The organism is Arthrobacter sp. Soil782 (assembly GCF_001428435.1).
GTDB classification, from domain to species: domain Bacteria; phylum Actinomycetota; class Actinomycetes; order Actinomycetales; family Micrococcaceae; genus Arthrobacter_D; species Arthrobacter_D parietis.
Map to the genome: position 1 here is coordinate 1 of NZ_LMSO01000011.1, position 115,343 is coordinate 115,343.

Below are 115,343 nucleotides of genomic sequence, written 5' to 3' on the forward strand. Positions count from 1 at the left end.
ATCAGTCCACGGAATCCCCTGGTTCACACCACCGACATACCTCGACCCGCAACGAACACCCAGACGCAACCGCTACTGGCAAGTAGAACAAGCCATCCACAACCAACTCGCGCGCTCTGACACCGGCGCGAACTCCAACGCTGAGCCACCTTGACCAACGGCACCGCCCCGGCGCCGGCGGTGCGGGCTGGCGCGAGTACTGGTTGTGGGGGACACGCCGGCTGCGGAGACTACAGCTAGGCGGGAAGTTGTGCCCGGATCTTCGCCGCCGCTTCCTGCGGATCATCCGCCTCGGTAATGGCCCGGACCACTACCACTCGCGCCGCGCCAGCCGCCACCACCTCTTCCACGTTCAGCAGATCGATTCCGCCAATGGCAAACCAGGGCTTCAACGCCAAACCCTCACGGGCCTGGTCCGCCTCCAGCCGCGCAGCTTCGCGCACCAGTTCGAGGCCCACGGCGGTCCGCCCGGGCTTGGTCGGCGTGGCCCAGACCGGGCCAGTACAGAAGTATCCGACGTCGTCGTTCGCTGCAGCACCGGCCACCTCCGCAGGTGAGTGCGTCGAGAGCCCTATGGTGCCGCCGTCGTGCAGGAATTGCTGCGCTAGCGCAGGAGGGAGGTCCCGCTGCCCAACATGCAGTACTGGGGCGCCGCTGACCGCGGCGATGTCTGCGCGGTCATTGACGGACCAAAGCTTCCCGTGTGCAACGGCGGACGCACGCAGCACCGAAAGCAGCTCGAGCTCCTGTGCGGCTTCCAGGGACTTGTCCCTTAACTGGATGATGTCCACGCCGCCCTCGAAGGCAGCGTCAACGAAAGCGTCGAAGTCTTTTTGCTGCGGTCTCGAATCCGTGCACAGGTAAAGGTGGGCAGCGCTCAGTTTCATACCCCTACAATAAGGGGGTACTGCGGGAGCCGTGCCGCGTCCGGGAATCACCGGTCTGCCACACGGCTGAGAGGGCGTCCGACGCCGACCGCGTTGTGAGAACAACGAACCTGATCCGGATCATGCCGGCGTAGGGAAGGACTCCTGGTGGAGAAACACGTGGACGTCGCTGTGATCGGTGGGGGCATCATTGGGCTTGGGATCGCCTGGGAAGCGATCCGCAGGGGGCATTCGGTCGCACTGGTGGACCCGGATCCCGCAACCGGCGCCACTCAGGCCGCTGCAGGCATGATCGCCCCGGCCAGCGAACTGCATTACCGCGAAGAGCACCTTCTCGAGCTCACGGTGGACTCCGCATGTCGCTACCCGGAGTTCCTTTCCTCCCTCGCCTGGACGGGAATTGATCCAGGCTACCGAAAAACCGGCACCCTGGTCCTGGCGATCGACGGCGCCGACCGCACCGCACTCGCTGACCTCCGAGACGTACAGACCCACCATTCCCTGTCCGTTGAACAGGTGTCCCTCCGCGAGGCACGCCGGTCGGAGCCAATGATCGGACCAGCTGCCACCGCGGCGTTCTCCGCGCCTGACGACCACCAGGTCGATCCGCGGAAGCTGGCCGCAGCGCTGCTGGCTGCCCTCGGCGAACGCGGACGCCTGGTCCGGGCACGAGCCTCCGGCCTTGAGTATGACGGCCGTCGTGTGACAGGCGCGATCCTTGAAGACGGCAGCTTCCTTCCGGCCCGCCACACTGTCGTTGCGAACGGTCTTGCGGCCGCACAACTTGCAGGGCTGCCGTGCCGGCTTCCGCTGCGGCCAATCTACGGTGACATCCTCCGCCTACGGGTACCCGCTGCACTGCAGCCGCTGCTCAGCCACACCGTTCGCGGTCTGGTGCGTGGTACGGCCGTCTATCTGGTTCCCCGCGCGGACGGAACCGTTGTACTCGGCGCAACAATGCGCGAGGACGGCAACAGCGGCGTGTCAGCAGGGGGCGTCTATCAACTGCTGCGCGACGCCCGCCAGCTCGTTCCGGCCGTTGCTGAGCTTGAACTAGAGGAAGCGCTGTGCCGCGCACGTCCCGGTACGCCGGACAACGCGCCGCTGCTCGGTGTTGTCCCCGGAGCCGACGGACTGATCATTGCAACCGGCTTCTTCCGCCACGGAGTACTGCTGACGCCGGTGGCGGCCGCGCTATGCGTGGACCTGCTGGAGGGCAAACCGTGCCCGCCGGGCCTTGAGCGGTACAGGCCGGATCGTTTCGAGGAAGGACAAGCATGAACGCATTGGCCAAAACCGTCACCGTGAACGGGGTGCAATCAGCTACCCTCGCCCCGGACCTGCTGCACTTCGTGGCCGAGCTCACCAGCAGAAATTTGACATCTACCGGGCAACCGGCTGACGGGTCACGGCTTGGTGTGGCCGTGGCGGTCAACTCGGCGGTCATTCCGCGTAGCGAATGGTCCGGCTGGGAACTGACTGAGGGCGACGACATCGAACTCGTTACTGCCGTACAGGGAGGATGACATGGACCTGAGCACAACGTTGAGCGCCGACGCCCTCGTAATCGACGGAATCCCGTTGAACTCCCGGCTCATCATGGGAACCGGGGGAGCGCCCAGCATGGAGGGACTCAGTGAGGCGCTCGCTGCATCCGGGACGGAACTGACAACCGTCGCAATGCGCCGCTACACACCGGAAACAGGAGCATCGCTGTTCCAGCTCCTGCACTCGCAAGGGATACGCATCCTTCCGAACACCGCTGGATGCTTCACTGCGCGTGAAGCCGTTCTGACCGCTGAGCTTGGCCGGGAGGCACTGGAAACCAATTGGGTCAAGCTCGAAGTCATCGCCGACGAGCACACCCTGCTGCCGGACTCCCTGGAATTGGTGGAAGCAGCCGAAACGCTGGTGTCCCGCGGGTTCACCGTCTTTGCCTATACGAACGACGATCCCGTCCTGGCCCTGCGACTTGAGCAGCTGGGTGCAGCCGTGGTCATGCCGCTGGGCGCACCGATCGGCACAGGACTGGGCATTTTGAATCCGCACAACATTGAGCTCATCGTGTCCCGCGCAGGAGTCCCCATTGTGCTCGACGCCGGAATCGGCACGGCGTCGGATGCGGCCTTCGCGATGGAGCTGGGCTGTGACGCGGTTCTCCTGGCCACAGCTGTAACCCGCGCCCAGGACCCCGTGGCAATGGCGGCCGCGTTTCGGCACGCTGTTCTGGCTGGTCGTCTGGCGTCACGGGCGGGAAGGATACCCAAACGTGAGCATGCGCTCGCTTCGTCACCACACGATGGCCGCGCTGATCTCTAGCTGCACCGATTAGCTGTGCCTCTTGGCTGAACCGCCTAGCGGAAGTCAGCTGATCAGCGCCGCTTGAGAATTGCAGTCATGGCCTCTGCGTCTGCCTGCTCGCGGTGACGGCCGAACCACCAGGCGGCGCACGCGGTCACGATGGTTGCTGCAACCAGCGGCAGGAGCCAGACCATCCAAGACAGATCAGGATGGTATCCCAACCCCGCGAACTGCAGAATGATCCACAGGATCAGCGCCGAGCTGAGGGAGATCCCGGGAAGCAGCAGCATTCCATATCGATAATGGCGCCGGTCAGCAAACCAGGCGAAGAAACCGATGGAGATGGCGACGCCGGTGACCACAATCAGCGAAACCATGGAGGATCACTCCGCTTAGAGAGCGCCGAACCCGATGCGGCGCGACTCGCTCTCGCCAATCTCGACGTAGCCAAGAACACCGGCGGGAACGATTACCTGGCGCCCCTTGGAATCGGTCAGGCGAAGTTCTGCGCCCCCGTTCATTGCTTTGCTGACCACATCGGCAACTTCGTCTGCCGTCTGGTTCGAATCGAGCACAATTTCGCGGTTGACGTTCTGAACGCCGATCTTGATCTCCACAGTTAAAGCCTTTCGTTGACGAGCAAATGACTCTCGGAGGTGCACACCCGGCGCCTCTGAACTAAGGGAAATGTAACTTACATTTCTTTGGGGAACCGACTAATTCCGCGCCAAGCTAAACGGTAGACGAGCTCACTGGCTGCATCGATGTCGAGGCTACCGTCCGTCTCCAGCCAGTATCGGGCGCTGACCTGTGCCATGCCTGCCATAGCCCGCCCAAGCAGGGTTGCCTCCAGATGGGAAAGCCTCGTGTCTCCTGAGATGACGCCGGCGATCTCGTCAGCGAAGCGTGCGTTGAACGCTTCAAGGCGGCGGCTGACGTCAGGGTCGTTATTGAGGTCCGATTCGAAGACGATCCGGTGGGCCTGGCTGTCCTGCGCGATGAACTGGAAGTATGCGCGCATAGTGGCGTGCACGCGCATCTTGTTGTCCGTGGTGGACCGCAACGCCTCGACCAGCAGTTCGGTCAGCGATGCTAGATGGCTTTCCAGCAATGCAAGGTACAAGTCCCTTTTCCCGGGAAAGTGTTGGTACAGCACCGGTTTGCTGACATGCGCAACTTCGGCAATCTCATCCATTGCCGCGCCGTGGTATCCATTCGCGACGAACACCTCATGGGCGGCGCTCAGCAATTGCCGCCGCCGCTCGTCCCGCGGCAGCCGGGTGGCTTTTCCGTTTGCCGGTGCCTCTGAACTCACGTGTCTGGGCTTTCGGTTGTGTGTCTCATACGGACTTGAATCCCCGGCCGTGCAGCGGGGTTCTCCAGTCTACTGCGCAACGGGCGGCAACGGGCTCTGACGGCATCTGAGTGGGTCGTGCAGTGGACGCCGCAACAGTGTTACGCAACAGGCAGCCCGTGGGCATACATTGAAGCATGCGTCCTTTGACTCTTTCCCCCGGCCCGTTGGTGGAACCCCTTGCCGAGCTTAGCAAGGAAGAGATGGAGCGGTATTCACGTCACCTCATCCTTCCGGAGTTCGGACTTGAAGCCCAAAAGCGCCTCAAGAACGCGCGGGTCCTGGTGATTGGTGCCGGCGGCCTGGGCTCACCTGCGCTCCTCTATCTTGCCGCGGCCGGAGTCGGAACGCTCGGAATTGTGGATGACGACGTCGTCGACGTCTCCAATCTGCAGCGGCAGGTAATTCACGGGGTGGGCAATGTCGGCCAGACTAAAGCGAGCTCGGCCGAGCAAAGCATCGTGGATCTCAATCCGCACGTAGCGGTGATCCGGCACGAGGTACGTCTGGACAACAGCAACGTCCTCGAAATTTTTTCCGGATATGACCTGATCCTTGACGGTACGGATAATTTCGCTACCCGGTACCTCGTCAGCGACGCCGCAGAGATCCTCGGTAAACCTTATGTCTGGGGCTCCATCCTCCGTTTCGACGGTCAGGTGAGCGTCTTCTGGGCCGAGCCGTCGGTGGGAGGCCCCAGTTACCGTGATCTCTACCCGGAAGCGCCTCCGCCGGGTGCTGTTCCATCCTGCGCTGAAGGAGGCGTGCTCGGTGTGTTGTGCGCGCAAATCGGCTCAGTGATGGTCAACGAGGCGATCAAGCTGATCACCGGGATCGGTTCAACGCTTTTGGGACGGGTACTGATTTTCAATGCACTCGACATGACGTGGCGCGAACTGCGGGTGCGCAGAGATCCTTCCGCTGCGCCGATCACTGAACTCTCTGACTATGAAGCGTTCTGCGGCCTTATGCTGAACACTGAGCAGGAACCGGAAGAATTGCCCTCGATTACCGCCGCACAACTGGAGGAACTGCTGAAGGAACGTGCTGCGGGTAGGCGTGACTTCGACCTGATAGACGTGCGCGAACCGGGCGAATATGACATTGTCCGCATCGACGGAGCCACTCTTATGCCCCAGAACCGGATCCTTTCAGGCGAGACGGAGCTCGACACTGCCCGGGAAATGTATGTCCACTGCAAAGCCGGCAGCCGTTCCGCCAATGTTGTCCGGCATCTTCGCGAACAGGGTGCGGGCAAGGTCTATAACGTGGAGGGCGGAATCCTGCAGTGGGTCCATGACGTCGAACCGGAGAAACCGGTGTACTGAGCAGTATCCAGCAGTACTAAAGACTGCTAGCAGGCGCCGGAAAACGCGGGCGCCGCCCGAAACTTCAGACAGTTCCGGTGCGGGCTTCCAACTCGTGAACAGGACAGCTCTGTTCCGGCGGCGGTGCAGCGGCGTCCTCAGGTTCGATCCCGTACAGGGCCTCCAGTGCAGCGGTGTAGTCTTCCTGCCGTCCCTCCGCGGCGAGCTGCCGCGCACGAACCGTGGGAACGTGAAGGAGCTGGCGGACCATCCGGCGCAACGCAAACTCCACCTCTTCTGCTGCAGCGGTGCATCCGTGCTGCGCACGGACACGGGCCATCTCGGCATCGAGCACCTGTTGAGTGTGCTTGCGAAGGGCCACGATTGCAGCATCAACGGACCGCGAAGCGGCCTGTTCCTGGAAGGCCTCGGCCGCACCGGACACCAACTCACCGGCCTGGCGAAGTGATTCCGCCTGTTCTTCAGGTGCGGCCAGGCGCACCGACTCCAGGGTGATGAGTTCCACATTCTGCACAGAAGCCACCTCGGGATCGAAGTCGTGGTTCAGTGCGAGGTCTACGATCACGAGGGTGCGGTCAACGCCTTCCCTCAGTTGCTGCATGTCGGCAGCGCTGACACGGCGTTCACTGCCGCTGCAACCTATGACGACATCCGCGCGAGTGAGCGCACCGGGCAGTGCTTCGTCTGAGAGGGCGGTTCCGCCGCGCGTGGCGACAAAACCCTCAGCCCGGCCCGAGGGGGAGTAGACGGAAACATCTGTGCAGCCGCGTTCGCGGAGGAGTGCCATGGTGGCTCCCGCATAGGCGCCGGTACCAAAGACAACCACTGACTTCTCCGAGAGGTCGCGGGTACTTGAGAGGTCCGCAGCGAGGTCGAGGGCAACCGACACAATGGAGCGTCCGCGCGCTCCGAGGGCGGTTTGTGCCCCGACATCACGGGCAGTACGGGAGGCTGCCTGGAAGAGCCGCACTAGACCGCCGCTGGCGGTTCCCGTGCTTTGGGACTCGACGAGCGCACGACGCACCTGGCCAGCTATTTCCCGTTCGCCGACGACGGCGGAATCCAGCCCTGCGCTCACGCTGAAGAGGTGGCGCGGTACATCCTGCCCGGTGAGGGTGGTGAATGATCCGGAGACCTTGCTCTTCGGCAACCCGGAGGTGTCACTGATTGCTGCGATGAGCGATGAGCGGGCTGCCTCGATATCCGCGTCAGAGGTGGCCTCGCCGTAAATTTCGAAGCGGTTACAGGTGGCAAGCGATACCGCGCCGGCCAGCGCCGGGCTGTCCTGAAGCGCGGATGAAGCAACCTGGGCGGCCCCGACGCTCAGCCGGGCGACCGTCTCCAGGTCGATATCCGAGTGGGTGGCGACCAAGGAAAAGTAATTCACAGCCATTCCAGCATAGCCAAGACGGGCATCGGGACCCTAATAGGGTTGCCTAACTCACCAAGGTCCTTACAGCGTCGGAATCCGCGCCCTTGAGCGGAAGTGAAGGCGGATGGCCGCGTCGGTTCGTCCCTGCAGGAAGGTGATTTCGACCACCAGCGAGGAACGCGGTTATCCAAGCGGGTCGAACTTCGGCAGAATCGACCCATGACCCTCAGCGCAACGCACCCCCTGACGGACGGAACGACGTCGGAGTCTCCGCTTATCCAGTCCTATCTCGGCCGGACACCGTCCCGCAGACCCGTCTGGTTCATGCGGCAGGCGGGACGCTCGTTGCCGGAGTACCGCGCGCTGCGGGAGGGCACAGCCATGCTTGATGCCTGCCTTGATCCCGCCATGGCCGCCGAGATCACCCTGCAGCCTGTGCGGCGCCATGACGTCGACGCCGCCATCTTCTTCTCCGACATCGTGATCCCGCTCAAGCTCGCGGGCGTGGACGTGGACATTGTGCCCGGTGTTGGCCCCGTTCTGGGAAGCCCCATCCGCAGCGCGACGGACATCGCAGCGTTACCTGAACTGACGGACCGGGCACTGGATCCGATCCGGGAGGCGGTGGCCCGTACCGTCGCTGAACTGGGAAGCACGCCGCTAATCGGCTTTGCAGGCGCTCCATTCACGCTCGCTGCCTACATGGTCGAGGGCAGGCCGTCCCGCGATCACCTGGGTCCCCGCACCATGATGCACGCGGATCCCGATGCCTGGCGGGCACTCACCGAGTGGGCGGCAGACGCCTCCGGCCTGTTCCTGCGGGCGCAGCTGGAAGCCGGCGCCAGTGCCGGTCAGCTGTTCGATTCGTGGGCCGGATCGCTGGGGCTAGACGACTACGTGGAGCACGTTGCGCCGGCGTCATCCCGTGCGCTCGACCATATCCGTGACCTCGGAGCACCGCTCGTGCATTTCGGAACGGGCACCTCGGAGCTCCTGGTCGCCATGCGGGATGTCGGCGTCGATGTGGTGGGAGTGGACTACCGCCTTCCGCTCGATGAAGCCAACAGGAGACTCGGCGGAACGGTCGCGCTGCAGGGCAATATCGATCCAGCTCTCCTCTCGGCACCGTGGGAGGTACTCGAAGCGCACGTACGGGCTGTGCTGGAAGCGGGATCGTCTGCTCCCGGTCACGTGGTCAACCTCGGGCACGGCGTTCCGCCCGATGCTGACCCCGACGTGTTGACCAGGGTTGTCTCACTCATTCATTCGGTGCCGCCGAGCCGATGAGCCGAGGGAAGCAGGTCGAGGCTGGCCCCGCCGTCGTCATCATCGGAGGCGGGATCGCCGGATTGTGCGCTGCGCGGGAACTGGTGGCGGCGGGTCTGCACGTGACCGTGCTTGAATCCTCTGCGGTGTTCGGAGGGTCCGTAGCCAGCCATGAACTGGCCGGACTAACGCTCGACGCCGGTGCGGAGTCGTTCTCGACCCGCTCCGACACTGTGCCGGCTCTGGCGCGTGAGCTCGGGCTGGGCAATTTGATCCGCACCCCGAATGGGGCCGGTGCGTGGCTGTACCTGCGGTCAGCGGAGAGCGGGTCCACCGCGGTCCCGCTGCCACAATCCGGAATCCTTGGGATACCCGCGGATGTGCGCGATCCTGCGCTGCCCGGGCTGATCGGGCGTGCAGCGAGCCTCAGGGCGGGCCTGGACCGTGCGTTGCCCCTGGGTAATCTGCTGAACCAGGATCAGCTCAGTCTCGGTGCGGTGGTACGCGCCCGAATGGGGCCGGAGGTGCTGAAGCGGTTGGTGGCTCCCGTTGTCGGTGGTGTGCTCTCAGCTGATCCTGAGGACCTCGACGTCGACGCGGCCGCCCCCGGACTACGGGCGATGATGCGTAAGCACGGATCGCTCGGCGCGGCAGTGGGCGCCATGCGGAAAGCTGCGCCGGCGGGCACCGCCGTCGCTGGCCTTGAGGGTGGGATGCACCAGTTGGCGTCTGCGCTGTCCCAGCGCCTGGAGCGTGACGGCGCAGTCCTTCGGGCATCGGAGCGCGTGCAGCGCCTCGCGCGCACTGCCAACGGCTGGACCGTGACCACCCGGACCGGCGCTATGCAGACCGATGCCGTGGTGGTTGCAACTGACGGTCCCACCGCCGTCGACCTGCTGACGCCGACGGTACCGGGACTGGCCGACGACCGTCCGGCTGTGGTGCCGGCGGTGGCTCTGGTCAGCCTGGTGGTTGATGTGCCGGAGCTCGATGCGGCGCCGCGCGGGACGGGCGTGCTGGTAGCCAGGGACGCGCCCGGTGTGCGGGCAAAGGCGTTGACTCACGCCACCGCCAAGTGGCTGTGGTTGGCCGAGCGGGCAGGCCCGGGAAGCCACGTGCTGCGCCTGTCCTTCGGTCGCGGCGCAGTTGACGACGAAGCGGCACAACAACCCGACGCTGACCTCTATCTGGCCGCCTTACAGGATGCATCGGTGCTTCTTGGCGTCGAGATCACGCAGGCGGACGTCGTCGACTGGGATGTGGTGCGTTGGACCAACGCACTGCCGCACGCCACGCTGGGGCACCGGGACCGGGTTGCCCGCATTCGCGCTGCGGCAGCCGCTGAGCCGGAGCTCGAACTCACCGGTGCATGGCTTGCGGGCACGGGGCTGGTAGCGGTGATCGACAATGCCCGCGACCGCGGGGCTGCGCTCGCCAGGCGTCTGCTTGCGGATCATTGACACCCGGCGCTGTGAGATTGGTAACCTTCTACTGGCTGTAGAACTCTCCAATTTTTATTTGCCTGTTGACAGGAGCAGACTGGGTCCATGAGCGAAAATGCGGGCTATAACCACGTGCAGAGTACCTCCGCCAGCCACACGTCGCAGAGCGGTGAGGACACTGGAACGGATCAGTTCTACACGCTCTGGACAGTCTTCAAGCGGTCGGCCGGCGCTCCGGACAGCGGCGCAGCGCTCGAAACTGCCGCTTCCGAACTCGAGGCAGCAGGCGTCAGCGTCCGCGGCTTCTATGACGTCTCCGCCATGCGTGCAGACGCAGACATCATGATCTGGCTCCACGGTTCCCAGGCGGAGGATCTCCAGAGCGCCGTCCGTACCCTCCGTCGGACGGCAACCCTCGCCGGTGCAGACATCGCGTGGTCCGCCATGGGCGTACACCGCGATGCCGAATTTTCGAAGAGTCATTCGCCCGCGTTCGCCCGCGGAGAGGCACCGGCGGAATGGGTGTGTGTATACCCGTTTGTGCGGTCGTATGACTGGTACATCCTCCCCAGCGAGGAACGCCGCGAAATGCTCTACGACCACGGCATGAAGGGACGCAAATTCCCTCAGGTGCTCTCTAACACGGTGTCCTCGTTTGCCCTGGGCGACTGGGAATGGATCCTGGCCCTGGAAGCTCCCGAGCTCGTGGATCTGGTGGATCTCATGCGCCACCTGCGGGAAACCGAAGCCCGGCGGCATGTCCGCGAAGAAGTTCCGTTCTACACGGGCCGGCGGATCAACGCCCGGGAAGTAGCAGAGGTACTCCGATGAGCACGTCCACATTCAACCCGCTCGACGGCGTCGATGAAAACGGACGGATGGCACCGAAGAATTACGACGCGATCGTGCTTGCGTCCTTCGGCGGCCCCGAAGGCCAGGATGATGTCATTCCCTTCCTCCGCAACGTCACCCGCGGCCGCGGCATCCCCGACGAGCGTCTGGAAGAGGTCTCGCACCACTACCGGGCCAACGGCGGCATCAGTCCGATCAACCAGCAGAACCGCGAACTGAAGGCCGCGATGGAGGCAGAGCTTGCCCGCCGCGGCATTGACCTGCCGGTGCTGTGGGGCAACCGGAACTGGGCCCCCTTCATTGCGGACACCTTGAAGGAGGCGTACGACGCCGGCCACCGCCGGATCCTGGCCGTCACCACCAGCGCATACTCCTGCTACTCCAGCTGCCGGCAGTACCGGGAGGACCTCGGCATGGCGCTGGTTGAAACTGGACTGGCCGGCAGGCTTGAAGTGGACAAGGTCCGCCAGTACTTCGATCACCCCGGGTTTGTGGAGCCGTTCGTCGAGGGAGTCACCCGCGGGTTGAAGTCCGTTCAGGAACGCCTCGCCGCAGACGGCGAGTCCGGGGCTCCGGTGCATATCATGTTCGCCACCCACTCCATCCCCACCGCTGACGCCGAAGCCGCCGGCCCCCGGAACGACGCCGGCGGGCCGGTCCTCGATGAGGGCGCCTACGTTGCCCAGCACCTTGCCACTGCGCAGGCTGTACTAGACCGCGTGCCGGCGGCGGCAGATTCCGAATGGTCGCTCGTGTACCAGTCGCGATCGGGGGCACCGCACGTGCCATGGCTGGAGCCGGACATCAACGACGCCCTGGGTGACCTCGCGGCCACTGGTGTCAAGGGTGTTGTCATCGTGCCGCTGGGATTCGTGAGTGACCACATGGAGGTTGTCTGGGACCTCGATACCGAGGCGATGGAAACCTGCGCGGAACTGGGTTTGGTAGCCGAGCGCGTTCCGACGCCCGGCACGCATGCGAAATTCGTCAGCGGCCTCATTGACCTGGTCAGCGAGCGCACCGCGGACAACACCATCATCGAGCGGCCTTCCACTACTGACCTTGGTCCCTGGTATGACGTCTGCAGGCCCAACTGCTGCGCAAACCGCAGGGGAGAGAAGCCCACTGTTGCCGGTGCCGATTCCACGGTCGGGCTCCCGGGAGCAGAACAGGAATGACCCCGGCTGTGCGGGTGGGAACCCGTGCCAGTGCGCTCGCGCTGACACAGACCACAACGGTGGCGGAATCGCTCGCAGCCCTGGGCGAATTCGGTTATGAGCTCGTGCGCGTCAGCACCACCGGCGACGTCAACCGCGCCTCCCTGTCCCAGATCGGCGGCACCGGGGTCTTTGTTGCAGCCCTTCGCGAGGCGCTTCTGGATGACTCCTGCGACGTCGCGGTTCATTCCCTCAAGGATCTACCGACAGGGGAAGCCGAAGGCCTTACCGTGGCGGCTGTCCCCGAACGCGCCGATATCCGGGATGCACTGTGCGCCCGCGACGGACTGACACTGGCCGGGCTGCCCGAAGGCTCCAGTGTGGGGACCGGTTCTCCCCGACGCGCGGCACAGCTCAGGGCTGCCCGTCCTGACCTCTCCATCATCGATATCCGCGGCAATGTGGATACCCGGCTGGCTCGGGTCGCCGGCTTGGTTGATGGCGGACCGGGAGACCTCGACGCCGTGGTGCTGGCCGCTGCGGGCCTGACGCGCCTCGGCCGCCAGGGGCTCATCACCGAGTATCTGGCGCCCGAGCTGATGCTGCCCGCGCCGGGGCAGGGCGCTCTGGCTGTCGAATGCCGCTCCGACGACGCCGGTGCCTCCGTCTTCGCTCAGGCTCTCCGACAGTATGATCACTTACCCACCCGACTCGCCGTTACGGCTGAACGGGCGGTTCTGCGCAGGCTCGAAGCCGGCTGCACGGCTCCTATCGGCGCCCATGCCGCAGTGACTGACGACCTGCTGACCCTGGAAGCTGTGGTGTGCAGCGCTGACGGCGGCCGCTTGCTGCGCCGCACAGAAACCACCGCGGACCTTTCAGTGGGTGGAGCAACCGGCGTCGGCGTCATGCTGGCCGAAGAACTGCTCGCGAACGGTGCGGCGGAAATTGCCGGGCTCAGCGCGGATCTATGACCGGCGGTCGCACTACCGGTGATCTGTCAGGGCTGACCGTCGCGCTGCTCCGGAGTGCGGATCGAGGTGCCGCTATGGCAGCGGAACTGACCCGGCGTGGCGCAAAGACGCTGTTGGTTCCGCTGATCGACTGGGAACTTCCCGCAGACACCGCTGAGTTGGACCAGTTCCTGGATGCTGCAGATTCCTACGATTGGCTGGTGCTCACGAGCGTTACCACCGTGCGCGCTCTGGCGCAGCGGGCACGCGTTCGGCGGGTTTCCCTGTCATCGCTCATCGGTTCCGTAAAGGTAGCCGCCGTTGGAGCCGCTACCGGTGCTGCGCTCGCGGAACTCGGAGTGAACGTTCAGCTGACCCCAGAGGAGGACCAGTCTGCTGAAGGGCTTCTGGCAGCACTGCCTGCGCAGCCGGCTCGCGCCCTGCTGCCCCAATCGGATCTTGCCGCCGACACACTGCGGGCAGGCCTGGCCGGCCGCGGCTGGATGATCGACGCGGTCACAGCCTACGTCACTGTCGGTTATCCCGCTGCTGCCGAACGGCGGGTCAGTGCCGTCAACGACGGTGCTGACACCGGCGACTCGGTCGACGGCGATACCGTCAGCGCCAACCCCGGCGAGCCGGCAGGAACGGTCACGCAAAAGAAATTGTTGGGCGACCTTCGGCAGGGAAGAATCGACGTTGTCGTTCTCACGTCACCCAGCATCGCGGCCCGGCTGCATGCCATGATGGAATCGCTGCCCGGCACGGTGGCAACGGTCGCCATCGGGCGCCGCACGGAGCGGGACGCGTCAGCACTGGGAATGCGGATCGACGCAACAGCATCCGCCCCCAGCCCGGCAGGAATTGCAGATGCGGTGAGCACCGCCGTCGTCAATCATCGGAAGAGGAACTAACGCATGAGCTTCCCTCAACACCGGCCCCGCCGGCTGCGCTTCACCCCGGCAATCCGCCGGCTGACGGCGGAGAACCGGCTCAGTCCGGCAGAGCTGGTTCTGCCGGCATTCATCCGTGAAGGACTAACCGAGCCCGTCCCGATCAGTTCGATGCCGGGAGTGGTTCAACACAGCTCGGGCACCCTGAAGCGTGCTGCAGCGGAAGCCGCCGGGCTTGGCATCGGAGGCATCATGCTCTTTGGCATTCCTGCGCACCGTGACGCGACAGGGAGCGCGGGAATCGATCCCGACGGCGTCCTCAACCGCGCCATCGCTGATGTCCGCTCTGAAGTGGGGGATGCCCTCGTCATCATGAGCGATGTGTGCCTGGATGAGTTCACCGACCACGGCCACTGCGGTGTGCTGGCGGACGACGGTGCCGTGGACAATGACGCAACGTTGGAACTCTATGCGCAGATGGCGGTTGCCCAGGCCAACGCGGGCGCGCACGTGCTCGGCCCGTCCGGGATGATGGACGGCCAGGTGGGTGTCATCCGCCGCGCCCTTGATGATGCCGGTCTTCAGAAGATCTCTGTGCTGGCTTATGCGGCCAAGTACGCTTCCGCGTTCTACGGTCCTTTCCGGGAGGCGGTGGACTCGCAGCTGACCGGTGACCGCCGGACGTACCAGATGGATGCGGCCAACCGCCGTGAAGCGCTTCACGAGGTGCAGCTGGATCTCGAGGAAGGCGCTGACATGGTGATGGTCAAGCCGGCAATGAGCTACCTCGATATCGTCGCGGACGTGGCTGCTATGTCGCCGGTTCCGGTTGCCGCGTACCAGATCTCGGGTGAATACGCCATGATCGAGGCTGCTGCCGCGAACGGCTGGATTGACCGTCGTCGTTCCATTGAGGAGTCAGTGCTCGGTATCAAGCGTGCGGGAGCGCAGATCATCCTCACGTACTGGGCCACCGAGCTCGCCACCTGGCTGAAGGAGAGCAAGTAAATGACACACTCCGAAGATCTCTTCGCGCGGGCACAGACGCTCATGCCCGGCGGAGTGAATTCGCCGGTGCGGGCCTTCGGCTCCGTGGGCGGCACCCCCCGCTTCCTCGTGTCGGCACAGGGTCCATACGTGACCGACGCCGACGACCGCCGGTACGTTGACCTGGTGTGCTCCTGGGGGCCGGCGCTGCTCGGGCATGCCCATCCTGCGGTGTTGGACGCAGTCCATCAGGCGGCTGATCGCGGGCTGTCCTTCGGCGCGTCCACGCCGGCTGAAGCCGAACTGGCGCAGCTGGTGCGGAACCGGGTGTCCGCCGTCGAACGCATCCGTATGGTTTCCACCGGCACTGAAGCGACCATGACCGCGGTCCGCCTGGCGCGCGGGTTCACGGGCCGCAACCTCATTGTGAAGTTTGCCGGCTGTTATCACGGTCACCTGGACGGGTTGCTCGCGGCCGCCGGGTCGGGGGTTGCGACACTGGCGCTGCCGGGATCCGCGGGCGTGACGGACGCGACTGCAGCCGAGACGCTTGTGCTGCCGTACAACGATGTTGAAGCGGTGGAAGCCGCTTTTGCCGAGCACGGAGCTTCCATCGCGGCGGTCATCACCGAAGCTGCCCCGGCCAACATGGGTGTAGTCGAACCCGCACCCGGCTTCAATGCGGCGCTGTCCAGGATCACCGTAGAGTACGGTGCGCTCTTCATCATGGACGAGGTCCTTACCGGCTTCCGGGTTGGTCCAGGCGGCTACTGGGGTCTTGCCGGCGAGGGCGAGGGGTGGTCCCCGGACCTGCTGACCTTCGGCAAAGTGATCGGCGGCGGGCTTCCTGCCGCCGCGCTCGGTGGCCGGGCGGAGGTCATGGAATACCTGGCGCCGCTGGGACCGGTCTATCAGGCGGGCACACTCTCCGGGAACCCGCTGGCCATGGCGGCTGGCGTTGCCCAGTTGACCCACGCCACCGACGAGGTCTACCGGCACATCGACGCCCGCTCCCTGGAACTGTCCGCCGCAGTATCGGAGGAATTGTCCCGGGCCGGTGTCGACCATTCCGTCCAGCGTGCCGGGAACCTGTTCAGCATTGCCTTTGGGACGTCCGAGCGCGGCGTGGTGAACTACGCCGACGCCCAGGCGCAGGAAACGTTCCGGTATGCGCCGTTCTTCCACTCCATGCTTGAATCCGGCGTCTACCTCCCGCCGTCGGTGTTCGAAGCGTGGTTCCTTTCCTCGGCCCACGACGACGCCGCGATGGAACACATTGTGTCGGCGCTGCCGGCCGCCGCGCGCGCGGCAGCTGCCGCAGGAGCGACGCCCCCAGGCGTCTAGCTTTCACGCGGTCTTCATCCAGGGCACAGGAATGGCCGGTCGCCCCCAGTGGGGCGCCGGCCATTTCTGTTCTGTATCTGTGGAAGCGGGGAAGTCCTAGAAGGCGGGAGCTACGTCACCGCTCGGCCAGGTTTCTTCGATGTACTGCTTGACCTCGGGGGAGTGCAGCAGCTCCTCAAGCTTGGCGATGCGTGCATCACCCTCGGACGAGGTGTTCCAGGCGAGGAAGTTCGCATACGGGTTGCTTTCGACGGACTCCACAATAAGGGCGTTCTCCGTGCTGAGACCGGCGTCCAGAATGTAGTTTCCGTTGATGATGGCAAGATCAACGGTCGGATCCTGCAGATCATTGAGCAGCAACTCCGGCTGATTCTCGATGAACTCGAGACCCTTGGGATTCTGTTCCTCGGTCAGCGACAGGACGGAGGCCTCTGCTTCGATGTTCTCCAGCAGGCCGGCTTCCTGCAGGAGCGTGAGGGCGCGCGCCTGGTTGGAGGGGTCATTGGTGATGGCTACGCGACCGCCGTCGGGGATAGCCGAGACGTCGTTGTGCTTTTCGGAGAAGGCAGCGTAGGGCTCGATGTGCACGCCCTCGCCATGGGCGAACTCGTAGCCCTGGCTCTCGACCTGGCTCTCGAAGTAGGGCAGGTGCTGGAAGTAGTTGGCGTCCAGGTCGCCTTCGCTCAGCGCGATGTTGGGAGTGGTGTAGTCGTCGAACTCCTGGATCTCGAGCTCAATGCCGCTGCCTTCGGCCAGGTTGTCACGTACGAACTCCAGAATCTGGGCGTGGGGTACCGGGCTCGCGCCTACGGTAACCGTAGCCGGGCTGGCGGGATCGAGGGTTTCGACGGCGGCGGCCGGAGCGCTGTCGCCCGCTCCGCACGCTGAGAGGGCAAAAAGAGCGGCCAGTCCGGCGGCTGCCAGCGAAAACTGCTTACGCATGTTCAGTGCGTTCCTTTCGTAGTACCGGCGGCCGGGGTTATCCGGGCGCCGGGTTCAAGACGGCTGGCGGCTACCGGCCGTCGTCGGCCGCGCCTGAAAAGCGCGGCAAGTTGTGGGTCAGTGTCAGACTCCGACGACGTTTGCGGCTTCTGCGCGACGGGCCTGTCTGCTGCGGTGGGCACCGGCCGTGGCCGCTGTTCGGTGGTCCACCCGCTGGGCAAGCCGGTCCCCGATGAACTGAATGATCTGCACAATCGCGACAATGATCACGATAATGACCACCATCACTGTGGTGTCGAACCGCTGCAGGCCATAGTTATAGGCCAGTCTGCCCAGACCTCCGCCACCGATGATTCCTGCCATGGCGGAGTACCCCACGAGAGTGACGAGGGTTGTCGTGAAGGCAGCAATCAAGGACGGAAGGGCCTCGGCGATCATGACCTTGGTGATCACCTGGAGACGGGTGGAGCCCATGACAAGGGCGGCGTCAATCTTGCCTGGCGTGACGTCACGCAGGCTCGTCTCCACAAGACGGGCAAAGAACGGGATGGCTCCGATACTCAGCGAAACCGACGCAGCAACGGGACCGATCGAGGATCCGGTCAGGAAGCGGGCCAGCGGAATCAGGGACACCATGAGGATCGCGAAGGGAATTGACCGCGTGATGTTCACAACCACATCGCTCACAACCCGGTTTGTCACCGGCATGGGACGCAGGCCTCCCGGGCTGCTGGTATGCAGAAAAACACCGAGCGGAAGTCCGATCATCAGCGTGAAGAATCCCGAGATACCGATCATCTGGAGGGTCGCAAGGAACTCCTCCGGCAGCGCTTCTGTAATTCCAGGGTTCTCGAAGAGATTGTCGAGGAAATTCATGCCGCAACCTCCACATGCACGCCGGCGTCTTCGAGATACGCGGTGATTTCGCTGAGAGGCCTCGGGGAATCCACTTCAATGCGGAGCCTGCCGAAACGGGAGCCTGCGAGTGTCTCCACCGTTCCTGCGATGACGTTCACACTGGCATCAAAGCGTCGGGTCAGTTCGGAGAGGACCGGCGCTGAAGCGCTCCTGCCGACCAGCAACAGGTCCAGCTCGGGCAGAGCCTGATTCACGGCGGTGGAGGGCAGCGGCATCAGGGATTTGCCCAGGGAGCCGGTGCGGTCACCGACAACGTCCTGAAGGGGACCGTGCTCGATGATGCGGCCGCGCTCAAGCAGGGAGACAGAATCGCAGATCCGCTTCACCACGTGCATTTCATGCGTGATGACCAGAACCGTCAGGTTCAGCGTGCGGGTGAGGTTGCGAATGAGCGTGAGGATGTCCTCAGTGGTGGCGGGGTCGAGCGCCGAGGTGGGCTCGTCGCACAGCAGCACGTCTGGATCCGAAGCCAGCGCCCGGGCGATTCCTACGCGCTGCTTCTGGCCGCCGGAGAGCTGGGAGGGGTAGGCGTCTGCGAACTCTGCGAGGCCGACCAGGGAGAGCAATTCGCCGACCTTGCGGGCAATCTCCCCCTTTGGCGTCTTCACCAGCTCCAGGGGATGTGCAACATTTTGGGCGGCCGTCCTCGAGTCCATGAGGTTGGCATGCTGGAATACCATGCCGATACGACGCCTGGCAGTCCGGACTGCGGAATCCCTGACGCGTGTGAGGTCCCGGCCGTCAATAACGACTGAGCCGGACGAAGGGCGGTCAAGAAGGGTCAGGCACCGGACGAGAGTTGATTTGCCTGCGCCCGAGTGTCCCACAATGCCGTGGATTGAACCTTTGGGCACTGAAAGGGTGACATCGTCCAGGGCCGTGATGGTTCGCTCGCCCTGGCGATAGGTTTTGCGCAGGTTGGTGACTGTAATCATTGGTCCTCATGCTGTGTGGGGTTCCGCAGGATCGGCTGCGGATCCACTGCTCCGGCGAGCAGGGAAGAAGTATTGTCAGTGCGCCGTTCGGGAGGAAGCGGCAGCCGGGGGCCGCCGGGGAACCGGCCGTGGCAGGCGCGCATCAATGCTCTGCAATTCTGGCACGTGTGAAAGATCCGACTGAAATTTAGTGCTGAGGATCACTGATAAGGCAGTGTCGTCGTAATTCATGCCCGTTTTGTCGAAGATTGTGCGGCTTCTAGGTGGTGGCTGAGTCAGCCTGGGCGCCGGTAATCCGTTTGCACTCACGAGGCGATTGCCGGCCACCGGCCCTCCACCACTGCCTCCGGATTGCTGCGGCGGAGATATTCCTGGAAACTTTCGGCCTGCCGGAGCGCCCAGGTCATCTGGAACTCATGCAGCTCCGAGGCAGGTTTGCGCAGGTGCGGGAACCGCTCCGCCAGGACCGCGGCCACGCCGAGAGTCGCCAGGACATCGGCGGCCGAAGTATGCGCGTTCTCCAACGGGACGCCGTAATGCGCGCACATGGCGGTGAGAGTTCTTTTTCCCGGCCGGAAGCGGTCTGCGTGCTTGTCCATCACGTACGGGTCCAGCACCGGAAACGGGTTGGGTGTTCCAACACCATGGCGCACGCCCTCACGTGCGAGGACCGTGAAGTCATAGCGCGCGTTGAAAGCAAGCACCGGAATTCGGTCCCGGAAGAACCCGAGGAGGACGCCTGCAATCTGGCTCACTACGCGGGAGGCAGGGGACCCGTACGCTTGCGCCGTCTGGCTGGCAATGCCATGGACGGCAGTGGCCTCGGGTGGAATGTCCACCCCTGGATCGGCCAGCCACTCATGATGCTCCAGAAGCTCGCCGTGGCCATCGACGAGGATGATCGAGGCCGTAACGATACGTGCGGTGAGGGGATCGCGGCCGGTTGTTTCAAGATCGAAGGCCGCCCGTGGAAACTTGTGCCAGCTGTTCATGGCTCAGACGCTAGCCGGGGGCTCTGACATTTCCGTTTCTGCCGTTCGTCGGCACCCGGGAGCCGTCCAGGCTGCTGTTCGCTTGTCGATAGTCTGGGTTGGTGCACGAGAAAGGTCTGGACTATGACGAGGCGGTCCTCGACGTCGTCAGCCTGATTCCCTCAGGGAAGGTGCTGACGTATGGCGATATCGCCGTGATCCTTGAAAAGGGCGGCCCGCGTCAGGTTGGAGCGGTCATGTCGCGCGGAGGCGCCGATGTTCCGTGGTGGCGCGTTCTCCGCGCTGACGGCAAGCCGCCGCTGGGATTGGAAGCTACCGCCGTCGGCCACTATCTGGACGAATCAACGGCGTTGCGGCCCGTGGCCGAACGGAGTCGGCAGGCGGGCGGTTCCGTCGGGTGCCGGGTCGATGTGCAGAAGTCCCGCTGGAATCCCGGGCCGGCAGAGCAGGCCGCGCTTCAGCGCATCCGTGCCGACTTTCACGCTGCGGTTCCAACCTGGGACGAGGGTCCACCCGAATTGTCGGAGCCGGATGATGGGGTGTAAGCATGAGTAGCTCTCCGCGCGTCGCTGCCGTTCCCATAGTCGCTGCCGATCTCCTACCCGCCGCAGGCCTGCGGTTGCCGGCCAATGCCGGGCAGACACTGCCCACCCCGGTCCTCAGCGCCGAACAACAGGAGGTGCTGGCCCTGGGCCCGGGAGCGGGCCCGGTGCTTGTCCTTGGCGGTCCGGGAACCGGCAAGACGCAGCTGTTGGTGGAGACCGCGGTCAGCCGGGTTCTGGACTCAAAGGTGGAACCTCACCGGATCCTCATTATGGCGCCCACCAGGATGGCCGCAGCACGCCTTCGTGATGAGGTCACTTCCCGTCTGGACCGCAGCGTAAGCGCGCCGCCGGCACGTACCTGGTCGTCCTACGCCTTCGACCTCATCCGTCGAGCCCGCGTGGCAGGGCTGCTGCCCGAGCTGACCCGTTCTCCCCGGCTGCTTTCCGGCGCTGAACAGGACCTGATCATCAAGGAACTCCTGGAGGGCCATCGCCTATCGGGTCAGCTCGAGGCGCGATGGCCTCCGGGATTACGGCTCGCTCTTGGAACAAGAGGTTTCAGGCAGGAGATAAGGGAGCTCTTTGACCGTGTGAGCGAGTACAGTGTGCATGCTGAAGAGCTTGCTGACTTCGGGCGCAGGTTTGATCGACCCGAATGGGTCGCCGCAGCAGCCCTCTACAGTGAGTACCGGGACATTCTGGACCTCCGGATGCCGGAGGCTTTTGATCCCGCCGGAATCCTGACCGCCGCGCGGGGCATCCTTGAAACCAATCCCGGATTCTGCGTTGAGGAACGCAGTAAGTATTCCCTGATCCTGAGCGATGATTATCAGGAGTCCAACCCGGCCATGCACGCGCTGTGCGGCGTTCTTGCCGAGGGAAAAGATGCTTTGATCACCTCCTGCCCCGACACCGCAGTACAGGGCTTCCGTGGTGCCCGTCCAGAGCTTGCCGCGCGGTTGCACGAGGTGCTTGGTGGGGTCCGCACCGTGCAGCTGACCACCTCCCACCGCCTGTCCGGGATGCTTGCATCGGGTTGGGCATCGATTGCGGCGAGGACGCCTGTGAGCGGAACGCCTGTGGGCTACCGAAGGCTGACAGAGCCAGGTGAAGCCGCTGCAGTCAAGGCACAGGCCGATGCTGACACTCCAACAGCCGGAACTCTCTCCGTTCACGTGGTTGACTCTGGTTTCCATGAGCAGCGCTACGTTGCGCAACGGATTCTGGAGGCACATGTTGATGACGGGCGGAGCTTTGACCAGATCGCCGTTATCACCAGGACGGGCACGCAGGTTACTGAGCTTCAGCGGTACCTCGCGGGCCAGGACATCCCCGTCAGCGTCCCGCCGGCCGAGCGTGCTATCCGCGATGAACCGGCAGTCCGGCCATTGCTTGACATCCTCGCCGCCGTGACTGGAGTGAGAGAGCTTGATGCAGAATTGGCCGTTTCACTCATGACATCCCGGATCGGCGGGGCCGGGCCGCTTGAGATTCGCCGCCTGCGTCAACTGCTGAGGCAGGAGGAACGGCTGGAAGGGGGAGCAAGGAACTCTGACCAGCTGATTGTCGATCTTCTGGTTGAGGCTTCGTTTGATGACCCCAGGGCGCAACTCCGCCCGGTCCGGCGGCTGCATGCGATGCTGAGCGCTGGTCGTGACGCGTTGCAGGATGAGGCGAGTACGCCTGAAACAGTGCTGTGGGCGGTGTGGTCCGCATCCAGGCTCTCCTCCCGATGGGAAGAGGCCGCAGTCCAACAGGGAGCGTCAGCGGCTCGCGCGGACCGGGATCTCGATGCCGTTGTTGCACTGTTTCAGACGGCCGAGCGTTACGTGGACCAGATGCCGGGGGCACCCACAACAGGTTTCCTGGAGTACCTGCTGAGCCAGGAGCTTCCAATGGACACGCTCGCAGCACGCGCCCAGAAAGGAGCCGCCGTCGCGGTCATGACGCCGGCCGCTGCGGCCGGCCGCCAATGGCCGGTAGTGATCGTGGCTGGAGTACAGGAGGGGGTATGGCCCAATCTCAGGGTCAGGGGAGAGCTGCTGGGCTCAGGTGATTTGGTTGCGCTCCTGGAGCATGGCCGGGACTTCCGGTATCACCGTGATCCGCTTTCCCTGATGCAGTTGACTCGGGCCGACGAACTGCGAAGTTTTTCGACCGCGATCAGCCGTGCGTCAGAAGAGTTGGTCTGCGTGGCGGTTTCGTCGGAAGATCAGCAGCCTTCTTCGTTCCTGGAAATCCTCGACCCGCTTCCGCTCGGTACTTACGAGCGCCCCCGAACGGAGGTGAAGCGTCCACTGACCCTGCGTGCGCTCGTTGCAGAGCTGCGGAAGTACGCCCAGCAACCTGAACGAAATGCCGCCACCGCTGCCGAAGCCGTCCGGCACCTCGGAAGGATGATGCTCCACGAGCCGCGGGTTCCGGGTGCAGATCCCGCACAGTGGTGGGGCCTGGCGGGGCTCTCTACGTTGGATCCGGTCATTCCCCCTGATGCCGTCATACCGGTCTCACCCTCGAAGGTGGAGGCGGTACTGGCCTCACCTCTGAACTGGTTTGTCTCGGCGGCTGGGGGAGAACGGCCCACTGACTTCGCCAGGTCGCTGGGGACGCTCGTCCACTCCATCGCACAGGACATGCCGGACGCCACGGGAAGCCAGTACGTCGCGGAACTGGCCCGCCGCTGGCCCGCCCTCGGTATGAAGGACACCTGGGAGACCAAGGCGGACCTCCGGCGTGCCGAGGAAATGGTGAGGAAGCTCGGCGCTTACCTCGTGGAGATGAGAAAGTCCGGCCGCACATTGGCCGGCACTGAGGTGAGCTTCAGCGTTGACCTGCCGGTGATTGTTGACGGCGGAGAGCGGCAGGCGCGCCTCCGCGGCCAGATCGACCGCCTCGAAACTACCCATGATGGCGGACTATTCATTGTGGATCTCAAGACCGGGAGGAAAGCCCCAAAGGATTCCGATATGCCGGCCCACCCGCAGCTTGCCGCATATCAGGTCGCTGCCGGTGCGGGCGGGCTCGCCGACAATCCCGGAATGGTTGCAGAACCCGCGGAAATACAGACGCTAGGGGGAGCTGCGCTCGTGCACCTTGGCACAAGTGCCAAGTCCCCCAAGGTTCAGGATCAGCCCGCCCTCAGACCAGAGGACTCCTGGCCGCAGGAGATGATTCAGCAGGCTGCTGGACTGATGTCTGCGGCTGAATTTGAAACCGTCCACGACCCCAGCCGGTCAGCGTACGGCGGCGCCGGGTGCCGGCTGCCGGAGATTTGCCCGCTGTGCGTTGAGGGAAGGCAGGTAACCGAATGAGCCCGGAAGCGGCACACCTCCGGGCGACTGATACTGTGTCGGCGGATACTGCGTCGATGTACTCCGCGGAAGCATTGGCTCAGCTCCTTGCCGGCGGGACCAGCGCGGACATCCTGTACCCGACCGGGGAGCAGACCCGCATCATCGAAGCTCCGCTTCAGCCTCTGCTGGTGATCGCCGGGGCAGGGTCCGGAAAGACCAAAACCATGGCCGACCGCGTGGTGTGGCTCGTTGCAAACGGTCTGGTTCGGCCTGATCAAATCCTGGGCGTCACCTTCACCCGTAAGGCGGCCGGTGAGCTCGCTGCCCGCATCCGGCAACAACTTCAGGCGTTGTACCGTGCCCAGGGAGAGAGCACTCTTGAGTCAGGAGAGGACCGCCTGGAACCCACCATCTCCACCTATCACTCCTACGCCAATGGAATCGTGCAGGACTACGGTTTACGCCTCGGCGTGGAGCGCGATGCCGTCATGCTTGGCACGGCGCAGTCCTGGCAGCTGGCAGGCAGAATCGTTGAATCCTACCGGGGCCCATGGGAACACCTGTCGGCGGCGAGGACAACGCTGACCGGAGCTGTTCTCACCATGGCTTCGGAATGTGCCGAGCACCTTGTAGACCCTGCGGCAGTGAGGATTTCACTGCTCGAGCAGATCGACTCAGTAGCGGCCCGCCCCTACCTGCTCGGAAAGCCGAAACCGTCCACGCAGGGCGCACGCGATCTGCTGAATAGACTGCGGACCCGTGTCACTGTCACTGAGCTGGTGGAACAGTACGCAGCAGCGAAAAGTCAGGGCGGGCAGCTTGATTACGGTGACCTTGTGTCGCTGGCCGCACGTATCGTCAGCGAAGTGCCGCAGGCGGTCGATGCTGAGCGGCAGAAATACGCAGTTATCCTACTCGACGAGTTTCAGGACACCTCGCATGCACAGATGGTCCTCTTCGCCAGGCTGTTCGGTGACGGCCGGTCGGTGACGGCGGTGGGAGATCCGCACCAGTCCATCTACGGGTTCCGTGGGGCATCCGCCGGTCAGCTGGGGACATTCAGGTCACGATTCCCGGTGCACACCGGTGCCCGGCTGGAGCCGGCGCCCATGGTTAATCTTTCTGTGGCGTGGCGGAACTCCACGAGCATCCTTGCGGCGGCCAATGCAGTGGCTGAACCGCTCAACGTACCGCCTCCATGGCTCGGCCCGCAGCACCAGCTGAAGGTTCCCGCTCTGTTAGCGAGGCCAAAGGCACCGCTGGGAGAGGTGTATCTTGCGCGCTACCGCAGCGAAAGCGCCGCTGCGCCGCAGGACCCATCCGCACCGGACAATCCGCAGGCCAATGAGGCGGCTGCGTTGAGCCGCATCATTCAGGAGCAGCGGCGCCGGTACTTCGATCTGGATGACGACGGTCGGCCGCTGCGCCCCACCATCGCCGTTCTTTGCCGCGGGCGCCGGCAGTTCGAGCCGTTACGGCAGGAACTGCAGTCGCTGGGGATACCGGTCCAGGTCATTGGATTGGGAGGACTCCTCCGCACGCCGGAGATCATCGAGATCCTCTCCGTGCTTCGGGTCCTCGGGGATCCGGAACGGTCAGATGCGATGCTGCGGCTCCTCGCCGGAGCACGCTGGCGCCTCGGCAGCGCGGACCTGATGGCGCTCGGTGATTGGGCACGGCAACTGGCCTACGATCGGGAGCTCCGGATAAGTCAGCTCCGGGTGGGCACCGGAAAGCCTGATGCGCAGGAAGGCACTGCCCACCAGGGCAATACCCGGGATTCAGCCGTGTCTGAGCCTGAGCAGCTGCCAACGCCAACGGAAGACGCAGAGCCGGCCAGCCTTGTTGACGCCGTTGATCACCTTCCACCAGTGGGCTGGGTATCAGGCAGCGGGCGCACTTTTTCGGAAACAGGAAGGGAGCGCCTCGTACGTCTGCGGGACGAACTGCGCGGGCTGCGCCAGTCAGTGGGAGATGACCTGCATAGCCTCATCGGTGAAATCGAGCAGACACTCCTGCTGGATATTGAGCTTGCTGCCAAGCCGGGAGTGAGCGTGCACGAGGCCAGGCGCAATCTCGACGCGTTCGCAGACGCCGTCAGCGGGTTCGTCTCGACGTCGGACCGCATTGACGTTCAAGCCTTCCTTGCCTGGCTGGAGGCCGCTGACTCTGAGGAGGACGGATTACCTGTCACAGCGCTGGAGACAAGCAGGGAAGCCGTTCAACTACTGACAGTGCACGCTGCCAAAGGTCTCGAATGGGACGTGGTGTTGGTGCCGGGGATGAATGAGGGTTCTTTTCCGAGCGGAACCGGATCGCGCTGGAGCTCGGGAGATGCTTCGGTACCGTGGCCGCTTCGCGGCGATGCCGCAGAGCTGCCGCAGTGGGATTGGGACCAACCTGACCAGAAGTCCTGGCTTGATAGCGAAAAATTGTTCGCTGAGGACGCCCTGACCCATACTGAACGTGAGGAACGGCGCCTCGCCTACGTGGCACTTACACGGGCACGCCATGTCCTCGTCTGTTCGTCGTCGGCATGGGGAGGAGGGCGCTCCAAACCGACGACGCCGTCCCGCTATCTGGAACGGCTGCGGGAACTCGCGGCGGCCGGTGAACCGGGATACCGGGAACTGGCCTGGATCGAAGACGGCGCTGTGGGCGCTGACAATCCCGCTCGTGCACACAGCGACAGGGCGATCTGGCCAATCGATCCCCTACGCCGGCGCCGCGGCGGAATGGAGCAGGCGGCGGCGGCTGTTCGGGCAGCGGCGGATGACCTGCGCCATGGTTCTGGCCCTGAACCGGGCACCGAAGATATTGACTTGCCGGGACGCTGGAGTGATGAGGTCCGTAAGTCACTGGCGCGGCAGCAGAGCAGACTTACCTCCGTACCGGTTGAACTTCCCACCCATATCTCCGCCTCCCTGATGGTCGAGCTCACAGAGGATAGCGACGGCGTCGCACGGCGGTTGCGACGGCCTGTGCCACGCCGTCCGGGAACCGCCGCCCGGCGCGGAACGGCATTCCACGCGTGGATCGAAGAGTTCTACGGAACAACGGGGATGCTCGATCTAGGCGAGTTTCCAGGCGCGGCCGACTCCTTCGTGGACGACGGCCTGCAGCTTGAGCAGCTTGCCGAAACGTTCCGGAAGTCGGCGTGGGCGCAGCGGGTACCGTATGGGATTGAGGTTCCCGTGGAAACACGCGTTGGGTCCGTTGTTGTCCGCGGCCGGATTGATGCGGTCTTTCAGGACGACGACGGCACCTGGGACCTCCTCGACTGGAAGACCGGGCGGCCTCCGGCGCCCGCGGACCGTGAAGCGAAAGCAATCCAGCTGGCGATCTACCGGCTGGCATGGTCTCGTCTGAAAAACGTGCCGCTCGCTGGTGTTCGGGCAGCGTTTTACTACGCAGCGGAGGATCAGCTGGTTCGGCCACACGATCTCGCGAGCAGTGAAACATTGGAAGCAATTGTGCGGAAGGCGACGAGCGCCGGGTCCGGCGGTTAGGGGCGCGGAATTATGGGGAGAGCGGAAGTTTCGAGATTTTCCGGGTCTTGTGGAGCCGCTGCGACCTCAGCGTCGTCATCCCTGCTCACGAAGTCTTCATCCCCAGCGTTGGCGGCCAGTGCGGCTTCCTCGGCGGCGAGATCGGCGGAGAGTGAGCGCATCATCTCTTCGGCTTCGCTGACCATGCCGTCGTCGCCGAGGGCCAGGCCGCGAACCATCCACTGTGCCAGCGCAAACTCCGCTGCCAGCGCGGCGCGCCGCAAGAGATGCTCGTCCGCGGCATCGGGGCGGGCGCTGACATAGGCCTCGTGCACCTCGTCGGCGAACTCGGTGTCCTGCGTTGCGGCGAGCCAGGCGAAATCATCCGCGGGGTCGCCGATGGAAAGGTCCGTCCATCCTGCCACCGCACAGACGCGGCCCGCCGCAAGGAGCAGGTTGTCTTCGTGGATGTCGCCATGGACCACGGTGGGATTGAATCGCCAGAGTGAGACATCCTCCAGCGCGTGCTCCCAGCGACGCAGCAGATCCGAGGGGATTCTGCCGGTGGTAGCGGCCTGATCCAGCTCGTTGAGCCGGCGCTGCCGTACTTCGTTCGCTTCATACGCAGGCAGGTCGGCTTCGTTGACGAGGGTCCTGGGTAGTTCGTGGACCGCAGCTATTGCGCGGCCGATTTCCCTGGCCAGTTCACGACCGCCCTTTGCGAGCTCATCAAGAGACCGCGGTGATCCTTCGATGTGGGAGTACACGAATGTGCGAAGGTCACCGAGCCTCACGGTGCCCGCAACGTGAGGAATGAGGAACGGGAGCTCGGCACGAACAGCGGGAGTGAACGCACGCAGTACCTGTAGCTCCGTCTCCAGCCGCATGCTGGCCTCGGCGTGCCGTGGTGCGCGAACGCGCCACTGCTTGCCGGAGTCATCGATCAGCAGGGCTGACTCGAAGTCGGCGGGATCATCGGGGGCGCTGGAGACGCCGGTCGGGGCAAGGCCCGGCACGGCCGCGCTGGCAAGGGCCGCAAGTTCCATCGGTGAGCGTTTCACATCATCCACCGTAAGCGCGCGAGGTCACCGGCTCGAATGTCCAGCAACGGCGAGTCGCCGCTCACCCCCACTATTCCTCCAGAAAAGCCCTTTCGAATGTCTTTTTGTGGGTGCGGGACCGTACCGTAGAAATATGACCCAAGCCGTCGGCATGCAGGCAGCCGCAATCGCAAGCCTCCCACCACTCGGATCTCTGCCCCTGGCACGCGGCACGGCAGACCGCGGCTCAACCTTCCGCATCACCCCTGACCTCTTCGATCAATTGTGGGACCAACCGGAAACCCGCATCCTGCATCTTGCCCGCAAGCGTTCTCCCTTTCGCAACGGCAGGCTCGTGCTGAGCCCTGTTGCGGAAGTGGAGCGTCCGGAGAACCCTGTTTATCTGGGAAGTACGGTGGAAACAACGGCGGACATGCCGGCCGGAACACACATCGTGCTGGTGGAGCATGAAGAAGTTCAACGCGCGCTCGCGGCTGACGAGGACTGGATCGGATTGCGTGACGCCGCATCGGATTTGCCGGCACAGGAATCCGGGTTGTTCGTGGAGGCGGTGGCCATCTCCAACTGGCACGCCACCCATACTCACTGCCCCCGCTGCGGACAGCCCACCGAACCAATCGACGGAGGTTGGGTGAGGCGTTGCCCTGCCGATGAAAGCCTGCACTATCCCCGAACTGATCCGGCCATCATCGTCACAGTGACGGACGAGGAAGACCGCCTGCTGCTGGGCTCCTCCGCTGCGTGGCCCCAGAACCGGTTCTCTACGCTCGCAGGTTTCGTTGAGCCAGGGGAATCGCTGGAGGCAGCCGTCGTGCGGGAGGTCGAGGAAGAATCAGGAATAGTTGTTCACTCGCCCACCTACCTCGGCTCCCAGCCCTGGCCGTTCCCTGCGTCCTTGATGCTCGGATTCACGGCGAAGGCAGCACATGCACGTCCGGTGCCTGACGGCGTCGAAATCAGGGACGTGCGCTGGTTCAGCAGGGAAGAACTGTTCGCCGGTCTGAAGGAGGAGCGGTTGTCCGTTGCATCCGGTGCCTCCATTGCGCGAGCATTGATTGAACACTGGTACGGCGGTCCTTTGGAGGAAGAGCCATCCGCCGGGAGACCATAGTGGACGGTTCGGTCGAAGAGAAGATCCTCGCCGGCCTGGACAATGAACAGCGGGCGGTGGCCTCCCAACTGAGTGGCCCGCTCTGTGTTCTCGCAGGAGCCGGAACAGGCAAAACACGCGCAATCACGCACCGCATCGCCTACGGCGTACACACAGGCGTGTACAAGCCTCAACAGGTCCTTGCGGTGACTTTCACTGCGAGGGCCGCAGCCGAGATGCGCACCCGGCTCCGCGACCTCGGAGCACAGGGAGTTCAGGCACGCACTTTTCACGCGGCAGCACTCAGGCAGCTGCAATACTTTTGGCCTCAGGCGGTCGGTGGAACCCTGCCCGCCCTTGTCGACCACAAGGCCCAGCTCATCGCCGAAGCCTCGCGGCGGCTGAGGCTCAGCACCGACCGCGCCACAATCCGCGACCTTGCTGCTGAAATTGAGTGGGCCAAGGTATCCATGCTGACACCGGATACCTATGTCGAGTCCGCGAACGGCCGGGCGGAACCGGCAGGCATGGATGCCACAACTGTGGCCCGGCTGTTCAGTGCCTATGAAGACCTCAAAGTGGACCGCAACGTCATCGATTTCGAGGACGTGCTGCTCATCACCGTCGGCATCCTGCAGGAAGACCCGAAAGTGGCAGCAACAGTGCGCGCGCAGTACCGGCACTTTGTGGTGGACGAATATCAGGACGTTTCGCCGCTTCAGCAGCGGCTCCTGGATCTGTGGCTGGGCGAACGGGAAGAGCTTTGCGTAGTGGGTGACGCCAGCCAGACCATCTACTCGTTTACTGGTGCCACCAGCTCGCACCTCCTGAATTTCACCGGCAGGTACCGGCAGGCAGAAGTCATCAAGCTCGTCCGGGACTACCGATCGACACCACAGGTCGTCAATCTCGCCAACGCACTGCTCGCGGCGCGCACTGCGGAAGCGGAGCGCCGCGGCGGGACGGGCACGTGGGCCACGCCACTTCAACTCATTGCACAGCGCCAGCCCGGCCCGGCTCCTACCTTCACGGAGTGCAGCGATGACGAGGCTGAGGCAGCAGAGGTCGCCCGCCGGATTTCCGGCCTGCTCAGTGACGGCGTGCCGGCGAGCGAAATTGCGATCCTCTACCGGACCAATGGCCAGTCCAGCGCCTATGAGCAGGCGCTCGCCGCCGCGGGAATCGGCTATCAGTTGCGGGGGGCCGAGCGGTTCTTCGCCCGACGTGAAGTGCGCGACAGCCTGCTGCAGCTGCGTGCTGCAGCACGGGTGGCAACAGATGACGACGTCCCTCAGCTGGTCCGCGATGTCCTCGCGTCCCTGGGTTACACCCAAGTTGCACCGCAGAGCTCCGGCGCTGTGCGGGAGAAGTGGGAATCGCTCGCTGCGCTGGTGTCGCTTGCCGACGAACTTCACCAGGCCCGCGCAGAGCAGGGTTTCACGCTGCAGGATTTCGTCGCCGAGCTTGAAGAACGGGCAGCAGCACAACACGCCCCCACGGTTCAGGGCGTAACGCTTGCATCGCTTCACTCGGCGAAAGGCCTTGAGTGGGACGCGGTGTTCCTGGTGGGATTGAGCGAGGGATTGATGCCGATTTCCTTCGCCGACACTCCTGACGCAGTCGACGAGGAACGTCGCCTCCTCTACGTCGGCATCACTCGTGCACGCAAGCACCTCGGCCTGTCCTGGTCCACATCCCGCACCCCGGGCGGCCGCGCGTCACGCAAACCATCCAGGTTCCTGGATGGTCTTCGCCCGGATTCCGGAGGCACGCGTCCATTCCGGCAGCCCATACCCCGCCGGGAGCGGAAGGTATCGGCGCCAGCGCACTGCCGCACGTGCGGGAAGGTGCTGGGTTCTGGTGCAGAACGAAAGATCGGGCGCTGCAGCGACTGCCCGGCGAACTACAGCGAGGAGACGTTTGAAGCACTGCGCCAGTGGCGTCTGAACGCCGCGCGTGAAACTGACGTCCCCGCATTCGTTGTTTTCACGGACGCCACGCTGGTAGCCATTGCAGAAGCCCGCCCTGATTCACTGGAGAAGCTTGCGCAACTCGCGGGGGTGGGGCCGGCCAAATTGGACCGCTACGGAGAGTCGGTGCTGAGTGTCCTCGCAGCAAGAGCCTAGCGGCCTTCAAGATCGATGGGCAGCTGAGGAAGCGAAGCTCCCCATCAGCTCGGATACTGCACCCTATCCGGTGGAAGTGCGCCGCTCGGGCCGTCGCCGCAGAACCGTCAGTGTGGATCTGCGGGACGGAGTTGCGGTCGTTTCGATTCCAGCTACTTTCACCGCCGGACAGGAAAAGCAGTGGGTCGAACGAATGGTTGCCAAACTTCACGCAAAGTCCGTCCAGCCCACGCACTCGGATACCGGGCTGGTCGAGCGCGCTGCAGAATTGTCGGCTCGGTTCCTGGGAGGACGCGCGAGGCCCAACAGCATCCGGTGGGTTACCAACCAGAATTCGCGCTGGGGATCTGCCACTCCGGCTGCCCGGGCCATCAGGCTGTCGCACAAGCTTCAGGGAATGCCGGATTGGGTCGTCGACTATGTGATCCTGCATGAGATGGCGCACCTGATCGAGCCTTCACACAACGGGACCTTCTGGGCGCTCCTGGACAATTACCCTCACACTGAAACAGCCAAGGCGTTCCTGCTTGGCGCCGCTTACGCGGCGGACCACGGACTCAGCGGACGCTAGCTCCCACTACCTGGTACCGGCAGGACCGCTTGAGGGGCTGACCGGCAAAACCTACCCACTCAACGCGCGTCGTCGTCCTTGTTTGTTGGACCGCCGTCGCCCTCTTCCGAGTCAGTTTCGTCTGTCGTCGCCGGATCCTCGTCAGCAGGGGACTCGAACCCGCCCGCCAGCAGCTTCTCCAGTGCTGCATCCACGTCGGCGTCGGCGGATTCGGCCAGTTGGCGCCTCTTGCTGAAGCCCGCCGGATCATCGAGATCCTCCGGCGTAGGCAGGAGATCAGGGTGCTGCCAAATTGCATCCCGCCCGTCAATCCCGCGCTCCTGACGCAATTGGTTCCAGAGGGCTGCCGCATCGCGGAGACGTCGGGGACGCAACTCGAGGCCGACAAGTGACGCAAAGGCGTTTTCTGCCGGTCCTCCCGTTGCCCGGCGGCGCCGAACCACTTCGCGCAACGCGACTGATGAGTCGAGATTGGCGGTAGCGGCCGCGGTGAGCTCATCCACCCAGCCTTCAACAAGCGCGAGCGTGGTTTCCAGCCGGGCGAGTGCGGCGTCCTGCGAGGGTGTGCGCTCGGGCATGAAAACACCCTCGGAAAGGGCGCTCTGCAGTGACTCCGGATTCGACGGGTCTATGTCGCGGGCAACTTCCTCGATCTTCGACATGTCGATATGGATTCCGCGCGCGTAGCTCTCGATTGCGCCGAGCAGGTGTCCGGTCAGCCAGGGCACCTGCGTGAAGAGCCGCACATGGGCAGCTTCCCGGACGGCAAGAAACAGTCGAACATCATATTCGGAGATGTCCAGGCCCTGCCCGAATGCGGCGACGTTGGCAGGCAGCAGCGCCATGCTGTTCTCCGCCAAAGGTATGCCGATGTCCGTGGAACTCACCACGTCACGGGACAGTGCGCCGACAGCCTGGCCCAACTGCATTCCGAACATCGCGCCACCCATGTTCTGCAGCATGGACGTGGCTCCGCCCATCATGGTTTTCATCTCTTCCGGCATCTGCTCGGTGATCGCGTTGGAAAGGGCGAGGGCGATGCTGGTCGCCACCGGTTCAGTCAGCCGCTTCCAGGTCTCCATTGTTGCCTCGACCCATTCCGCGCGGGACCATGCTTTCCCAAGGAGAGCGGTGGACGGGAAGTCGGTGACTGGATCCAGCCACATTTCTGCCAGCCGCAGTACCTCGTCAACTTCACGCTGGTCCTTGCTGCCCACCGACGGGTCGCCGCCCGTCGCAGCAGCACGGCGCGCCTGATCCCTGGCCATCGTCCAATTCACTGGGCCTTCAGACTGTGCAGAGAACATGGCCTGGACCTGCTGCATCATCATCGCCATGGCCTGCGGATCGTTGGGAAGACCGGCCGCCTTCGCGATCTCCTGGGGGTTCATGCCCTGCATGTTGCCGCCCATCAAGCGTTCGAGCATCTCGGAAAGCGGATCCTTGGGAGTGTCGTCGTCGTTGTTGTTCGACGGATTGGAGCTCATCGATACCACCGGTCCTTGATCGAAACTTGGTCGGATTGTGCTCGTATGGTGCTGAATGGAAGCAAACCCCGGCACTTACAGTTGCCGTAGCGAGCTGCAGCACTGGTCAGTCAGGATCTCAAACGTTACCGGCACGTCCCAGACTTGTCCCGCACGTCCTGCGCGAGTTCGCTCTAGGCAAAGCAACGTTTGTTCCGATGCAAAGCGCGCAGAGCGGGCTTGTAGGCTTGGCATGTGAAGCCCTGACATCCCGTCCGCCGGGGTGACCTGCGGCGCCCCCAATCCAAAGGTGACATCCGTTGACCCAGCCGCTTTCCCAGGACACCAACAGGCCAAAGCATGATGCCGTGAAAAGGGATCCCCGCTTCACCGTCATGGCGGTATCGGGGCTGCTCGCGCTGGGCCTCGGGGCAACGGCTGTTCTGTTGCCGTCTCCCTACGTGGTCGAGTCACCCGGTCCCACTTTCAACACCATCGGGGAGGTTAACGGTGAACCGTTGATCACCGTCGAAGGCAGGGAAACCTTCCCGACGGACGGTGCGCTGGATTTGACCACCGTCTTCGTCGCCGGAGGACCGGGGCAGACAATCAGCGTTTTCGATGCTTTCCGTGCCTGGGCGGATCCCGCACAGGCAGTCACACCGCGCGAACTGGTCTACCCGCCGGACGTCTCGGAATCGGACATTGAGGAGCAGAACGCGGAGGCTATGACATCCTCGCAGGAATCCGCAGTGGCCGCTGCGCTCGCTCACCTGGAAATTCCGTACGGGGAGACGCTATCAGTCGTAGGCTTCGCCCCGGATTCGGCCGCTGAAGGCATCCTTCAGGAAGGCGACCAGCTAACCCTCATCGACGGCGAGCCTATCGAGTCGCTGGAGCCGTTGAAGGAAGCCTTGAATGCAGCGGGTGGAAAAAGCGTTGACATCACTGTGACCCGAAACGGTGAAACGGTGGTGGAGTCCGTGAAGCCGCTGCTGGGGGAGTCCGGCGACTATCAGCTCGGCGTCTTTCTGATGTCCGAGTTCGAGTTCCCCTTCGAGGTGGACATTGCCCTGAACAATGTCGGCGGCCCGTCTGCCGGCATGATGTTCGCCCTCGGGATCGTTGACACCCTGACCGAGGGGCAGCTCACGGGCGGGAGGCACTTCGCCGGAACCGGAACTATCGACTCATCCGGCGCCGTCGGGCCCATTGGAGGCATCCGCCAAAAGCTGGTTGGTGCCAGTGAGTCGGGTGCCGAGGTATTTCTTGCGCCGGCCGCAAACTGCACTGAAGTTGTTGGCCATATTCCCGACGGTCTTCGCGTCGTCCGCGTGGAAACCCTTGACGACGCCGTCACCGCCGTCCGGACGCTGGGAGAAGATAACGACGACGGCGCGCAGCTCCCCTCATGTGAGGATCCCGCCTGACAGGCACAGTCGGGTTGGACACGATTGAGAAACGATTCCGGGGCGCCGCGGTTCAGGCGGAACTGAATTGTGTGGGCCAGACGTGCACAGGGCAGAATAAACAACAGTGGACCGTGCGCCGCTGCGCATCCAGCACTCCCGTACCCCCAAGGATGAGGTAATAGTGACATCCGGACCTGACCGCCCGTTCGGCAGCAGACCAAGCCAACCATATTCCTCCCCACCCCGGCGGCGTGGGCCGCTGGTACCGACCCTGATCGTTCTCGGTCTGCTCGTCGTCGGCTTCGTGTATTTCTCACAGGTTTATGCCGATGTCCTCTGGTACAACCAGCTGGGCTTCCTCGAAGTATTTGTCACCGAGAACCTCTCGCGCATCGGCCTGTTCGTGGCGGCCTTCCTCATTATGGGCGCAAGCGTTTACTTCAGCTTGCGTATCGCCTACCGTTCACGGCCCATTTACGCTCCCGACAGCAGCGTCCAGGACAACCTGAACCGCTACCAGGCCCAGCTTGAACCGATCCGCAGACTGCTCATGATCGGCATCCCCGTTGTGCTCGGCGCGTTTGCGGGAACCGCAGCGTCTTCACAGTGGGAACGGATGCTCCTGTTCTTCAATTCGGAGCCCTTCGGAGAGACGGACCCGGAATTCGGGCTGGACATCGGGTTCTACGTCTTCACTTTGCCGTTCCTGAGCTTCCTGCTCGGGTTCCTGGTGAGCGTCATCGTCATCAGCGGGATCGCCGGAGTGCTGACGCATTACCTGTACGGTGGCATCCGCCTTGAGGAGAAAGGTCTCTTCACTAGCAAGGCAGCCCGCACACACATCGCGGTACTGGCTGCACTCTTCCTGATCCTGCAGGGCGTCAACTACTGGCTGGACCGCTACTCCACCGTCATCAGCAGCGACGGTAAATGGGCTGGCGCTCTCTACACCGACGTGAACGCAGTCATCCCCACCAAGGCGATTCTTGCCGCGGCCGCCATCATTGTTGCGGTCCTGTTTATCATTTCCGCAGTGATTGGCCGGTGGCGCCTGCCCGTGATCGGTACGGCCATGCTGGTCATCACTGCTATCCTCGCCGGCGGCGTATACCCGTGGGTCATCCAGCGGTTCCAGGTTGTTCCGTCGGAGTTCAGCCGGGAAGAGCCGTTCATTGAGCGCAACATCGAGATGACTCGAGCTGCCTACGGCCTGGACCAGGTGCAGGTCAATGACTATGGGGTTGAGGAAGTTCCCCAGGAGGGAGCGTTGAACGAGGACGGCGAGACAACGGCCAACATTCGCCTCCTGGACCCCAACCTTGTGAGCGACGCATTCAGCCAGCTCCAGCAGTTCCGCCAGTACTACCAGTTCCCGGAGATCCTGAACGTTGACCGCTACGAGATCGACGGCGAGATCGAGGACACCGTCATTGCAGTCCGCGAACTGAACACTGCGGGTGTTCCGGATGGCTGGATCAACGAGCACGTCTACTACACGCACGGCTACGGCGTGGTTGCAGCAGCCGGTTCAACCGTGGAACCGGACGGGCGCCCCGAGTTCATTCAGTCAGGTATCCCGACCACGGGCCTGCTGGGGGATGAGAGCACGTTTGAGCCGCGCATCTACTTCGGTGAGGAATCACCGGAGTATTCGATCGTCGGTGCTCCGGAGGGAGCCACGCCACTTGAGATCGACCGGCCCCAGACGGAGGAATCCGACCAGGAGGCCCGCAGCACCTTCCGGGGCGACGGCGGCCCGCAGGTGGGAAACTTCTTCAACCGGCTGGTGTATGCACTCAAGTTCCAGTCCACGGATCTACTCCTGTCAGACCAGGTAACGAGCGAATCCCAGATCCTCTATGATCGTGATCCCGTTGAGCGCGTGGAAAAGGTTGCCCCTTACCTCACGCTGGATAGCAATACCTACCCGGCCATCGTTGATGGGCGCGTCAAATGGATCATCGAGGGTTACACCACAACGTCCGACTACCCGTACTCCACTCAGCAGGAACTTCAGTCCGCCACAGTGGATTCCCTGACCGCCGAAGGTGTCGCCACCGCCTTGCCTGCTGAGCAGGTGAACTACATCCGTAACGCGGTGAAAGCCACGGTTGACGCCTACGATGGCTCGGTTGATCTTTACGCCTGGGATGATCAGGACCCCATTCTGAAGGCCTGGCAGAAGGTGTACCCGACGTCGCTGCAACCGTACAGCGAGATGTCGGCTGACCTGATGGCGCACGTACGGTACCCGGAGGACCTCTTCAAGGTCCAACGCGAGCTGCTCGCGCGCTACCACGTGACAGAGACCCAGCCTTTCTACAGCAACAACCAGGCGTGGGCTGTACCGGTTGATCCGACGCTGGAAGAAGGCGAGCAGGACGTCAAGCAGCCTCCGTTCTACCTCTCGCTCCAGATGCCCGATCAGGAGTCGGCCAGCTTCTCGCTGACCACTCCGTTCATTCCGTTTGTTCCGGAGGGCCAGGAACCGCGCAACATCCTTTACGGCTTCCTTGCAGCGGACGGTGACGCCGGTACCGGTGAACCCGGTGTCAAGGCAGAAACCTATGGAACCCTGCGATTGCTTGATTCGTCCGGTCAGGACTCCGCGGTCGGGCCGGGCCAGGCGGCAAACCTCTTCAACTCGGACACTGAGGTCTCGCAGGAGCTGAACCTGCTGCGCCAGGGCGCCTCCGAAGTGATCAGCGGTAATCTCCTGACGCTGCCCATCGGTGGCGGAATCGCTTACGTGCAGCCGGTGTACGTCCAGTCCTCGGGGGACTCGTCCTTCCCCGTCCTGCGGCGTGTGCTGGTGAGCTTCGGTGATCAGGTCGGCTTTGCGCCCACTCTGGATGAAGCACTGGACCAGGTGTTCCAGGGAGACTCCGGGGCTGTGACCGGAGACAGCGAGAATGTGGGGGAGACCCCTGATCTGCCTGCGCCGTTGGTTGGCTCGGATTCCGGGAACGAATCCCCGGAGGAGCCGACGGAGGAGCCCACCACACCCGCAGAGCCGGGCACGGGCGATCCGGCAGCGGATCTCCGGGCGGCGCTGGAGGAAGCGAACGCGGCAATCCAGGAGGGCCAGACCGCGCTCGCCGAGGGCGACTTCGCCGCCTACGGTGAGGCACAGGAGCGGCTCGACCAGGCACTGCAGCGGGCACTGGATGCCGAAACGCGTTTGTCTGAAGCGTCCGGAGGAGCCACCGAATAAGGCATCTGGATCCCGATTTGGGATCCGCCCCCGCGGCGGGTAGAGTAGTAATCACGCCGCGGGGTGGAGCAGTTCGGTAGCTCGCTGGGCTCATAACCCAGAGGTCGCAAGTTCAAATCTTGCCCCCGCAACAAGAAAACGAAGGTCCCGGAAGCTTGGCTTCCGGGACCTTCGTCATTCCCGCATTATTTCGCCCTTTTGCGTGCCCGGCTCACCTACACTGTGTCCATGATCGAGCAGGGCGCTGTGGGAGAGGACAAGGAACGCGGGGAGACGGCGCTCCAGCGGGTTGACCGGAACTGGCTTGAGATACTCCAGGAACTTCGTGTACTCCAGACCGGTATCCAGATTCTCACCGGCTTCCTGCTCACACTGCCGTTTCAGTCGCGTTTCACCGAGCTGGACTCATTTCAGATCGCGGTCTATCTCGTGCTCGTCGTGTTGTCCGCCCTGATCACCGCCCTGCTGCTCGGTACTGTAATCCTGCACCGGACCTTCTTCCGGCTGCGCATCAAGGAGGCTTTGGTACGCCATGCCCATCGCATCCTGAGGACCACAATGGTCCTCGTGGCCCTCGTCCTCGTTGGAACAACCGGTCTGGTCTTCGACATCGTGTTGGGCCGGACGGCGGGAACGGTGAGCGCCATCGGTCTGTCCATGACGATTCTGGCGCTGTGGGTGGCCGTACCGCAGGTGCTCAAACGTCGGTCGATGAAGGAAGTCAGTCCTGGCGAAGGTCCTGATACGCATTGAGCGCCCGTTCGCGCGAGACTTTCAGGTCCAGCAGCGGCGCAGGGTAGCCGGCCGGTAGATCCGTCCAGGGTTCATGAACTTCATGCGCGGAGCGCAGCTCCGGAACCCATCGACGAAGGTAACCGCCGTCCGGGTCAAACTTCTTGCTCTGCGTGACGGGGTTGAAAATCCGGTAGTAGGGTGCGGCGTCTGCGCCGGAGCCTGCCACCCATTGCCAGTTCGCCGCGTTGTTGGCTGGATCCGCATCCACCAGGGTGTCCCAGAACCACTGCTCGCCCACACGCCAGTCAACCATCATGTTCTTCACAAGGAACGAACCGACCGCCATACGAACCCGATTATGCATCCATCCGGTATGCCAAAGCTGACGCATGCCTGCATCGATCAACGGGAAACCAGTACGCCCGTACTGCCAGGCATCAAGTTCGTCGGAGTCCGGTTGCTGCCACGGGAAGGCGTCGAATTGCGGTCGGTAGTTCTCTGTCGCCAGACGTGGCTGGTGGTAGAGCAACTGCCAGCAGAACTCACGCCAGCCGAGTTCCTGGGTGAAGATCGCGAGGTCACTGGCGGTCGCGGGGGTGGATGCGGCCCGGGCAGAGTGCCAGACCTGGAATGGGCTGATCTCGCCGAACCTCAGGTGCGGGGAGAGGCGGCTGGTTCCCTCAACGTCAGGCAGCTGGCGGGCATCGGCGTATCCGTCAACTGTGCCGGTCACGAAGCGATCGAGGAGCGCTTGCGCTGTCTGTTCTCCGGGCGTCCACGTCTGTCTGAGGCCACCTGCCCAGTCGAACGTGTCGGGGAGGAGGCGCCACTCGTCGAGATCCTCCGAGTCGACGTTCGGACCGCGCAGCACTGTCGGTCCATCAAGGGGTTCCCGTGGCGCCGGATGGTTATGGCACGCCCGCCAGAAGGGGGTGAAGACCTTGTACGGGGAGCCGCTGCCCGTCGTGACTTCCCAGGGTTCGAACAGCAGGTTCGCCTGAAAGCTGTGCACCTGGTACCCCTCGTCGCTGAGGGAACCCTTGAGTGCAGCGTCGACGTCCCTCTCAGCGAGCACATACCGGCGGTTCCAGAAGACAGCATCCGCCCCGGACTCTTCGATCAGACTGGGGATCACGTCTGCTGCGGGACCTGATCGGAGTACCAGTGGAATCCCCTGATCCCGGAATGCACTGCGAAGCGAAGACAGCGAGTTATGGAGCCACCAGCGGCTGGCGCCGCCCAGGGGCCGAATTCCCTCACTCACTTCATCGAGCACATAACAGACGACGACGTCGCCACGCTCTGCAGCAGCGTGCAGGGCAGGATTGTCGGCGATGCGCAGGTCGTCGCGGAGCCACACCAAGGTCAGAGTCATAAAGCCAATCTACCGGCGGCTTGGCGAACCTTTAACGGGATCAGCGGCGGTTCGAGGCTCGAACCGCCGCTGTATCGCGAGTGGTGAATCAGTACTTCGGACTGTCCGCGCCCTGCTCGATGGCAGAGGGCGTCTCAGCACCGGAACCGCCTGATTTCAGGGCGGCGAGGCGTGCTTCGATCTCACTTTGCTCGCCGAGGTCCTCAAGGCTCTCGAACTGGGCGTCAAGGCTTGAATTGGCAAGTTCTGCCTGACCGAGAACGCGAGCCTCTTCACGACGGATCTTCTCCTCGAAACGCCCTACCTCGCTGGTCGGGTCCATGAAGTCGATGCTCTTCATGGCATCATGCACCTGCGCCTGTGCTGCGGCCGTGCGTGAACGCGCAATGAGCTCATCGCGTTTGCTGGTCAGTTCGTTGAGCTTGCCCTTCATCTGGTTCAGCCCGGTCTTGAGCTTTTCCACAATTTCCGTCTGAGACGCGATCGTTGGCTCTGCGCCCTTGGCCTCATTTTCAGCGGTGATCTGACGCTGAATAGCAACCTTGGCCAAATTGTCGAACTTCTCCGCGTCAGGCACATCGCCGGACGAACGGTACTCGTCGGCCTTCTTGGAGGCCGCGAGCGCCTTGTTGCCCCAGTTGCGGGCGTTCTCTCGGTCCTCGTTGTAGTCCTCCTGGAGCATGCGCAGATTACCGATGGTCTGGGCCACCGCGCTTTCGGCTTCGGCGATGCTGTTCGAGTAGTCGCGGACCATCTGGTCCAGCATCTTCTGCGGGTCTTCAGCCTGATCCAGCATTGCGTTGATGTTGGCCTTCGCCAGTGTTGCGATACGTCCGAAAATTGATTGCTTTACCATGGGTTACCTTTCGATCTTCCTGAGTAGTTCACTGCCTGTTGAGGTCGCTCACCTAAAAATCGCCGAAGCCGCCCCCGAAGTCACCGAATCCGCCGCCACCGGCATCGAAACCACCGAATCCGCCGCCGCCGAACATGCCGGCGTCACCGCCTCCGCTGAACCCGCCGCCGCCGCCGAAGAATCCTCCGCCGTGCCCGCCTCCGTTGAGGATGGAACCAATGAGGATGCCGCCGAGGAGTGCGCCGCCCATGCCGTCCCCGCGGCCGCCGAACATACCTCCGCCTCCAAAGCCGCCCATACGTCCACCGAAGCCGTCCACATCGCTCTGCGCGATCTGACCGGCCTGTTCGGCCAAAGCGACAGCCTGCTGGGCATGGGAGAGCGCCGTCACCGGGTCATCCGACTGGATGCGCATCGCATAGTCAAGGTTGCGCTCCGCCTCCGCCAACCTAGTCCGGGCTTCACTGCCCACGCCGCCGCGCCGGGCACGAATGTAGTCCGCCGTACCCGAGATCCGTGATTGGGCGGCCATGATGGTGTGCTGCAGGCTTTCGCGTGCCCTGCGGGTCTGTTCTGCCTGATCACGGACTCCGCCGATGGCGGCGTCGAGCTGCGTATGCGCAGTCTCGACTCGCTGGAGGAGCGCCACGGGGTCTATCCTGCCCGACGCGATCTCCCGCTTAACCGATTCCAACGCTGCCGTTGTGCCTGCTACCGGACCGGCGAGTTCAGGGTTGGAGCCGGCAGCAACCATGGCCTGCGCCTGCGCAACGTCCTGGGCCGCATCCGAGACGGCCCTTTCCATTTCGCGTTCGGCAGTGTCCAGTTCCGTGGCACGGCGATCGATGGCGTCCAGCAGGACCTTCGTCTGGTGGACACCTTCTTCGGCGGCTCGGACGGCGACGACGGCGGCACCGGTGTTGCCCTCGGACAGATGCCTTTGTGCTGTGGAAGCGGCATTGTCAACGAACTGCAGCCTTTCGCGCGCCTGGACCACGTTGTCCTCGATTTGCGCGGTCGCCGAGGTAGCGTACCGTCCCTGGAGCTCTCGCAACGTACGTTCAGCCGCGTTCAGCCGCGTTCCGACATCGTTCGCGGAAGCCTGTGCATCCGACAGGGCCTGCGGAGCATTGCGTTCCAACTTCCGCAGGGCGTCGAAATCTGCCTTGTGCTCCTGCAGGCTGGCATTAACCGACTCACACCGGCGGATGATGTCACCAAGCCACTTCCGCTGGTCTTCCTCTGTGTCCGGAATGTGGTCATCAAGCTGCTGCTGAAGCTTGAATGACTCGCTCATATGGGCCTTCGCTGCGGTGATATCCGCCGCGAACGGCTTGACTGCTTCATCGCCGTACTGGGCCTGCGCGAACCCGACTTCCTGCTCGCTTGATTTGATGGCGTCGTCCGCTGCTATCAGCAGACTTCCCGCGCGAAGCCGCAGGTCCTCCACGCTCAGTGAAGCCAACGGATCCAGAACCTGGCCGTCGGCCCCGCGGCCGGGTCCGAACTCGATTTCTGAAGGGTGCCGGTTCTGCTCCTGTGCGTCCGGCTTACGGCGCTTTGACCGGAGATAGAAGTATCCACCCACACCAGCCAGGACGAGCAGGCCACCGATGAAGAGGAACGAACCTCCTCCTCCGTCACCGGACGTTCCGGCAGGGCTGACGGTGCCGCCGTCGAGAACCTGGTCAACCCCGGTGACTGCAGCGACAGCAGCGCCCGTCCAGTCGTCGTTCTCCAATTCCGGTACGGCGAAACTCTGGTAGATCCGGTTCGACTGGTCATCCACAACGCTCGAACTGTCCGCAAGGAGGCCGCCTGTCCGATCGTCGACGCCGATCACAAAGATTGCATCGTCAGCCTGCAAGCTACTGGTCTCGGCAGTGGCTATCGCCCATTGTTTGGCGTCCGACGGGTTGGTGAAGGAGTCAACGTAGGCGACATGCAGGGTGTAGCCGTGCTCAGCCTGCAGCTGCTCGATCGACTGTTCAACCTCTTGCTGTTCCGAATCAGAGAGGACGTCCGCCTGGTCAACCACCGTTTGGGAATTGAAATCAACAGGATCTACGGCATAGGCGGGAGCGGCAACCAAAGGGCTCAGCAGGGCGGCTGTTCCTACACCCACCGCGGAGCAGATGCGTGCAATGCTCGACTTCATTCACAACCCTTCAGCAGTGTCCGCCGGGCGCTCCGGGAACTGGCGAACAGCCGTTGGCAAGGCACAGATCCCCCGGGTTCGCCTGACTGCGATTCTATGGTGCGCTCTGGGGGCAGTCCACCGGGTGGGCTATGCCGCGAGCGAAACCGCTCCGGGACCTGCACCGTAACCGGCTTTTTCGCATTTGCGGGAGAATGAAGAAGGAGGTCGTCCGGTGGGCTCACAGCCGCCGTACAGGCAACGTCAGTCGCGGGTACAGATTGCTTTGCCATAGTTCTAGAAGCATCAGTGAAAGGACAACCGATGACCGAGAACACAACCGGTTCCTACAACGGACCGCTTCCTCCACGGCCAACTAATCCGCCCAGCCACAACCCCAACCTCCCCGCGGCGCAACAGCAGCACCAGCCGATCACCGCACCGACGGCGGATCCATATCATTCGGTCGGGAACGGGCCCGAAACTCACGCAGCCGGCGGGCACCAGCAGGGTGCTTCCTTCGGGTACGGTCCGTATGCGCGGCCAGCGGGCCAAGGGAAGAAGCAGCGTGGGCCCGGAAAGCGCGTTGGATCCGGTACGTTCCTGACCGGGATGCTCGTGGCCGGTCTTCTCGGCGGAGGAGTGGCCGTCGGAGCAGACGCCCTGCTGGAGACGGGCAACCAGGGACCCAACAACGGCACGTCCCAGGCCCAGTCTGTTGTGGTTAATGACACCGAAAGCGTCAACGAGATTACCGGCGCCGCAGCCAAAGCTTCACCGAGCGTCGTCACCATCTCCGTGAACGGCGGCGGGTCAGGCGGGTCAGGTTCAGGGATCATTCTTGACGCTGAGGGCCACATCCTCACCAACACGCACGTCGTCACCCTGGGGGGCCAGGTTGCGGACCCTGCCGTTGAAGTTCGCACGAACGACGGACGGGTATTCCAGGCTCAGATAGTGGGCACTGATCCGCTCTCGGACCTGGCTGTCATCAAGATCGATGCGCCGGACCTTCAGCCGGCCACCCTCGCTGATTCGTCGGAACTGAACGTCGGTGATGTTGCAATAGCAATCGGCGCTCCCCTCGGGCTGAGCGGCACCGTCACGGACGGCATCGTCTCGACGCTCAACCGCACAATCAGCGTGCAGTCGTCGGCCGTTCCTGAAGAACAGTCGGATGCTCCGGAACAGGCTCCGGGAGACGGATTCAACTTCCTCCCGCCTGATGGTTCCCAGGCGCCGCAGCAGGGATCCCAGGGCTCCATCTATCTGAACGTGATCCAGACAGACGCCGCGATCAACCAGGGTAATTCGGGGGGTGCGCTGGTGGATTCGCAGGGTCGGATCATCGGCGTCAATGTCGCGATCGCGTCGGCAGGTTCGGGGGAGAGCGCCGGCAATATCGGCGTCGGTTTCTCCATCCCGATCAACTACGCCCAGCGAGTAGCGGAGGAAATTATCGCCAACGGTGCAGCAACGCACGGCTTCCTCGGCGTGAGCGTCGGTGCAGCGGCATCCGACAGCGCGGCGGGCGCCAGCTCCTTCTCGGTCGGTGCGCAGGTGCAGTCGGTCGAGCCCGGCAGCCCAGCCGAGACCGCAGGCTTCCAGGAAGGGGACGTCATTACCCGGGTGGGGGAATTGCCGATCGAGGATCCGCAGGCCCTCACCGCAGCCGTCCGGATGCTCGCTGAAGGGCAGTCCACGCAGATCGAACTCGTCCGTGGCGAAGAGACCCTGACGCTCGATGTAACGGTTGGTCAGTCGCCGGCCTGACCCGGTGGATTCACGCAGCGGCAGCTCCCTCTCCGAGGGGCTGCCGCTGCGTCATATTCCTGCTGTAATCAGGACGCCTGTGTGGTTAGCTTGTCTGCGGGCAGCAATGGGCCGAAGGAAAGGCAGCAATGGACGAGGCAATCCCCGCGCTCAATATCGCGGTGTTGGTCAAGCACGTGCCGGACACCCAGTTCGATCGTCATCTCAACGGAGCGCACCGCACTACCGATCGCTCTGAGAGTATTCTGTCTGAACTCGACGAGTACGCCCTCGAAGCGGCACTGCAGCTTGTTGAAGCACAGGGCGGAAACGGTCACCGCGTCACGGCGGTCACCATGGGCCCGCCAGCCGCCGTGAACGCCGTGAAAAAGGCACTGCAAATCGGCGCAGACGAGGGCATCCACCTGTGTGATGATGCCCTCGCCGGCTCGGATGCTTCCGGCACCTCACGCGCGCTCGCCGCCGTCGTACGCCATCTGGGCACTGCGGATCTGGTACTGACAGGCATGGCCTCCACGGACGGTGAGACCTCCCTGGTTCCAGCGCAGCTCGCGGAGCTGCTGCAGTTGCCCCAGGTCACGTTCGCGTCCAGCCTTGAGCTCACGCACGACGGCGGCGGCCGCCAATTGATCGCCCGCCGGGAAAGCGACAATGTGGCTGAGACGGTCAGGAGTACGCTGCCCGCCGTGGTGTCGGTAACGGACCAGATCAATGAGCCGCGGTACCCGAACTTCAAGGGCATCATGGCAGCCAAGAAAAAACCGATCACCACCCTCACCCTTGCTGACATCGGACTCGAGGCTTCCGAGGTTGGATTCAGCGGAGCGTGGACGCGGGTCGAGCAGGCGCAGCAGCGTCCTCCACGCTCGCAGGGCGTCATCATCACCGACGAGGGCGATGCCGGTCGGCGACTGGTTGATTTCCTCGCTGAGCAAAAGCTGCTCTGAGCGCAGCAATCCCAGCCAACCACTTCTCAAGGAGCCTTTGGAATGGCAAATGTCCTCGTTTACATTGACACGCCCGGTGAGCACCTGCACAAGACCGATCGTGAGCTGTTGACCCTTGCTGGAATGCTGGGCGAGCCGGTGGTTGCACTCTGTGGAGTGCTGACGGACGGTGTTTCGGCAGAACTCGGCGCTCACGGAGCCGGCGTGCTGTATCTGCCTGCACAGGACGGGCTCGGTGACGTACTCGTGGCGGGCAAGGCGGCTTTTCTGGCAGCCGCAGCGGTGGAGGCGAAAGCTGATGCAGTGCTCCTTGGCAACACGTTCGAAGCCAAGGAGATCGCTGCGCGGGTCGGAATCCGCTTGTCTTCAGGTGTCATCACGGATGCCATCGCAGTGGGCGAGGACTTCAGTGTCACGAAGTCGGTGTTCGCTGGCTCCTACACGGTGAACGCTTCCGTCACCACCGGGTGCCCGATCATCACGGTCAAGGCCAACAGCGTGGAGACCGCAACAGTGCAGGGCGGTTCCAGCCCCGAGGTTCGTCGGGTGCACGTCGCAGCGCCCAGCCACGCAGCGCGGATTACGGAGCGTTCCGAACGGGCGGTGAGTGGCCGACCGTCGCTGGACGAAGCACGCATCGTGGTGGCAGGAGGCAGGGGAGTGGACGGCAACTTTGGACCGGTCGAGGAACTTGCCGACGCGCTCGGCGGTGCTGTGGGTGCGTCGAGGGCCGCTACGGATGCCGGCTGGATTGATCATTCAGCCCAGATCGGCCAGACGGGCAAGACGGTCTCCCCGCAGCTTTACATCTCCGCGGGCATCTCCGGCGCCATCCAGCAGAAGGCCGGCATGCAGACGGCGAAGGTCATCGTGGCAGTGAACAAGGACCCTGACGCCCCGGTTTTCGACATCGCGGATTTCGGCATCGTGGGTGACCTGTCAACTGTCCTGCCGCAGGCGACGGCAGAGATCAACAACCGCAGGAGCTGAACATGCCAGACGTTCCTGAACGGCCGGAGGATGGGGTAAGCCGGGTTCTCTGTTTCGTAGCGCATCCCGATGACATTGATTTTGGCGCAGCGGGCACCGTGGCTCAGTGGACTGCGGCCGGCGTCGTCGTTGAATACTGCATCATGACCGATGGCGACGCAGGCGGCTTCTCCGATGAGCATCGTCCGGACATCGTTGATCGGCGGCGAAAGGAGCAGCGAGCAGCCGCCCGGTTGGTCGGCGTCGAAACCGTGCATTTTCTCGGGTACCGGGACGGCTACCTGGAACCGAGCCTGGAACTGGTGGCCGGCGTTGTGGAGCTCATCCGGAGTGTCAGGCCGCACATCGTGTTGTCCATGCACCCTGAGCGGAACTGGGAGCGCCTCCAGAAGAGCCACCCGGACCACCTGGCATGCGGCGAGGCCGTTACCCGCGCGATTTATCCCGCTGTGGAGAACCCCTATGCTTTCCCTGATCTTGCTGCGCGCGGATTGGACGCGTATCGCGTGCCCTGGCTCTGGTTCTTCGGCGGTCCCACGCAGCTCGAAAACCACTTCGTCGATGTGACTGACCATGTGGAAGACAAGATGCGGGCGTTACGTTTCCACGCCAGCCAGCACCCCGACCTTGAGCGGATGGACAAGACTGTTCGCGCGTTCCTGACCGCCAATGCACAGCGCGGCGGTCTTGCCGCAGACCGAAGCGCCGAGGTCTTTCACGTGGTTCCGGTCAACACCGAAGCTACGATCGCCGGGTTCTGACGGGCGGGGGACGGGCAGTCCGGCTGGAGCGCCGAGCCCATCCCAGCGTTCCCTCTCAGGCGTCGAAGGGAATCTGCGCGACGATCGGGAGGGTAGGCGTTTCAGAGCCGCCCTCCGGTTCGACGGTGATTGCGAGGCCGCTGTACCTTCGGATGCCTTCAATTTCGAGCTCGGTGTGCGCAACGTCCTCGCCGGTCATGGTTCCCAGCGATTCCGGCGATGCGCCGTCGGCAGGAAGACGCCACATCTGGTACACCTTGCCCTCCGGTGGGGCCGGTACATCATCGAGGGTCACGACGGCGGCATCCCTCGACTCCGAGAACGCAAGTTCAGCAGTGCCTGTGTCACCGATCGCGATTTGTTCACGTTGGACATCCCCGGCCTGCAGGACCTGCTCCTGGATAGAGGAAGGCTGCAAATTCTGCGCCACGGTCACACCGCCCACCGCCACGACAACCGCAGCCGCTGCTGCAAGCAACCAGCGACCAGCAGGAGACTGGGTTCGGCGGGCGCTGCGGCGTGCCGCCAGCTCATCCCCAGTGCCGGTCACGGGGGAAGCCGGTGAAGACACTTCCTCGGCCGGCAAGTTCGCGACGATGCGCGCAAAAAGGTCAGCGGGCGGTTCGTCCTCCTGCGTTGCATAGGCCTGCGCCAATGTCTCGCGTGTGGACCGAACCCGCGCATTGAACGCCTCACGGGTTTCAGGAGAGGCAGCTGAGATGTAGTCCTCGAGTGTGGTGCGCTCCTCTTCGCTCACAGCATCCAGGGCGTACATCTCAGCCCACTCGGCGGCCAGGCCGCCGGCCAGGTCCTGCCGAAGATCATCTGCAAACTGCTTGTTCATATCCTTGTCCTGCATCTCAGTTCACCCCCAAACATGTTTTCAACCGGATTAATCCGTCTCTGATTCTTGACTTGATGGTGGGTACCGCCACGCCAAGCTTCTCTGCCACTTCCCGGTACGTCAGCCCGCCGTAATAGGCGAGGCGCACCGACTCCTGCTGCGTGCCGGTCAGGGTCTCCAGACACCGGACCACCGCTTCTGCTTCCAGCCGCTGCGTGACGGTGTCAACGACGTCGTCATGGTCCTTGACCTGCATGGCTGCGCCGTACCGGGCTTCGCGGTCAGTGGAACTCTGTTCGGACCGCACCCTGTCCACCGCGCGGCGATGGGCCAGCGTCATAAGCCAGGCCATGGGGCTGCCCGCGTCCGCGTTGAACCGGTCCGCCATGTTCCACACCTGCAGGTAAACCTCCTGCGTTGTGTCTTCGCTCAGCTCCGGGTCAATCAGAACGCGCCGGGCCAGTCCATACACCCGACGGGACGTCTGGGCGTAGAACTCCGCGAAGGCGCTCTGGTCCTGCTGGGCGATCCGAGCCAGCAGACCAGCCAAGTCAGGCGCGGCGCCAGAGGACGCGTCGGCCTGATCAGGGTCTGATCGAGCTGGGTTAATCCGGCTCACACGTGGCGTATCCATAGGTTTCAAGCATAAAGCGCCGGAATGGCTATCCCGAACATGATGTCCCCGTGCGCGGGTCAGGACATTTCGCCCAACTGTTCCTCCGCCCATGCCCGACCGCCGTTTCTGCAGGTTTCCGTGCCCGTTCCGCTACAACTGATAACACCTCTAGTTCGAAGCGGCTGACGCGGTGGATGGGTCCAGCGGATCAGGCGTTATTCACGGATTGCGACCGCGATCAGGGAGTCGGCATTGAGGGTCGGCTCGTCGCCCAGTTTTTCCATGAAGCGGCTGCGCACTCGCTCCCTGCCCGCTGTATCAGGAGGCAGCAGAAACCGGTAGCCCGTCCCCAGCACCAGGGTCCAGGCAAGGTCAGCATCCAGCGGGATCTGCAGAGGAGCAGTGTGCACTTCGATTGACCCGAAGCCGACTGTCTCCAGGAAAGAGTGCAGCTTCTCGACTGAGGATATTTCGGCCATCTGCCGAAGTGGTGGAGGAACGGGGGCACCGCGCAGGCCAGGCTGTTCTTCGAAGCAGGCCTCGCGCAGCAATGACACAAACGGTTCGTGGGCGCCGTCCTGCCAGGTGCTGATGGCAAGCTTGCCGCCACTGCGCAGTTGGGACGCAAGGTGCCGGGCGCCGGCGGCCATGTCCGGGAGGAAGAAGAGCCCGTAGCAGCAGAGCACTGCATCATAGGTCTGTTCAGCGGCCCACACGGAGACATCAGCCTTCGTGAAGTTGACGGCGTCCAGCCCTAGAGCAGAAGCCTTCGCGGCCGCCAGCGCCAGGAGCCCTGCGGACAGGTCCACCGCGTCAACTCGCGCGTCAGGACCCACAACCTGGGCCGCGGGGATGGTGCTCGCTCCGCTTCCGCAGCAGGCGTCCAACACGCTCTGGCCGATTTGCAGATCTGCGGCGGCAACCACTGCGTTGCCCATGGTGTTCCAAAGGGCCGGAGCGAAGCGCTCGAAGTGCTCGGCGCCGTCGTCGAACAGGTTGTCTACCGTGGTCACGAACGGCCCTCCATCATGGGTTGTGAAAGTTGGGCGCCCTTGAATTCCTGCTGGCGCCAGGCCTCGTACACCACGATGGATGCCGAGCTGGCCAGATTGAGCGAACGTCGGGAGGGGAGCATGGGGAGCCGTACCCTCGCGGTGACCGCTTCATGGTTCTTCACTTCGGGAGGCAGGCCCACAGACTCCGGACCGAACAGGAGTACGTCGCCTGGACGGTACTGGATGTCCGAGTACGTGATGGTGCCCTCAGAGGTGTAGGCAAACAGCCGATCAGGCTCCAGAGCAGAGAGCGCGGCGTCCAGGTCAGGGTGCACGGTCAGGACGGCGAGGTCGTGGTAGTCCAGACCCGCCCGCCGCAACTTGGCGTCTTCCAGGTCGAAGCCCAGGGGTTCGATGAGGTGAAGTTCAGCGCCGGTGACCGCGGCCAGACGAATGGCATTCCCGGTATTGCCGGGAATTTCTGGAGTGTGGAAGAGGATGCGGAACACTGTGCAATCCTAGCGCCCGGCAGCAGCGAGCAAGCGTGCGAGCACCGGCACCTGGACTGTATTGGGTTGGGGGCCCTCGGACAGGAAGCGCCGAACCTCCCGAAGCAGTGTTCCGGCGTTGGCAACGTGGACGGAGACGAGAGCCGAACGATCCAGCGAGGGCGGGTAGTCCACAATCGGTTCGAACGGGTTGTCCTGCTTGCCGTGCAGAGCCAGCCATCCCCGGACATTGCACTCCGGGAACAGATCCTGAACCTTGCGCACCGTGTCGGTGAGCCGCACATCACCAGCATGGCGGCCGCGATGCCGCAGGCGGTGTCCGTCCCACGAGTAATTCCCCGGCGGCGCCAACAGGGAATCAACTATGGCGATGCGGTAGCCCGCCAGCAGCGCATGTCCGACGTCGGCACCCCCTCCGAACGAAAGCCCGTTGACAAGCCGGACGCCGGGAAAACCGGGAAGGAGGCCGGCCTCCAGGAGGCGGGCGGTCGCCCGCTCACCGTCATAGCGGGCGGTGGTGCCCGGCCGAAGCCGGCCAAGGGCACCGGGCTGGCGGGCCGTACCGTGAACCTGTTGTTGCGCCAAGGCGAGCGGTAACGGCGGACTGTGCGTTCCGGCGTCGTAAGCGGGCTCGTAGCGCGCGGCTTGTGCATGTGCTTCGGAGGGTGCCTGTGCGGGCTGCCGCTTCGGCCTGGCCGCCGGCCGCGCTCCGGGCAACGGATCTTCGACGCCGAGGGTGCGGTCGTAGCGGCGGCGTCGTTCCGGATCGGAAAGCAGCTCGTAGGCGACGGCCACTTCGTGGAACAGTTCAGCGTTTCCCCCCTGGTCAGGATGAGCCGTTCGGGCCGCTTTGCGGTAGGCGTCCTTGATCTGTTTCGCAGTGGCACTTCTGCTCACCCCGAGCACGGCGTAGTACGTGCGGTCGGGGGCTGCCATAGTGGCCTTTCGTGGCGAAGAAGGATCAGGAACGGTGTTCGCAGGTTCCGCGCTTGACTGTAAACGGTGTCGTTCCCTCCGGCAAATGGCCGGATAGCATCAGGTGCATGGCGGGCAATAACGAGGTACACAGCGGGTTGGACTGGTACGCAACCAGAAGCAAGCGCGAAGATCACCGCGGTCAGCGCTTCACGGACTGCGATTTCACCGAAATGCGCAGCGAGGGCTCCGTCTTCAGCGGTTGCGTTTTCCGCAATGTGAAGTTCAACGTGTCGACCCATGTCAACAGCGCATTCGACAATTGCCGGTTCGAACACTGCAACTTTTTCGATGCCACCTTCGAAAGCTGCAAGGTCACGGGCAGCGTCTTCACTGGGTCTTCCCTCAAGCCGATTCGGGTGGTTGGAGGCAACTGGTCGTTCGTCTCGTTAGCGGCGGCCGACCTGCAGCGCAGCGTCTTCTCCGACGTGAACTTCACGGAGGCCGACTTCACCCGAACGGACCTCCGGGACGCTGAGTTCCGGGATTGCCGCCTCACCAGCATCTCTTGGGGCGGCGCCCGTCTGAAAGGCGCTGACCTCCGCGGGAGCACCCTTGAGGGGATTGATGCGGAGAACTTCAATGTCCGCGGCGCCGTCGTCGACGTCTCCCAGGCGCTCGCCGTTGCAGAGGCACACGGCGCGGTCATCCGTTGAATCTCATTGCGCTCAGTCCATTGGCCTTCCGGGAGCCGGCGTGAGATGTGCTCGCTAAAGTAGGTGCCGGTGTTGTCAAGGGTTTCCTGAATATCCAGAAGGATCAGGGGTCGTGCGGGAAGGGGGGAGCTTCGATGGAATGGAGGGATCGGACGCTTCTGAGGTATGCCGTTCTGTTCTTCCTTGCGCCGCTGCTCGCCGGATGCCGGATCGAGGTGCCCGTGAGGCCGGCCGAAAGCGGGTCAACCAGCCCGACGACGACGGCGCCTGCGCCCTCGGACGCCGTCTCCGGGAGTTCCCCGGAGTTGCCGCCGCTGACGCGCGCCGACATCGTCGGTAATGACATGACGTTTGACCGTGGCGGCTACATTGAGGAAGCTGACACGGTTGCCTTCTCGGACGGGTTGTCGAGAGTTCCGGGGTGGGCGCAGGAGAAATCATTGGTCAACGGCGAGTCTGTGTACATCAGCGACGCAGGGTGCGCCGCGTCATTGCGATCCACACCGCCACAGGGCCCTCTGGTGGTCAGTGGTGATGACCAAGCCTCCACCGAAGCGCTGTTCCGGTTCCTGGACCCGAGCATCCTGCCGGAGTACCTCGTGACCACGAACTGGTTATGGGGAGCGTCGCCCGCGGAATCGACGGCATCGATCGAGTTCCTGACCTATGAGCAGGGCGCAGCCGGCGACGATCCCGCGAGTATCGTATCGCTGCGCCTCTTCGGGGCAACGGGGACGGGGTTGGCCTTTACCGTTTCGTGTCCGTCCGACCAGCAACTGGCTGCAGCCGTCGAAGAAGTACGCAGCGGCATATCGGTGATTCCACCGCGTTAGCGATTGTCGGCGCGCATCCAGCGCCCGTACAGGGCAGAGTCGGACTCCAGCAATGACGCCAATGCCAACTGACGGAGCTCGGGGCTGCCAACGCCGGCGGCGATATGCGTGCCCTGGCCACCGGCCAGCAGCGGGCTGAGTGAGAGGCACAGTTCGTCAACCGCATCCTCAGCAAGGAAACCGCCGAAGATACTGGGCCCGCCTTCGCAGAGAATGCGACCCAACCCTCTGTCGTTCAGCAGTGAAACGCACGCGCGCGCACTAACGCTCTCAGCACCCGCACTCACGACGTCGGCAACCTCCGACAGGGAACGCACGCGCTCCTTCTCCGCGGCCGCGGTCGTGATCAGGATGGGGCGGACCGGAGAGAGCCTGAACAGATCGCTGTCCGGCTCGATCCCCAGCGTTCCTGAAATGATCGCCAGAGCAGGATGGGCAGGCAGTCCCTGCTCAGTACGCCACCGGCTGTCCTCCTCGCTGACCAAAGGCCCTGCGTAACCCTCGGCGCGCACGGTCCCCGCCCCCACCAGGATCACATCGCTGACCCGCCGGAGGAGACCGAACAGGCGTCGGTCGCCGTCATTGCCCAGTGGTGCGGAAACGCCCTGATGCGTCGCTGAACCGTCGAGGCTGGTGATGAAGTTGAACCGCACCCAGGGGCGCTCAGCAGGGTAACCGTACAGCTCGAGCAGGTCGTCGTCGGATCGGTCGGCTGCGCTGTGCGGCAGAAGTTGATTGATCAAGGCTGGTTGACATCTCCCATGTTGTGCCGGAGATAGGCCGGCTGGCGCCAGCCCATCGCTGCTTCCACCACATTGATGGCGGAACGGGCCGCAGCTACGTTGTGCATCCTAAGGATTCGGGCTCCGCCAAGGGCGCACATGACGGCGGCGGCAATGGATCCTTCGACTCGTTCCGGCTTGGGCAGGTTCAGCGTCTCCCCGATGAAATCCTTGTTCGACACTGCAGCAAGGGTGGGGTATCCGAGCCCAGCGATTTCGGCGAACCGGCGCGTGATATCGAGTGAGTGCAGGGTGTTCTTGTTCAGGTCGTGGCCGGGGTCCACCAGAATGCGGTCTTCGCTGATGCCAAGCATGACAGCGAGCTCTACCTGCCGAACCAGGAAATCCGCCACCTCCGTCACCACATCCGTGTAGGCAGGCCGCCCAAGTACGGTGCGCGGCTCGGCGAGGCTGTGGGTGATGATCACGTGCGCGCCAGTCTCGGCAACCACCGCGGCGAGGTCCCGGTTACGAAGGCCGGTGGTGTCGTTGACGACGTTCGCCCCCGCCTTGATGGCCTGCTCCGCCACTTCCGGGAGGAAGGTATCGGCAGAGATGACGACGTCGGACGCGTTTCGAACTGCCTGGATCACCGGAAGAATCCTGTCGGCTTCCTCGGCAGCCGGGATAGCCGGACCGGGGGCAAAGGGTGCGCCGCCGATATCCACCCAGTCGGCGCCGTCGGACACTGCCTGCAGGGAAGCATCGACTGCCGCCTGCAGCGCGAAGGTACGTCCGCCGTCGTAAAAGGAATCAGGAGTGCGGTTGATGATCGCCATGAGCGCGATCTGGCGGTCGAAGTCCAGGACGCGCTGCCCGAACGTGTGCCTGGCATGCAGCAGGTGGGGAACGAACTGCGGTGAGCCGGGATGTACGGGGGTCTGTTCCACAGCTCATTTCTATCAGTCGTTCCTGACAGTCCAGTGCTTAGCCGTTGATTCGGCAGGACACACACCCCCTATGCGCGGTTATTCGGGGCATGTCCTGCGAACCGAACGGGGCTCGTTCGGCTTCGGTGGCGCCCGACGGTAGAATTGACGGGTGCCCGTGTACCTCGATCACGCGGCGACCACGCCCCTCTCGGCGCCCGCGCTCGCCGCACTCACCAGAGAACTCAGCCGTAGCGGCAATCCTTCATCGCTGCACGGCTCGGGTCGGCGCGCCCGCAGGGTTGTCGAGGACGCCCGCGAGACGCTGGCCCGGGCAGCCGGAGCGCACCCGTCCGAGGTCATTTTCACTTCCGGCGGTACAGAGGCCGACAACCTTGCTGTCAAGGGACTTTTCTGGGCCCGTCGTGACGCGGAACCGCAGCGGACCCGGATCCTTTGCAGCGCCGTCGAGCACCCTGCTGTCCAGGACACCGTCGAATGGCTCGAACGGCACGAGGGCGCCCAGATCACCTGGCTTCCGGTGACAGCGGAGGGCGTTGTCCGGCTGGACGCACTCCAGCAGGAGCTCGACGCCGCCGCGGAAGAGATTGCGCTGGTCACCGTCATGTGGGCGAACAACGAGGTGGGTGCGCTGCAGCCGATCGCCCAGATTACAGCAGCCGCGGCAGCTCACGGCATTCCGGTCCACTCGGACGCGGTTCAGGCGTTCGGATCGGTGCCGGTTTCCTTCGCCGAATCGGGGCTGGCCACCATGGCCGTCAGCGGGCACAAAATCGGCGGCCCGGTAGGCGTGGGAGCGTTGTTCGTCGGCCGGTCGGTGAAGCTCACTCCTGTCCAGCACGGCGGCGGACAGGAGCGGGACATCCGCTCCGGCACCCTGGACACGGCCGGGATCGCGGCGTTCGCAGCAGCATCCGACGACGCCGTCACGCACCTTCCCGGGGAATCCGTACGGCTGGCGGAACTGCGTGACCGGCTGATTGCCGGCGTCGAACGGGTTGTGCCTGAGGCCATCCTCCGGGGGCCGGCACGTGAACGGCTGCCGGGCAGCGCCCATTTCACCTTTCCAGGGTGCGAGGGTGACTCGCTGCTCTTCCTGCTGGACGTGGCCGGAGTGGAATCCTCCACCGGATCGGCGTGCACCGCCGGAGTCCCGCGGCCCTCGCACGTGCTGCTGGCCATGGGATTGAGCGAAACCGAGGCCCGCGGTGCACAGCGTTTCAGCCTCGGGCATACATCGACGCCGGAAGACGTTGACGCCTTGGTGGCCGCGCTGCCGGAAGCGTACCAACGCGCACGCAAGGCAGGTATGTCAGGGCACGCATCATCAATTCAGACCGCAGGAACAGGCTTCAGTTAGGGAGAGCGCACAACAATGAAGGTACTCGCAGCGATGAGCGGCGGCGTCGATTCGGCCGTTGCGGCCGCCCGCGCGGTGGAGGCGGGACACGATGTGGTGGGCGTCCACCTTGCTCTCTCACGCATGCCCGGGACCCTGCGCACCGGCAGCCGCGGATGCTGCACCATCGAGGACAGCCGCGATGCCTGGCGTGCCTGCGACATCCTGGGCATCCCGTACTACGTGTGGGACTTCTCCGAGCGGTTCAAGGAAGACGTCGTGGACGACTTCATCGCCGAGTACGCCGCCGGGCGTACACCGAATCCCTGCATGCGGTGCAACGAGCGGATCAAGTTCGCGGCTCTGCTTGAGAAGGCGCTGGCCCTCGGCTTCGATGCGGTGTGCACCGGCCACTACGCGAAGGTCATCGAGAACGCCGACGGCAGCCGCGAACTGCACCGGGCCGCCGACTGGGCCAAGGACCAGTCGTATGTGCTGGGCGTGCTCACGCACGAACAGCTGAAGCATTCCATGTTCCCGCTCGCTGAGACGCCGTCAAAGGCTGAAGTCCGGGCAGAGGCTGAGCGTCGCGGTCTGTCCGTGGCCAACAAGCCGGACAGTCACGACATCTGCTTCATTCCCGACGGCGACACCCGCGGCTGGCTGGAGGAGCGGATTGAGCTCAGCGAAGGCAACATCGTGGACGTGGAGGGCGAAACCATCGGAACCCACCCCGGCGCCAACGCATTTACGGTCGGCCAGCGGAAGGGGCTCAAGCTCGGACGGCCGGCTCCCGACGGCAAGCCCCGGTTTGTTTTGGAGATCCGTCCGAAGGAAAACACAGTGGTGGTCGGGCCCGAGCGCATGCTCGCCGTTGACCAGCTGCGCGGCATCAAAGTGTCATGGGCAGGACTGCCGATCCCCGCCGTCGAAAGCGGTGAGGAATTCGACTGCATGGCCCAGGTACGTGCACACGGTGATCCCGTCGACGCGCGTGCGCAGGTGGAGTACGACGACGACGGCCGCCAGAGTCTCGTGGTTCGGCTCACCGAACCGATGCGCGGTGTCGCGCCCGGGCAGACGGTCGTCATCTATCAGGGAACCCGCGTGCTGGGGCAGGCGACGCTGGATTCGGCCCGTTCGCTCGAGCGCCCTGACCTTGCTGCGGCGCGCTGAGAACGGGCACTGCGCAGACATAATGCGCTGTGCGTCTGCGCGGTCTGCTTAACTGGAACCATGACTGAGAAGACCCGGCGCTTCGACCCTTCCGCGAGCTCACTCGCCGGCGAGGTGAATCCCGCCGTTATGGAGGAACTGCTCTCAGTTCGGGGCAGCATCGACAACATCGACGCCACACTTGTGTATTTGCTGGCTGAACGGTTCAAGGCAACGCAGCGTGTGGGTCACCTGAAGGCCGAGCACAAGCTCCCGCCGGCGGATCCAGCTCGCGAGGCAGCCCAGATCTCCCGGCTGCGCGCACTGGCGGAGGAAGCCCATCTCGATCCGGCGTTTGCGGAGAAGTTCCTGAACTTCATCATCTCCGAGGTTATCCGCCACCACCAGGATATTTCCCAGAACCACTCGCTCCGCGATGAATAATCCCGCAGGGGCGCCTGAAGCAGGCGCACGTGAAGCAGCGGCGCCCGAAACCAGCGCCGTGACATTCACGGCGCTCGGATCCTGGCCCGGCCAGGACCCGGTCGAAGCACAACGGATAATCCGGGGCGAGCTCGGCAGCCCCAATCTGCCGTTCCTTCCCTCCCTACCGGACCGCGGGGTCGGTAGTGACGAGATCGGCCGGACCGCAGCGCTGCTCGCCGACCTCCCCGTGGACCTCCAGCCGCATGGCTGGAGGCTGGTCGACCGCCCGGGAAAGGACCTGCGGAGGGCGGTATCCGCGCTGTCCACGGATCTTGACGTTCTTGCCGATCTGGTGGGGGCCGAGGAGCGTCCCGCGAGCTCGCTCAAAGTTCACTGTCACGGGCCTTTGTCACTTGCTGCAAACCTTCACCTCCATCATGGCGAACGCGCCCTGCTCGACCACGGAGCCCGGCGCGACATCCGGGATGCGCTCATTGACGGGGTCGCATCGCTTCTGCGGCGCGCTGCCATTGCGAGCCCGGGCGTCCAGCTCACACTGCAACTGGATGAACCGCAGATCGGCAGCGTCCTCGACGGCACCATACCGACCGCCAGCGGCTACCGTACGCTGCGCGCCGTTCCGGAGCACGAAGCAGTCGAAGCCTGGAACCTCCTGGCGGAAGGAGCACGCAAAGCCGGCGCTGCCGCCGTCGTGCTCTCCTTCAGGACGGCAGGGCAGGTTTCACTGCTTGAGCGCGTGTCCGGCGTAGGTATCGCCGTTCCCCTCGACGGACTGTCGCACAGCGAATGGGAGGCGCTGGCGGAACTGGTCGAAGCAGGCCGAACGCTGTGGGCCGGAGTCCGGGTTCCCCGCGGCAAACCTGCACGGGTGCAGGACACTGCAGATGCCCTTTTGCGTCCCTGGCGCGGACTCGGGCTGGCCTTGGGATCACTGGCCTCGACCCGCCTGACGCCCGCGGGTGCATTGGCAGAAGAGGGACCGGCTCATGCCCGCAAGGTACTGGCGCACCTGAATCAGAGTGCTGACGTGCTGAACCAGGCGATCGCGGACGCCTGAGACGCTTTTTCCGCTGTGCTTCCGCCGTGCGCAGCGCGTTTACGTCCGCCGTTCCCAGCGAGCCGGCGCCACGTCAGGCGGCAGGCCGCCGTCGTACTCGGTGAGCTCATAGGTGAACCATCCCGCGTACACGAGAACCGGCCCTAGCTGCCGGTGCAGCACGTTGGTCTTGATGCGGAACCGGTGCTCGTCGTTATCCCACCACTGCTCCATGTACGCCTGGGCGCCGACGGCGTCGGGCAGCGGGAGCCTGAGCCCGGCGAACAGGCGGGTGGCTGAGGAAACCATCCGCATGCGGCCGCTGCCCGTGACCTCGCAGGTGAGGGCGGTGGCCATACGCCGATGGGCTCCGAGGTAATCGACCAGCCGGCCATCGGCCCACGAGGTGGTGTCCTCGAATACCCGCGACACGTTACTGAAGGAAAGATCTCGGCGGGCGGTCAGTGAAGGCCTACCGAACGGATCCAGGTGGGCCCAGTTCCGCACAGTGAAGTCCACGTTGTTCTCGTACTCCGGGAAGAACGAGTTCTCTTTTGCTGCCAGTGCGAAAAACGGTCGGACGAGTGGGGCAGGGCTTCCTGCCACGTCGAACGTACCGTGTCCGGTTCCGTACACTCTCGAGTCTTCATGGAGGCTGAAGTACTCCTGAAGCTCGGGTTGCAGTCTGCTGAACCGGGCGCCGAGGGCTTGCTGATAGATCGAGGACGTCATAGCCATCTCCTTTGTATGGGCCAGTCCGGCGTAATACGGGCCGTGGATCGAGCACGTGCGGGCAGGCCCGCGCGGGCGTTCCTTACCTGGCGGCGAACGGCGTCGGAGCAGTCGAAGACTCCTCCCTCCGGATCGATGGTCACAGGCGTCCGGCCGCCTTCAGCCGGATATAGAGGTCCGCGAGTTTTGACGGGAGTTCGTGCGGCGCTTCGTCCACAACTTCCGCCCCGAGCTGGCGGAGCCGTTCCTTGATGGCAGCGCGGTCCAGCAGCGCGCGTTCAGCGGCTGCGGCGCGGTATGTTTCCGCTGCAGTGCCGCGCTGGGAACGCAACTCGTCGAGATGCGGGTCCCGGACTGAGGCAATCACCACCACATGCTGGGAGGTCAGTGCGGGCAACATCGGAAGGAGGCCTTCCTCGACGGCGCCGGAATCGAGCGCTGTGAGGAGCACCACCAGGCTGCGGTGCGCCGAAATCGAACGAACCTGCGCAGGAATCTGCGAAAAATCGGCCTCGATCAGCTCAGACTCGAGCGGAGCCATCGCCGTGACCAAGGACTCGAGCAGATTCCCTTTCGCTCCGGACTGCACGCGGGCACGCGGGCGCCGGTCGAAGGCGATGAAATCGACGCGGTCGCCGCCGCGCTGTGCCAGCACTGCGAGGAGGAGGGATGCCTCGATCCCGGTGTCCAGGCGGGGCTCATCCTCGATCCGGGCCGCTGAGGTGCGTGAAGTGTCCAGTACAAGAACTACTCTTCGGTCCCGTTCCGGTCTCCAGGTCCGCACTACGGTGTCGCGCCGTCGTGCGGACGCTCGCCAATCGATTGATCGGACGTCATCTCCGCGGACATAGTCCCGGAGAGAATCGAACTCGGTCCCTGCCCCACGTATTTGAACTGCGGCGCGGCCATCAAGTTCACGCAGGCGCCTCAGCTTCGACGGCAGGAGGCGCTTGGAATGGAAGGGGGGCAGCACCCGCAGGGTGCCCGGCGCCTGGATGGTGACCTGCCGAGCGGCGAGTCCAAGCGGACCTACACTGCGAATGGTCACGTGGTGTACCGACAGGTCACCCCGGCGACGCGGAGCCAGCTGGACTGAAAGATTGCGACCTTCGCCCGCAGGAACACTCAGACGGTGGACCGGATTCCTGGCTCCAGCGGACGGTTGCCAGCCCTCCCGTATCCATCCACGGAAAGTCCGCTTGGCATGGTTACGCACAGTGAGGGTACTGACTGTCTCCTCGCTCAGGCGGACGGTTCCCGGCAGCATTCGCTGAACGCCGATAGCCCGCGGGGAAGCAGCGAAAGCGAGGTCCACAGCGCAGCCGAGGACTAGAAGTGCAACCCACAGCGCGATCGATACGGCGCCTGGATAGAGAAGCACTGGGATAACTCCGAGGAGCGCCAGGACAACGAGGCGAGCAGTGATGCTCATGCTGACCCCACATCTACCTCGGCACGGGCACGGTGCTCAGGATATTGCCCAGAACGCTGTCCACGCTGACCCCGTCCATCTGCGCTTCGGGGCGCAGCGCGACCCTGTGCCGCAGGGCGGGGAGCGCCAGCGCCTTGACGTCATCCGGTGTGACGAAGTCGCGGCCGGAAAGCCAGGCCCAGGCACGGGAAGTGTTCAACAGCGCAGTGGCGCCGCGTGGAGAGACACCTAGCTGGAACGACGGCGCGGAGCGCGTTGCGCGCACCACGTCGACGATGTAGCTGAGCACCTCAGGAGCAACACCAACCCGCTGTACAGCGTGCCTGGCGGCGGCGAGGTCCGCTTCTCCTGCAACTGCCCTCACGCCGGCGGCTGCCAGATCCCGTGGGTCAAACCCTGCACTGTGCCGCCGGATCACCTCAATTTCATCGTCCCGCTCGGGCAGTGGGAGGGTCAGCTTGAGAAGGAAGCGATCGAGTTGCGCTTCGGGCAGCGGATAGGTTCCCTCATACTCAACAGGGTTCTGCGTGGCGGCGACGATGAACGGTTCCGGCAGGGGGCGGGTTACGCCATCCACAGACACCTGCCGCTCCTCCATGGCCTCCAGCAGGGAAGCCTGTGTTTTGGGCGGCGTGCGGTTGATTTCATCGGCAAGGAGGATGTTGGTGAAGACAGGACCCTCGCGAAAAGTGAACTCGGCCGTTCTGGATTCGAAGATGAGTGAGCCCGTCACGTCGCCGGGCATGAGGTCGGGCGTGAACTGGACCCTCTTCGTGTCAAGGCTGAGCGCGGCTGAGACGCTGCGTACCAACAGCGTCTTGGCGACTCCGGGCACCCCTTCAAGGAGGACATGCCCCTTCGCGAGCAGTGCGATCAGCATCCCGGTTACCGCAGCATCCTGACCGACCACCGCCTTCGCAACCTCCTCACGCACAGCGACAAGCGCGTGGCGCGAAGGATCCGCCGTGGCCGTACCCTGCCCGCCAGTGGCAGTGCGGCGGGACGCTGAATCCTGCTCCTGGTGATCGACGGGCAGTGCCGGTTGGTGCGGGTATTGCTGATTCATGAACGGCGAATCTCCTGTTCGAGTTTGTCCAGTTCCTGGCTCCACTGCATCAGTTGTGCATCGGAGTGCGGCAGCTGAGAGTTAAGCAGGGAGTCAAGTTCCGCGGGATCCCTGCCAGTTTTAGAGGCGGCGGCCGCCACAACGGTTGCCCGCGGGTAAGCGGGCGGTATGCGCAGTGCCGCCGCAAGTCGTGTCAACGTTGCGGCGCGCAACGTTTCGGCGGCGTGTTGCACCGCTCCTGCATCCTGATAGAGGCGTGCCCTGCCTGCGGCGGTTTCAGCCGACCGAACGACGACGGGAAGCGGCTCGGTGACCAGGGGGCCCAGACGGCGACCCCTCCAGAAAATAGCGAGCAGGGCGGTGATCAGCAGCCAGAGCATCAGCGGGTTGACGAAGTCGGGCAGCAGGGCCAGCGGATCAGCCGGTCCGGCGGTGACCGCCAGGTCATCCTGCGTGGGTTGGTACCAGACGAGCGTCTCCGTGCTGCCGAGTACCCTCAGCGTGAGTGCGGCGTTGCCGTGTTCGTCAATGCGGCCGTTGCTGATGATCCCGCCGTTACCCAAGACGCCGATTTCTCCGTCAGAAGTGGTCACAAAAGTTCCAGCGGTGTTGCCGCCTTCCTCTCCAGGAAGCGGGAAACAGGTGACCGCGCCGCGGTAGGAAAATCCTCCGGGGCTCACTGAACCGGCTGCCCTCGCAGCCGCGTTGGCGCAGTTCGCCGGCAGCGGGTCTGTGATGTCAGCCGGAATAACTCCAGCGGACCTTACGCCGTCGGCCAGCTCGGTCAGAATGGTGAGGTCTGGCTCGATCAGCACGGTCCGGTCAGCGAGAGTGCCGCCGAGCGACTCCAATTGCTCCGACGTGAGCCAGGATTGGGGATCGTGCAACAGCAGAGTGTCATCGGATCCCCGCAGTGCGTCAATGGCGTCTTCAAGCGACTCCGCGCGGATGACCTCGACTCCGCCGCGCTCCAGTACTTCCGCGGCGGCCCGGGCACCACCCGGTGCGGCGTTATCGGGAGACAGCGGATTCTGCTCCCCGGACCCGGCAGCGATGGCTCCAATGAGAACAGTGACCAGGAGGAGGGCGCCTAGAATCAGCCAACCGCGAGCCTGTTTGAGCGTGCCGAAGAAGGTTGAACCCACGCTCTGCCCGTCGCCCACTATTTGGGCACTGGTGCTCTCTTTGTTGGCCCCGCCCGGTGGATGTCTCGTCTCCGTTGTGGCGCTCATACCGGTGCCGTCCACTGCTTGGCGTTGGCCTCGCGGCGGGGCTGGGTCCGCTGCAGTTCCTGATCGAGGTCCACTGCCCTCTCGTAGTCCGCCTGGGCAGCGGGCCGGGCACCGTAGTGAACTTCGTTGAAGCGCAGAGCGAGCCAATCGAGGTCCTCTGCCTGCATGGCGAAAAGATCCTGCAGCAGTCGGGCAACCTCAACGGCAGTGCGCCCCGCCTGCTCATCGAGGATCACGCGTTCCTCCGCGGCCCGGGTGATGGCCCGGAAACGCTCAGTGAGAGCCTCATCCCAGTTCCCTGCCCGGGCGGCAGAATCTGCATGGTCCCGATGCGCCTGGGCAGCAAGCCGGGATTGTTCCTGGAAGACTGTTGCGTCAACGCGCTTCCGTGCGTTGAGGCGCGGTTTCACCAGCAGTATGGCCGCGATGATGACGACGACGGCGCCCACTGCCAGCAGGATGGTCCCCAGTCCCGCATCGACGCTCCTGATCTGGCTCAGGACTTCGCCGAGCCAGGTGAGGAAAGCCGTCCAGGCGCGTTCGAGGATCGATGGTTCGGCATCCTGGTAGATGCCCTTCGCCAGTTCCTCCCGCAGCAGTTGTCGGGCCTCTTCGGCGTCCAGCTGTTCGGGCACGACGAAAGGGACCAGCGCTCCCGCTTGTTCGGCCGGCATGCAGTCTAGACCTCTGGCCGGTCTTGCGGGCTCTGCGGCCCGGGGTGTCCGAACCCTTCTCGGGGTGACTGACCGGGAATGGGGGAGTACGTACCGTGCGCGCGCGCCTCGTTTTCCCTCAGGAGGACGATATCGAATCCCTCGCGCCGGATCCGAAGGTCGACATAGAGCAGAGCGGTGACGCCGGCCTGGAATGCGAAGCCAATGGCCGTGAAAACCGCTGTCACGACCTGAACGATCAGGAGCACGGGCAGTGATTCGAGCAACGCTGCTTCGGTTGAGGCGGGCGCCGACGTGAATGATCCAAAGCCGAAAGCCAGGAATGAGACGGGCGCCGCAACGACCTGCGTGATGATCGAGACGATGATCGATGTCAGTACCAGGATGCCGAAGGTCCGCCACCAGTTCCCGGTGGTGAGGGTCCATGACCGGCGAAGCGCCGCGATGGGCCCGACGCCCTCGAGCATAAGCGCCGCGGGGGCCATGATCCACTTGATATTGAGCCAGACGGCAACGGCAACGGCGGCCAGTACACCGACCACGACAATTGCTATTGCCGCGTCCTCAAGGGCCAGTGACAGGCCGACAAGAATCACCACGAGTACGCCAACGGAGACGGTCCAGAGAAGGAAGAGAATCGCCCCGAGCCCGATGAGCGGGAGGATTCTGCGCCCGGCGAGCTTCCAAAGCTCGGCGAATCCAGTGCGCTCATCGAGGACGGCGCGGGCGATCGGAATGATCAGCACGCCCTGGAGAATCAGAACGCCCACCGAAGTCAGCAGAATGAGGACGGAACCGACGGAGAGAGCTGACGCTACAAGCCCGGTGACCTCCGCCGACGAGGCGGAGATGGGGTCGAAGGTGGCGAGGGACCCGGTGAGTCCGATCGTGAGCAGAACAGTAAGGACAGCGACGATTACCTGAAACAGGATGGCCGTTCCGAAGGTGGAGAGCGGGTTGCGGCGACAAGCCTGGAAAGCGCCGTCCAGGATCTCGCCCAAACCGAGCGGACGAAGCGGAATGATTCCAGGTTTCGGCGGAACCTGATACCCGTGGAACTGGCCGGGCGGGGGAACGGGCCATCCGGGGTTCCCGTGTGGCGCTGCCTGCTCCGAGGGCCAAGCCTGGTTCTGCCCCCAGGTCGGTTGCTGGTTCTGACCCCACGGTGCTGGTCCGGAAGGGGACTGCCATGGGCGGTCCTCAGGTTGGCCTTCCGGAACGTTTCCGCTCATCCCTATCCCCTTACACCGGTCTGTTGGTCACTGCGCCCCGCACAGGAGCCGTTTCTACGCGACCTCTTATGCGCAGCCTCTGATTGCCCCTACACCGAGAACTATAGTTACCGGAACTGACGTTTCCGGCGTCGAACCGATGCTGTGCAGGCGGCCGGGTTCCATTGTTCTGCATCGGACCGCCTTTCCCTCGTACTTTTCGCGAATTTGCCCGCAAATCGTCCTCTAGGATGACAAAGGCGGGCAAGCCGCGGGTGCGGGATGCGCGCCAATGCGACATTGGTGGGGGCAATGGGACAATATGGGATTATGAAGGCACGCATTTTGGTCATAGACGACGACGAAGCACTGGCTGAGATGATCGGCATTGTTCTGCGGAACGATGGCTTCGATCCGGTGTTTTGCGCCGATGGTGCGCAGGCGGTTGATGTCTTCAGGAGTACCAAACCTGATCTCGTCCTTCTGGACCTCATGCTTCCGGGCATCGACGGGATCGAAGTGTGTAGGCAGATCCGGAACGAATCAGACCTTCCCATTGTCATGCTCACCGCCAAATCGGACACGTCCGACGTCGTTCGCGGACTGGAGTCCGGCGCGGACGATTACGTACCGAAGCCCTTCAAACCGGCCGAGCTGGTTGCACGAGTCCGCGCCCGCCTGCGGCCCGGAGATCAGAAAGCACCCGAAACACTGCGCATCGGCGAGGTCAGTATCGATGTCGCAGGACACTCGGTCACCAGGGCGGGGGAGCCGATCTCCCTGACGCCGCTTGAATTCGATCTACTTGTTGCACTGGCGCGCAAACCCTGGCAGGTCTTCACGCGGGAGCTCCTGCTGGAGCAAGTGTGGGGATACCGGCACGCAGCGGACACCCGGCTCGTTAATGTCCACGTACAGCGGCTTCGATCCAAGATCGAAAGGGATCCTGAGGCCCCGGAAATCGTACTGACCGTTCGCGGCGTCGGATATAAGGCGGGACAAGCGTAATTTGGAATGGCGTGTAGCCCAATCCCTGAGCTCGGCGTCAAGTGGTGCCGCGCGGGGATGGGGATGGATTCAGTCCATCCTGGCGCAAACCGCAAGGCGCTGGCGGCAGTCACTGCTGTTCAGGACCGTGACCTCCACCCTGGTGCTCACCGCCGTCGCGCTTGTGGCCGTTGGAGCATTCCTCTCCAGCCAGATTGCGAACGGCCTCTACCAGGAGAGGTTGGAGCAGTTCAAGGCTGAGGCAAGCGCCGGCCTGAGCGAGGTCAAGCAGATTTTCGCACAAACCTCGGTCACTGACCGTGAGTCGACCGCGCAGCTCGTCCGCGACACGCTCCCCAGCCTGGAGGGCGGTGGCGCTGACGCTCCCCGGCAGTATTCGCTCAAGAGCGTTCCCAATCAGGAAGGCCCTATCTTCGTTTCGCCGTTCGCAAGTTCGAATCTCGTGGAGTCCTCCGCTATCCCTGAAGAGCTCGCGGAAGCGGTCCAAAACGGTGACGCCCAATACTGGTCGCCGATCACGCTTGCGACGTCCGCCTCGGGCACCGAGTTCGACGTGCCGGGTATCGCTTTCGGAACCAAGGTCACTCTTCCTCCGGATCAGACGGAATACTCGCTGTATTTGATTTACGACCTCTCCTCCATGCAGGCCACCCTTGATTACATCCACGGGGTCACGTGGATCGGTGGAACCCTCTTGCTGGTAACCATCGGCGCGATCGTCTGGCTCGTCACCAGAAGCGTGGTCGGGCCGGTCAGCCACGCTGCGCTGGTATCCGAGAAGCTGGCAGCGGGTCAGCTGCAGGAGCGCATGGAGACCCAAGGTGAGGATGAAGTAGCCCGGCTTGGAGCCTCCTTCAATCACATGGCAGCCAGCCTGCAGGACCAGATCACCCAGCTGGCCCAGCTCTCCCAGATGCAGCAGCGGTTTGTGTCGGATGTATCGCATGAGCTACGGACTCCCTTGACCACCGTTCGCATGGCCGCCGAGGTCCTCCACGAGGCGCGGGAGGACTTTGATCCGGTCAACCGGCGCTCGGCCGAAATCCTGTACAACCAGGTGGAACGCTTCCAATCGCTGCTCGCCGACCTCCTTGAAGTTTCACGCTTCGACGCGGGGGTGGCTGTGCTGGACGCGGAGGCCACCGATATCTTCCAGCTCGTCCACCACGTCATTGACGGAGCACGCCCGCTCGCCGAAAGCCATAAGTCCGAGATCACTGTGATCTCGAATGAAACGAAGTGCGTCGTAGACGCGGACCCTCGACGCATCGACCGCATCTTGCGCAACCTCGTTGTCAACGCCCTCGAACATGGCGAAGGGAAGCCCATCAATATCTACATAGCATCGAACCCGGATGCCGTGGCAGTGGCAGTAAGGGACCACGGAATCGGCATGACTCCGCTCGACGCTGCGCGGGTGTTCGACCGCTTCTGGCGTGCGGACCCCGCACGGGCCCGCACTACGGGCGGAAGCGGTCTGGGGCTGTCGATCGCAACTGAGGATGCGCGGCTGCACGGTGCCTGGCTTCAGGCCTGGGGATCTCCGGGGGAGGGCTCCTGCTTCCGTCTTACCCTGCCCAAGCGGCGGGACTCGGTGCTGAAGGTTTCGCCATTGCCACTACCCCCGCGGCAGGCTGCGCTCCCACGAGGTCCGGCGGCATCTCCGACGACACCGGACGCCGTTCCTACCCTTCATGGCGCGGGCGGGAGCGAGCAATGAACGCGTGGCCCCGCTTGCAGCGAGTCAGCATACTGATCCTGCTCATCTCGCTGCTCAGTGCGTGTTCGTCCATCCCCAAAGCAGGGCCGATCGGCACAATCGAGGCTACGGCGGAGGATGAGTTGGGTCCTCGCTTCGTCAACGATCCGCCACCGCCCCGAGAGGGCGCAAGCGCTGCTGAAATACTCGACGGTTTTCTTTTTGCCGGTATCGGCGTCTCCGACAACTACAGTGTGGCGCGGTCTTTTCTCACTCCGGCTCTGGCAGAGACATGGGAGCCCGAAGAGGAAATTACCATTTACCGGTCGGACTTCAAGATCAGTTCTACGCCGACCGAAGGTGAACTGCAGCTTCAGCTCGAGGTAGCCGCCTATATCGATGAATCGGGTATCCGTCGCAACGTGGCAGCGGGAACCACGGAATCGATCACCGTCCAATTGGAACAGGTTCAGGGTCAGTGGCGAGTCGCGGAGATACCGAGCGGGATCATGATTTCCGCCGCGGACGCCGAGGCCTTCCTGCAACCGCATGAGCTGTACTTCTACAGCAGTAGTTACCAGTATTGGGTTCCCGATGTCCGGTGGTTCGTGAACCGCCAGGGTATTGCCACCAATATTGTGCAGTCGCTCATCGACGGACCGGCGCCGTATCTGCAAGGCGCAGTGACCAGCGCATTCCCCGAAAACGCAGCACTGGCTGTGGAATCGGTGCCGATTGAATCCGGCACCGCAACCATCGACTTCACCCAGGACATCCTGACGGCTGCCGACAATCTGCGGCGTCAACAGATGGAACAGCAGTTGAGGGTCACCCTCACCGGCCTTAATACAGTCAATTCGGTGGAACTCAGGGCAGGGCAACCCATCGACATCGATATTGATCCAGATCTGGTTCTTCCCAAGCAGGACCCGGCTGTGCCGAGCCAACAGATAGTGATCAGCGATAACGAGCTTGCCTTCTTCCAGGGCGGTCAGCTCACGACGGAGGACGGCGTCCCCTCCGTCTCGGAGTTCGACCCGGTTGATCCCGCCATGTCCTATGACACGAGGAATTTCGCCTTTCTCAACGGTGACCGGACGGAACTCATGGCGACCGGCCTCGGGCAGAATGTCCGGACGGTCGTTACCGGGTCAAACCTCACCCACCCCAGCTATGATCCTGCCAACTGGATCTGGACGGCCGGCACCGCGGGAGGGCGGTCCTATGTCCGCGCCGTTCCGCCGGGTGGAAGTGCCGGCAACGCCATCGAGGTTCTCACCGCTTGGCTGGGTAACCGCACGATCAGCGAGATCCGCATCTCGCGCGACGGCGCGAGGGCGCTCATTGTGGCGCAGCAATCGGGTAAGAGCCAATTGCTGTTGTCCGGTGTGAGCAGGAGTGAGGACGGAGTGCCCCAGGCGTTGAGCGATCCCATCTCCCTCAACCCCACCGGAGCCATAGACACAGCGAAATGGGTAACGGAAACTTCCGTCGTCGTCGCTGATACCGCCAGCGAGGGGGCGGTGACCGCCACCTTGATTCCTTTTGCAGCCAACATCGATGAGTACTCTCCGCTCGAAGGGCTCGAACACCTGAGCGCGGGCACAGGAAGCACCAACGTGTTCGCTCAAAGCGGCACCAGTATCTTCGGCGTCGTCGGTAATGCCTGGACAGACCAGGGCGTCGTAGCGCGGGACCCGTCGTTCGCAGGCTGATCGCCCTTTTCATTGCGTTATCCACAGGCCCGTCTCATAAAGCAACCTGACCGCTTGGTCCATGGCACGGTGTAGCAATGTGGCGAGAAGATATTGCGCGCAGCCTTGACCGAATGAGGCTGCATCCCGGTTGGAACAGTGTTGTGGGTGCGTTGCGGGAGTTCTGGTCCCTGATCTTTCCGACGGAGTGCGTGGTCTGCGAGCGCCCTGACAGCTCTCTCTGTCCCGATTGCGCAGCGTTTCTGCGACGCGCAACCGTGCGGCCTTTTCGGGCTGACCAGGGCGCGGAGGGCCTGCCCGAATCCGAAGGCGCGCAGACGGCGGTTGCAGCGGGCGGAGCGGAGGACTTCTCACCGCTTCCGGTCATTGCGGCCGGGCCGTACGCCGAAGCTGTGTCCGCAGTCCTGCTCGCTTTCAAGAATCACGGTCACACCGACATTGCCCGGTGGCTGCAGGCGGCCCTCGCCGGAGCGCTGCACGAGGCCAGATGGACGCTTTGCCCTGATTCGCCGGAAGTGCTGCTGGTCCCGGTTCCAGCGCGCGCAGCGTCGATCCGGCGTCGCGGTTATGATCCGCTGACCCTGCTGCTTGATGCACTGTCCAGGCGCCGCGAGTTGCCTGCAGGAACCGCCATCGCTCCCGCGGTACGCATCAGTATTCGACCGGCACTACTGTGGACGCGGATCTCAGGCGGCCTGTCACAGAAGGCCCTCGGCAAACGGGGCCGGCGACAAAACCTCCTCGGCAGTATGGAAGCTGCGCCGGCAACGCGGAACGTCGGAATCGGCCGTCCCTGCATCGTTGTGGACGATGTTCTGACAACGGGAGCCACCATCGCCGAAACAGTGCGCGTCCTGCGCGCCTCCGGCGCGGTGGTGGCAGGCGCCGTCGTCATCGCGGCCACGCCGGCCCCGAGCGGTATGGATGCAACAACGACGGCGGTCCTCCCAGCGGTCCCGAAGGTACCTCCCAGCGAACCCGCCGAAAAAAACCGGCGGGTAGGGGTGAATTCAAACAACGGGTGAACTACCGTGAAGTATGGGTATCACAACGAAGACAGTTACCCATCGACAGCGGCTGGAAGGAGCGGATCCTCGGCCGCTGTTGTGTCACCTGAGCGATTTTGGAGGGCACTATGGAATTCATGATCAACGGACGAAACCTCGCTGTTTCTGACCGGTTCCGGGAATATGCGGAAGAGAAGATCGACAAAATCGAACAACTAGGGGACAAGGTCCAGAGGCTGGACGCGAAGGTAACGAAGGAGCCGAACGCGCGCCAGGCAGACAGCGCACTCACCGTGGAGCTCACCGTGATGCAGAAGGGTCCTGTGATCAGGGCCGAGGCGTCGGCAGCGGACAAGTTCGCAGCCTTCGATCTGGCCTACAGCAAGCTGCTGGAGAGACTGCGCAGGGCCAGGGACCGGCGCAAGGTGCACCATGGAAGGCACACACCCGTCGCAGTCCGGGAAGCGACTGCCACCCTTGAACCCGCCAGCACGGAACAACCGATCTACGCGGCTTCTTCCAACCACACGGGCAGCGATCCAGCGCAAGCAGCTGATCAGACCGGGTACGAGGTTGACAGCGACATCCCCGCTGGCGATTCGCCGGTACTGATTCGCCGCAAGGTCTTCTCGGGAGTTCCGATGAGCCTTGATGATGCCGTCGACAATATGGAACTTGTCGGGCACGCTTTCTATCTTTTCGTTGACTCACAGACAGGGGCGCCTTCGGTCGTCTATCGTCGTCAGGGGTGGACCTACGGAGTGATCACACTCGATTCGAAGTGCGCGGACGGGCCGGAAGACCCGCATGAGGAACTTGTCGCTTACCGTTCACGTGAGTCGGCAACCGCTTAGCGTCTGAGCGGGAATCTATGATCGAACAATGACCTCCTCCCTGACTCTCCTCCAGGCACGTCGGATCGCGCTGGAGGCGCAGGGACTGGCACGGGAACGGCCCACCAATACCCCGGGAACGCGGGAGGTGGGCCGTATCCTTGCCCAGCTGCAACTTCTGCAGATCGACTCCGTGAACGTGCTCTCCCGCAGCCACTACCTGCCGCTGTTCGCACGGCTCGGACCCTACGACCGCACGCTGCTGGATCGGCTTTCATCCCGTGCGCCCCGGCGTCTGGTGGAGTACTGGGCCCACGAGGCGAGCCTCGTCCTCCCTGAACTCTTTCCCTACCTCGTCAGCACCCAGAGCCGAAAATGGGCGAGTGCATCCTCGCTTCCCGCTGGAGTGCGGCAGTTCCTCAGTAACCGCATCCTCGAGCTGTTGAGCGCAAGCCGCCCACTCACCGCGGCCGAGGTACAAGACCGCATCGGCCATTCCGAGCAGAAGAAAACGGGCCAGTGGGGTTGGAACTGGAGCTCAGCAAAAAGGGTGCTTGAGGACCTCTTTCAGCATGGGCTCATCTCGTCCGCAGGACGGACCGCGCAATTCGAGCGGCGCTATGCACTGACAGAGAAGGTGATGCCTGATCCGGCCCTTGCAAAACTCGACATACCCCCTGCCGATGCCTACCTTCACCTGACGGAACGCGCAGCCCGGGCACTGGGAATCGGTACCACCCGATGTCTGGCAGATTATTTTCGTATTCCAGTCAAAGCCGCGACAACCGCCGTCCATGTGCTGGTGCAGCGCGGAACACTGATTCCAGTATCAGTTGCGACGTGGAAGCAACCCGCCTACCGCTATGCCGGATCTGTTCTTCCACGGGCTGCCACCGGAAGGGCATTGCTGAGTCCTTTCGACTCATTAGTGTTTGAACGGCGGAGGCTTGAATCGCTGTTCGACTTCCACTACCGCATTGAGATCTACACGCCTGCTCAGAAGCGGACGTATGGCTACTACGTGCTGCCCTTCCTCCTTCGCGACTGCATGGCTGCTCGGGTGGACCTCAAGGCGGACCGGGCGCAGGGGCAGCTGCTGGTGAGAGCGGCGCATGGTGAGCCATCGATGCCCGCGGACACCGCCGTCGAACTGGCGGCGGAACTCGTTCTCATGGCCGGATGGCTGGGACTCGACGAGGTGATCGTGGAACCGCGAGGCAATCTGTCGGCCCAGCTGGCCACGCAGGTGGCTGGGCAATACGGCGGGAACTAAATCGAGGGACGGTACGTCTCTCACGTAGACTGAATTCGCCAGGAAACGGCGTACCTAGATTGGGAGCAAAAACCAGTGCCATCACTTCTTGAACGAGTCCTTCGTACCGGCGATAAGAAGACACTGAAGCAACTCCGCAACTACGCCGACGCGATCAACGTACTCGAAGATGAGTTCCGCGCCCTCAGCGACGAGGAATTGCGCGGGGAAACCGACAAGCTGAAGAAGCGCTACGAGGACGGGGAAACCCTGGAGGCGCTCCTGCCCGAGGCATTCGCTGCCGTGCGGGAAGCGGCCGGGCGCACACTGGGGCTTCGTCACTTCGACGTTCAGCTGATGGGAGGCGCTGCGCTCCATCTGGGCAACATCGCCGAAATGAAGACCGGTGAAGGAAAGACCCTCGTCGCCACCGCGCCGGCTTACCTGAACGCTCTCACCGGCAAGGGCGTCCACATCGTCACCACAAACGACTACCTGGCCGAGTACCAGTCGGACCTAATGGGCCGGGTTTTCCGTTTCCTTGGACTGAGCTGCGGCTGCATCCTGTCCAAGCAGGATCCCGCTACCCGGCGCGCACAGTACGCATCGGACATCACCTATGGCACAAACAATGAGTTCGGATTCGACTACCTCCGCGACAACATGGCCTGGAGCGCCGGCGAACTGGTCCAGCGTGGACACAACTTCGCTATCGTCGATGAGGTTGACTCGATCCTGATCGATGAGGCCCGAACGCCGCTGATCATTTCCGGGCAGGCATCGGGTGATGTGAACCGGTGGTATACCGAGTTCTCCAAGGTGGTTACCCGCCTCACTCGGGATACGGATTATGAAGTTGACGAGAAGAAGCGCACCGTCGGTGTTCTTGAGAGCGGCATTGAGAAGGTTGAGGACTACCTCGGCATTCACAACCTCTACGAATCAGCTAATACGCCGCTGATCGGCTTCCTGAACAATGCGATCAAGGCGAAGGAACTTTTCAAGCGGGACAAGGACTACGTCGTTTTGAACGGCGAGGTCATGATTGTCGATGAGCATACGGGTCGAATGCTTGCCGGTCGGCGCTACAACGAGGGAATGCACCAGGCGATCGAGGCCAAAGAAGGCGTTGAGATCAAGGCGGAGAACCAGACCCTCGCCACGGTGACCCTGCAGAACTACTTCCGCCTGTACAACAAGCTGTCGGGCATGACCGGTACTGCGGAGACGGAAGCCGCCGAGTTCATGGGAACGTACAAGCTGGGCGTTGTGCCCATCCCCACCAACCGGCCGATGATTCGCGAGGACCGCTCGGACCTGATTTACAAGAATGAGATTGCGAAGTTTGATGCCGTCGTCAAGGACATCCTGGAGCGGCACGAAAAGGGACAGCCGGTGTTGGTGGGTACAACGTCGGTTGAGAAGAGCGAGTACCTCTCCAAGCAACTCGCTAAGGCGGGCATCCGGCACGAGGTATTGAACGCGAAAAACCATGCCCGTGAGGCCTCGATCGTCGCGCAGGCGGGCCGCAAGGCTGCGGTGACGGTGGCAACCAATATGGCCGGTCGCGGTACGGACATCATGCTCGGTGGTAATGCCGAGTTCAACGCGGTGGCCGCTCTCGAGAAAAAGGGCCTGCATCCGGCGGAGAACCCTGAGGAATACGAGGCTGAATGGCCTAACGCTCTCGCCGCGGCCAAAGACGCGGTGGAGGCAGAGCAGGAGGAAGTCCGGGATCTCGGGGGGCTCTATGTGCTCGGAACGGAACGGCACGAATCGCGGCGTATCGACAACCAGCTGAGGGGCCGCTCCGGTCGTCAGGGCGATCCCGGAGCGTCTCGTTTCTATCTCTCCCTCACCGATGATCTGATGCGTTTGTTCAACTCCGGCGCTGCGGAGCGGATCATGAACAGTTCATCGATGCCTGATGACGTTGCCCTGGAATCGAAGTTGGTCTCCAAGGCGATTGAGAACGCCCAGGGCCAGGTGGAGGGACGCAATGCGGAGCAGCGAAAGAACGTCCTGAAATACGACGACGTCCTGAACCGGCAGCGTGAGGCAATTTACAGCGACCGCCGGCGCATCCTGGAGGGCGATGACCTGCACGAGAAGGTGGAGCACTTCCTGGAAGACGTAGTCACGGCGATGGTGGATGAGGCGACCGCACAGGGCCACGGCGACGACTGGGACTACGAACTCCTCTGGACCAACCTCAAAACGCTCTATCCGATCAGTCTCACGATCGACGAGGTAGTCGAGGAAGCCGGCAGTAAGTCGAAAATCACCCGCGATTTCCTACACGCCGAGATTCTCTCCGATGCGAAGGTCGCCTACAAGCAGCGTGAAGAGTCGCTCGGCGAGAAGTCCATGCGGGAGTTGGAGCGCCGCGTTGTCCTGTCCGTCATTGGCAGGAAATGGCAGGAGCATCTCTACGAGATGGATTATCTGAAGGAAGGCATCGGTCTGCGTGCCATGGCACAGCGCGATCCGCTCGTGGAGTACCAACGTGAGGGATTCGTACTGTTCCAGGCGATGATGGAAGCCATTCGCGAGGAGAGCATCGGCTACATCTTCAACCTTGAGGTTGAAGTAGCGCCGGCACAGCGGTCGGGGCTGCCTGGTGTGGCAGATGGCCGCGGGCTGGTGGATACCCCGACAATTAAGGCTGCAGGTCTTGAGGAACCTGAGCGCCCTGCCAGCCTGGCGTTCACATCACCCAACGCCCAGGGTGGGGTGGAGACCCGGGTCGAAAGGCGGCGCAGCGAGGCTGATGATGATTCCGCTAAGGGCGGTCGGGCGGAACAGCGCGCTGCTGCCAAGCGCCGCCGCAAGTAGGCGTTTGGCAGTAGTGCCAAATTGGAGGACGTCATCCGATTTGAAGTTCGGTGACGCGCCACTGGCCACGCCAGCGCTCGATCCGCAGGGCGATTGCCCTGGCGCGTTGTTGCTCTGCCGCGACAACTGAAACTTCGAAAATTGAGGCAGTGATCGGGCAAATGCGCACGCTTCGAATGAGGACATTGCGATGAAGGCGTGAGGCGCTGCTACCGGTTCTTCCGCCAGATGCGGATCCTCGTGTTTGTTCGATGCTGCGAACCAGATTGGAACGCAGCTGAAGACGCTCATAGCTGCGCGCGTCGAGCAGCCTTGCCATCTGCTGCAGTGGTCTCGTCCCACCGAGGACCTCGAGGGCACCCCGGGTGACCTTCCTGGCCAGGGTCTCGAGCTCTTCCGGGATCACCGGTTCCGGGCTCGGCATCGGGGCCGGCGGCAGCGGAAGCGAAAGTACCGTCGCTTCATCTGTCCGGCCAAGGGCCGTTGGGTCATGGAGCAGGAGAGGGCGCGGCGCGCCGCTGGCATTCGCAAGGGGCGCAACATCGGCGGTCGGCAGATGGGAGATGGCGCTCACGTGGTTTCCTCTTCTCATTTCGATGCCGGTGAAGCACCGATTGGCGGATGGAGTATCTGTCCGGGCAGGAGCAGCTCCGGGTTGTCTCCGATGACGTCCCTGTTTGCCGCGTACCATTGCGGCCAGACCTCGGCGACTTTCGCATCCGATGCCGCCGGACCCAGATGCCGGGCAGTCAGGCTCCACAGCGAGTCGCCTGGCTGCACCACCATCTCTTCCGGTCCCGTACCTGGGTCAGACCCACTGTCGCGCGGGTCTTTGACCAGCAGGCCCCCAGCGGTGGGTTGCGCGCTTGGTTGCCAGGAAGGTTTAAGCACTTGTGGTGCTTCAACCGGTACCCATTGAGGGTTGAGGTTGGAGATCTCCTCCCCACCGTTAGCCTGCCCAGCGTTAGCCTGCACAGCGGCGGATGACAGTGGGGGTACCGCAGTTCCAGCATGTGCGCACGGGACGGTGATCAGATTGACACCCAGAGCCAGGCAAGCCGCCCGCCGCATGAAGGTCGGAGCAAGAAATCCGATCCGATGCGCTACTCGTGGACGGCCTTGCCGGCGAAGCAACTCCGCCAGAATGGCGAAGCAGAAGCTGAGAGTCCACCACGCCAGGACCAACGCGCCAAGGATGGCGACTCCCGTGCCCACCACCGTTGTCAAACCGCTCCCGGTAGCGGATAGCTCCTGCCCGTCCGCCAGCAACTTCCCGCCGAACGCCAAAGCGCCGCCGAGCAACAGAATGGCAAGGGCTGATCCTGTTTCCGTCCACGTCGATTCCATTAGGACTCCATTTGATGCAGTTTGAGGCTGTTTGATGTGTTTTATAGGACTTGTCTATCGTGAATCGCGTTAGATGTCTACTGGTTGCCGGATGATTTCATCGACCGTAGGCTGGTCCGATGCGCTGGGCAGCACTTTTTGACGATATTGAGGCACAGCTGGAAGCTGCTGAGCGGATGGCCGGCGATGCTGAAGTCGCGGACCGTGTTCGTCGTGAGCAGGGTGGAGTGACCCTCGCTGACCGCGTCCGCGGTCAGCTTGGTTTCGTTCTCAGGGTGGAGACGTCAGGCGGGGGACAATTCGCCGGTGAGTTGACCCATGTTGGGTCGGAGTGGCTCGTTCTGAGCAAAGCCCCGGCGGAAGTGATAGTTCCCCTCACCGCCATCAGTCTTATCGAGGGCCTGGGGCGCAATGTTGCCGTTGGAACTTCGCGCGTAAGGGAAGGGCTGGGGCTTGGATCCGCCCTACGAACTCTCGCGAGGGACCGTGCGCGCGTCATCGTGCACCGGGTCGAGGGAAGCCCACGGATCGAAGGAATCATCGACCGGGTGGGTAAGGATTTTCTGGAGATTGCGGCGGTGTTGCCCGGTGAGCTGCGGCGATCGGCGAGCGTTTCTGCCGTCTACGCTGTTCCCTTTGCGGGAATCGCTGCGGTCTCCTCGGGTTGACCGTTTGAGCGCGGTGCCCGGCAGGCACCGCGCTCAAACATCGGTGGAGCAGGTTCCCTAAAGTTCCTGCTCCACGTGCATGCCGTCCTTCACGCTTGCCGCTGTTTTCTGGTAGGCGCGTGCGATGTAGTCCTCGAGTACCTGAGTCTCCACCCGCCATTGTCCACGGCCGCCAACCTGGATGGCCGGAAGCTCACCAGAGCGCACCAACGCGTAAGTCTGCGACGACGAGATATTGAGCACCTCGCCTACATCGGCCAAGGTCATGAACCGTTTCTGTGCCACGAAAGCCGCCTCCCCTTCGTTCCACGCAGGAAACCCTTCTGTTCCATCTTGCCACCCCTGAGCACCGCGGACCTCGATATCCACAGTTTGCTGCCAATGTGTCTCTTTGGTTTCCATTTGTCCGGACAGTGCAACAGAATTATTTCGGGCGCGACTCCGTCGACGAGTTGCGTAGACGATTGTTTAGCGCGGGGAACAGGGGAACTACACGTGAGTCTCAAGATCGATAGTCCAGCGAGCACAGGAGCGCCGGTCCGTCTGCGGAAGCCGTCGTGGAAGGACCCGCGTCTTCTTGTCGGGATACTGCTCGTGTGTGTGTCAGTCGTTGGCGTGATCGCGCTCGTCGAAAGTGCAAACAAAACTGTCGCGATCTATGCCGCGCGAGGGGATTTGCCGGTTGGTTCGGAGCTCACTGAGGAGGATTTTCGCATCGTGCCGGTGCGGTTGGGGGAGGTCGCGGGTTCGTACAGAATGGTCAGTGAAGGCCTTCCGGAGAACGCAGTTGCTTTGAGGCTTATCTCTGCGGGAGAACTGCTTCCTGCCTCCGGCGTAGGAGCGCCGGATGCGCTCGACCGTAAACCGGTAGGTTTGACCATCGAGGATCCGCTACCCGCCGGAACCGCCACCGGTGACCGCGTTGACGTCTGGGTGTCACCACGCGGCGAGGGCAACGGCTTTGGCGCTCCGGAGCTGCTGCTTGAAGGTGCCGAAATCTATGACTACGCGGAGGAGGACTCCGCGCTGGGCGCCACCTCTTCTGCCCGCGTCTTTGTGCTGGTCTCTGATGAGACTCTTCCCGCGCTCCTTGATGCGCTGTCCAATGAGGCGAGGATCGCCGTCGTCGTTAATGCAGGTGCGCAGTGAGTATTCCAGTGGTAACCCTCGGACGTTCCGCCAGCGACTGCGTGCCCGGTCTGGAACAGCTTCGCGGTCCAGTCACTGTGGTTCGGCGCTGCGCTGAATTCGCGGACATGATTGCGGCTTGCCAGACGGGGATCGCGCGGGCTGCAATCATCGCCTTCGATGCAGAAGAGCTTACGGCCTCCCTGGTGGAACGCCTGCGTACCGCTGATGTGGCCGTCGTTGCCTTGACCGACGACGACGACGCAAAGGAAAGGCTGCGTGCGCTCGGGGTACGTCATCTTGCCTCCTCTGCGCCCTCCGTACTCTTGGCAGATGAGGTTGCCGCCGCCGTTGCGGATCTTGAATCACAGCGCAAGGGAAGCCTGATCGGTTCGTTCGCGGATACTTCACGTGCACTGGCGCCCCAAGCGTCATCCCGGTCCGAAGAAGTCGAGCCAGATGGGAACGGCATCGTGTTCGCTGCGTGGGGCCCCACCGGTGCCCCGGGCCGCACCACGGTAGCGGTCAATGTTGCAGCCGAATTAGCTGCGACAGGTTCCCGCGTCCTGCTCGTCGACGCCGACACCTACGGCGCGAGCGTTGCCGCGTTCCTCGGACTGCTGGATGAGTCAGCGGGCATCGCCCAAGCCTGTCGCCTTGCAGATCAGGGCGTCCTCAATGTAGCGGCGCTGGAGCGAATCTGCACCAAAGTGGCGCTCGACGGGCACCCACTCTTCGTCCTGACCGGCGTCACCCGCGCTGATAGATGGGCGGAAGTGAGACCGTCCGCGCTTGGCCTTGTCCTGGCACTTGCGCGTTCGATGTTCACTTTCATAGTAATTGACTGTGCGTTCGGTCTCGAAGCGGATGAAGAATTGAGCTTCGACACCCTGGCCCCGCGCCGGAACGGGGCGACGCTGCGGTGCCTTGAGTTGGCGGACGAGGTGTATGCAATCGGATCCGCTGATTCGGTTGGGGTTCCCCGCCTTGTGCGGGCGTTGACCGAGCTGGATGAAGTGGTGCCCACACTGACGCCACGCGTCGTGTTCAACAAAGTACGGGCAGCGTCGGTGGGCCGTTCGCCCGAGCGCCAGCTTCGCGAGGCATGGGAACGCTTTGGTCCGTCCGTTCCTATTTCAACTTTCCTACCCGCTGACTTCGAGGCTGCCGATGACGCCCTTCTCAAGGGTTCGACTCTGCGCGAAGCGGCTGCGGCCTCACCACTTCGCCAGGCGATCGCCTCACTGGTTGATGCACCGATTGAACAACGGCGGCGCGGCTCTTCTAGGCCAACCTCCAACGAAATGAAGTTTTCCATCAACGGCGTTAGGCTTCCACAGTAAGGGGGTCGCGAAGGGGCGGCCTTTCATTTCGTTACGGAGGCGGTTCATGTCGTCTGGATCCAGCACCACGGAACAGTCCAGCTCTGACACATCATTCACCGAGTTCATCCAGCACTATTACCAGCACCTCGCGGATGACGATGCCGGCACCTATTCGCCGGACGCGCTGACCAAACGGGCGCTTGAGCACCGCTCGGTGGCCGCAATCCGGTCCACGGGTGAGGCGCTTGTCGGGGTCTTTGACCAGGACGACGCGAGCATAGTCATGATCGTCACTGACGACATGCCGTTCCTCGTCGACTCCGTGACAGCGGAGCTGGTACGCCAGCATGCGGCCATCCGGCTGGTAGTGCACCCGACTTTCGTCACAGTGCGTCACCGGTCATCCCACGAGCTCATGCGGCTGCGACGGGTTCCGTCCTCAGCAGGTTCATCAAGTGGAGATACCGCGGCACTTCCAAACCTCGCCGATCTGGTGGCCGAGAGTGACGTCAGTGCGCACGTCGAATCCTGGATCGCGGTCGAGATCGGCCGAATCAGCGACGAGAAGCGGCGTGCAGAGATCATTGAAGGCCTGCAGCGCGTTCTCACGGACGTCCGCGCTGCAGTTGAGGACTGGGCGGCGATGCGCAGCAAGCTGCGCGAAGTGTCATCAACGCTGCAACAGGTGCCGGCAGATGCCGGGATACCAGGTCTTGAGCAGGCGCAGGAGCTGTTGGCGTGGCTGGACGGGGGGAATTTCACGTTCCTCGGCTACAAGGAATACGACCTCGAGACAGAGAATGGTGAGGACGTTCTCCGCGTCCGTGAAGACAGCGGGCTGGGCCTGCTGCGTCACCCGATCGATGGCCGGCCCGTCCAGCATCTGACGCAGGCTGGTCGCGCCAAAGCCCGTGAGAAGCAGCCGCTCGTCATTACCAAGGCCAATTCACGCTCGACGGTACACCGCGCGGCTTACCTTGACTACATCGGCATCAAGCGGTTCGACAGCCAGGGCAACGTATCCGGTGAGCGGCGGTTTATCGGATTGTTCGCCACGAGCGCCTACACCGGATCCGTTCGCAGCGTTCCTATCGTCCGGGACAAAGTGAATGAAGTGTTACACCGTTGCGGGTTCCCTTCGGACTCGCATTCCGGTAAGGACCTGCTGTCCATTCTCGAGACGTACCCGCGGGATGAGCTGTTCCAGGTTGATGTCGATGACCTCGTCACGACGGCCATGGGCATCCTAAGGCTGCAGGAGAGGCGCCGTACAAGGCTGTTCCTCCGCCCGGATACCTATGGACGGTTCATGTCCGCACTGGTATACCTCCCTCGGGATCGCTACACAACCAGCGTTCGGCTGCGCATCGAGGATGAGCTGCGGCGTACATTCAAGGCCGAGTCCATCGATTACGAGGCGCGGATGAGTGAATCCGCCCTCGCGCGTCTGTTCTTCCGCATCCGGCTTCCCAAGGGTGCCGAAGTAGCCCACGTTGAGGTTGCCGAGCTTGAGCAGCGCCTCGTGATGGCTGCCCGTTCCTGGTCCGAGGGCATCGATGAAGTGGCACGGACCCGGTTCAACCGCCGGGACGCAGATCGATTCTCACGCCTGTGGGCTGAGGCATTCCCGGCTGCCTATCGTGTTGATTACGAAGTGGAGGACGCGCTCGAGGACATCGAGCGGTTCGCCGCCTATGACCGGATGGATACAGCCGGTCCGATCATGCACGTCTACGTTCCATCCGGTGCAGGCGAACATCTGGAAGAGGACGCGCGGCTCAAGTTGTATCTCACCGAGCCGAAAAGCCTCAGCCAGATCTTGCCGTTCCTGCACAATCTCGGTCTGGAGGTGCTCGACGAGCGTCCCTTCGAGATTGAACGTTCCGACGGCCGGGACTTCTTCCTCTACGACCTCGGATTGCGTTACCCGCAGGGAATTGATCCAACAGGTACGGGTGAACTGCTGGAGGAGGCATTCGCCGCCGCCATGGCTAATGCCAGTGAATCCGATTCATTCGATCGACTCGTCCTGAAGGAAAACCTGCGCTGGCGGCAGGTAGCCATTCTTCGCAGTTATGCGAAGTACATGCGGCAAATGGGCAACATGAACTCATACGGGTTCATCAGCGACACTCTGCTGGCCAACCCCGGGGTAACGCGCAAGCTGATTGCGCTCTTCGAGGGCCGCTTCGATCCCGACCTCAGTTCCGGACAGCGCGAAGAGACGACGGCTCGCGTGCGTCGCGAGTTGGACTCTGACCTGGAGCAGGTTCCCACTCTGGACGCTGACCGGGTGCTTCGCACCTTCGCCAACGTCATCGAAGCGACATTGCGCACCAACTACTTCCAGGACCAGCACCACATCAGCTACAAGTTGAACACTGCTGCCATCGAGGGAGCTCCGCATCCGCGCCCGAAGTTTGAAATCTGGGTGTACTCACCTCAGGTCGAAGGCGTTCACCTGCGTTTCGGGGACATTGCGCGCGGCGGACTGCGTTGGTCCGATAGGCGGGAAGACTTCCGCACGGAGATTCTCGGCCTTGTAAAGGCCCAAACGGTGAAGAATGCCGTGATCGTTCCGACTGGTGCGAAGGGTGGTTTCTACGCCAAGCAGTTGCCCGATCCCGCACAGGATCGCGCAGCGTGGATGGCAGAGGGCCAGGCAAGCTACCGCACGTTCATCCGCGCCCTCCTCGACATCACAGATAACCTCGTGACTACAGAGGACGGCGAGCGGGTTGTTCCACCCGAAAGGGTGGTCCGGCATGATGGCGACGACAGCTATCTTGTGGTGGCCGCGGATAAGGGGACAGCTTCCTTCTCAGACATCGCCAACGAGCTTTCCGCTGAATACGGCTTCTGGCTGGGCGATGCCTTCGCATCGGGTGGTTCCGTTGGGTATGACCACAAGGCAATGGGCATAACAGCCCGCGGGGCGTGGGAATCGGTAAAGCGACACTTCAGTGAGTTCGGGGTGGACACACAATCCGAAGAGTTCACAGTGGCCGGTGTCGGTGACATGAGCGGAGACGTCTTCGGTAACGGAATGCTGCTCTCGACGCACATCCGCCTGGTAGCGGCTTTCGATCATCGCCATATTTTTCTGGACCCCAACCCCGACGCATCGAGATCGTTCGACGAGCGCAAGCGGCTCTTCGAACTCCCGCGGTCCAGCTGGGCCGATTACAACCCGGAGCTGATCAGTGAGGGCGGCGGTGTATACGCGCGTCACGTGAAATCCATACCGGTTTCGGTGCAGGTCCGCGAGGCACTCGGTCTTGATCCCTCGGTGACGAGCATGAGTCCGCCGGAACTTCTCCGTGCCATCCTCAGCGCTCCGGTTGACCTTCTGTACAACGGCGGTATCGGCACCTACGTAAAAGCCTCCACCGAGTCACACGCAGATGTGGGCGACAAGGCAAATGATGCCATCAGGGTCGACGGGAACCAGTTGCGTGCACGCGTGGTCGGCGAGGGCGGAAACCTCGGAATGACCCAGCGCGGACGCATCGAGGCGGCGCTGAAGGGAGTAATCCTGAATACCGACGCAATCGACAACTCGGCAGGCGTGGATTGTTCTGACCACGAGGTCAACATCAAGATATTCGTTGACCGTATGGTCCGCATGGGGCGTCTGGGGGAGGATGAGCGCACAGAATTCCTGCACTCGATGACTGACGAAGTGGCCGAACTCGTTCTTCAGGACAACATCGACCAGAACGTGCTGCTTCTCAACGACCGCCAGCGGGTACTGGAATGGAGCCCGAGCTTCGAGCGCTTGATGGACTGGCTGGAGTCCCATGCAGATCTCAACCGGGAACTGGAAGCTCTTCCCACCACGGCCGAGCTCCGGTCACGGGTAGAAAGCGGACAAGGCCTTACCGCGCCGGAGTTGTCGGTCCTCGCCGCGTACGCCAAGATCGAGCTGACCAAGGCACTGACCCGGAGCGACCTCGCTGATGATCCCTGGTTCAAGGGAACTTTGCGGCGTTATTTCCCCCGGCAGGTGGTCGAACGGTTCGACGAGGAGCTCGATACCCATCCGCTGCGCCGCGAGATCATTTCGACCGTCATCGCGAACGACATGGTCAATATGGGCGGAATCACCTTCGTTTTCCGCGTGATGGAAGAAACATCGGTGAACGAGTCCGTCGTCGCACGTGCCTTTGTTGCACTGCGGGAGATCTACGAACTGGACCACATCGTCGAAGCTCTTTCGGAGCTTCCTCCAAGCTTTCCGACTGAGCACTGGACCACGGTCCACCTCGATGTGCGCAGGTTGCTTGACCGGGCTGTGCGGTGGTTCGTCAACCACGTGGGCCGTGGCACAACAGTGGAAGAAGACATCGCTGCCTTCAAGCCGCTGCTCGATCCGCTGCGCACCAAGCTCGTCAACTACGTGCGCGGCGGGGACCTGGAACGGGTGCGCAGCTGGTTCCAGCGCGCTGAGGAGTGGGGACTGCCCGATTCGATTGCGCAGCACTGGGCGGAGCAATTCGAGTCATTCGGCCTGCTGGACGTTGCGCTCATCTCGCGTCGCGTCGATGAGCCGGTCGAGCGCATCGCCGAGGTCTACTACGCCATTTACGACCGCTTCAACGTGGATAACCTGCTTGAGCGCATCACTTCATTGCCCAGGGAGGACCGCTGGCAGGCGCTCGCTCGCGCTGCGCTCCGCGATGATCTCTACTCGACTGTCTCTGAGATGACCGTGTCAGTCATGAACAGCTCGTCGCATCTCGGATCGTCAGACGCGTCCAGCAGGCTCCAGGAGTGGGAGAACCTCAATGCTGAGCACCTCGACCGGGCAAAGAAGATGTTCGCCGAGGTGAATCAGCTTGAACGCGATGACATGGCATCCCTCTCAGTTGCACTACGCTTGCTGCGTTCAATAGTGCGGCAGTAAGGGAGACATAGGTGGCAATCTTCACCGACCCGATCCGGGAACACTCGGGTTTCGCGCCGGGTGATGCTGAGTGGCTGCACCTGTTGGTGGGGGACTGGCAGATGGTTGCCGACCTCGCGTTCGCTGACCTTGCACTGTGGTTTCCCCTGCACGACGGCGGCTACGTTGCCTTGGCGCATGTGCGTCCGTCAACGTCGCACACAGTGTTCCATAGCGACTTCGTCGGTGAACGGATTCGTGCTGATCTGCAGCCATTGGTTGACAAAGCCTGGGAGAGCCAGCAGATCGAGCGTTCCGGGGAAACGAACTGGACCACGGAAATGGCGATGCGTGTCGAAGCAGTTCCGATGGTGCGCAACGGGAGAACACTCGCCGTCGTAACCTCCCACATGGACCTGTCTAGTTCACGCATGCCATCCCGATTGGAGCTGACCTACCGCCAGTGCGCGTATGATCTGCTGAGGATGGCAACCCTCGGCCTATGGCCCGATTTTGCTACGCCTACGGGGTCGAGGCGTGGTGCTCCGCGCGTGGGCGATGGACTGATCCGGCTAGATGTCGACGGCGTGGTGCAGTACGCCAGCCCGAACGGTGTCTCGGCATTCCGCCGGCTGGGTGACGTTGAAACACTCGAAGGCCGCCCGCTTGTCGAAATTGTCACATCCCTGTTGACGGACCGGCGGGTGGTCGACGAGACGCTTCCCCTGGTGCTGACTGGGAAGATGCCCTGGCGGACTGAAATCGAATCGAGGGGTGTAAGCCTTTCCCTGCGCGCAATTCCTTTGCGTGATGAAAAGGAGCGTTTCGGTGCTCTTGTGCTCTGCCGCGATGTGTCTGAGCTCAGGCGCCGCGAAATGGAGCTGGTGTCGAAGGACGCCACCATCCGGGAGATTCACCATCGAGTGAAGAATAATCTGCAAACGGTGGCGGCACTCCTGAGAATGCAGTCGCGTCGGATGGTAAGCGATGAGGCAAAGCAGGGCCTCGAACAGGCGATGCGCCGAGTAGCCACCATTGCCCTGATGCACGAGACGCTGTCGCAGGGTCTCTCCCAGAGTGTGGACTTCGACGAGCTCATCGCACGCCAGTTCCGCCTGTCCGCTGAAGTGGCGTCGCCCAACCAGGCAGTGCGCACTGAGCGGGCAGGTGAGTTCGGCGAGCTTCCCAGCGACTTCGCTACCCCGCTTGCCCTGGTCATCAACGAGCTGGTGACGAACGCCGTCGAACATGGACTGGCGGACCAACCGGGCACGGTGTGGCTGAAAGCCAACCGAAGCGTGGGCGACGACGGCGAGATGCTCACCGTGTCGATTATGGACGACGGCGCCGGGCTGCCCTCCGAAGGGTACAGCGAGGGCCTAGGGCTGCAGATCGTTCGGACGCTGGTGATGAGCGAACTTGGCGGAACGATCGAATGGACCTCCCGCGAGGGAGGGGGCACGGTAGTGACGATTGAGATGGGCATCCCGGGAGCACGCCGGAAAACGGGAGCTTCCGCTCCCACTCCGCAGAGGAACTGACGGACCGCTCACGAACAGAGGCACCGCAGACTAAGGAAAGGGAGGGCATCCGCCGGATGCCCTCCCTTTCCTTAGTCTGTTGAGCGCGAAATTATCAGCGCCGGTTCCTCAGGAGGCGCGACGTGCGCGGGCCGCCCGGCGCTTAAGCGCGCGGCGCTCATCTTCGCTGAGACCGCCCCATACGCCGGCGTCCTGACCGGATTCTATTGCCCATTGGAGACAGGTATCGATGACCTGGCAACGGCGGCAAACGCTCTTCGCTTCTTCGATCTGAAGCAGGGCAGGCCCTGTGTTGCCGACCGGGAAGAACAGTTCCGGGTCTTTGTCTAGGCAGGCAGCGCGGCTACGCCAGTCCATGCTGATCACTTTCTCCTTACGACTCGCTAGGTTTGTGAAAACATTCACGAGGGGTGTCATAGTAAAGGGGGCCACTACGGCCCCCGCATTTTCCTTCATTAAGGCTGTCACGTTACGAACCCGCAAACAAGGGGTAGCCGGAAGGTAATTGCCTCAAACCATGAGGGATGCGTCACACAGTTGACATCAGGCAAAGCAGTCGTAGCTGTGAACGACTATGTCCGGTAGTGTGCGACTGTGTCAAGACCCGTACCTCTGCCTCAGCACGATGGAACAACCCGGCCGGTGGGGGTGACGATTATCGCGGCAATCCTGCTCTGCGAAGCAGCCGCTCTTCTCGCCGTCGCCGGGTGGTTTGCTTTCGGCCTCATGACAAGTACGCCCACCTCGCTCGGCGGCGCAATATTCATGCTGGTGCTTCTGCTCCTCTTCACAGGGTGGCTCCTCGTCGTGGCCCACTTCCTCTTCCGCGGTTACCGGTGGACACGATCAGCGGCCCTCGTGTTTCAGTTCTTCGTGATCGTTGTGGCAATACCCACGCTGACCGGTGGGGTTCTCTGGGTAGGTCTTCTGCTGCTGGTTCCCGCGGTGGTAGTCGTGCATCAGCTCTTTACCCGCCCGGTGGTGGCGTTCACCACCGCTACCAGTGATGGCACACCGACGTTGTGACGGGCGCTGTCAGGCAGGTTCGTGTCGCTTCCTACCCGTAACGCCGTCTTCGCATTTCGCGATCTGGATCTCCATCAACCCGTTCGAATTCACCAGGATCCCTCGTCCAGCTGGCGCCATGCCGTCCACGTCCAGGCGCAGTCCGAAGGCATCACCGTCACTGGGGGACCGGGGGCCGAGAACAATTCCCAGCGGATTGCTCCGGAGGCCAACCAAGGCGGGGCTGGTCGCAATTGCAGGGGAGGGCGAGGAAGCAAAAACCGCCCGCGCTCCGCTCATCAGGAGCCCGGCCAGTTGTTGATGGACATCGCGCGGCAGGAGGTCGGCGTCGTCGACGAGTAAGAGATCGTCCTCGCCGACGCCGGCGACCCGCTTCCAGAAGGCCGCGCCGTCTTCCCCCGTGCCGGGCCGCAGGCAGTTGATTGACGAAGGGGCCAGATGCTCGATGACGTCAAGCGTTTGCGATTTACCCGTTCCGCTGGACCCCACGACGAGCGCGGCGGTCCGTGGTGGAATTTCCAGCTGTACAGTAGCCAGGTTGTCGCCGCCTTTACCTACCGGCAGCCGGATGGACCGCGGGCCTCTCGACCCTGGTTCAAGTTCAGCACTGGTCACCGTGCGCGGAAGCGCCGCAACCGGGAAAGGTTGCTGTGCGGGTTGCGTGGCACACACGGGTCCGGAATCCATGAGAAGCTGCGCCACTGCGTCAGCCTCGGCACTGATACGGCCCTGGACGAATGCGCGGCCCGGCATCGGGTCAAGGGCAGGAAGCTTCGGCCAGCTCAGTAGCGTCTCGGAACTGGCGCCGAGCGGAAGGTAGAGGCGGTTGGTCAGCATGGAGAAGAACCGGCTGGCAATGAGTTCCCGCTCTCCCGAAATGACGAGTGTGATTCCAGCGGCCTCGCCATCCCGCACGAGGTCCTGCAGTGCATCTTCGGCCTTCGCAAACCGGCTGGATCGAAAAGCGGCGGCCCATCGGCCCCAGCCCGTAATGAAGACGGTGATGTGCGGAGCGGTCTCAGCATGTCCTGGAGCCCCGTTGAGACGGTCGGCGAGGAGTTCGGTGATCCGCTCCAGAACGCGCGTGGCCCGTTTGACTTCAGTGGACGTTACCCAAGCGCCGATCTGTGGAGCGTCGCTGACCGCGCGCAGGCTTGAGTCGCCGTCGAGCAGGTACAGGTGCCCGTCTGGCTGTGTGCGGAGATGCTCGACCGACACATGTGAGAGGACTCTGGCCAGCCCGCTGCCGGACGAACCCACAAGTGCAAGATGCGAGTGGTGTGCGGGATGCCACACGAGCGGACGTTGTTCCTGCTTCTCCGGAATGTCCAGCAGGCCGAGTTGGAGCATGTTGGGCGGGACCGCAATGGAATGCGTGATCGTAGCGGGGAGCGGTGCACGCACGGGTGCACGCAGCGGCGGTAGCGGTAGGTTCCGCGCCGCGTTGATAGCGGAGCCGACCAGAGCAGGAAGGCTATCCGCCGTGCCGTGCAGTCTTTCGTTTGCCTGGTTTCTCTCCCTATTGAAGGAATTGTCTGCGTCGGAACTACTGGCCAGGAAAGAAGCCAAGGTCATGATGCACGGTGCCAGGGCGTCAGTGCCGGGCGTCGTCGTCGTCGCAGTCTGGAATTCAATGGGCTGTCCGGAGGCGATTCGCAGGAATCCGCGACCGGGCAGGTTCACCGGGATGAAGGAGGCGACTGCTGACTCAAGCACGTCCTGGGACTCCATTGCCGATTGCACTCTTAGGGCAACGCTTGCAGTGATATTCGCGCGGATGTCGGACGTGATCGCGCCCTGCGGACGCTGAGTTGCAAGGACGAGATGCATTCCCAGCGATCGTCCAAGGGTTGCAATCCGCATCAGTTCATGGACGGAACCGGGAACTTCGTCACTAAGCATCCGGAATTCGTCGATCACGGTGATCAGGCGGGGAAGCGACGTGGGGGTGCGATCGCGGTATTCAACGTAATCGGCGGCGCCGGCGTCTGCGAAGAGCGCCTCCCGCCGTTTGACCTCGGCTTTGAGCGAGACGAGGGCACGCGAGACGGCCGCCGCAGACAGGTCGGTGAGCATGCCAGTGACGTGCGGAAGGGGTGCAAGTGCGCCGAGACCGGAGCCTCCCTTGAAGTCGATGAAAAGGAAGTTCAGGTTCCCGGGGGAGTGGTTCAGCGCGAGGCCGAGGACAAGCGTTCGCAGGAACTGGGATTTGCCGGCACCTGTTGTACCCGCGATGAGCATATGCGGACCGTCGGTCACCACATCAAAGGTCAGAGGTCCCGCAGCCGACGATCCGATAGCCGTGATCAGCTGACCGTAGTCCGCGGGAACACACCACCGTTCTGCAATGGTCTCGCTGCCGCACGGGATCAGATCCGGGAGTGCGACGGCCTCCGGGACTGGTGCCTCGGTACTTCCCGCCGCTTGTGGGGAGGCGCGAGTTCCGATTGCCCGCGCCAACACCTCGAACGTATCCGGTTGCACGAAGTCGGGTCGAAAGCGGACCGTGCCCGCCGGGGTTGTGAGTAGCGGATCGGCAGGGAAGTAGTCGATAACCCAGGGGGCCGCCACTTCGCAGTTGGACGTGGAGAAACGGTAGAAACGAACACTTTTCACCTCCGTAACCGGACCGGTGTTGAAGAGCAGGACGGTGGAGTACCTGCCGGTGGCAGCAAGATGTGCATAGCGTGTGCGATCTGCGACGAGGGTGACCCGTGGCAGGAACCGGGCTGCTGACGGGAAGCCTTCGTGGGCAGCAAAACATAGAATCTCTCCGGCTTCGGACAGTGCGGAAAGCTGCAGGATCAGGAGGCCGGCGACACTGGGAAGGATGTGTTGCGGAACCCGGACGTCTATAGTGAGCGGTTCCCCGCTGCCCGGTTCAACGAATGGGACCAACACCGGTGCGTCGGGAATCACGGGCGGATGCCAATCCGCCGGCTCGGGTTTGGGTTGAACATTGGCAGGCTGGTCGGCCATGCCCAGTCTCAGATAGCGTCGGCCGGTGCGCGTCGTTGATGGATACCCGGACGCGGCCGTTCGCGGACGGAAAGCCGCGAGGGTGAGGGCGCCGGCGTCCGGTGCTGCGCGTCGTCGTCGTGCACTGTCTTTTGACACCGCAGCGGTGACTGCATTGGCGAATGCGCGGCGTTTCTTTCGTCCGGTGATCAGCGGAACCATTCCGGTGGCGGCGGAGAGCGCGCTGAACGCCAGGAAGAACCACATACCGGTGGTTACGGCGAGCACGATTCCGAGCACGAGGGGTAGGAAGGCAGTGATGATCAGGAGCCGGCTGCTCTCCGGCGGCGGGGGAGCGCTGACTTCGCAAGGTTCGGCGAGGTCCTGGGGGAGTGGCGGGTCATCGGCGGTATGTGCGAGCACGACGGCGCAGCGACTGGCTCCGAGGCGGATGTCGGAGTCAGTGGTGATCGGGATTCGTTCGGCTCTGGTGCCGTCTACCCAGACGCCGTTCGACGACTGGCGGTCTCGGAGGGTCAGGGCGTCATTGGTGACCGTGAGCACTGCGTGGAGGCGGGAGAGGCCGGGGTCGTGGATGGTGATGTCTGCAGCGCTTCGACCGATCGTGTAGACGCCGCGCGAGAGCGGTATGGCCTTGCCGGCGTCGGGCCCGGACCGCACCAGAAAGAGCAGACTTCCGGGAGAGGACGGCGGCATGCCCGGGTGAGCGCCCGTAGCAGCGACGATCACCGCTCCGGAGGTAAAGGGTGGTACGCCCGGCTGCAGCTCAGCGAGTGAATTCCCATCGATGAGGAGGTGTTGGGCGTCAACTCGTTTGGAGAGCTGTTCGTGCAGCTGGCCGCCGCTCGCGAGGTGTGCCCTTCTAATGACTATTTCTTCTGTGGGTTCGCCTCCTGGCAGTTGCACACCGGGACCTGCGGCGAGCGTGACGTGCAGATCCATGGTCCGAGCCTAGGGGCTCGGGTGGCCCTGTTTGATGTGCCGATTCAGATCTGTGGATAAGGTCGCGGTGCGAGGGCGCCGGTTGTCATCTCGATTGAATCGGGCGATATCGCAATCGGAACGATAGGCTTGGCTACTGGATCTGGAGCTGTGTCTGCTCCACGTACAGAGAAAAGGTCATTCCGTCGTGAAGATTGCTGTCATCGCCCTTGGAAAGATCGGACTGCCGCTCGCAGTTCAGTTCGCCTCAAAGGGCCACGAAGTGGTGGGCGTGGACGTCAACGCCAAGGTCGTCGAGTCCATCAATAACGCGGTCGAGCCATTTCCCGGTGAAGCGCACCTGCAGGAGAAGCTTTCCGAGCTGGTTCCTGCGGGCAAACTCCGGGCGACAACCGACTACGCGAAAGCTGTTCCCAACGCTGACGCCGTAGTCCTGGTGGTGCCGTTGTTCGTTGATGTCGATGCCAACCCGGACTTCGGCTGGATGGACGGAGCCACTGCTGAACTCGCCAAGCACCTTACGCCCGGCACGCTTGTTTCTTACGAGACGACTCTGCCCGTAGGTACCACACGCACACGGTGGAAGCCGATGCTGGAGGAGGGCTCCGGTCTAGTAGAAGGTAAGGACTTCCATCTGGTGTTCTCACCGGAGCGCGTACTGACCGGACGCGTCTTCGAAGATCTCCGCAAATATCCCAAGCTGGTTGGTGGGCTTTCCGACGACGGCGCCAAGAAAGCCATTGAATTTTACGAGGCGGTCCTCGATTTCGATGATCGTCCGGATCTTGTCCGCGGCAATGGAGTGTGGGATCTCGGGTCAGCAGAAGCTTCGGAGCTTGCCAAGCTCGCCGAGACGACCTATCGCGATGTCAACATCGGACTGGCCAACCAGTTCGCCCGCTTCGCGGCGACGGCCGGTATCGACATCTATCAGGTCATCGAGGCCTCGAACTCACAGCCGTACAGCCACATCCACCAGCCGGGCATTGCTGTGGGTGGTCACTGCATTCCCGTCTATCCGCGTCTGTATCTGTGGAATGATCCTTCGGCAACGGTCGTGCGGGCCGCCCGGGAAGCCAATGCGGGGATGCCGGAGTACACAATTGGGCTGCTGGAAGGCGCGCATGGGGATCTGGGCGGTGCGACCGTCGTCGTGCTCGGCGCTGCCTACCGCGGTGAAGTGAAGGAGACCGCTTTCTCAGGCGTCTTCGCCACTGTGGAAGCGCTGAAGGAGCGCGGCGCGAAGGTACTGGTTCACGATCCGATGTACACCGATGAGGAGCTCTCGTCTCTTGGATTTGACGCGTACCACGTTGGCGAGCCGGTGGACGCTGCGGTCGTGCAAGCGAACCACGCAGAGTACGCGAACCTGACGCCGTCGGATCTGCCCGGTGTAAAGACCTTCATCGATGGCCGCCGCGTGAGCAGCGCGGATAAGTGGACCGGGGTAACTTACCGGGTCATTGGCAAGGCCTGAGACGCAACGAAAGGTAGTCGTATGACATACATCGCTGACAGCGCCGACGTTTCGGATCAGGCGGAACTGGGTGAGGGCACCAAAGTGTGGCACCTCGCGCAGGTCCGGGAGAACGCAAAACTGGGGGCCAACTGCATTGTCGGACGCGGGGCGTACATCGGTACCGGCGTCTCGATGGGGGAGAATACCAAGGTCCAGAACTACGCTCTGGTGTATGAGCCTGCGTCCCTCGGCAAGGGCGTCTTCATCGGCCCTGCCGTTGTCCTCACCAATGACACCTACCCGCGCTCCGTCTCGCCGGACGGCTCCTTGAAGAGCGCTCACGACTGGACCCCGGTGGGTGTCACCATCGAGGACGGCGCATCCATCGGAGCCCGCGCTGTGTGTGTGGCACCGGTAACTATCGGAGCCTGGGCGACAGTTGCTGCCGGCGCCGTTGTGACTAAGGATGTCGCCGCTTACGGGTTGATGGCAGGAGTACCCGCGCGCCGTCTCGGCTGGGTAGGTAAGGCCGGTCACCCGCTCAAGGAACAGGACGGGTTGTGGGTCTGCCCCGAGACCGGCGAGAAGTACAGCGAAGCACACGGCACACTGGCACCAGTTGAGGATCAGAAATGAGCACAGGATTCATTCCGGCAGCGAAGCCGATCGTAGGAGACGAGGAACGTGCGGCCGTCGATGCTGTGCTCGTTTCGGGCATGCTGGCGCAGGGCGCCGAAGTTGCCGAGTTCGAGAAGGAGTTCTCGGACGTACTCCTCGATGGTAGGGCCTCGGTTGCCGTGAACTCGGGGACATCCGGCCTCCATCTGGGTCTGCTGGCCGCCGGCATTGGCCCCGGGGACGAGGTCATTGTTCCGTCGTTCACCTTTGCTGCAACCGCCAATTCAGTGGCACTGACCGGTGCGACGCCCGTGTTCGCTGATATTGAATTGGACCACTACTGCCTGGATATCGCTCACGTTGAGTCGCTGATGTCGGAGCGGACCAAGGGGATCATGCCGGTGCACCTGTACGGGCACCCGGCTAACGTTGTCGCGTTCCGCGAGCTTGCTGATGCCCGCGGGATCAAACTGTTTGAAGACGCGGCGCAAGCTCATGGTGCTGCGCTCAATGGCCGGCGGGTGGGCACATTCGGTGATTTCGCGATGTTCTCTCTCTACCCGACGAAGAACATGACCTCGGGCGAGGGCGGCATGGTGTCCACCGGTGACGCCACGGTTGAGCGAAACCTCCGTCTGCTGCGAAATCAGGGTATGGAACGTCAGTACGAGAACGAACTCGTGGGGTTCAACGCGCGCATGACCAACCTTCACGCGGCCATTGGGCGCGTCCAGTTGACCAAGGTGCTCGGGTGGACTGCTCAGCGTCAGTCAAACGCCACGTTCCTGAACGAGAACCTTGAAGGGGTCGGAACGCCCGCGGTGGCCGAAGGCGCGGAGCACGTATACCACCAGTACACAGTCCGTATTTCGGGTGATCGGGACGGTTTCGCGGCGGCTTTGAAGGATGAGTACAACATCGGCAGCGGCGTCTACTACCCGATTCCGAATCACCGGCTACCGTCGTTCAACCGGACCGAGGACCTGCCCAACACCGAGATCGCGGCATGCGAGGTGCTCTCCCTTCCGGTGCACCCTTCGCTCGATGACGAGGACCTGGACCGCATTGTGACAGCCGTGAACAAGCTCGCCGGAGCAGGCGCATAATGGCGGACCTTCGCGTAGGAATTATCGGTCTCGGGATGATGGGCCGTCATCACGCTCGCGTCGCGCGTGAACTCGACGGCGTCCAACTGGTGGCGGTCGCGGATGCTTACGGCGATCCGCACGGAGTCGCTGGGGGCCTGCCGTTGTGCGGTTCCGTTGATGAGCTGATCGCGCAGGGCATCGACATGGCCGTATGCGCCGTGCCCACCGGGCTGCACGAGGAAGTCGGCCTTGCTCTCGCGGCAGCAGGCGTGCACACCATGGTTGAAAAGCCCATCGCATCTACAATCGACGGCGGAGTCAAGCTCGCAGATGCCTTCGAGACTGCAGGGTTGGTCGGCGCCGTCGGACATATTGAACGGTTCAACCCAGCGCTTCAGTCCCTGCGCTCTCGCATCGAAAACGGTGACCTCGGTGACGTCTACCAGGTGGCCACCCGCCGTCAGGGTCCATTCCCCTCGCGGATCGCCGACGTCGGCGTCGTGAAAGACCTGGGTACCCATGACATCGACCTGACCGCCTGGTTAGCGCAGTCGCCCTACAAGTCGGTCTCCGCGCGGACAAGCACGCGGTCGGGGCGGCCCCATGAGGACATGGTGACTGCTTCCTGCCAACTCGCCAACGGCGTGATCACCTCCCACCTGGTGAACTGGCTGTCGCCAATGAAGGAGCGGCTGACTGTGGTGACCGGGGAGAAGGGCGCCTTTGTTGCGGACACCCTCACGGCTGATCTGACGTTCTATGAGAACGGGACTATTAATACCGAATGGGAAGCCGTTTCTAACTTCCGCGGCGTGAGCGAAGGTAACATCACCCGGCTGGCTCTGACCAAGCGTGAGCCGTTGAAGGCAGAACATGAAGCCTTCCGCGACGCTGTGTTGGGCAAGCGCAACGATGTCGTGACTATGCGCGAGGGTCTGAACACGCTTCGCGTCGCCGAGGCCATGATCGAATCCGCCAGTAGCGGGCAGTCGGTGGGGACCTAGCGTGAAGATCCTTTTGGCGAGCCGCATCTTTGCCCCGGAATCAGGTGCTGCGGCCTATCGACTTGCAGCACTCGTCACAGGTCTACAGGCGGCCGGACATGATGTCACCGTATTCACGACACGAGCACCCGGTGCGGCCCGCTCCCAACCGGGGATTAGTCGGTGGCCCGTACTACGTGACCGTGGCGGGGCAGTTCGCGGGTACATGCAGTATGCAAGCTTCGACCTACCACTGTTCTTCAGGCTGCTCTTCGCCAGCGAGTATGACGTTCTGGTAGTGGAGCCTCCACCCACCACCGGCGTGGTAGCGCGCCTCGCATCCGCCCTCCGACGCAAGCCTTATATCTACTTCTCCGCGGATGTCAGCTCCACCGCTGCAGAGGGCATCGGTGTGTCCCCAATCATCGTGCGGATCCTCAAGACGATCGAGCGCAGTGTGCTTCGCGGAGCGGCCGGAGTTTTGTCGGTTTCGCCCGGGGTGACCGCCGCGGTGCATGCAATTGCCGGAGATGACGTGCCTGTTGTTGAAGTCGGAACTGGTGTGGACACTCGGATTTTCACTCCCACTGGTCTCCGTCGGGATGAGGGCAGAACCCTGGTATATGCCGGGACGATGTCTGAGATTCAAGGAGCGGGCATCTTTGTCGACGCGTTCCTCAAGATTTACCAAAAGCACCCCGGGGCTCGCTTGTTGATGTACGGGCAAGGCGTCGAACTGGAAAACCTGCGGCACCGCTCAGTTCCGGCCGGTGACCAGATTAGGTTCCCGGGATCGGTACCCGGTCCTGAGGTTGCGATTGCCCTACGCTCGAGTGCAGCAGGGCTCGCGTCAGTCAGGCCCTCCCGCGGATATGACTTCGCCTTTGCCACTAAAGCGCTCGCAGCGTTGGCTTGTGGTACTCCCGTAATCTATTCAGGCGTCGGACCTCTGGCGGACCTCATCCGACCAAATAATCTGGGGTGGACCGTTGCCTGGGACGCTGATCAGGTCGCGGATGCGATGGATCTCGCATTGACCGCTCCGGTGAGCGAGGCTGATAGGGATCGGATCTCAACATGGACCAGCGCATCGTATTCGCTCACGGCCGTAGGTGGCAGAGCAGCACAGGCGGTCACGGATTTCGTCCGGTAGGGAAGCCGTCGATGAGTACAAGTATTGTGTCACGAAGCAAGGGGAAATGAGTCCATTGAAGGTCCTCGCTGTTACCACCTGGTACCCCTCGCAGGGGACACCAACTGAAGCGCCCTTCAACCATGAACATGTGAAGGCCGTCTTGCATCACCATGAAGTCAAAGTGATTCACATCCGACTTCACTCGACTGATCGCATCGCTCTGGACCATTATGACGGCGTCGAGGTGGTGCGTCTGCCGATCAGCCTCCAGCGACCATGGACCGTCATCGGCACCCTCGCCCGGGTCATACGGGAGCTCCGAGCGTCTGAGATGCTCCACACCATGGCATTCTCAACAGTGCTCGTGATTGCCCCGGCCTGGATTCTGACTCGACGCCCTTGGGTGCATACCGAACATTGGAGCGGGGTGCTCAATCCGGCGAGCGTGAGCCGCCGGTGGGAACGTTTCGCCTGGTTCCGGCACGCGTTGGCGCTGCCGCACAGGGTTACTGGCGTGACTCGGCAACTGGCAGGACGTCTTCAGGAATTCGCTCGTACCGATTCGACAAGCGTCGTGCCATGTGTGGTGGAGAATGACCGTGATATCGTTCCACGGCACTCGGATGGCACCCTTCGTTTGATCGCTATCGGCCGTGTTGCCGAGGGCAAGCGACCTTTGCTTGCACTTGACACGATAAAGGTCCTTGCGGACAAGGGTGAAGATGTTCATTTCGAATGGGTGGGCGGCGGACCCATGAAAGACGAAGCCTGCGCTTATGCCATGCAGCTCGGCATTGAAGAGCGGGTTCGATTTGTGGGGCCAGTACACCCTTCCACAGTCTTACAACGCCTCGAAGGTGCGGATATGTTCTTTCTTCCCTCTAGGCAGGAGAACTTTTTCACCGCCGCGGCGGAAGCACTCTCTGCAGACAGGCCGGTTGTGGCCGCCGCCGCGGGCGGTTACGACGACTACTGCACTCCGGACAACAGCGTGCTCGTTGAAGATGCCACGCCTGAAACGCTGGCAGATGCGATACTCCTCGCTCGGGGTAGGTTTGCTAGTTACAGCCCGGGACAACTCGCAGAACCCATCCGCTCACGGTTCAGCTCGCCTGCAGTGGGATCGCTCTTCGATAGTGTCTATGGGGCTGCTTTGAGAGATTTCCACGGCCGCACGGTGAATCAATGACGCAGGTCGGAGGCGCAAGGAATCGGTCGAGCGATGTAGCTGTCGACCTCGTCATTGCGGTTCACACGCTCACTCGTCCGATCGGGCGTGCAGTCGAATCGCTTTCCTTGTCCGGGCTCGAGTTGAATAAGCCTGGCGGACTGCGCATAACGGTTGTGTGCCACAACGTTCAGGTAGCGGACATAAGCCCCCGAATTTCCGCGAATCTTCGAGATCAGGTCCGTTACATGCAACTCGACGACGGGATACACAGTCCTGCTGGGCCCCTCAACTTCGGCCTCGACGCAGCCACGGCTCCCTATGTTGCAGTGATGGGAAGTGATGATTACCTCGAGTCGAGAGCGCTCAGGAACTGGCTGCGGATTGCTGAGGACCGGAGTTCCGACGTCGTTATTGCCCCCCAGCGTCACGCGAATGGACGAAAAGTCCGAACGCCGGTCCACCGTGTGGGACGAACACGAAAGCTCGACCCTGTGCGGGACCGCCTCACGTATCGAACGGCACCTCTAGGATTGATTCGCACGAGTGAAATGCGCAGGCTGAAGCTCACTTTTGTAGCTGGATTGCCGACGGGCGAAGACCAGGAATTTTCTGCGAAGCTATGGTTTGGCGGAGGACGAATCGATTATGCAGCTGGAGCACCCCGGTACGTGGTTGGTGCAGACGCGAATGATCGGGTGACCTGTACCCGCCGGTCGGTCGAAGATACCCTCAGGTTTGCCTCCATGTTCGTGGACAGCGACTGGTTCACTGGCCGAAGCTTGGGTGATCGCCGGTCAATGGTAGCCAAGTTGGTAAGGGTTCATATTTTTGGATTACTGGAGACCCGAAGTGAGTCAGGAGGATGGAGCGGGAAGGACAGATATGAGCTGGCATCGATCTTACGCGCCGTCCTTGCTTCCGCGGAGGGATCGTTGGAACCATTCAGCAGGGCTGATTGCCGCGTGGCGAATGCCATTCTTGATCCGGAATTTCCGCAGGAGCGTCTTATGGAGTTGGCTCGTGCACGGCGAGCGTTCCTCTCGCCCACAACGTTCCTTCCGATGCGAATCAAGGCTGCGATGACCCCGGAATCGCCGCTCCGTTTCTTGCCCGCAGCAGCATTGCTTCGCTGACGGTTCAACGGCGCCGATGAAGGAACGTCTTAGCCCATCGCAGTCCGCTGGAGAAGGAAGCCCGGTTGATGAGGGACCAGATCAATATGAAGGCGACGGTACAGGCGACATTCCACCACTGCGAACCGTCGGTGAGCTTTTGGCCGAAGAGCGCTCCCGCCATGAGTACGTAGGCCGTCAGGAGGCGTCCCAACACGGGAAACCATGGCATGGAGTCTCGCCTCCAGACGATGAGGAACGGAACAACGCTGCTGACCAACGCGCCGGTCATATAGCCCACAGCAGATCCGAAGGCACCTAGAATCGGCCCAAGCCACGCCATGATTGCCAGGCCAAGGACCAGGGAAACAACATTGACCGCGGCCAGTTCGCGGATACCGCGAGCTTCAGTACCGTTCAGTCTGGCGTTGGCAGCGTTGAAGCTCGTTGCCGAAACAGCAATGAACAGTAGACCCAGATAGACCGCGCCAGCCGCGAAGTCCGGCCCAAAGACGACAAACATCACGGCTTGCGCCCAGAAGACACCAATGGCAAACAGCGGCATGAAGAAGGCCACGGTGATGTTCATGATCCTTGCCAGCTCTTGCCGCATGCCCGTGAGATCGCCCGAAGCGTAGCGGGTCACGAGTGTTGGCCCCATTGCCGTGAGCATTGCGCTGGAGAGCATGGAGGCTGGTGTTGCCAGTTGCACCGCGGCACCGTAGAAACCCAGCTCAGCGGTGCTAGCCCACTGACGTGCGAGCACGATGGACAGCTGCAAGAGACCACCTGCCGCCATGATGTTCAGGGACGACCAGGCGGTGAACCGAAGAATCTCTTTGCGCCGTACAGAATCGAGGCGCCCCACACTGCCGAACGGCCACGCTGTAATGGCAAATATGGCGTATCCAGTGATGAGAGGAGCCAAAAGGAGCGCGGACCACCCGGCGACCAGCACCCCGGTCAGCAGCGTTAGGCTGACCGTGGAAGCAATGATGTCCCAGAGCGCGGTGGTCCGGAAGTGGCCATAGCCAACGCGCAGCCCCCTGGAGAAGTTATATCCAGCCAGGCTCAGGGTCAGCGCGCCCGCCATAAGGCCTGCGAACCATCCCGCCCCAAATTGGAAGCTCACGACGAGGGATGCAACAACGGCGAGGATCGCGCCGCCGATCGCGGATGAGACAGCAACGAACCGCTGCGTGGAGCGGGCGGAATTGAGGTCGCCTTCGCCTCTTGCCATGGCAATAAATTTGCCTGCAGCATTTCCACCAGCAGATGGCCAGAACAAAACGAGGAAGGAGGAGAGGGCCAGTACCGACGCCAGCTCGCCGAGCGCTGCCGGGCCCAGAATGCGCCCTACGAGGATGCTATAGGCCAATCGGGTGAGGCCTTGCACGAACACTCCAGCAACAGTCAGTCCGAAAGCGCTGCCAAGCTGGGTGGAATTATGCGCGAGGACAGGAGATGGGAAAAGGGCTGCTCTAACGCTGCTACGCACTCTCACGCGCCCGGATTGGTGTAGGCCATACCCTGAATCTTATCGAGCCAACAGCTGCGCCAGGATCAGGCGGTAGTGCTGAGTCAGGTAACCTAGTCCCCGCGGGGGTTCGTATCTGTGGCCCCTTTTACATCAACACAGGAGACTTCGTGAACGTTGACCTCGTCGTCGTAGGTTCGGGCTTTTTCGGCCTGACGATCGCTGAGCGGGCAGCCCAGGAATTGGGGCTCAAGGTGGTTGTACTGGATCGCCGCCACCATATCGGTGGTAACGCCTACAGCGAAAAGGAGCAACAGACCGGAATCGAGGTTCACCGCTACGGCGCCCACCTTTTCCACACCTCCAATGAGCGGGTGTGGGAGTACGTCAACCGGTTCACTACGTTCACTGACTATGTGCATAAGGTCTACGGTGTCCACAAAGGCGAGGTTTATTCCCTCCCGATCAACCTCGCCACGATCAATCAGTTCTTCCGCGCCAATCTGACTCCGCGTCAGGCACAGGAGCTAATCCAGGAGCAGTCGGGTGAACTCGCCGGCACTGATCCTCAGAACCTCAATGACAAGGGCATCCAGCTCATTGGTCGGCCGCTCTACGAGGCCTTCATCAAGCACTACACGGGAAAGCAGTGGCAGACTGATCCCAAAAATCTGCCAGCGGAGATCATTTCTCGGCTCCCCGTTCGGTACAACTACGACAATAGGTACTTCAACGACAAGTACGAGGGCCTTCCGACAGGCGGCTATACCGCCTGGATCCAGAAGATGGCGGAGCATCCAAATATCGAGGTCCGCTTGAATACCGATTTCTTCGACGAGTCCCACGAATACTCCAAGGAGAAAGTAGTTGGCAGGGTGCCGGTTGTCTACACCGGCGCCGTCGACCGCTATTTTGATTACTCCGAGGGCGACCTTTCCTGGCGTACCATCGACTTCGAGGAAGAAGTGCTCGACGTCGGCGACTTCCAGGGTACGTCCGTGGTGAACTACAACGACGACGACGTCCCTTATACCCGCATCATCGAGCCGCGCCACTTCCACCCTGAACGCGAATATCAAACGGAACAAACTGTCATCATGCGGGAATTCTCGCGTTTCGCCGACAAGGGCGACGAACCCTATTATCCGATCAATACTGAGGACGATCGAGCCAAGCTGATCGCCTACAGGGATCTGGCGAAAGGGGAAGACATGGTGTTGTTCGGTGGGCGTCTGGGTACCTACAAGTATCTCGACATGCACATGGCCATCGGGTCCGCCCTGTCCATGTTCGATAACAAGATCAAGCCCCATTTTGACGGCGGAACGCGACTTGAAAGCGGAGGGGTAGACGTATGAGTACAACGGCGACGACGGCATCGCTGGATAGCACAGCAGACAGTGGACGCTGGGAAGTCCTGCAGCGAGTCATTCTGCCGAGCGAGAGCAACTTGGACACTGCCGCGCTCTACATCGACACCGGCAGCGCGCTCAGCGTGCAGCTGAATACAATGGACGGTAGCGCTGGAACGGACCGCTCATCCTCGGGTAGCTTCAGCAGTGCGAAGCAAATTCACGCTGAAGACTTCCGCTCCCGGCATTCGACCCTCATTCGCCGTGGCGAGCGTCTTTCGTTCGGCAGTTACTTCAATGCCTTTCCCGCCAGTTACTGGCGCAAATGGACTTCTGTTCAGAATATAAGGTTGTCCGTCTCCACGGTCGGCGGCGGCAGCATCAGTGTGTATAAGTCGAACGCGCGAGGCTCGCTGCAGCACGTGGAGACCAGCCGGGTTTCGGAGTCCGCAACCACCAACTTCGACCTCTCTTTGAAGCCTTTTGGAGACGGCGGTTGGTACTGGTTTGACCTGGTTGCCGGCGCTGAAGACTTCGTCCTTGAGTCCGCCCAGTGGCAGGCCCAGGGGGAGGAGCGGCGTGCGGGCAGCATCACGCTGGAGATAACCACGCTGAACAAGCCGGACTTCTGCCTGAATAATCTGCAGATCCTCGCAAACCATCCGGAAAACCTTAAGCACCTCAAGGAAATCTTGGTTGTGGATCAGGGTACCCAGAAGGTTGCCGACGAGCCGGGCTTCGATGAGGTGAACGAAGCGTTGCAGGGAAAGCTGCGCATCATCGACCAAGACAACCTCGGCGGTTCCGGCGGGTTCGCGCGAGGCATGTACGAGGCCGTGGAGAATGGTAGTGACTATGCACTTCTTCTCGACGATGACATCGTCGTCGAGCCAGAAAGCATTTCCCGGCTACTGACGTTTGCTGACCGATGCAAGAGCCCAACTATCGTGGGCGGTCATATGTTTGATCTTTATAACCGTACTGTCCTACATACGTTCGGCGAGATAGTAAACCCTTGGCGCTTTCAACCGGACCAGCCACTGGCCGATCAGACCCTCGGACATGATTTTGTCCGCTCGAACCTCCGCCAGACACCATGGCTGCACCGCAGGGTTGACGTTGACTATAACGGCTGGTGGATGGCTCTAATCCCCACGGCAGTTATCCGGGATATAGGTTTGTCGCTGCCTATCTTTATAAAGTGGGATGACGCCGAGTATGGGTTGCGCGCAAAAGCCGCCGGCTACCCGACAGTTTCAATGCCAGGGTCCGCAGTATGGCATGTTTCCTGGATTGATAAGGACGACTTGGTGGGTTGGCAAGCATATTTCCATACGAGGAACCGCATCATTGCGGCACTGATTCACAGTCCGTACGAGCGTGGTGGACGGGTGATCCGCGAGTCGGGATACATGGACATCAAGCATCTAATCTCCATGCAGTACTACACAGCAATGGGCCGAGTCATGGCCCTGCGTGATGTGCTGAAGGGGCCTGGCCAGCTACATTCAATCCTTCCTGCCAAGCTGCCGCAGATCAGGGCCATGGCAAGTGAGTTTCCTGATTCCCAGTTCAAAAACGATCCAGACGCCTTCCCTGGCCCCAAGATGAACAAGCCTCCACGCCACGGCATGGGATTCAGGGCTCCGTCCTATCTCCAGCTAGTACCGTGGGCTGCCAAGACCATCGCGCGCCAGTTGAGCAAGCCCGTCGATTCGTCCAGTAAACAGCGCCCGCAGGCGTTCATTGCGCATCAGGACAACAAATGGTGGCGGATGTCGCAGTACGATAGCGCCGTGGTCTCGAATGCGGAGGGTACGGGCGCGTCTTGGTATCAGCGTGATCCCCGTAAGTTGCGGGCGCTGCTGGCGGAAGCCGCTCGGCTCAACGCCGAAATCCTGAGGGAGTGGCCTCGGTTACGGGCCCTGTATCGGAAGGAGTTGGCCGACATAACTTCTTTCGAGGCATGGAAGAGTACTTTCGAGGCCCATTCTCGGAAGAGTTCGCAAGATTGAGTGCCGAGCTGACGACGCCAGGGCTGGGGCGCGGTCTGAAGGACGTTCTCCGGTCACGTTTCCTCCTGAAACTGCTGGTCGGAAAGGAACTGAAGGTCCGCTACCGCGGCTCGGTTCTGGGACTGCTCTGGTCGTACGTCAAACCTGGCGTCCAGTTCGTCGTCTTCTGGTTCGCGCTCGGAGTCTTTCTCGGGATGAACCGCAACACGGAGAACTATCCCATCTACCTCTTTTCTGGAATAGTGCTCATTAATTTCTTCACTGAAGCGCTGGGCAACGCGTCGCGTTCCATCGTCGGTAACGGTGGCCTGATCAAAAAGATCTACCTTCCGCGGGAACTGTTCCCTGTAGCTTCGGTTTGGGTTTCTGCTGTGCACTTCGTGCCGCAACTGGTCGTGCTCCTGGTTGCTTGCCTATGGACCGGTTGGTCACCGGGAATACTCGAGCTTGGCGCCGCAATAGCCGCGTTCGGGATAGTTGCGCTACTGGCGACCGGCCTGGGCCTGTTCTTCGGGGCAGCCAACGTGTATTTCCGGGACTCGGAGAACTTCGTCGACATGCTTCTCATGATCGCGACGTGGGCGTCGCCGGTCCTCTACTCGTGGACGATGGTTCGCGATACCCTCGGAGCGAGCTTCCTGACGCTCTATCAGCTCAACCCCCTGACCGTTGCGGTCGAACTGTTCCACTTCGCGTTCTGGAAACCGACGACAGGCGCAGCAACCGACCCCGCCACTCTGGTCCCCCCAAACCTATTCAGCATTTGGGCACCGGTGGCAGCCGCAATAGCGGTGCTCGTGATCCTGCTAGGCCAGTACACATTCCGCCGCCTTGAGGGGCGCTTCGCTCAGGAGCTATAAGTGAGTACAGCAATTGAAGTCGAGGGCGTGTCGAAACAATTCGTTTTGAGGCATACCAGGTCCATCAAGGAAGCCTTCGTCTGGCTGATGAAGGGCCGGAAAGGGGACCTGTCTGAGAAATTCCATGCTTTGAAGGAGATCAACCTCGTCATCTCCCAGGGTGAGGCGGTGGCCCTGCTTGGCCTGAACGGTTCCGGAAAGAGCACGCTCCTGAAGCACATTTCCGGTGTGATGCTGCCGGATTCGGGGAAAGTGCGAACGCGCGGCCGCGTCGCGGGGCTAATCGAGGTGGGAGCCGGATTTCACCCTGACTTGAGCGGGCGGGACAACGTTTTTCTCAACGGAGCAATCCTGGGGATGTCTGAAGCCCAAATTCGGGACCGCTTTGATTCCATCGTCGAGTTCTCCGAGATCGGGCAGTTCATCGATACCGAAGTGAAGTTCTATTCTTCGGGTATGTACCTACGACTCGCGTTCTCGGTTGCTGTCCACACCAACCCGGAAGTATTTCTGGTTGACGAAATTCTGGCTGTTGGTGACGAGCCGTTCCAGAAGAAATGTATTGCGAAAATCAAGGAGCTCGCAGCTGCAGGCAAGACATTGGTCGTGGTTAGCCACGATCTGGACTTAGTCGCCCAAATCTGCGAACGGGGCGTCATCCTTGATCACGGGCAGATTTCCTTTGATGGGGCCGTTGATAGGGCAGTGGCCGAACTGCGGCGCTAGGGCTGGCGGGGCTGCCCGCCAGCGATGAGCGCTTCAACTATGCGCCGACATACCTGCTCATCCCGCTGGTTACTCAGGGCCTCGGCCGCTGCATGGGCGCTCGCCTTGAAGGCCCGCACCTGGTCAATCGTAAGTGTGCTCAGGGCTTCCATGAGAGCTCGCGTTGTGTGGGAGGCCGCAACTACTCCCAATGAATATTGCTCAATAAGACTTGATGTTTCGACAGCTGGACTGAAAACGATCGCAATGCGTGCCTGGACATAATCAAAGAACTTGTTGGGCAGCATCAACTCATGATTCTTCGTTCGCGGCGGAAGCGAAAATACTCCAACATCGTAGGCGTTGAGCACTTTCGGCAAACTGTCCGGTCGTACCGGAGCGTGGAACGTTATCCTTTCTGAACCCTTGGCCCTCCGGCGGAGCATGCGAAGGTACCGCCCGCCGTCGCGAGCCCCGACCAAATAGAGGTCGAGGGTGAATCGTTCGTCCAGGAGATGAACCGCGTCGATCATGCATTCAAGGTTTCTGCCGGGAATTGCTGCGCCGCTGTGCACGAGGCGGATCTGATGGGAGTTCGTCTCAGACGGCACAAGTTCCTGTCGAGGGCCTGCATTGCGCACCACCATGACATTGCAGCCGAAGCGTTCCTCGTACAGAGCGGCAATGGAGGAATTGACCGCCGTCACAGCCGCAGTCAGCGGCAGGAACCGGTCACAGACCTCCGTCATGTAGGGCTTAACCAGCAAGCGCCATATAGGTACATGTGCCCGTTCCTCTGGCGCCCATTCGTGCATGTCACCCCACACGGGCGTACCCCGGGCAACACGGTGCGCCAAAGGCAGCGCACGCGCCTCGTTAGCCACTACCAGGTCGAAGCGTCCTGCGTCTTTGAGCAGGGCGTAGGCCTGTCGCACCGCGGGGGCCTCGAGGCTATCGACCGGAAAGCGTCCGGTTGCAAGCCGAAGGACGCCGCCTACGGTTTGCGGCAGCGACGCCAGGGACTCGTCAATTTCAAGATGCTCTGTGGAACCGTCAGGTCTGGTGCCGTAGCTGACGGTGGTAACCTCGCCGTAATCTGCAAGAATCCGCAACTGCCGCTTAACCCTGGAATCCGAACTGATGTCCGAGAAGGAAATGCACAGGATGCGGTTGGCCATGATCCCAAGCCTATCGTTAGCGCAGAGGTGCCGAGGAAGACCCAAACGGCCCGTAAGGAGGCTACGCATCCGTCGCCGTTCACCCGGTTCTCCCGGCGAACTGCGATATTCTGCGGAGAACATGAAATCACTGATCGCGATCAACAGGCGTCTATTGGGCGTGCTTCCTGCATCCGCACGCAAGTTCCTGATTAAGTACGCGGTCCTCTCCTCACTACTGTCGCTGATCGACGTTGTTGCCCTGAGCCTGTTGGCCATTGTGATGTCTGGAATAATTTCCGGACGGCCGGTTCGGCTTGGTCCACTGGGAGAAGTAGCCGAGGTGAGCCAATACATCGGCGTTCTCGTGGTGTTTTGTCTACTCATCATCCTCAAGAGCGGACTGAATATCGCTCTGCTCCGGTTCGCCACTTCTCGCTTCGCCTCGCATGAGGTTGCGATCGGCGACCGATTACTCGCAGCATATATGCGCGCGCCGTGGGTAGACCGACTCAAGCGGAATTCTGCGGAGCTGGTGAGGTCAGTGGATTCAGGCGTCTCGATCACCGTGTCGGGAGTCCTGATGCCCTCGATGGGCCTTGCCGGCGAGGTCGTCTCAGTGCTCGCCGTAATCGTCGTCCTGTTAGTGGCCAATTGGATCACAGCAGTCACCGCCATCATCTACCTCGGGCTGATCGCCCTATTCCTGTCGAGAGGCATCTCACGCAGGGCAGTCGCGAACGGTCGCCGTAACCGGCAGTTCTCCTTCAAAACTGTTCGGCTGCTTACTGAAGCGATGGGTGCCCTCAAGGAGATAACTTTGAAGGGCACTACCGAGGATATTGAACGTGCTGTTCATGCCAACCGAGTACATTCCTCGAAGGCAAGGGCGCTCGCCGTATTTCTCGGTCAGGTGCCCCGGTTCGTTCTTGAATCCGCGCTCATTGCAGGGTTTCTCCTGGTCGGAGGCGTCGGTATCTTGACCAGCCCAACCGGTGTCGATCCCGTTACCAATGCACTCGGGTCCATCGCGTTGTTTGGGGTTGCGGGATTCCGAATCATTCCTTCTCTCACGCGTTTCCAGTCAATTCTCTCGGCGGTTCACTCTGGCACACCTTTCGCCGAACAAGTTCTCGAAGACATTCACGAGGCAGAGAAGCGCGCGGGAGATACATCGGGACCCGACTCAGCTGCAATGCCCGCAGGGCTGGCAGAAATCACGCTCGACCTGGTCAGCTTCACATATCCCGGTTCCGACAAGCCGGCGTTGGAGGAAGTATCCCTCACAATTCCGGCAGGATCGCGAGTAGCCGTGGTCGGATCCTCAGGAGCGGGCAAATCTACGCTGGTCGACCTCTTCCTTGGCCTGTTGACACCAAACTCCGGTGAGATCCGTGTGGGGGGCGTGCCGATGCAGCATGTACTCAATGCCTGGCGTGCGCGAGTGGGATATGTTCCCCAGGAGGTGAGTCTCTTCGATGCTTCCATCGCACAGAACGTCGCGTTGACCTGGGATCCGGACGGCGTCGACCTGGACCGTGCACGATACGCGTTGGAACGAGCACAGCTGCTGGAGACGGTTGAATCCCGTCCCGATGGAATTCTGGGTACGGTAGGCGAACGCGGAATGTCCCTCTCAGGAGGCCAGCGGCAAAGACTGGGCATTGCACGGGGCTTATACGTGGATGCGTCGGTGCTGGTCCTGGACGAAGCGACCAGCGCCCTAGACACGGCCACCGAGTCAGCGGTGATGGGGGCGATTGCCGAGCTGGAGGGAGAAGTGACAACGATTACGGTCGCCCACAGGCTTTCGACGATACGCAATAGCGATATCGTGTTCTTCTTTGCCGAGGGCCGGCTTGCAGCGCAGGGCCGGTTCGATGAAGTGGTTGCGAAGGTTCCCGATTTCGCGCGTCAGGCGGCGCTGGCGGGACTCTCATGATGGAAGGACAGCCCGCAGGAGTGAAAGATGCCCTACCGGAGGTTGGAAGACCGCCAAGAATTCTTGTGCTCTCGTTCTCTCCAATCCACCGGGACCCTAGAGTGCTGCGCCAGATCATGGTGCTCGGCGAATTGGGCGACGTGGTGTCCTGCGGTTACGGCGGTTCCCCTGAGGGCGTTGTCGAACACATCCGTATTCCTGACAGCCTGAAACCTTGGCGCCCGGATTTCAAGGCGGTGGCACTGCTGCTTGGCGCCCGAGCCCACAGCCGGCTCTACTTCAAGTCTGCGCGCGTACGACTCGTACTTGAGAAGATCCAACCCGGCACAGTGGATGTCATCGTAGCCAACGATGCCATCGCCGTGCCGCTCGCGCTGGAACTAAGACCGCGGCTCGGAGTGCACGCCGACCTTCATGAGTTTGCTCCTCGGCAGGGCGAAGACAAGCTGCAATGGCGGTTGCTGGTTGGGCCGTTGATGGACTGGGCATGCCGCCACCTCAAGCATGTAGATTCTGTTTCTACTGTCGCTCCCGGGATTGCCGACGCTTATGCCCAGGATTACAAAATTCCCCGGCCATCCGTCGTTGCTAACGCCGCTGCGTACCGAGCAGAGATTGAACCGACCCCGGTTGGTCACCCGCTCCGATTGGTTCACACCGGGGTAGCTGGCCGAGCTCGTAAGATTGAGGTCATGATCGATGCCGTCGCTGTAGCAAATGCCCGGCAGCAAGGATCCGTAACGCTCGACCTCGTCGTTGTACCAGGGGATGAGACGTACATCCAGGAATTGGCGGAGCGAGCCGCCTCGGTGCCGGGGAGCGCGGTCAGATTGCTGCCGCCTGTGTCCTACGCAGAGATTGTACCGATGCTGCGAGGTTATGATGTGGGCATCTTCCTTTGCCCTCCGAGCACGTTCAATCTCCGTCATGCGCTGCCCAACAAGCTCTTCGAATTCATCCAGGCCAGGCTCGCAGTTCTGATCGGCCCGTCACCGGAGATGGAAGCCGTTGTGCGGGAGTACGGGGTCGGCTGGATTACGCGCGATTTCAGCGCCGAAGCCGCAGCAGAGACACTGGGCGGCATGACGGCGGCCCACGTTGCAAAGAAGAAAGCGGCCTCTCATGCCGCCGCGCGTCAGCTCAGCTCCGAGAGTATGTCCCGTCCTTGGGCGGACTCGGTACGCGTCCTTCTGGGACTATAAAGCAGATGGCGCAACAGATCCGGGCCCTCCACGTACATGATGCTGCAAACGTCTCTTCCAGTCTTGTAGCCGCTGCTCGGGAGGCAGGGCTTCCATGGACCCGATCCGGCATTCCTTGGTATTACCAGCGCGAGTGGAGCGGAACAGTCGGGCGGCTAGCCCGAATGAGCCGTCGTCATCTATGGGACGCCGGCCTGGCGCTACGCAGCATGCGCGCAGATGTCGTCCATATTCACACCGGGCAGCTTGCACTGCACACCCGGTGGGTTCGTGGCCCGTGGGTTCTTCATCTCCACGGCACAGACATCCGCACAAATCAGTACCTCCCGCGTTGGGAACGCACTATTCGATACGGAGTGGAACGCGCTGACGCCGTTATTTACTCCACTCCTGACCTTCGCGAGCATGTGGAACGGCTCACCAACCGAGGGATCTATATGCCCGTCACAGTTCGCCTGAATGAAGCACCCGTGTGGTCGCCGACTCCGGGTCGGGTTGTCTTCGCGTCTCGTTGGGATCCGGTCAAGGGCGCCGAGCAGCAAATCGCGGTCGCGCATGCATTGCGGAAGGCTGCGCCGGACGCCGAGATTCTAGGACTGAACTGGGGGAGCGACGTCGCAAGCGCCCAGGCGGCCGGTGTGACACTCGTTCCCAGAATGGACTATGACAGCTACCGGAGCTGGCTGGCGTCGGCTTCGGTAGTGGTGGGTCAGCTTGCGCCTATCCTCTCGGCGAGTGAGCTGGAGGCGTTGGCAATCGGCGTGCCACTTCTGGGCGGTGCATCGTCGTCGTTCTATCCGGATTTGATCCGCCTCTCCGGAACGACATCCGACGAGATTGTTGAAGGCGTGCTGTTGGCTATCGCGGATCCCCAAGGCGCTTCTGCGGCCCAGCGAGGTAGGGATTACATAGCCGCAGTGCACGACGCAGGACGGGGAGTTGAGTTCCTTCTCGAACTTTACGAAGCCTTGATCGAGGGTTCGACTGCTTAGCCTGCAGGAGTTGAGCAGCCAACTGCTTCCCAGAGGCGAGCCTCGCCCTCCTGTGCTATGAGGTCAAACCCAGTCGCGGACGACATCTCATCCGTTCCAGGGAATGCGTGGTCCCCGCCGTGAATCTCTCCGCCTCCGAAGCCAAGCACGTACACCGGGCCGATTTCCTCAACCACTGGGCATACCGATGGATTTGTCAGCATTTCGTCAAGGTGATTGACGAGGATCTGTGCCCGCGGATTCTGGCCATTGCCCACGTGAGGTACCGGTGTGGACCTGTCGCTGAGGGCGTAGACGAGGGACGCCCCTGTGTAGGGATTGCCGAGCACTGTCGCTGATTCCGGCACGAGCCGGGGGACCCGCTCCAGTAGCTCGGCCTCATCCGCCGACAGAAGCCGCGATCCTTCGGAAATTCCATAGTTCGCTGCAGCCGATCTGACGGCATGGCTCACTGGTTCTCCCTGGCTGACCGCGACAAGAATCGTGACGGCTATGACGTTGACGCCGAGTAGGGACGAAGTCCCGCTGACGGACGACGGGGTGGTGCGTAAGGCCCGACGTTCAAATGCCGCACTGATGGTTCGCCAACCCGCAATCATCACCGGCAAGAGCGCAATCGGCAACAGTGCTGCCAACCGATAGGAATCGTTGTACCAGACACCCGTGATGAAGTAACGCGTATCACCGTTCGGAAACGAAGTCACGACGATGTACAGGAATGATCCGAGGAGTAGTGGGATGAGCGTCCACCGCTGCAGACGATGGCGGAATGCGGAGTAGATTCCGACAAGAACCAGGACAAGCATCAGCCAGTTTGTCGGCGCTCCCATTGGAGCGAGGCTGATGATTTCCCCGATCGCCTGTGCCTCCGTTTGGAAAGGCGGCCAGAATGAGTTTCCGCGCGAGGGCCGCGCAATGTTCCAGATCAGCACGACGACGGTACCAGCCGCTGCCAGAACAACCAGCATGACGGCTGTAGTGGTGATCCGCTGCCGGCCAGTGACGGGACCAAGCATCCGGCGTATGAACGGCAGCGGAGTCAGGGAGAGGGCGACGAGCAGCACGAAAAGGAGCACACTGGGGTGGGCAAGGCCTATGCCAGGAATAACGGCAGCGAACAAGAGGCTTGAGACTCGCGGATCGAGCGGCGCTCTTCTAGTGCCGATGCGGAAAAGCTCGCTCAGCAATGCCATGGCCACAGGCAGTGTCGCCAGCGCCAGAAGATACGGATAGAGCACACCGAAGCCGATCATCAAGTACGGGAATGAACTGAATCCCGCTGAGATGACGGCGGTGCCAAGCAGCGTTAGCGGTCTGGGTCCGAAGACGACGGCCGCAAGGAAGAGGCAGGAAGTCGGCCAGATCAACGCGCCGATGGTCAACGACGCAGCGGTGATAGCAACAGGAATACCAGCGCCGGTGATGATGTGGATCAGTGCAACAAAGTTGTGCCAAGCCGCAGGGTAAAAGATGTCCGGACCCGTTCCCAGGGTTCCCAGGGTAAGCGAGGTGCCATTGCCTGTGTCCGAGATGTATTGGACGGCGTTCATATGGAAGATATTGTCGTAGGTCTGGGAGAAGTTGTCGGGCCGCTCAATGATCTGAACGAAATTAACTCCGATCAACAATCCGGCCAGTGCAATCGCGGCGAGGATGACCAACCACTGACTGCGTGGCCACTTGCCTCGTTCCCTTGGAGGAGCCACTGGCTTGCGAAGGGCAAACCTCAGCAATGCAGCCGCAATACAGGAAACGGCAGTGACGGCGACAACCGGAAACGCCCCGAAATCGATGGACAAAGGTTCGGCCACTATGGCGGACAGCGCAATAAGGGAGATAGAGAGAGGAGCGGCCAAGCCCACGACGTAGTAGTTGCGTGCCCCCGCGGCGAATGCCAGAAGGCCCCCGGGTACGATCACCAGCGCCAACGCGCACATGAGGGTGGGCACAATCTGGTACCAGGACATCAGGGACTTTCGGGGGTGGCGAACGTTGGTTGGAGGCAGGTGAGGCAACCAACCATCGAGCATATCACCGGTAAACATGCTCCCGGAGGAGACCACCACAAGGCGGCGCGTATCCGCTATGGGATACTGAACCACGTGAGTAATGCTTGGATCGTCATCCCAATGTTCAACGAAGCCACTGTTGTCGGGGAAGTAGTGCGAGATCTTCGGGCGAATTTCCCGTACGTTGTTTGCGTAGATGACGGGAGCTCGGACGGGTCGCAAGACGTGGCGCGGCGAGCCGGAGCGGTTGTGGTGCAACATCCCATCAACCTCGGTCAGGGCGCAGCATTGCAAACCGGTTTTGAGTTCGCGTTGCAGGATCCCGGTATGGACGCTGTCGTTACTTTTGACGCCGATGGGCAACACCGCAAAGCGGACGCGGAGGCTATGCTGGAACGCATTCGCAGCGGCGAGGCCGACGTTGTTCTCGGATCACGGTTCCTGGACGAGCGCACGAAGGTTTCCAAGATGAAGCGCCTTGTGCTTCGGACAGCTGCAATTCAGTCACGCATGGCGACTGGATTGGATCTGACAGATGCCCATAACGGATTGAGGGTTCTGGGACGGGATTTTGTGCAAAGCGTGCATCTGACCCAGAATCGAATGGCTCACGCGTCAGAGATAGTGCACCGGATCGCGGAGCTTCAGCCCCGATGGGTGGAGCATCCGGTGGAGATTATCTACACCGATTACTCGAAATCCAAGGGTCAGTCGCTACTGAACTCGGTTAACATCCTTGCCGAACTATTCCTGAGGTAGTACATGATCATTTTCGTGCAGCTTGTCTTGGTGCTGGCAGTTGTTGTTTCCGCCCTGGTGTTGATGAGAGGCGGCAGCAATGCTCGACACCTAGCCATTCGGCGTATCCTTCTGATCGCCTTTGGACTCGCCGCCGCGCTTTCGGTTTTCTTTCCCTCGATGATGACGACAGTAGCCTCCTGGTTTGGCATCGGCCGAGGCACCGACCTTGTGCTATATGGTCTAGTCGTCTCGTTTCTTGTCTTTATGGCCACTACCTACCAGCGCTTTCGACACACGGAGATGAGCATCACCCGACTCGCGCGGCGTATTGCCATCGATGAAGCCGAGCGGCCGTGGGAATTTCCCTCCGAGCAAAACGACCGTTGATTCTGCTGAGTGCAATGATGGCCGTGCTCCCTCAAGGGCCCGACCATCGTCGTATCGCATGTTCGCTCAGAAGGGTGTGCCAGAAACGATGTAGCTGGTCCAGCCCGTCCCAACAGTGGAAGCAACACCAAAGCCGCTTCTGGTGAACGGATAATAGGTCAGTGTTCCGCCGGAGTTGCGTCCGATGATGCCCCGACTTGAGCTGCCGTCGAAACCGTCGACGGCATTGATGGCGTTGATGCCGCCCCAGTTGCGTCCGATGGTTGTTCGCGATCCGCCGACGATGGTTCCGGTACCGCTGCCCGTATATCGCAGGAGGTCGTTGTTGCTGTTTCGCGAGAGGAGATCCATGCGGCCGTCGAGGTTTTGGTCAGCCATGACGATAGGCATGTCGTAAAACCCTGATCCGATTCTTACTGCACTGCCGAGGCGGTGATTAGAAGCGTGGGACCAGTAGAAAAGAGCACCATCGGCCCGGGTGCCGACTATCATCACCCCTCTACCTTTGATCCATGGCCCGACGGCAATATCGATATTCTGCCATCCGGATGAGCCGATGAGCACGGGCGAGCTGAAACCGCCTGCGGGCCTCCCGGGGTAGTAGGTAAGGGTTCCGTTGTTCCACTGGGCAAGCAGGTCGATCGTGCCGTCGGCGTTCCAGTCCACGGGATTGATGGACTTGGCGCTGCCCCATCCCTGCCCAATCTGGAATCGTGTGCCGAAGTCACCCTTGCCGTTGGCCGGGTAGTTCCACAACCGCCCGGACGAATCGATTGCCACCATATCCGCTAGCGCCCGCACCGACGGCTTGGGTGATACGGCTGTGGGAGCACTGCCGCCTCGCGCGAAAGCCTGGAGGCTGGTGAAGGATCCGTTCCACTGATTCCAGTCGCCGACAACCGGTCCCTCGCTCGTGTACTGCCAGACGCTGTAAAAATCCCAGCTGGCGGGCAAAGTGCCTGCGCCGTAGTTATTGTAGGAGGCCACGTGAAGCGCATGGTCCGAGAAGGCCGTACTGCTGCCTGTGCACCGGTTCCACCAGTCGGTAGTTGTATAAATCATCGGCTTGCGGCCGGTGAGGGTCACCATTCGATTTGAGAAGTCCCGGATCCATGTGACCATCTGCGACGCGCTCATGTCGTAACAGGTGTTCCCCAGCGAGGGGTAAGGGTTGTATTCAACGTCCAGGAGCGGAGGCAGGGTTTTCCCGTCCGCGCTCCAGCCACCGCCATTTGCCACAAAATAATTCGCCTGGGCGGCACCGCTCGAGACGTTCGGAATGGCGAAGTGATAGGCACCGCGGAGCATTCCGCGGTCGCCGGAACCGTTGTACTGGTGACCGAACTCAGGGTTCTTGTAGACAAGCGCTTCTGTCGCCTTCACATAGGCCCAACGTGAGCCGTAGTTCCATGCGCCGTCCCAGTCCACGTAGCCCTGGTGGCTGCTGACGTCGACACCAAGGACGCCCGACGACGGTTGCCAGTAGTTGGTTGCAAGGGGCGCCATTGCTGCGCCTTCGACTGAATCGGTTGAGCCAGCACCGTTGCTGAGCGGAGAAGCA

At 62.3% G+C, this 115,343-nt stretch carries 96 protein-coding genes and 1 tRNA gene (1 of these 97 running past the window's edge); 61 read left to right on the forward strand and 36 right to left on the reverse strand.

Going from position 1 to position 115,343, the window contains the following annotated elements:
* Window positions 1-236: 236 nt before the first annotated feature.
* Window positions 237-887, reverse strand: a complete 651-nt coding sequence (gene thiE / locus ASH00_RS14235; protein WP_056549628.1) for a thiamine phosphate synthase — start codon at window positions 885-887, stop codon at window positions 237-239.
* Between the two features lie 147 nt (window positions 888-1,034).
* On the opposite strand from thiE, the gene thiO reads away from it, so the two are divergent.
* The 3 genes from thiO to ASH00_RS14250 are packed head-to-tail and all read left to right on the forward strand — an operon-like array spanning window position 1,035 to window position 3,206.
* A complete protein-coding gene (gene thiO, locus ASH00_RS14240) occupies window positions 1,035-2,168 on the forward strand; it encodes a glycine oxidase ThiO (protein WP_235563327.1) in 1,134 nt (377 codons plus the stop codon).
* Window positions 2,165-2,413 (forward strand): sulfur carrier protein ThiS, encoded by a 249-nt coding sequence (gene thiS, locus ASH00_RS14245; protein ID WP_056549631.1) that lies wholly within the window; start codon window positions 2,165-2,167, stop codon window positions 2,411-2,413. The genes thiO and thiS overlap by 4 nt, the downstream gene beginning before the upstream one ends.
* A gap of 1 nt (window position 2,414) precedes the next feature.
* Window positions 2,415-3,206 (forward strand): thiazole synthase, encoded by a 792-nt coding sequence (locus tag ASH00_RS14250; protein ID WP_056549633.1) that lies wholly within the window; start codon window positions 2,415-2,417, stop codon window positions 3,204-3,206.
* 53 nt (window positions 3,207-3,259) lie between these two features.
* On the opposite strand, the gene ASH00_RS14255 is transcribed toward ASH00_RS14250, so the two are convergent.
* From ASH00_RS14255 to ASH00_RS14265, 3 genes are all read right to left on the reverse strand, one after another.
* Window positions 3,260-3,565, reverse strand: coding sequence for a hypothetical protein (locus tag ASH00_RS14255; RefSeq protein WP_056549635.1), 306 nt, complete (start codon window positions 3,563-3,565; stop codon window positions 3,260-3,262).
* Window positions 3,566-3,580: 15 nt separating this feature from the next.
* On the reverse strand, window positions 3,581-3,805 hold the full coding sequence (locus ASH00_RS14260; RefSeq protein WP_056549637.1) for a DUF3107 domain-containing protein: 225 nt from the start codon (window positions 3,803-3,805) through the stop codon (window positions 3,581-3,583).
* Between the two features lie 77 nt (window positions 3,806-3,882).
* Window positions 3,883-4,503, reverse strand: coding sequence for a TetR/AcrR family transcriptional regulator (locus ASH00_RS14265; protein ID WP_056549639.1), 621 nt, complete (start codon window positions 4,501-4,503; stop codon window positions 3,883-3,885).
* 185 nt (window positions 4,504-4,688) lie between these two features.
* Between ASH00_RS14265 and moeB the strand changes: the two genes are divergently transcribed.
* Window positions 4,689-5,870: a molybdopterin-synthase adenylyltransferase MoeB gene (gene moeB / locus ASH00_RS14270; RefSeq protein ID WP_268760526.1), complete on the forward strand. Its 1,182-nt coding sequence runs from the start codon at window positions 4,689-4,691 to the stop codon at window positions 5,868-5,870.
* A gap of 64 nt (window positions 5,871-5,934) precedes the next feature.
* On the opposite strand, the gene ASH00_RS14275 is transcribed toward moeB, so the two are convergent.
* Window positions 5,935-7,257 (reverse strand): glutamyl-tRNA reductase, encoded by a 1,323-nt coding sequence (locus ASH00_RS14275; RefSeq protein ID WP_157359155.1) that lies wholly within the window; start codon window positions 7,255-7,257, stop codon window positions 5,935-5,937.
* A 204-nt stretch (window positions 7,258-7,461) separates the two neighbouring features.
* Between ASH00_RS14275 and hemE the strand changes: the two genes are divergently transcribed.
* The 8 genes from hemE to hemL all read left to right on the forward strand — a co-directional run bounded on the left by hemE (window position 7,462) and on the right by hemL (window position 16,136).
* Entirely contained in the window at window positions 7,462-8,529 is a 1,068-nt protein-coding gene (hemE, locus tag ASH00_RS14280) for a uroporphyrinogen decarboxylase (protein ID WP_056549918.1), read from the forward strand.
* Entirely contained in the window at window positions 8,526-9,968 is a 1,443-nt protein-coding gene (gene hemG, locus ASH00_RS14285) for a protoporphyrinogen oxidase (RefSeq protein WP_056549645.1), read from the forward strand. The genes hemE and hemG overlap by 4 nt, the downstream gene beginning before the upstream one ends.
* Before the next feature lie 87 nt (window positions 9,969-10,055).
* Window positions 10,056-10,781, forward strand: coding sequence for a hydrogen peroxide-dependent heme synthase (gene hemQ / locus ASH00_RS14290; protein ID WP_056549647.1), 726 nt, complete (start codon window positions 10,056-10,058; stop codon window positions 10,779-10,781).
* Window positions 10,778-11,980, forward strand: a complete 1,203-nt coding sequence (locus ASH00_RS14295; RefSeq protein WP_056549649.1) for a ferrochelatase — start codon at window positions 10,778-10,780, stop codon at window positions 11,978-11,980. Before hemQ ends, ASH00_RS14295 begins: the two co-directional genes overlap by 4 nt.
* On the forward strand, window positions 11,977-12,933 hold the full coding sequence (hemC, locus tag ASH00_RS14300) for a hydroxymethylbilane synthase (protein WP_056549651.1): 957 nt from the start codon (window positions 11,977-11,979) through the stop codon (window positions 12,931-12,933). Before ASH00_RS14295 ends, hemC begins: the two co-directional genes overlap by 4 nt.
* A gap of 74 nt (window positions 12,934-13,007) precedes the next feature.
* Window positions 13,008-13,826 (forward strand): uroporphyrinogen-III synthase, encoded by an 819-nt coding sequence (locus ASH00_RS14305; RefSeq protein WP_162252862.1) that lies wholly within the window; start codon window positions 13,008-13,010, stop codon window positions 13,824-13,826.
* A 3-nt stretch (window positions 13,827-13,829) separates the two neighbouring features.
* Window positions 13,830-14,813 (forward strand): porphobilinogen synthase, encoded by a 984-nt coding sequence (gene hemB / locus ASH00_RS14310; protein ID WP_056549655.1) that lies wholly within the window; start codon window positions 13,830-13,832, stop codon window positions 14,811-14,813.
* Complete coding sequence (gene hemL, locus ASH00_RS14315; protein ID WP_056549657.1) at window positions 14,814-16,136, forward strand: glutamate-1-semialdehyde 2,1-aminomutase; 1,323 nt, start codon at window positions 14,814-14,816, stop codon at window positions 16,134-16,136.
* A 96-nt stretch (window positions 16,137-16,232) separates the two neighbouring features.
* Here hemL and ASH00_RS14320 read toward each other — a convergent pair whose 3' ends face one another.
* The 4 genes from ASH00_RS14320 to ASH00_RS14335 all read right to left on the reverse strand — a co-directional run bounded on the left by ASH00_RS14320 (window position 16,233) and on the right by ASH00_RS14335 (window position 19,923).
* Complete coding sequence (locus ASH00_RS14320; RefSeq protein WP_056549659.1) at window positions 16,233-17,078, reverse strand: MetQ/NlpA family ABC transporter substrate-binding protein; 846 nt, start codon at window positions 17,076-17,078, stop codon at window positions 16,233-16,235.
* Window positions 17,079-17,201: 123 nt separating this feature from the next.
* Window positions 17,202-17,954 carry a methionine ABC transporter permease gene (locus ASH00_RS14325; protein ID WP_056549660.1) on the reverse strand — a complete coding sequence of 251 codons (753 nt, stop codon included), beginning with the start codon at window positions 17,952-17,954 and terminating at the stop codon, window positions 17,202-17,204.
* The gene (locus ASH00_RS14330) at window positions 17,951-18,931 is read right to left on the reverse strand and encodes a methionine ABC transporter ATP-binding protein (RefSeq protein ID WP_056549662.1); all 981 of its coding nucleotides are present in this window, start codon (window positions 18,929-18,931) and stop codon (window positions 17,951-17,953) included. Before ASH00_RS14330 ends, ASH00_RS14325 begins: the two co-directional genes overlap by 4 nt.
* A gap of 305 nt (window positions 18,932-19,236) precedes the next feature.
* A complete protein-coding gene (locus tag ASH00_RS14335; RefSeq protein ID WP_056549664.1) occupies window positions 19,237-19,923 on the reverse strand; it encodes a 3'-5' exonuclease in 687 nt (228 codons plus the stop codon).
* A 101-nt stretch (window positions 19,924-20,024) separates the two neighbouring features.
* On the opposite strand from ASH00_RS14335, the gene ASH00_RS14340 reads away from it, so the two are divergent.
* Genes ASH00_RS14340 through ASH00_RS14350 form a run of 3 tightly spaced genes read left to right on the forward strand, consistent with a single transcriptional unit; the run spans window position 20,025 to window position 27,270 of the window.
* Window positions 20,025-20,468: an MGMT family protein gene (locus ASH00_RS14340; protein ID WP_200954829.1), complete on the forward strand. Its 444-nt coding sequence runs from the start codon at window positions 20,025-20,027 to the stop codon at window positions 20,466-20,468.
* 2 nt (window positions 20,469-20,470) lie between these two features.
* On the forward strand, window positions 20,471-23,779 hold the full coding sequence (locus ASH00_RS14345; RefSeq protein WP_082566171.1) for an ATP-dependent helicase: 3,309 nt from the start codon (window positions 20,471-20,473) through the stop codon (window positions 23,777-23,779).
* On the forward strand, window positions 23,776-27,270 hold the full coding sequence (locus ASH00_RS14350; RefSeq protein WP_056549667.1) for an ATP-dependent helicase: 3,495 nt from the start codon (window positions 23,776-23,778) through the stop codon (window positions 27,268-27,270). The genes ASH00_RS14345 and ASH00_RS14350 overlap by 4 nt, the downstream gene beginning before the upstream one ends.
* Here ASH00_RS14350 and ASH00_RS14355 read toward each other — a convergent pair.
* Window positions 27,267-28,310, reverse strand: a complete 1,044-nt coding sequence (locus ASH00_RS14355; protein WP_082566187.1) for a macrolide 2'-phosphotransferase — start codon at window positions 28,308-28,310, stop codon at window positions 27,267-27,269. The genes ASH00_RS14350 and ASH00_RS14355 overlap by 4 nt on opposite strands.
* A gap of 133 nt (window positions 28,311-28,443) precedes the next feature.
* On the opposite strand from ASH00_RS14355, the gene nudC reads away from it, so the two are divergent.
* From nudC to ASH00_RS14370, 3 genes are all read left to right on the forward strand, one after another.
* Window positions 28,444-29,421, forward strand: a complete 978-nt coding sequence (gene nudC, locus ASH00_RS14360) for an NAD(+) diphosphatase (protein ID WP_235563328.1) — start codon at window positions 28,444-28,446, stop codon at window positions 29,419-29,421.
* Window positions 29,421-31,526, forward strand: a complete 2,106-nt coding sequence (locus ASH00_RS14365; protein ID WP_082566172.1) for an ATP-dependent DNA helicase UvrD2 — start codon at window positions 29,421-29,423, stop codon at window positions 31,524-31,526. The genes nudC and ASH00_RS14365 overlap by 1 nt, the downstream gene beginning before the upstream one ends.
* A 193-nt stretch (window positions 31,527-31,719) precedes the next feature.
* The gene (locus tag ASH00_RS14370; protein ID WP_327019702.1) at window positions 31,720-32,097 is read left to right on the forward strand and encodes a M48 metallopeptidase family protein; all 378 of its coding nucleotides are present in this window, start codon (window positions 31,720-31,722) and stop codon (window positions 32,095-32,097) included.
* 59 nt (window positions 32,098-32,156) lie between these two features.
* Here ASH00_RS14370 and ASH00_RS14375 read toward each other — a convergent pair whose 3' ends face one another.
* Window positions 32,157-33,584: a zinc-dependent metalloprotease gene (locus tag ASH00_RS14375; protein ID WP_056549673.1), complete on the reverse strand. Its 1,428-nt coding sequence runs from the start codon at window positions 33,582-33,584 to the stop codon at window positions 32,157-32,159.
* A gap of 299 nt (window positions 33,585-33,883) precedes the next feature.
* On the opposite strand from ASH00_RS14375, the gene ASH00_RS14380 reads away from it, so the two are divergent.
* The 4 genes from ASH00_RS14380 (at window position 33,884) to ASH00_RS14395 (ending at window position 38,942) form a co-directional block, all read left to right on the forward strand.
* On the forward strand, window positions 33,884-34,993 hold the full coding sequence (locus ASH00_RS14380) for a YlbL family protein (protein ID WP_056549675.1): 1,110 nt from the start codon (window positions 33,884-33,886) through the stop codon (window positions 34,991-34,993).
* Window positions 34,994-35,156: 163 nt separating this feature from the next.
* Window positions 35,157-38,189, forward strand: coding sequence for a UPF0182 family protein (locus tag ASH00_RS14385; RefSeq protein WP_082566173.1), 3,033 nt, complete (start codon window positions 35,157-35,159; stop codon window positions 38,187-38,189).
* 57 nt (window positions 38,190-38,246) lie between these two features.
* Window positions 38,247-38,320: transfer RNA gene (locus tag ASH00_RS14390), tRNA-Met, on the forward strand.
* A 97-nt stretch (window positions 38,321-38,417) separates the two neighbouring features.
* Window positions 38,418-38,942, forward strand: a complete 525-nt coding sequence (locus ASH00_RS14395) for a DUF6328 family protein (protein ID WP_056549926.1) — start codon at window positions 38,418-38,420, stop codon at window positions 38,940-38,942.
* Here the strand turns inward: ASH00_RS14395 and ASH00_RS14400 are convergent.
* From ASH00_RS14400 to ASH00_RS14410, 3 genes are all read right to left on the reverse strand, one after another.
* Window positions 38,911-40,299, reverse strand: coding sequence for a cryptochrome/photolyase family protein (locus tag ASH00_RS14400; RefSeq protein ID WP_056549677.1), 1,389 nt, complete (start codon window positions 40,297-40,299; stop codon window positions 38,911-38,913). The genes ASH00_RS14395 and ASH00_RS14400 overlap by 32 nt on opposite strands.
* Before the next feature lie 88 nt (window positions 40,300-40,387).
* Complete coding sequence (locus tag ASH00_RS14405; protein ID WP_056549679.1) at window positions 40,388-41,155, reverse strand: PspA/IM30 family protein; 768 nt, start codon at window positions 41,153-41,155, stop codon at window positions 40,388-40,390.
* Between the two features lie 52 nt (window positions 41,156-41,207).
* Window positions 41,208-43,313: a TPM domain-containing protein gene (locus ASH00_RS14410; protein ID WP_056549681.1), complete on the reverse strand. Its 2,106-nt coding sequence runs from the start codon at window positions 43,311-43,313 to the stop codon at window positions 41,208-41,210.
* Between the two features lie 303 nt (window positions 43,314-43,616).
* Between ASH00_RS14410 and ASH00_RS14415 the strand changes: the two genes are divergently transcribed.
* The 4 genes from ASH00_RS14415 to ASH00_RS14430 all read left to right on the forward strand — a co-directional run bounded on the left by ASH00_RS14415 (window position 43,617) and on the right by ASH00_RS14430 (window position 47,763).
* The gene (locus ASH00_RS14415; protein ID WP_056549683.1) at window positions 43,617-45,065 is read left to right on the forward strand and encodes a S1C family serine protease; all 1,449 of its coding nucleotides are present in this window, start codon (window positions 43,617-43,619) and stop codon (window positions 45,063-45,065) included.
* A 128-nt stretch (window positions 45,066-45,193) separates the two neighbouring features.
* Window positions 45,194-46,012, forward strand: a complete 819-nt coding sequence (locus tag ASH00_RS14420) for an electron transfer flavoprotein subunit beta/FixA family protein (protein WP_056549685.1) — start codon at window positions 45,194-45,196, stop codon at window positions 46,010-46,012.
* A 42-nt stretch (window positions 46,013-46,054) separates the two neighbouring features.
* The gene (locus tag ASH00_RS14425) at window positions 46,055-47,002 is read left to right on the forward strand and encodes an electron transfer flavoprotein subunit alpha/FixB family protein (protein WP_056549687.1); all 948 of its coding nucleotides are present in this window, start codon (window positions 46,055-46,057) and stop codon (window positions 47,000-47,002) included.
* Between the two features lie 2 nt (window positions 47,003-47,004).
* Window positions 47,005-47,763, forward strand: a complete 759-nt coding sequence (locus tag ASH00_RS14430; RefSeq protein WP_056549689.1) for a PIG-L deacetylase family protein — start codon at window positions 47,005-47,007, stop codon at window positions 47,761-47,763.
* Window positions 47,764-47,818: 55 nt separating this feature from the next.
* Here the strand turns inward: ASH00_RS14430 and ASH00_RS14435 are convergent, their stop codons facing one another.
* The 5 genes from ASH00_RS14435 to ASH00_RS14455 all read right to left on the reverse strand — a co-directional run bounded on the left by ASH00_RS14435 (window position 47,819) and on the right by ASH00_RS14455 (window position 51,663).
* Window positions 47,819-48,607: an anti-sigma factor gene (locus tag ASH00_RS14435; RefSeq protein WP_235563329.1), complete on the reverse strand. Its 789-nt coding sequence runs from the start codon at window positions 48,605-48,607 to the stop codon at window positions 47,819-47,821.
* A gap of 16 nt (window positions 48,608-48,623) precedes the next feature.
* A complete protein-coding gene (gene sigK / locus ASH00_RS14440; protein ID WP_056549693.1) occupies window positions 48,624-49,241 on the reverse strand; it encodes an ECF RNA polymerase sigma factor SigK in 618 nt (205 codons plus the stop codon).
* A 197-nt stretch (window positions 49,242-49,438) separates the two neighbouring features.
* Complete coding sequence (locus tag ASH00_RS14445; protein ID WP_056549696.1) at window positions 49,439-50,236, reverse strand: class I SAM-dependent methyltransferase; 798 nt, start codon at window positions 50,234-50,236, stop codon at window positions 49,439-49,441.
* Complete coding sequence (locus ASH00_RS14450) at window positions 50,233-50,727, reverse strand: tRNA (cytidine(34)-2'-O)-methyltransferase (protein WP_056549698.1); 495 nt, start codon at window positions 50,725-50,727, stop codon at window positions 50,233-50,235. The genes ASH00_RS14445 and ASH00_RS14450 overlap by 4 nt, the downstream gene beginning before the upstream one ends.
* Before the next feature lie 9 nt (window positions 50,728-50,736).
* Window positions 50,737-51,663, reverse strand: coding sequence for a J domain-containing protein (locus tag ASH00_RS14455; RefSeq protein WP_056549700.1), 927 nt, complete (start codon window positions 51,661-51,663; stop codon window positions 50,737-50,739).
* A gap of 107 nt (window positions 51,664-51,770) precedes the next feature.
* Between ASH00_RS14455 and ASH00_RS14460 the strand changes: the two genes are divergently transcribed.
* Both ASH00_RS14460 and ASH00_RS14465 read left to right on the forward strand, forming a co-directional pair.
* Window positions 51,771-52,358 (forward strand): pentapeptide repeat-containing protein, encoded by a 588-nt coding sequence (locus ASH00_RS14460; protein ID WP_056549702.1) that lies wholly within the window; start codon window positions 51,771-51,773, stop codon window positions 52,356-52,358.
* Between the two features lie 134 nt (window positions 52,359-52,492).
* The gene (locus tag ASH00_RS14465; RefSeq protein ID WP_056549703.1) at window positions 52,493-53,191 is read left to right on the forward strand and encodes a hypothetical protein; all 699 of its coding nucleotides are present in this window, start codon (window positions 52,493-52,495) and stop codon (window positions 53,189-53,191) included.
* On the opposite strand, the gene ASH00_RS14470 is transcribed toward ASH00_RS14465, so the two are convergent.
* Window positions 53,188-53,934 (reverse strand): pyrimidine reductase family protein, encoded by a 747-nt coding sequence (locus tag ASH00_RS14470; protein WP_056549705.1) that lies wholly within the window; start codon window positions 53,932-53,934, stop codon window positions 53,188-53,190. The genes ASH00_RS14465 and ASH00_RS14470 overlap by 4 nt on opposite strands.
* Window positions 53,931-54,863, reverse strand: a complete 933-nt coding sequence (gene folP / locus ASH00_RS14475; RefSeq protein WP_327019703.1) for a dihydropteroate synthase — start codon at window positions 54,861-54,863, stop codon at window positions 53,931-53,933. The genes ASH00_RS14470 and folP overlap by 4 nt, the downstream gene beginning before the upstream one ends.
* A 151-nt stretch (window positions 54,864-55,014) precedes the next feature.
* Between folP and ASH00_RS14480 the strand changes: the two genes are divergently transcribed.
* The 4 genes from ASH00_RS14480 to ASH00_RS14495 are packed head-to-tail and all read left to right on the forward strand — an operon-like array spanning window position 55,015 to window position 58,861.
* Window positions 55,015-56,223 (forward strand): cysteine desulfurase family protein, encoded by a 1,209-nt coding sequence (locus ASH00_RS14480; RefSeq protein ID WP_056549708.1) that lies wholly within the window; start codon window positions 55,015-55,017, stop codon window positions 56,221-56,223.
* Window positions 56,224-56,238: 15 nt separating this feature from the next.
* Window positions 56,239-57,378: a tRNA 2-thiouridine(34) synthase MnmA gene (mnmA, locus tag ASH00_RS14485; RefSeq protein WP_056549709.1), complete on the forward strand. Its 1,140-nt coding sequence runs from the start codon at window positions 56,239-56,241 to the stop codon at window positions 57,376-57,378.
* 60 nt (window positions 57,379-57,438) lie between these two features.
* Window positions 57,439-57,801 (forward strand): chorismate mutase, encoded by a 363-nt coding sequence (locus tag ASH00_RS14490; RefSeq protein WP_056549711.1) that lies wholly within the window; start codon window positions 57,439-57,441, stop codon window positions 57,799-57,801.
* A complete protein-coding gene (locus ASH00_RS14495) occupies window positions 57,794-58,861 on the forward strand; it encodes a hypothetical protein (RefSeq protein ID WP_235563331.1) in 1,068 nt (355 codons plus the stop codon). The genes ASH00_RS14490 and ASH00_RS14495 overlap by 8 nt, the downstream gene beginning before the upstream one ends.
* Before the next feature lie 39 nt (window positions 58,862-58,900).
* Here the strand turns inward: ASH00_RS14495 and ASH00_RS14500 are convergent, their stop codons facing one another.
* From ASH00_RS14500 to ASH00_RS14525, 6 genes are all read right to left on the reverse strand, one after another.
* Complete coding sequence (locus ASH00_RS14500) at window positions 58,901-59,572, reverse strand: DUF4166 domain-containing protein (protein WP_056549713.1); 672 nt, start codon at window positions 59,570-59,572, stop codon at window positions 58,901-58,903.
* A gap of 139 nt (window positions 59,573-59,711) precedes the next feature.
* The gene (locus ASH00_RS14505) at window positions 59,712-61,004 is read right to left on the reverse strand and encodes a DUF58 domain-containing protein (protein WP_056549715.1); all 1,293 of its coding nucleotides are present in this window, start codon (window positions 61,002-61,004) and stop codon (window positions 59,712-59,714) included.
* Between the two features lie 13 nt (window positions 61,005-61,017).
* Entirely contained in the window at window positions 61,018-62,070 is a 1,053-nt protein-coding gene (locus tag ASH00_RS14510) for an AAA family ATPase (RefSeq protein WP_082566175.1), read from the reverse strand.
* Window positions 62,067-63,302 (reverse strand): DUF4350 domain-containing protein, encoded by a 1,236-nt coding sequence (locus tag ASH00_RS14515; protein ID WP_157359158.1) that lies wholly within the window; start codon window positions 63,300-63,302, stop codon window positions 62,067-62,069. The genes ASH00_RS14510 and ASH00_RS14515 overlap by 4 nt, the downstream gene beginning before the upstream one ends.
* Window positions 63,299-63,976 carry a DUF4129 domain-containing protein gene (locus ASH00_RS14520; RefSeq protein ID WP_056549719.1) on the reverse strand — a complete coding sequence of 226 codons (678 nt, stop codon included), beginning with the start codon at window positions 63,974-63,976 and terminating at the stop codon, window positions 63,299-63,301. The genes ASH00_RS14515 and ASH00_RS14520 overlap by 4 nt, the downstream gene beginning before the upstream one ends.
* 5 nt (window positions 63,977-63,981) lie before the next feature.
* The gene (locus ASH00_RS14525; protein ID WP_056549721.1) at window positions 63,982-65,208 is read right to left on the reverse strand and encodes a glycerophosphoryl diester phosphodiesterase membrane domain-containing protein; all 1,227 of its coding nucleotides are present in this window, start codon (window positions 65,206-65,208) and stop codon (window positions 63,982-63,984) included.
* 309 nt (window positions 65,209-65,517) lie between these two features.
* Between ASH00_RS14525 and mtrA the strand changes: the two genes are divergently transcribed.
* The 7 genes from mtrA (at window position 65,518) to secA (ending at window position 75,536) form a co-directional block, all read left to right on the forward strand.
* Window positions 65,518-66,195 carry an MtrAB system response regulator MtrA gene (gene mtrA, locus ASH00_RS14530; protein ID WP_056549723.1) on the forward strand — a complete coding sequence of 226 codons (678 nt, stop codon included), beginning with the start codon at window positions 65,518-65,520 and terminating at the stop codon, window positions 66,193-66,195.
* 127 nt (window positions 66,196-66,322) lie between these two features.
* Entirely contained in the window at window positions 66,323-67,915 is a 1,593-nt protein-coding gene (mtrB, locus tag ASH00_RS14535) for an MtrAB system histidine kinase MtrB (protein ID WP_327019704.1), read from the forward strand.
* Window positions 67,912-69,609, forward strand: a complete 1,698-nt coding sequence (locus ASH00_RS14540; RefSeq protein ID WP_056549725.1) for an LpqB family beta-propeller domain-containing protein — start codon at window positions 67,912-67,914, stop codon at window positions 69,607-69,609. The genes mtrB and ASH00_RS14540 overlap by 4 nt, the downstream gene beginning before the upstream one ends.
* 113 nt (window positions 69,610-69,722) lie before the next feature.
* Entirely contained in the window at window positions 69,723-70,634 is a 912-nt protein-coding gene (locus ASH00_RS14545; RefSeq protein ID WP_162252863.1) for a ComF family protein, read from the forward strand.
* Between the two features lie 110 nt (window positions 70,635-70,744).
* The gene (hpf, locus tag ASH00_RS14550; RefSeq protein WP_056549729.1) at window positions 70,745-71,470 is read left to right on the forward strand and encodes a ribosome hibernation-promoting factor, HPF/YfiA family; all 726 of its coding nucleotides are present in this window, start codon (window positions 70,745-70,747) and stop codon (window positions 71,468-71,470) included.
* A 28-nt stretch (window positions 71,471-71,498) separates the two neighbouring features.
* Window positions 71,499-72,722, forward strand: a complete 1,224-nt coding sequence (locus tag ASH00_RS14555) for a winged helix-turn-helix domain-containing protein (RefSeq protein WP_056549731.1) — start codon at window positions 71,499-71,501, stop codon at window positions 72,720-72,722.
* 75 nt (window positions 72,723-72,797) lie between these two features.
* Complete coding sequence (gene secA / locus ASH00_RS14560; RefSeq protein WP_056549733.1) at window positions 72,798-75,536, forward strand: preprotein translocase subunit SecA; 2,739 nt, start codon at window positions 72,798-72,800, stop codon at window positions 75,534-75,536.
* Window positions 75,537-75,567: 31 nt separating this feature from the next.
* On the opposite strand, the gene ASH00_RS17070 is transcribed toward secA, so the two are convergent.
* Both ASH00_RS17070 and ASH00_RS14570 read right to left on the reverse strand, forming a co-directional pair.
* Window positions 75,568-76,110 (reverse strand): Rv3235 family protein, encoded by a 543-nt coding sequence (locus tag ASH00_RS17070; protein ID WP_056549736.1) that lies wholly within the window; start codon window positions 76,108-76,110, stop codon window positions 75,568-75,570.
* Window positions 76,111-76,124: 14 nt separating this feature from the next.
* Window positions 76,125-76,883: a LysM peptidoglycan-binding domain-containing protein gene (locus ASH00_RS14570; RefSeq protein WP_056549738.1), complete on the reverse strand. Its 759-nt coding sequence runs from the start codon at window positions 76,881-76,883 to the stop codon at window positions 76,125-76,127.
* 119 nt (window positions 76,884-77,002) lie between these two features.
* Here ASH00_RS14570 and ASH00_RS14575 point away from each other — a divergent pair, with 119 nt between their 5' ends.
* Window positions 77,003-77,551: a hypothetical protein gene (locus ASH00_RS14575; RefSeq protein ID WP_056549740.1), complete on the forward strand. Its 549-nt coding sequence runs from the start codon at window positions 77,003-77,005 to the stop codon at window positions 77,549-77,551.
* 57 nt (window positions 77,552-77,608) lie between these two features.
* On the opposite strand, the gene ASH00_RS16900 is transcribed toward ASH00_RS14575, so the two are convergent.
* Window positions 77,609-77,836, reverse strand: a complete 228-nt coding sequence (locus tag ASH00_RS16900; protein ID WP_235563332.1) for a helix-turn-helix domain-containing protein — start codon at window positions 77,834-77,836, stop codon at window positions 77,609-77,611.
* Between the two features lie 210 nt (window positions 77,837-78,046).
* On the opposite strand from ASH00_RS16900, the gene ASH00_RS14585 reads away from it, so the two are divergent.
* The 4 genes from ASH00_RS14585 to ASH00_RS14600 are packed head-to-tail and all read left to right on the forward strand — an operon-like array spanning window position 78,047 to window position 86,430.
* On the forward strand, window positions 78,047-78,700 hold the full coding sequence (locus ASH00_RS14585) for an SAF domain-containing protein (RefSeq protein ID WP_235563333.1): 654 nt from the start codon (window positions 78,047-78,049) through the stop codon (window positions 78,698-78,700).
* Window positions 78,697-80,022, forward strand: coding sequence for an AAA family ATPase (locus ASH00_RS14590; protein ID WP_056549742.1), 1,326 nt, complete (start codon window positions 78,697-78,699; stop codon window positions 80,020-80,022). The genes ASH00_RS14585 and ASH00_RS14590 overlap by 4 nt, the downstream gene beginning before the upstream one ends.
* A gap of 46 nt (window positions 80,023-80,068) precedes the next feature.
* A complete protein-coding gene (locus tag ASH00_RS14595) occupies window positions 80,069-84,910 on the forward strand; it encodes an NAD-glutamate dehydrogenase (RefSeq protein ID WP_056549744.1) in 4,842 nt (1,613 codons plus the stop codon).
* A gap of 11 nt (window positions 84,911-84,921) precedes the next feature.
* Window positions 84,922-86,430, forward strand: a complete 1,509-nt coding sequence (locus ASH00_RS14600) for a sensor histidine kinase (protein ID WP_056549746.1) — start codon at window positions 84,922-84,924, stop codon at window positions 86,428-86,430.
* A gap of 108 nt (window positions 86,431-86,538) precedes the next feature.
* Here ASH00_RS14600 and ASH00_RS14605 read toward each other — a convergent pair whose 3' ends face one another.
* A complete protein-coding gene (locus tag ASH00_RS14605; protein WP_056549944.1) occupies window positions 86,539-86,787 on the reverse strand; it encodes a WhiB family transcriptional regulator in 249 nt (82 codons plus the stop codon).
* A gap of 285 nt (window positions 86,788-87,072) precedes the next feature.
* On the opposite strand from ASH00_RS14605, the gene ASH00_RS14610 reads away from it, so the two are divergent.
* Window positions 87,073-87,456, forward strand: coding sequence for a hypothetical protein (locus ASH00_RS14610; RefSeq protein ID WP_235563334.1), 384 nt, complete (start codon window positions 87,073-87,075; stop codon window positions 87,454-87,456).
* Window positions 87,457-87,465: 9 nt separating this feature from the next.
* On the opposite strand, the gene ASH00_RS14615 is transcribed toward ASH00_RS14610, so the two are convergent.
* On the reverse strand, window positions 87,466-91,377 hold the full coding sequence (locus tag ASH00_RS14615; protein ID WP_082566179.1) for an FtsK/SpoIIIE domain-containing protein: 3,912 nt from the start codon (window positions 91,375-91,377) through the stop codon (window positions 87,466-87,468).
* A gap of 187 nt (window positions 91,378-91,564) precedes the next feature.
* On the opposite strand from ASH00_RS14615, the gene ASH00_RS14625 reads away from it, so the two are divergent.
* The 7 genes from ASH00_RS14625 to ASH00_RS17255 are packed head-to-tail and all read left to right on the forward strand — an operon-like array spanning window position 91,565 to window position 98,964.
* Window positions 91,565-92,854 (forward strand): nucleotide sugar dehydrogenase, encoded by a 1,290-nt coding sequence (locus ASH00_RS14625; RefSeq protein WP_056549751.1) that lies wholly within the window; start codon window positions 91,565-91,567, stop codon window positions 92,852-92,854.
* 21 nt (window positions 92,855-92,875) lie between these two features.
* Complete coding sequence (locus ASH00_RS14630; protein ID WP_056549753.1) at window positions 92,876-93,472, forward strand: acyltransferase; 597 nt, start codon at window positions 92,876-92,878, stop codon at window positions 93,470-93,472.
* The gene (locus tag ASH00_RS14635) at window positions 93,469-94,560 is read left to right on the forward strand and encodes a DegT/DnrJ/EryC1/StrS family aminotransferase (RefSeq protein ID WP_056549755.1); all 1,092 of its coding nucleotides are present in this window, start codon (window positions 93,469-93,471) and stop codon (window positions 94,558-94,560) included. Before ASH00_RS14630 ends, ASH00_RS14635 begins: the two co-directional genes overlap by 4 nt.
* Window positions 94,560-95,546 carry a Gfo/Idh/MocA family protein gene (locus ASH00_RS14640; protein WP_056549757.1) on the forward strand — a complete coding sequence of 329 codons (987 nt, stop codon included), beginning with the start codon at window positions 94,560-94,562 and terminating at the stop codon, window positions 95,544-95,546. The genes ASH00_RS14635 and ASH00_RS14640 overlap by 1 nt, the downstream gene beginning before the upstream one ends.
* Before the next feature lies 1 nt (window position 95,547).
* A complete protein-coding gene (locus ASH00_RS14645; RefSeq protein ID WP_056549759.1) occupies window positions 95,548-96,678 on the forward strand; it encodes a glycosyltransferase family 4 protein in 1,131 nt (376 codons plus the stop codon).
* Window positions 96,638-97,849 carry a glycosyltransferase gene (locus ASH00_RS14650; protein ID WP_157359160.1) on the forward strand — a complete coding sequence of 404 codons (1,212 nt, stop codon included), beginning with the start codon at window positions 96,638-96,640 and terminating at the stop codon, window positions 97,847-97,849. Before ASH00_RS14645 ends, ASH00_RS14650 begins: the two co-directional genes overlap by 41 nt.
* Complete coding sequence (locus ASH00_RS17255) at window positions 97,846-98,964, forward strand: glycosyltransferase (protein ID WP_056549763.1); 1,119 nt, start codon at window positions 97,846-97,848, stop codon at window positions 98,962-98,964. Before ASH00_RS14650 ends, ASH00_RS17255 begins: the two co-directional genes overlap by 4 nt.
* Window positions 98,965-98,968: 4 nt before the next feature.
* Here ASH00_RS17255 and ASH00_RS14660 read toward each other — a convergent pair whose 3' ends face one another.
* Window positions 98,969-100,321, reverse strand: coding sequence for a lipopolysaccharide biosynthesis protein (locus ASH00_RS14660; protein ID WP_157359161.1), 1,353 nt, complete (start codon window positions 100,319-100,321; stop codon window positions 98,969-98,971).
* A 269-nt stretch (window positions 100,322-100,590) separates the two neighbouring features.
* On the opposite strand from ASH00_RS14660, the gene glf reads away from it, so the two are divergent.
* From glf to ASH00_RS14680, 4 genes are read left to right on the forward strand one after another with little or no spacing between them, the layout of a single operon-like run.
* Window positions 100,591-101,778 carry a UDP-galactopyranose mutase gene (glf, locus tag ASH00_RS14665; protein ID WP_056549767.1) on the forward strand — a complete coding sequence of 396 codons (1,188 nt, stop codon included), beginning with the start codon at window positions 100,591-100,593 and terminating at the stop codon, window positions 101,776-101,778.
* A complete protein-coding gene (locus ASH00_RS14670; RefSeq protein WP_056549769.1) occupies window positions 101,775-103,787 on the forward strand; it encodes a glycosyltransferase in 2,013 nt (670 codons plus the stop codon). The genes glf and ASH00_RS14670 overlap by 4 nt, the downstream gene beginning before the upstream one ends.
* On the forward strand, window positions 103,739-104,647 hold the full coding sequence (locus ASH00_RS14675; protein WP_056549771.1) for an ABC transporter permease: 909 nt from the start codon (window positions 103,739-103,741) through the stop codon (window positions 104,645-104,647). Before ASH00_RS14670 ends, ASH00_RS14675 begins: the two co-directional genes overlap by 49 nt.
* Entirely contained in the window at window positions 104,648-105,373 is a 726-nt protein-coding gene (locus ASH00_RS14680) for an ABC transporter ATP-binding protein (RefSeq protein WP_056549773.1), read from the forward strand.
* Here the strand turns inward: ASH00_RS14680 and ASH00_RS14685 are convergent.
* Entirely contained in the window at window positions 105,370-106,530 is a 1,161-nt protein-coding gene (locus tag ASH00_RS14685) for a glycosyltransferase (protein WP_056549775.1), read from the reverse strand. The two genes, ASH00_RS14680 and ASH00_RS14685, sit on opposite strands and share 4 nt — an antisense overlap.
* A gap of 121 nt (window positions 106,531-106,651) precedes the next feature.
* On the opposite strand from ASH00_RS14685, the gene ASH00_RS14690 reads away from it, so the two are divergent.
* The 3 genes from ASH00_RS14690 to ASH00_RS16515 all read left to right on the forward strand — a co-directional run bounded on the left by ASH00_RS14690 (window position 106,652) and on the right by ASH00_RS16515 (window position 110,645).
* Window positions 106,652-108,451: an ABC transporter ATP-binding protein gene (locus ASH00_RS14690; RefSeq protein WP_056549776.1), complete on the forward strand. Its 1,800-nt coding sequence runs from the start codon at window positions 106,652-106,654 to the stop codon at window positions 108,449-108,451.
* Between the two features lie 101 nt (window positions 108,452-108,552).
* A complete protein-coding gene (locus tag ASH00_RS14695; RefSeq protein WP_056549778.1) occupies window positions 108,553-109,653 on the forward strand; it encodes a hypothetical protein in 1,101 nt (366 codons plus the stop codon).
* Window positions 109,654-109,817: 164 nt separating this feature from the next.
* A complete protein-coding gene (locus tag ASH00_RS16515) occupies window positions 109,818-110,645 on the forward strand; it encodes a glycosyltransferase (protein WP_327019705.1) in 828 nt (275 codons plus the stop codon).
* Here ASH00_RS16515 and ASH00_RS14705 read toward each other — a convergent pair.
* Complete coding sequence (locus tag ASH00_RS14705) at window positions 110,642-112,612, reverse strand: DUF6541 family protein (RefSeq protein ID WP_157359162.1); 1,971 nt, start codon at window positions 112,610-112,612, stop codon at window positions 110,642-110,644. The genes ASH00_RS16515 and ASH00_RS14705 overlap by 4 nt on opposite strands.
* 162 nt (window positions 112,613-112,774) lie before the next feature.
* Here ASH00_RS14705 and ASH00_RS14710 point away from each other — a divergent pair, with 162 nt between their 5' ends.
* The gene (locus ASH00_RS14710) at window positions 112,775-113,413 is read left to right on the forward strand and encodes a glycosyltransferase family 2 protein (RefSeq protein WP_056549950.1); all 639 of its coding nucleotides are present in this window, start codon (window positions 112,775-112,777) and stop codon (window positions 113,411-113,413) included.
* Between the two features lie 3 nt (window positions 113,414-113,416).
* A complete protein-coding gene (locus tag ASH00_RS14715) occupies window positions 113,417-113,782 on the forward strand; it encodes a DUF2304 domain-containing protein (RefSeq protein WP_056549785.1) in 366 nt (121 codons plus the stop codon).
* Between the two features lie 66 nt (window positions 113,783-113,848).
* On the opposite strand, the gene ASH00_RS14720 is transcribed toward ASH00_RS14715, so the two are convergent.
* Window positions 113,849-115,343: the 3' portion of a GH25 family lysozyme gene (locus tag ASH00_RS14720; protein ID WP_200954830.1), read on the reverse strand. 374 nt of this gene lie beyond the right edge of the window; 1,495 of the gene's 1,869 nt are visible here — the last part of the coding sequence; its start codon lies beyond the right edge, outside the window; its stop codon occupies window positions 113,849-113,851.

Bases quoted from the DNA above. Each gene is read 5' to 3' on its own strand.
- thiE (WP_056549628.1), bottom strand. From the start codon at position 887: ATGAAACTGAGCGCTGCCCACCTTTACCTGTGCACGGATTCGAGACCG.
- thiS (WP_056549631.1), top strand. From the start codon at position 2,165: ATGAACGCATTGGCCAAAACCGTCACCGTGAACGGGGTGCAATCAGCT.
- ASH00_RS14250 (WP_056549633.1), top strand. From the start codon at position 2,415: ATGGACCTGAGCACAACGTTGAGCGCCGACGCCCTCGTAATCGACGGA.
- ASH00_RS14255 (WP_056549635.1), bottom strand. From the start codon at position 3,565: ATGGTTTCGCTGATTGTGGTCACCGGCGTCGCCATCTCCATCGGTTTC.
- hemE (WP_056549918.1), top strand. From the start codon at position 7,462: ATGACCCTCAGCGCAACGCACCCCCTGACGGACGGAACGACGTCGGAG.
- hemG (WP_056549645.1), top strand. From the start codon at position 8,526: ATGAGCCGAGGGAAGCAGGTCGAGGCTGGCCCCGCCGTCGTCATCATC.
- hemQ (WP_056549647.1), top strand. From the start codon at position 10,056: ATGAGCGAAAATGCGGGCTATAACCACGTGCAGAGTACCTCCGCCAGC.
- ASH00_RS14295 (WP_056549649.1), top strand. From the start codon at position 10,778: ATGAGCACGTCCACATTCAACCCGCTCGACGGCGTCGATGAAAACGGA.
- hemC (WP_056549651.1), top strand. From the start codon at position 11,977: ATGACCCCGGCTGTGCGGGTGGGAACCCGTGCCAGTGCGCTCGCGCTG.
- ASH00_RS14305 (WP_162252862.1), top strand. From the start codon at position 13,008: ATGGCAGCGGAACTGACCCGGCGTGGCGCAAAGACGCTGTTGGTTCCG.
- hemB (WP_056549655.1), top strand. From the start codon at position 13,830: ATGAGCTTCCCTCAACACCGGCCCCGCCGGCTGCGCTTCACCCCGGCA.
- hemL (WP_056549657.1), top strand. From the start codon at position 14,814: ATGACACACTCCGAAGATCTCTTCGCGCGGGCACAGACGCTCATGCCC.
- ASH00_RS14320 (WP_056549659.1), bottom strand. From the start codon at position 17,078: ATGCGTAAGCAGTTTTCGCTGGCAGCCGCCGGACTGGCCGCTCTTTTT.
- ASH00_RS14325 (WP_056549660.1), bottom strand. From the start codon at position 17,954: ATGAATTTCCTCGACAATCTCTTCGAGAACCCTGGAATTACAGAAGCG.
- ASH00_RS14330 (WP_056549662.1), bottom strand. From the start codon at position 18,931: ATGATTACAGTCACCAACCTGCGCAAAACCTATCGCCAGGGCGAGCGA.
- ASH00_RS14335 (WP_056549664.1), bottom strand. From the start codon at position 19,923: ATGAACAGCTGGCACAAGTTTCCACGGGCGGCCTTCGATCTTGAAACA.
- ASH00_RS14345 (WP_082566171.1), top strand. From the start codon at position 20,471: ATGAGTAGCTCTCCGCGCGTCGCTGCCGTTCCCATAGTCGCTGCCGAT.
- ASH00_RS14350 (WP_056549667.1), top strand. From the start codon at position 23,776: ATGAGCCCGGAAGCGGCACACCTCCGGGCGACTGATACTGTGTCGGCG.
- nudC (WP_235563328.1), top strand. From the start codon at position 28,444: ATGACCCAAGCCGTCGGCATGCAGGCAGCCGCAATCGCAAGCCTCCCA.
- ASH00_RS14370 (WP_327019702.1), top strand. From the start codon at position 31,720: ATGGTTGCCAAACTTCACGCAAAGTCCGTCCAGCCCACGCACTCGGAT.
- ASH00_RS14375 (WP_056549673.1), bottom strand. From the start codon at position 33,584: ATGAGCTCCAATCCGTCGAACAACAACGACGACGACACTCCCAAGGAT.
- ASH00_RS14395 (WP_056549926.1), top strand. From the start codon at position 38,418: ATGATCGAGCAGGGCGCTGTGGGAGAGGACAAGGAACGCGGGGAGACG.
- ASH00_RS14400 (WP_056549677.1), bottom strand. From the start codon at position 40,299: ATGACTCTGACCTTGGTGTGGCTCCGCGACGACCTGCGCATCGCCGAC.
- ASH00_RS14405 (WP_056549679.1), bottom strand. From the start codon at position 41,155: ATGGTAAAGCAATCAATTTTCGGACGTATCGCAACACTGGCGAAGGCC.
- ASH00_RS14410 (WP_056549681.1), bottom strand. From the start codon at position 43,313: ATGAAGTCGAGCATTGCACGCATCTGCTCCGCGGTGGGTGTAGGAACA.
- ASH00_RS14415 (WP_056549683.1), top strand. From the start codon at position 43,617: ATGACCGAGAACACAACCGGTTCCTACAACGGACCGCTTCCTCCACGG.
- ASH00_RS14420 (WP_056549685.1), top strand. From the start codon at position 45,194: ATGGACGAGGCAATCCCCGCGCTCAATATCGCGGTGTTGGTCAAGCAC.
- ASH00_RS14425 (WP_056549687.1), top strand. From the start codon at position 46,055: ATGGCAAATGTCCTCGTTTACATTGACACGCCCGGTGAGCACCTGCAC.
- ASH00_RS14430 (WP_056549689.1), top strand. From the start codon at position 47,005: ATGCCAGACGTTCCTGAACGGCCGGAGGATGGGGTAAGCCGGGTTCTC.
- ASH00_RS14435 (WP_235563329.1), bottom strand. From the start codon at position 48,607: ATGAACAAGCAGTTTGCAGATGATCTTCGGCAGGACCTGGCCGGCGGC.
- sigK (WP_056549693.1), bottom strand. From the start codon at position 49,241: ATGGATACGCCACGTGTGAGCCGGATTAACCCAGCTCGATCAGACCCT.
- ASH00_RS14455 (WP_056549700.1), bottom strand. From the start codon at position 51,663: ATGGCAGCCCCCGACCGCACGTACTACGCCGTGCTCGGGGTGAGCAGA.
- ASH00_RS14460 (WP_056549702.1), top strand. From the start codon at position 51,771: ATGGCGGGCAATAACGAGGTACACAGCGGGTTGGACTGGTACGCAACC.
- ASH00_RS14465 (WP_056549703.1), top strand. From the start codon at position 52,493: ATGGAATGGAGGGATCGGACGCTTCTGAGGTATGCCGTTCTGTTCTTC.
- mnmA (WP_056549709.1), top strand. From the start codon at position 56,239: ATGAAGGTACTCGCAGCGATGAGCGGCGGCGTCGATTCGGCCGTTGCG.
- ASH00_RS14490 (WP_056549711.1), top strand. From the start codon at position 57,439: ATGACTGAGAAGACCCGGCGCTTCGACCCTTCCGCGAGCTCACTCGCC.
- ASH00_RS14495 (WP_235563331.1), top strand. From the start codon at position 57,794: ATGAATAATCCCGCAGGGGCGCCTGAAGCAGGCGCACGTGAAGCAGCG.
- ASH00_RS14500 (WP_056549713.1), bottom strand. From the start codon at position 59,572: ATGACGTCCTCGATCTATCAGCAAGCCCTCGGCGCCCGGTTCAGCAGA.
- ASH00_RS14505 (WP_056549715.1), bottom strand. From the start codon at position 61,004: ATGAGCATCACTGCTCGCCTCGTTGTCCTGGCGCTCCTCGGAGTTATC.
- ASH00_RS14510 (WP_082566175.1), bottom strand. From the start codon at position 62,070: ATGAATCAGCAATACCCGCACCAACCGGCACTGCCCGTCGATCACCAG.
- ASH00_RS14515 (WP_157359158.1), bottom strand. From the start codon at position 63,302: ATGAGCGCCACAACGGAGACGAGACATCCACCGGGCGGGGCCAACAAA.
- ASH00_RS14520 (WP_056549719.1), bottom strand. From the start codon at position 63,976: ATGCCGGCCGAACAAGCGGGAGCGCTGGTCCCTTTCGTCGTGCCCGAA.
- ASH00_RS14525 (WP_056549721.1), bottom strand. From the start codon at position 65,208: ATGAGCGGAAACGTTCCGGAAGGCCAACCTGAGGACCGCCCATGGCAG.
- mtrA (WP_056549723.1), top strand. From the start codon at position 65,518: ATGAAGGCACGCATTTTGGTCATAGACGACGACGAAGCACTGGCTGAG.
- ASH00_RS14540 (WP_056549725.1), top strand. From the start codon at position 67,912: ATGAACGCGTGGCCCCGCTTGCAGCGAGTCAGCATACTGATCCTGCTC.
- ASH00_RS14545 (WP_162252863.1), top strand. From the start codon at position 69,723: ATGAGGCTGCATCCCGGTTGGAACAGTGTTGTGGGTGCGTTGCGGGAG.
- hpf (WP_056549729.1), top strand. From the start codon at position 70,745: ATGGAATTCATGATCAACGGACGAAACCTCGCTGTTTCTGACCGGTTC.
- ASH00_RS14555 (WP_056549731.1), top strand. From the start codon at position 71,499: ATGACCTCCTCCCTGACTCTCCTCCAGGCACGTCGGATCGCGCTGGAG.
- ASH00_RS14570 (WP_056549738.1), bottom strand. From the start codon at position 76,883: ATGGAATCGACGTGGACGGAAACAGGATCAGCCCTTGCCATTCTGTTG.
- ASH00_RS14575 (WP_056549740.1), top strand. From the start codon at position 77,003: ATGCGCTGGGCAGCACTTTTTGACGATATTGAGGCACAGCTGGAAGCT.
- ASH00_RS14595 (WP_056549744.1), top strand. From the start codon at position 80,069: ATGTCGTCTGGATCCAGCACCACGGAACAGTCCAGCTCTGACACATCA.
- ASH00_RS14605 (WP_056549944.1), bottom strand. From the start codon at position 86,787: ATGGACTGGCGTAGCCGCGCTGCCTGCCTAGACAAAGACCCGGAACTG.
- ASH00_RS14615 (WP_082566179.1), bottom strand. From the start codon at position 91,377: ATGGATCTGCACGTCACGCTCGCCGCAGGTCCCGGTGTGCAACTGCCA.
- ASH00_RS14630 (WP_056549753.1), top strand. From the start codon at position 92,876: ATGACATACATCGCTGACAGCGCCGACGTTTCGGATCAGGCGGAACTG.
- ASH00_RS14635 (WP_056549755.1), top strand. From the start codon at position 93,469: ATGAGCACAGGATTCATTCCGGCAGCGAAGCCGATCGTAGGAGACGAG.
- ASH00_RS14640 (WP_056549757.1), top strand. From the start codon at position 94,560: ATGGCGGACCTTCGCGTAGGAATTATCGGTCTCGGGATGATGGGCCGT.
- ASH00_RS17255 (WP_056549763.1), top strand. From the start codon at position 97,846: ATGACGCAGGTCGGAGGCGCAAGGAATCGGTCGAGCGATGTAGCTGTC.
- ASH00_RS14670 (WP_056549769.1), top strand. From the start codon at position 101,775: ATGAGTACAACGGCGACGACGGCATCGCTGGATAGCACAGCAGACAGT.
- ASH00_RS14675 (WP_056549771.1), top strand. From the start codon at position 103,739: ATGGAAGAGTACTTTCGAGGCCCATTCTCGGAAGAGTTCGCAAGATTG.
- ASH00_RS14685 (WP_056549775.1), bottom strand. From the start codon at position 106,530: ATGGCCAACCGCATCCTGTGCATTTCCTTCTCGGACATCAGTTCGGAT.
- ASH00_RS14690 (WP_056549776.1), top strand. From the start codon at position 106,652: ATGAAATCACTGATCGCGATCAACAGGCGTCTATTGGGCGTGCTTCCT.
- ASH00_RS16515 (WP_327019705.1), top strand. From the start codon at position 109,818: ATGAGCCGTCGTCATCTATGGGACGCCGGCCTGGCGCTACGCAGCATG.
- ASH00_RS14705 (WP_157359162.1), bottom strand. From the start codon at position 112,612: ATGTCCTGGTACCAGATTGTGCCCACCCTCATGTGCGCGTTGGCGCTG.
- ASH00_RS14710 (WP_056549950.1), top strand. From the start codon at position 112,775: ATGTTCAACGAAGCCACTGTTGTCGGGGAAGTAGTGCGAGATCTTCGG.
- ASH00_RS14715 (WP_056549785.1), top strand. From the start codon at position 113,417: ATGATCATTTTCGTGCAGCTTGTCTTGGTGCTGGCAGTTGTTGTTTCC.